Origin of the sequence: Erwinia persicina, assembly GCF_014838825.1 — a bacterium.
Classification (GTDB): Bacteria; Pseudomonadota; Gammaproteobacteria; order Enterobacterales; family Enterobacteriaceae; genus Erwinia; species Erwinia persicina_A.
The window spans coordinates 1-115343 of sequence record NZ_JACYMO010000013.1; the positions used below are offsets into that span (position 1 = coordinate 1).

Sequence of the window (115343 nt, forward strand, 5' to 3'; positions counted from 1 at the left end):
AAAAACAGCAGGTCAGCGCGCTGAGCGAACTGGCCGCAGGAGTTGCGGGCGGCCTGGCGACGGGCGATACTGGCGGAGCAGTCACGGCCGGCCAGGCGGGTAAGAATGCGGTGGAGAATAATGCGCTGAGTGATATTGCGCAGGCACAGTCTGAAGGCAAGACGCTGGAGCAGAAGGCGGGTGAGTACGTTGAAGCCGAAAACGATCGCTATAAAAAGGCAAACTGTGGCGGAATGAGCGCCGAAGCCTGCTCGGTGAAGATGTACGAAGAGCGGCGTGAGGCGTTGAAAGATATGGTGTCAACGGGTGCAGATTTTGTGCCGGTTGTTGGCACGATAAAAGGCGCAGCGGAGGCACAGTCAGCACTGGATTATCTCAACGTGGCCGCTTCTCTTATACCGGGAGAGCGTGTTGCAGCGGGTGTGCTGAAAGCGGCAGAGAAAGCGCTGGCTAAAGGGGATGTGGCTGAAGCGTCGAAGCTGATTAATAAGGCCAGTGATCAAATATCAGGATATTTACCGGCACCAGGCCATACTTCTTTACCTGGCTCAGGAGTTGGAGCGAATGCTGCATTTTCAGTTAGTAATGCCCAATTGGGTAAAAAGCTTGGGAAACATGTTGAAGATTTTGGCGGTAAGGCATCAAATGCGGCAGATAGAAAGCGTGTGCTAGATATTATAAATGATATAGGTTCTAATCCAGATAAAGTTATTGCTGGTAAATTTGCAGGTCAAGGTGTGGGAGGAGGAGCCAGTCGTGGAGATGTGTTTTTCAGAATAAAGGGAAATGACGTTGTAGTTACCAAGCCTGATGGTAGTTTTGTTACTGTTCTTAAAGACGGAATTAATAATACTTCTGTTAAAAATGCACTAAAGGGAGAACCACAATGATTACTCCTTTAGGAAAATATCAAGAGTGGACTTGCTGTGTTATTGGAGAGAAACTCTCAGTAGTACGAGGCTTGATCTATATTCTTGATAAGCCTGAGATTGAACATCCTCAGCAGTTGCAGCTTGTTTTTTCCAATAATGAAAAATCCGTTAACTTTAAGTGTGGGAAGGATGGTTCAAGTCTTGAACTGACATACATTCCTCTCCAAGAAAATGATCTTGGAGAGTATGGTAAAGAAGTGATAATAGATATATCACACCGTCCACTTTTTGTTCATCTCCTTGAGAAAATTCTCATAGAGGTAAATTTGGTTTTTTCATCGATGGAAAATAATTATATAGGAGTAAAGTTGGTTTTTGAGGGCTGCTTAAGTTTAATGATAGTTAATATTGGTGATGAAATAAATATTTTAGATTCTTTCCCAATATCTTATGAGAAAGATGAAGGTATTAAATACTATAAGTTATAAATAATAAAATCTAATCCCGGCCATCGCGCCGGGATTTTTTACCTGTAGTTCAGTCAGCTACTCAATCTTGCCTGCGGTTTACTGATCACCTCAATCAGCTCCGTCACCTGCCGCTGCTTACGGGCAGACAGCTGACAGTCCTTACGCAGCGTCTGCATGATCTCCGGTTCTGGCGGTGATGCCGGGTCGCATACCGTCAGCCTCAGCACCGGCGGGCCGGTGGGTAAGGACCTGCTGACCAACATGGCCGGCGGCATGCTGTCGTGTGCCAACAACGGCGGCCATGCAGAGGGCACGACAAAGGCCGGGGTCAGTGAAGGAACTCTGACAGTCCGTGATACTGATAAACAGCAGCAGGACATCACACAGCTGAACCGGGATACGGATAACGCCAACGCCGGCAGCATCAGCCCGATATTTGACAGGGAGAAGGAGCAGAACCGGCTCAAACAGGCGCAGCTGACAGGTGAAATCGGCGGTCAGGCGATGGATATCGCACGGACGCAGGGGCAGATAGTTGCCATCAAAGCGGCCAGCGAGAAGATGAAAAACGTCACATTTCCTGCTTATGTGGGGGAGCCTACTTTTAATCCTTCGGGTACAGGTGGTGCTGCACAACCGTGGTCGACTAAAGATCGTATAAAATATATAGAACTTTCAACGCAAGGTAAAATTCGCTTTGTCCCTGACAGCAATTATTCGCCCAGTAATCCATTACCACGGGGGCCTAATAAAGGCTACCTTGATAAATTTGGTAATGAATGGGTGAAGGACCCCTCGCGTACCGCTGGGCAGGCTTTTGAATGGGATGTACAACTGTCACCAAAGGGCAAAGCTCAACTTGATTGGGCAACAAGAGATGGTTCGCATCTAAATATATCTCTTGATGGGCTAATAAAACATGAATAACCAAGGTGATTTTTTATGGAAAATAAGATTGGTTTTTATCAGGAAGTGGAAATATCTCCTAGCTGCAAAGAAAAAAATAAGAAATACGCAGGTAAAAAGGGCGGTGTTATGGGACTAAGTGAAGAGGACGGGATACTTTATGGATACTCAATAAAGCTTTATGATGAGGAATATCTTTTGTCTTTTGATAAAAATGAAGTTATCCCAATGGGTAAACAGCTAACACAAGACGATTTTTATTAAGTTTCAGGTAAAACGAATCCCAGCCCTTATCGGCTGGGATTTTTACTTTAACAGTCAGTTACCACCGTGCTTCTTCGGCTTCGCCATCACCTGAATCACGTCCATCAGTCCCCGCTGCTTACGCGCCGAGAGCTTAGGGCAGCGCTGGCCTGTATCACTTCCGGCTCCGTTGGCGGTACTTCCGCCGTCAGCACCAGACAACCGTTCATCACCCGCCCATCAGCCGGCGTGCCGGTGACAATATTATTTGGCTGCGATCTTTAAGAGTCTGCTTACAGTCTGGCCGTCCCTGACGGGCTGAAGGTGTCTTTACCGGCCGTTAATTATTCTCCGCCTCTTCCCCTTCCTCACCCTCTTTCTCTTCTCCACCGCCCGAAATCAAATCAGACAGCTTCATCTCCCCCAGTTCATCCATTTTTTTCCTGGCGTCTTCCAGGGGCTGCGCCGCATTCAGTTCTGCCACTTTAGCATCGGCCAGGTCCGTCGCCTGCTTTCTGGTTTCATCCCACTGGGTTTGTGCCGACTCTACCAGACTGTTTGTGCGTTTATCCGCTTCTTCTTTAATATTTTCTTTGGTCGCATCGTCACAGGCGGTAATTAACGTCATCATTGCCGTTAAGGCCAGAATGCTAAATTTATTCATCATATTAACCCTTATTAAACCTTTATCATATGTTGCTCAGGACGGGGCAAAAACAGTTATTGCATGTGCCTTAATGGTAAACCGGGCGGGCGTCTGCCCAATCAGTTCGCCGTCGGCGTTAATATCATGGGGGCGGCGCGTGCTCAGCGTCATGGCGGTGGTGGACAGGGTGCGCACCTTACGCCAGCGACCGTGCGTTCCTCGCCGGAGTGCGGGCAGCAGGGCTATCATTTCCCACCAGTGCGCCACCTCCAGGCTGTACACGTCCAGTCGGCCGTCATCAGGGGCGGCGCTCTGTTCCACCGTCATTCCCCCGCCGTAAAAGCGCCCGTTGCCAACGGAAACCTGCACGGTTTTTACTTTCTCTACGATGCCGTCATGCTCCAGCGTGGCGCTGAACGGACGGCTCTGCTTCAGCAGCCGGAAGGCCGCCAGTGCATAGCCAAATGTCCCCCAGCGTTTTTTGGACTCGGCCGTTAAATGGTGTGCCAGCGTGGCGGAAAAACCGATGCTGGAAACGTTAAAAAACAGGTGGCCGTTGACCTCACCCAGATCGACGGGGCGCTGGTGCCCGGTGGCAATCACCCTGACGGCCTGACTCAGGTTATTCGCAATACCGAGCGTGCGGGCAAAATCATTGGCGGTGCCCAGCGGCAGTACGCCCAGCGGCAGCCCGCTGTGCATCAGGCCTCTCGCGGCGGCATTCAGGCTGCCGTCACCGCCGCCGACAATAACCAGATCGATGCGGTCGGCATAGTCGAGAATAATTTCGCTACTGTCACGGCGATCGCCGGGCCCGGGCTCAATCACCTGAATGCCTCCGGCGGCCAGCAGGGATAATGCCTGCTGTTTATTCGCTTTCCCGTTACGGGCGTTTTCATTAATCAGTAATAATCCGATCGGCTTTTCCTGATTATTTTCATTGTGATTGCTCATCATTATTTTCTCAGGTGGTAAAGCACAATTTGTGGAGAGTTGATGAAATCACACTCAATTACGATGCGGCAAGCCGCATTTATTAAGTTTACATTTATACATAAATAATGACGCCACAGGCTGTCTTGCGGCTGAAATAAATACAATCACTGTCGTTTGTTTGCGCTGTAATAAAAGTGTCATCTTTTCTTTTTCTTGCCGCTTTTTATTTAGCGGTCCGTTTTTGCTTTTCTGACCCGGCAATCAACAACAGTTATGACGGCGGTCGGGTGATAACTTTTTCTTATGACGATAAGGGGGGGGGTGCCGCATCAGCTCAGGTTTTTCGCCGCCTGCGGCAGTTTCGCTCGTTTTTTAGCGTTTTCCCGGGTCATAAGTTTTTTGTTGTACCACCGAAAGCCGGTGATATAGTCGCAGAGGAACAACATCATCCCTCTGATTACCCTAACAATACTAAACAACATCAGGGCCAGAACATTACGCACAAGGAATTAGTCATGACAGCTTTTCACTCTCTTGAGTCGTTTCTCACCTCCGTTCAGCAGCGCGATCCTCACCAGCCGGAATATCTGCAGGCCGTGCGCGAGGTGTTCACGTCACTGTGGCCGTTCCTGGAACGACACCCGCAGTATCAGGAGCAAAGCCTGCTGGAGCGTCTGGTCGAGCCGGAACGTGTGATCCAGTTCCGCGTTGCCTGGACGGACGATCGCGGTCAGGTGCAGGTGAACCGGGCATGGCGCGTGCAGTTCAGCTCCTCCATTGGCCCCTATAAAGGCGGGATGCGCTTCCATCCGTCGGTAAACCTGTCGATTCTGAAATTCCTCGGCTTTGAGCAGACGTTTAAAAATGCTCTCACCACCCTGCCGATGGGCGGCGGTAAAGGCGGGTCGGACTTTAATCCGAAAGGGAAAAGCCATGCGGAAGTGATGCGCTTCTGCCAGGCGCTGATGACGGAACTGTACCGCCACCTGGGCCCGGATACCGATGTGCCTGCGGGGGATATCGGCGTGGGGGGCCGTGAAGTGGCCTTTATGGCCGGGATGATGAAGAAGCTGTCGAATAATACCGCCTGCGTGTTTACCGGCAAAGGCCTGTCATTCGGCGGCAGCCTGATCCGTCCGGAAGCCACCGGCTACGGTCTGGTCTACTTCACCGATGCGATGCTGAAGCGTCACGGGCTGGGCTTTGAAGGCAGTACCGTTGCGGTTTCCGGTGCCGGTAACGTGGCGCAGTACGCCATTGAAAAAGCGATGGCGCTGGGCGCGCGCGTGCTGACGGCTTCTGATTCACGCGGAACGGTGGTAGACGAAGCCGGGTTTACCCCGGAAAAGCTGGCGCTGCTGGCGGAGATCAAAAACGTGCGTTACGGCAGCGTGGAAGATTATGCGCGTGAACGTGGTCTGGTTTACCTTGCCGGGCAGCAGCCGTGGAGCGTGCCGGTCGATATCGCCTTACCGTGCGCGACGCAGAATGAGCTTGATCTGCCGGCGGCACGTCAGCTGATTGCTAACGGCGTGAAAGCCGTGGCGGAAGGGGCCAATATGCCGACCACTATCCCGGCGACCGATGCGTTCCTTGAGGCGGGTGTACTCTTTGCGCCGGGCAAAGCGGCAAATGCCGGTGGCGTAGCCACTTCTGGCCTGGAGATGGCGCAGAATGCGGCACGTCTGAGCTGGAAAGCGGAGAAGGTCGATATTCGTCTGCAACACATCATGCTGGATATTCATCACGCCTGCGTGGAGCACGGCGGAGAAGGCAGGCAGACCCACTACGTCCACGGCGCGAATATTGCCGGGTTCGTTAAAGTGGCGGATGCAATGCTGGCTCAGGGCGTGCTGTAACGTCGGATCGTGAATGTTTTACCGGGTGGCCCTTGCTGATCGGGGCCGCCCGGCAGTGCCCGGTACCGGCACGGGGCAACCAGAAAAAGGGCCGCCCCTACGACGCCGTAACGACATTTTGTTGCTCACGTCGCTGTTTCACCCGCCAGAACCACGCCAGCAGGATAAACCACAGCGGCATCGCGCACAGCGCGGTCAGCGTATCCGGGTCAAAGACCATTACCACCAGTGAGAACAGAAAAAACAATAGCGTCAGCCAGCTCATCACAATCCCGGCGGGCATTTTAAACGTCGAGCGCTCGTGCAGTGCCGGGCTGCGCCTGCGGTACACCAGATACGCCACCAGAATCATTCCCCAGGTATAAATCACCAGAATCGCTGCCAGTGTAGACACCACGGTAAACAGCGTCATCACGTTGGGCACCAGGAACAGCAACAACGTACCGCTTAACATACAAAAGCAGGAAAACATCAGGCTGCGGACCGGGATCCGCGTGGTGCGCGACAGAATACGAAACTGCCAGTGGGCGTGCTGTTCCAGCGACAGGCCATACAGCATGCGGGTGCTGGAGTAGACCCCGCTGTTGGCGGAGGACATCGCCGAGGTCAGCGCCACAAAGTTGATCACGGCGGCGGCGGCGGGCAGCCCGGCTTTGGCAAACAGCGTGACAAACGGGCTGGTGTCCGGCGAGATGTGCGGCCAGGACGTCACGGCGATGATCACCACCATCGACAGCACGTAAAAGATAATGATGCGCAGCGGGATCGCCCTGATCGCGCGGGGCAATACCTTCTCCGGCGAGCGGGTTTCTGCACTCATGGTGCCCAGCAGTTCAATGCCGGTGTAGGAGAAAATCGCGATCTGGAACCCGGCGAAGAAGCCGACGATGCCGTGTGGCATAAACACCGCCGCGTCGGTGAGGTTGTCCAGCGAAGCGGTCACGCCATCCGGTGACGTCCAGCCGCGGGCGATCATCCAGAAGCCGGTGACGATCAGCGCAATAATGGCAATAACTTTAATAATCGCAAACCAGAACTCGGCTTCGCCAAACATCTTCACCGACAGCAGGTTAAACAGGCACAGCAGCCCCAGCGTCAACAGCGCCGGGATCCACGGCGACAGCGTCGGCAGCCAGTACTGCATGTAGCCACCGCAGACCACCACATCGGCAATACAGGTCACCACCCAGCTCAGCCAGTATGACCAGCCGAGGAAGAAGCTGGCTTTCGGGCCAAGGTAGTCGGAAACAAAATCCGCAAACGAACGGTAATCCAGACGGCTCAGCAACAGCTCGCCCATTGCCCGCATCACCATATACATAAAGAAGCCGACCACAATATAGGTGATCAGAATGGAGGTACCGGACACCGCAATGGTTTTTCCCGCCCCCATAAACAGCCCGGTGCCGATAGCGCCGCCCAGCGAAATCAGCTGAATATGGCGCGAACTGAGTCCGCGATGCAGGTGCTGCGGCGCATCCTTTGGGTCAGACATGGCATCCTCTCATTCAGTTCTTATTAGCCGATACAACCCTCACTGAAACGGGTGGCAATCAGGGCAATACGTCGGGGGGACAGGTACGTGGCGTTCATGCTGGCGCTGCGCTGTAACAAAGTCAACACAGGTGTATAGACAAATTATTCACTTTTTGATCACATTCAACTTTCTGAAAAACAGGGTAAAATATTTTTATATGCAGTTAAATTGCATATAGAATGCATAAAAAAGCGTTTCCTACAGGTTAATCAAAAGTTAACTATTTATTCATTTTTTGCCGACAGACGCGTGCGAAAAAAAGATCGGCAGGCTGGCGTTACGATCGATTTCCGTTATGGGCTTTTCGCCGCGATCAGCAACCTGACCGATTTTCACGCCCCCGGCGCTGGCCCTGGCGCCAGCCCCTCGGGTACAATCGATGCTGCTAAAAATGCGCTATGGAGCGGCACCCTGAATGCAACATTCTCTGATCCTGCAACAACTGAGCGACCTCGTCGGCTCAGACCATCTGATCGCTGACGGTGAACGTAAGGCCTATTACTGCAAAGGTTTTCGCGTGGGTCACGGCGACGCACTGGCGGTGGTGCTGCCGGTAACGCTGCTGCAGCTGTGGCGGGTGCTCAGAGTCTGTCAGCAAAACGATGCCATTATCCTGATGCAGGCGTCCAATACCGGGGTGACCGGTGGCTCGACACCGCACGGTGATGACTATGACCGTCCGGTGGTGATTGTCAGCACACGCAATATTAAAGGCGTTCAGGTCATCGACAATGCGCAGCAGGTGATTGCCTTCCCCGGCAGTACCCTGACGGAGCTGGAAGAGAGCCTGAAGCCGTGGCAGAAAGAGCCGCATTCCGTCATCGGCTCCTCCTGCATTGGCGCGTCGGTGGTGGGGGGGATCTGCAATAACTCCGGCGGCTCGCTGCTGCAGCGCGGCCCGGCGTTTACCGAAAAGTCGCTGTTCGCGCAAATTGACGATCGCGGCCAGCTGCATCTGATCAACCACCTCGGTATTGATCTGGGCCAGACCCCGGAAGAGATGATCGCCCGGCTGGAGGCCGGAGACTACACCACCGGCACCGCGCCGGACTGGGAAGGGAAAATCTGGGCCGACGACTACGCGGCGGTGATCAAAGATGTCGATGCCACCACGCCCACGCGCTTCAACGGCAACCCGCAGTATCTGCACGACAGTGCGGGCTGTGCCGGCAAGGTGATCGTCTTTGCCGTACGTCTGGCCACTTTCGACGCCACGCCGCAGGAGGACACCTTCTACATCGGCACCAATGATGAGCAGGTACTGCTCGACCTGCGTCGCTATCTGATCGAACGGCTCGATACGCTGCCAATCCAGGCGGAATACATTCACCGCAACGCGTTTCGCCTGACCCTGCGCTATGCCCGTCATATGTTTTTGTCGATCAAACGGCTTGGGCCGGCGGCGCTGCCGGGGCTGATGCGCAAAAAGGCGCTGTGGGATGCGCGGGTGAAAAAGCTCAGGATCCTGCCGGCCAACACTATCGACCGGCTGATCCAGTGGGGTAACCGCATCACGCCGTCAACCGTTGCCCCGCGCCTGCTCTCTTATCATCGCCGCTACGAGCATCATCTGATGATCAAACTGGCCCGGCCGGAGGTGGCGCAGATGAGTCGCCTGCTCACCACGTTCTTTGCCTCACGCAACGGCGACTGGTTCCATTGTACGGATGCGGAGCAAAAGGATGCGTTTCTGGTCCGCTTTGGCGTGGGTGCCTGTACGGTGTTCTACTGCGATCGTGCCGGTATCAGCACCGATGAACGACTGATCGCCTTTGACATTGCGCTGCGTCGTAACGACGACCAGTGGTTGATCCGCCTGCCATCAGCGCTGCAGGATCAGGTACTGGAAGCGTCCTGCTGTGGTCACTTCTTCTGTCTGGTGAACCATCAGGACTATATTCTGAAACCGGGCGTTGATGGCGCGCAGTTCAAAGCGGCGGTGCTGGACTATCTTGACCAGCGCGGAGCAAAGTATCCGGCAGAACATAATATCGGCCATCTGTATCACGCTTCCGATGCTCATCAGCATCACTTCCGTCAGCTTGACCCGACCAACGCCTGTAATCCGGGCATTGGCAAAACCAGTAAGAAGAAGCACTGGGCATGACGGTGCCTGTCGGGCCTGGGATAAACATTTACTAAATAAGCAGGTAAACAGGAGGGCGGAGGCTGGATTAGCCGGATAAATTCAATACAATCACTGGCGACCTGACAGGCACAGGTTGGGAAAATGAATAGCGGTGTTATCCGGAGCGGTTTGCATGAAAAAGTGGTTGCTGATGCTGGTGGTTTCGCTCGTTGCCTTTCAGGCAGCGGCGGCAGCACATAATGACGATCCCCAGGGAACCAGTCTGGCGTTTTACAACTGGTATCTTACGGCGCTGAATAAAGAAGAGAGCCCGATTGATGAACACGATCCGTTACTTAACGAGTACGTGACGCAGCGTCTGCTGCAGAAGATCAATCTGCTGATCAAAAGCCCGGATGGCATGGATGATGACTATTTTCTGCAGGACCAGGACTACAGTGACGGCTGGGTGAATAACGTCAGCGTCAGTCGCTTTACGTTAAACGGCAACCGGGCAACGGGAGATGTCACCCTGGGACGTGACCCCGGTGACCAGCAGCATCTGCTGGTCACGTTGCTTCACGAAGGTGATGGCTGGAAGATTGACGACGTTGAGCAGGAAACCACCGCCCCTTAATCAGCCTCAGTGAAAACGGGCAAACTGCTGGCGGATGGTCTCCAGTAGCTCATAGCGGCGGCGATACTCCGCGCGCTTTTTACTGGGGATCTCATCCATACTCTTCTGACTGAATACCAGCGGCAGCTGCCACAGCGCCGGGGAAATCTGTTCCGCATTAAGGGACTGCCAGAATTCGTCATAGCTCGCCAGAAACACATCCTTCTTTTTAAAGCGATAGCGCAGGCTGCGGTAGGTGTGGCCCTGGTCACTCACCGCCCTGATCGCACTGATCCCGGTGGCCCGAGCCAGCAGGGAGACCCCCTCCAGCAGCACGCGTTTAGGAAACAGCCCGAAGCAGGACTTTGTCGCGGAGCGGATCAGCTCGTGCGGCGTCGAGCTGCTCGCACCCTGGATCCCACCGATCACCAGCACCGGCAGTCCCTGTTGATCCGCCACGGCAAAAGTCAGGATAGCCAGCACTGTGCCGTCGCAGCGCAGCAGCATGTTCACTTCGCCTTCACGCTCACAGCGTCCATTACAGGTCAGGGTGATCTGAAACTGTTCACCCTCTTTGCCGGTGAAGCTGGCCAGCTCCGTGGGCTGGGCCGACAACATGGCGTTGCGCAGGCCCGGATGAGTGAGCTGCTGCAAAAAATCATAATGCTGACTGAGCACCGCTCCCCGCTGTCTGGCGGTCAGTCCCAGGTACAGGTAAGGTCGGTGGATCTTACCCGGCAGCATCGGTTGCAGATCCAGCGCCTGGCGCATCGTCGGCCGGATGGCGATCTGCTGCATGTGCTGTGCGCTTGCCACAGGCCAGGCCAGCGAGCGCGCAAGGAATTTGGCACGCCAGGACGATTTTGCCCAGAGCGCACCCGGCCTGATGCCGCCGTTCAGCAGCGCCAGAAAAAGCGAAAGTCCGCTTGCCTGACGGGGGATAACCAACGTGTCTGACATGATGTTTTACCTGTCCCTGTGGAATTGACTGCATTGAAGCACGTGCAAAATAAATGGCGCATCAATGCCCGTGAAACCCATCCCTCTGTCAGTACGGTGGTTAAGCTGGCGTTTAATTTTGCGCCAGGCACGCTGTAGTGGCATCAACGGCTAACGTCGGCGTAAGATGAGTCGCTTACGCTGGTCCACGTTAATTAACAAGGAATAACGACTGATGAAACTGTTCTATACCCCGGGTGCCTGCTCCCTCTCCCCGCATATTGTTCTGGAAGAGGTCGGAGCGACCTTTACGCTGGAAAAAGTTGACCTGAAAAGCAAAAAAACCGAAACCGGTGCCGACTTTGTCACCATCAACAGTAAAGGTTACATTCCTGCCCTGGTGCTGGACGACGGCAGCCTGCTGACCGAAGGTACGGTCATTGCGCAGTACGTGGCCGATCTGAAGCCAGAAGCGGGTCTGATCCCCGCAGCAGGCAGCGTGGAGCGTTATAAGGTGCTGGAGTGGCTGAGCTTTATTTCCACTGAGCTGCATAAACCGATGGGTGCGCTGTTTAACCCGGCGCAAACCGCAGACTGGAAGCAGGCGACGGTGGCCGGGCTGAACAAACGCCTTGACTGGCTCTCTTCCGCGCTGGCCGGAAAAACCTGGCTGCAGGGCGAACAGTTTACGGTGGCCGATGCCTATCTGTTCACCGTGCTGGGGTGGAGCCGGGTAGTCGGCTTTTCCCTCGACGGCTGGCCCGATATTCAGGCTTACGCCGGTCGCGTGGCGGCGCGTCCTGCCGTACAGCGTGCGATGAAGGCCGAAGGCCTGATCTAAGCGGTGTGGATCGCGTCAGGGAAAGATCGTAAGCTGGCTGCCTGACGTGATATCGCAGGGGATGACATTGAACGGTGTACCTGAGCAGTTCAGTGATGAGGAGGATCGTGCCCGCTTCCGCCACCTTGCGGGGCGGCAGGGCGTTGAGCTCTATCGTGCCCATATCACCCGCTATGCATTTGCCCCCCACACTCATGAAGCGTTCGGCATCGGCACTATCGATCGCGGTGCCGAACGCTTTCGTTATCGTGGCGTCCAGCACCTGGCACCGGTCGGTTCGCTGGTACTGATGAACCCGGATGAACTGCACACCGGGGAGTCCGCCACCGAGGGCGGCTGGCAGTACCGCATGATCTATCTTGAACCACAGCGGCTGGCGGCCCTGACAGGCGAACCGGACTGGTGGTTTGAACAGGCGGTTTGCCACGATCCCTTACGTGCCCGTCAGCTCGCTCACCTGCTTGGCAGCCTGTGGCAGACTGACGATCCCCTTGCCCTGGATGGATTACTGCTCACGCTGTGCGACCTGCTGCGTCCCCATGCCCGCATTGCGCGTCCGCTAGCGGCGGAGGCGCGGCATCGCTTTGATAGCGTGCGCGACTATCTGCGCGCTAATCTCAGTCAGCGGATTACGCTCGACGAGCTGGCGGCGCTGGTCTCTCTCAGTCCTTTTCACTTTCAGCGGCAGTTTAAAGCCCACTATCACGTCACCCCACATCAGATGCTGATGGCATTTCGCCTGTATCAGGCCAGCCAGCTACTCCGTGCCGGGCTGTCGGCAGCTGACGTCGCGGCGGCGGTGGGGCTGACCGATCAGGCACATCTGACCCGCAGCTTCGCCGCCCGCTATGGCATTACCCCTGGCCGCTATCAGCAGCAGGTGCGGGCCGCCGTCCGCTGACCGCAATTTGCTACAATCCCCCGGTCTTACTTTCCCCCATAATGGGGTTTTCTTGCCGTCCGGAGTGGACAATGCTCACTGGAATTTTCTTTGCTCTCAGCGCGGGACTGATGTGGGGCCTGATTTTCGTCGGGCCGCTACTGGTGCCGGATTATCCCGGCACCCTGCAATCTATGGGCCGTTACCTGGCGTTTGGGCTGATTGCCCTGCCGCTGGCCTGGCAGGACCGCCATCGTCTGGCGGCACTGACCCGCCGCGACTGGCAGGAAGTGATCAAGCTGACACTGGTGGGCAACCTGCTTTATTACGCCTGCCTGGCTACGGCTATCCAGCGTACTGGCGCGCCGGTGTCGACGATGATCATCGGCACACTGCCGGTAGTGATCGCCGTCAGTGCCAATCTGTTTTATGGCCGGGATGAGGGGCAGTTACGCTGGGGAAAGTTATTCCCGGCCCTGGTACTGATGATTGCGGGTCTTGTGTGTGTCAATGTGGCGGAACTGACCGGCACCGGGCGTCCGCCAGACCTGTGGCGCTACCTCAGCGGGATGGTACTGGCCTTTACCGCGGTAGCGTGCTGGACGTGGTACCCGCTGCGTAATGCCCGCTGGCTGCGGAAAAATGCGATCCGTCCGGCTACCTGGGCCACCGCGCAGGGCCTGGCCACGCTGCCGCTGGCGCTGCTCGGGTATCTGCTGGTCATGGGGCAGTTGCACCTGACCCAGGCCGGATTTCCACTGCCGTTCGGTCCGCGCCCCGGGGTCTTTATCGCGCTGATGCTGGCTATTGCACTGCTCTGCTCCTGGCTGGGCACGCTGTGCTGGAATGAAGCCAGCCAGCGTTTACCGACGGTGCTGGTGGGGCCGCTGATTGTTTTCGAGATCCTGGCCGGTCTGGCGTATACCTTCTTATTACGTCAGGCATGGCCGCCGGTGCTGACGCTGTGCGGCATTCTGTGCCTGATAGTGGGAGTGGTGAGTGCCATGCGTATCAAGCCAGAGCCGGTAGTAAAGTCCTTGAAAACAGGCGAATAAATTAACTTCATCCCGGCGATAAAAGCCCTGTTATTGCTGGGACCTTAACGCAATCCACTGTGGCCCGGTTTTGCGTATTTTCATCGCTACAATGTGATCTCCATCACTGTTTAGTGCCCTGCAACGGCATTTCAATCGTTAGCTGGCTGTTGCGCCCTCTGCCACATGCAGCGATTGTTCGGCTATAAGAATAATCGCTAATCAACAAATCCTTTTTTTTGTACAGTGTATCCGGCCTACTGAATGGCAAAATCTTCATTTTTGAGACGACTTTCTCTATCAGAGACCATCCTTAACTCGAATTATCTGATGATAAAATCACCCGAATCCGACCGGTGGCGGTAAGCGACAGATTAGCTAATGATAAGCGGTGACCTCTTTTGGGAAGGGTTGAGGCAGGGAAGAGGGATAAAATGATTAGTGCTGGTAAACTTTAAATTCTTGATCATCACCCGTGCTCAGGCGTTATCTGCCCGGCAAGCCAGGTAAATCAGTGTAAAGAGGTGTCACCGGACATCCGGAATCCATCAGAAAAAAGTGAGATTAATGAACCATAAAAAAAAAGAGAAGCGTGAAGAGGGCTAACGGTTTTTTGGCAGAAGACGAAATAATTATCAGAAACTTCAGGTTTACTTTAGGCGCGTTTATCTTTGCCTGCAAAGATAAACGCGCATTGAAAGCCTTGATGCTATTGAGGTTTTAGCTGGTGCCTGACTAAGTTACAGCCAAATACTGGCGCGGGGTTACAAATAACTCATTAGTAAACGTCCGCATCAAAAAGTCGATCTGTACTTTTCAATAAGCGTAAAGAATATTTTATTTTGGTCCTGTTAAAGCATCATAATACACATCGACTGCCTGATTACTGATTTTCAAGATTGTAAGGATAATGGTAAACACTGCGGCTGATATCCAGCAGACGGCAGCTGCGGCGCGTACCAATGTCATAGGTATCCTGTAAGAAATTAACGGCTTGCCGTTTGTCATTGGTTGTAAAGAAATTCTTCAGCACGCTTTGCAGCATCTCCTTGTCGGATGAAAGGGACAGAATCTCTCTTTCCATGCTGTGAACCTTCTCCTCCAACTCTTTGATTTTCCTTCCTTCTTCTGATGACAGTCCGGCATATTTCTTTTTCCAGCTGTAGAATGTGGCTTCGGAAATGCCAAGTTCTTCACAAATCTCTTTAACCTTGATGCCGTTTTCAGAAGCTTTAATGGCACTGGTGATTTGCTCTTCGGTATATCGTGACTTTCTCATGAATGCTATTACCTTTCTTAACAATAATGGGATGAGAATAACTGCATTAATCAATGGATCTGTTTTGCGTAAATATTAGCGCAGCGATTAAAAGTACGCGATTGGAATGGCAGGCTTTAAGTTAAGGGATTATGAAGAAATAACATCATGGGATTTCTCCTATTTTATTTCAAAAGGGTTTTGATAGCTTTCGATATTGGTTTTTTTGATATAGATTCGTCTCATGCCAGTTCAAGGCCACGGCGTAATTAGGAAAACTCCAACGTGCAGGGAAAAAAATGTGTGCTAACTTTAATCCCGGCCAAAGGGATTGAGAAAGCGAACACTGGAAAATTAAGACCACACAAAACCATAATCGAAGAGGCGGCCGCCTGCTTCGGTTAGAAAACAGTCTTTTAAAAATAAAAGGCACAATAAGGCCATTAAATAAAAACTTTTTCGTTTTGCGTTCTCGCCAGCGTTCCACTGTGCGTTATTGAATCAGTTGTGGACACGGATGTGTTGGTTTGCCGTTTGAGTGAGTTGGAAACACAAAGGATGCTTCGATGAAATACAGTGTGATGTCAAACGCGGCGTGGATGATGTCCGAAAAAATTGTGTCAGTATTTGGTGTGATTTTTGTCACATCTTACGTGGCTAAATCGTTCGGTCCCGTTATATTTGGCCAGATAGCATTTTCTGCCTCACTATTTTCAATTATTCAGACTATTGCCATTTTTGGCACGGAAACGATTCTATTTAAAAGCATCAGTAAAAGCACACCGAAAGGAATGCGACTGATGGCCGTGGCAAAGTCGCTACGACTGACCTTATTACTGGTGCTTTCGCTGCCAGTATTGCTGTACGTCTGGCTAACGATGCGTGAGAATTTTATTGTCTTTGCCGTGGCTTCATTTTTATCGGCCCTGTTTGTGACCCAGGATGTTTTTAGCGTTTACAATAACGCCCGCCTGGAATCACGTATGAATACGGTGGCGAATGCCATCGGCATGATACTGAGCTTTATGATCAGTTTTACCGTTGCCTGGTACAAACTGAGCCCGCTGTGGTTATCACTGTCGATTGTTGCGGTCACGCTGGTGCCCTATCTGATTAAGCGCAGTCGCTTCTATCAGACCCACAGCATCAGCCTGCCGCCCCGGCATAAACGTAAGAATTATCTGCGTTATTTGTTGTATGCAGGCCTGCCGCTGGCCATCTCCAGCGTGTTTATCGCCGTCCAGGTAAAGACCGCGCAGTTCTTTCTTCTGGGGGTGAGTTCGGCCCATGACCTGGGGTTGTTTACCGCAGCCAACACCATTTCTGCTTCATGGATTTTTATTCCAGTGGCAATTATTACATCCTGTTTTTCTGAGATTTTCAGAGAACGCGCGGATGTGGCAGTTAAACTGGCTTCACGACTGAATGGTTACGTTATGGCAGTTTCACTTTTGATGCTCTCCGTTGTCACGCTGTTTGGTGACAGGATCATTAACAGCCTGTATGGGCAAGATTACACACAAGCAGGAAACCTCATTACGTTATTGTCGTTAGCAACCTGTTTTTCGGCAATGGGAACCGTAGCGTATCGCTACATGGTTAAAGAGGGTGGCTTCAATTATTTACTGGTGAAAGTGATTCTGCTGGTAGTGATTGGCCTGGCGACATCGTACTTCTTTATCCACACCTGGGGATTAACAGGCGCAGCCTGGAGCGTGTTTATCACCGAACTCCTGTCCCTGACGATAATGAATTATTTCTTTAAGAATGGCATCATTCTTAAAATACAGCTTTCCTCACTCAACTACAAAACCTACAGATGAGGTCAATCATGTTGAAGCTCAAAGCAGAATTGAGAAAGGGTTTTGTTTACCTGTTCAAGAAAATGCCTTGGTCTTACCAGGATAAAGTTTATTACTTTCAGAAATTCAAAAGAATACCGAATATTCGCGAACCCCGACTGTTCAATGAGAAAGTTCTGTATCGTAAATATGTGACGGGAGACCACGTGCGCTATGCCAATTTATCGGACAAATTACTGGTCCGGGATTATATTGCCCATACCATTGGCGAGTCATATCTGATCCCGCTGGTTCACCAGACTGACGATCCGATAACGCTGCTGAGTCTGCCGAGCCTGAAAAATACGGTGATTAAACCCAATCATGGCTCAGGGATGGTCGAGATCGTGCTGGAGGAGCCTGACTGCATCCAGAAGCAGTTGCTGATTAAGCGCTGTGACGAGTGGCTGCACAAGGATTTCTCACACCATGCGCGCGAGATCCACTATCGCTACATCAAACCCCGCATTCTGGTTGAGCAGTACGTCGGTGACGGTAAGTTTGCCGCCGTTGACTACAAATTTCATATGTTCAACAAGAAAGACGGTAACTTCGAATACGTGCTGCAGGTGATTTATAACCGGGTGGGGAACGCTGCGCTGTCGATGAACTTCTACGTCAACAACCTGAAGCAGACGTTCTATAAAATTCGTGACACCGGATTCGATACCAGCGCCGAGCTGGAGACGCTGGAGCATGCACTGGAGCTCAGTAAACAGCTGGCCGCAGATTTTGATTATGTGCGGGTGGACTGGTACATCCATGAAGGCCATATCTACTTCGGTGAGCTGACCTTCACGCCGGGCGCGGGCATGGTCACCGGACTGGAAAACGGTCTGAATCAGATCATGGGTGATATGTGGCTGCAGGATCGCCAGACGTCAGCGCTGCCTGAGGTCAAAGCCTCCAGCGATGTCCCGATGCCGGCGGTGCTAAAAAAGATCTAAACAGTGGCAGGTCATCGCCTGCCCGGTGAGCCGGGTCAGCTCCCCGGGCAGATGTCGCTTACGGCATTGGCCAGTCGGCAGGCGTCCGGCTCATCACCTCAACGAACACATCTTTGGTGATATGCCAGAAGTTATGCAGATTTTCCATACTCAGCGTAATGCCCAGCAGTCCGGTGACAAACCAGCACGACATGCCAATACCGATGCCGGTAAAAGCAAAGGCCATCACGTTACGGCTGGCTTTACGACAGCGTACGTTAAAGGTGCTGGCAAAAAACATCATCACTGCGCTGAGCAGCTCCCATCTCATAAGAATAACGCTGGTGGTAATAGTCGCCATGCTGAAAACTCCGGGGGGTCTGTCCTGACAAACGAAATGCAACATCACCCGCAGCGGAACCGGAGCTGCCAGGCGTGCTCCTTTCCGGTCTGACGAACAGGTCATTAAAGTGTGATGTCGATCACATTATATCACCCGATTTTAAAAACTGAACAAAATTTAAACCTGGTATGGTAGATATTTTTTACCGCTAGCCTGACTATTCTGTTAAGTCAAATTTATTGGTTTAAGATGAATCCGACGCTATTTAACATTGTGCGTTGTCTTGATGATCTGTAGGATTTTTTCGCTAATGCTACTCATAACCCGGCTGTGCCTTTTCTCCCAGTGCTTTTTCCTGGGCCGGACAGCTGTTGGTCTAAAACAAGAATTATAAATATTTCTAATATAATTACCGATCTGCGAACTGCAGAAATCACCAAGGGGGAGTATATGTCTTTTCATGGTCACTCCTGGCTTCGCCACCTTTCACCGCTTGTGAACATCGGATGAACACCCACAATCAGCGGCCGTCTCAGACGGCACGTGTGCTGCCGACGATGGGCCAGTCGTTCCGGCGTATTCACCTGACGGTGATGCTGGTGTTTCTGCTGTGCAGCGGTCTTTCCCTGTCGGCGCTCTCCATGTACGTATTGCGCAGCTACGCGGAAAATAATATTCAGCTTATTGCCACCAGCGTCAGCTACAGCGCCCATACCGCAGTATTAAAAGGGGATGCCGAAACAGCAAAAAGCCTGTTGAGTGATATCGGCAGCCATTCCGATTTTTCCGCTGCACGCATCTACGATGCTCATCAGAAACTGCTGGTGAGCTGGCAGATGCCGGGTGCCAATGTACATCGGGGCCTCAGCGCCGCCGTTGCCCAGTGGCTGTTTCCGAAACCGGTCAGCGCACCCATTATTCATCATCATAAGGAAATTGGCCGGGTCTGGATCCATGGCGATGCCACGCGCGTGCTGCACTATCTCTGGCAGGCGATGCAGTGGCTGGGGGGCAGTTTGCTGATCACCGCGCTCCTGGCGTTCTGGCTTTCTCACCGCATGCACGCCAGCATTTTACAGGGGCTGAAAAATATCGCCTCGGTGACCCATGACGTGCGCAAACGCCGGGCCTTCTCGCTGCGCGTCCCGTCGGCATCGATTGCCGAGCTGGACAAACTGAGCGGGGATTTCAATGCCCTGTTGGACGAACTGGACCAGTGGCAGCGTCATCTGACGCGTGAGAACAGCTCCCTCGTTCACCAGGCCTTACACGACGGACTCACCGGGCTGCCGAACCGTAAAGCGTTCGATCGCCGGCTTCAGGCGCTGCTGCTGGACCCCCTCCGCCGCCAGCAGGTGGCGGTGCTGTTTATCGACGGCAACCGCTTTAAGCAGGTAAATGATCGTCATGGTCATGCTGCCGGCGATCATGTGCTCACCGTGACCGCGCAGCGCCTGCAGGCGCGGCTGGGCAAAGAGGATATGGTTGCACGTCTGGGAGGGGATGAGTTTGCGGTGCTGCTGACCAGAGCCGGAGATGAGGAAGAGGTCGCCCAGGTGGCCCGCCGCATCATCCGCGCGATGCAGCCGCCGGTGCAACTGCCTGATGGCACCCGGGTGGTTCAGTCGTTAAGCGTGGGGGCGGCGATGGCCAGACATCACCCGGTCGGCGAGGTGCTGATTGCTCAGGCAGATGCGGCGATGTATCACATCAAAGCGCTGGGCGGTGGCTGGTATCTGTCGCCGCTGCACTGGGGGCAGGAACCGCTGGCGATGCCACCGCAGAGGCTGATGGCATCGCGTTAAGCTTTAGCTGCACGTCGGACAGGCTTTCTCATGGCCCGACGGGCTGAAGCGCGGTGCAGTGAAGTCGCCGCAGTCAAAATTCCAGCCTGAACGCTGCAGCGTCTGGCGACGCATGGAATGGCGGTAAGCCGTCGGCGTCTGGGCGAACTGGCGTCGGAAGACGCGGGAAAACGTCTGCTGTGAGTCATACCCATACTGCAGGGCAATGTCGAACACCGGGCGCTGGGTCAGACGCAGCGCTTCAGCGGCCAGCGTAAGACGACGTTCACGAATGTAACCACCCAGCGTCTGTTTCGTCACGGAACGGAACATACGCTGCAGGTGCCACTTCGAATAGCCAGATTTCGCCGCCACTTCATCAATCGACAGGGTTTTTTCCAGATTACTGTCGATCCAGTCTGTCAGGGTGCTGATGATGTCGTCATGCATACACTTTTCTCCCGGGTCTCTGCGTCAATAGATCGCGAACTCAATGGTTGCTGAGTATAATTCCTCAAGTTAACTTGAGGTAAAGCGCTAAATGAAAAAAATTCTTCGCACTTCTGACAAGCGGGAACTGACCCCTGGTGACGTTGCCCGGCGCTGCGGCGTGGCGGTATCGACGCTGCATTTCTATGAAAGCAAAGGGCTAATCAGCAGCTTTCGCAATCCGGGAAATCAGCGGCGTTACACGCGTGACGTTCTCAGACGGGTGGCAGTCATTAAAATCGCCCAGCGCATCGGCATCCCGCTGGCCACCATCAGCGACAGCCTGATGCAGTACTCCCCCGGCAAACGAACGACCCCAAAAGAGTGGGCGCTGCTGTCGCAGCAGTGGCGTGACGAGCTGGACAGACGCATTGAAACGCTGACCCGTCTGCGGGATGACCTGGATGGCTGCATCGGCTGCGGCTGCCTGTCGATGGAGGACTGCCCGCTGCGCAATCCGAATGACCGGCTCAGTGAACAGGGTACCGGAGCGATCCTGCTGGATGTGAAAGGCGCTTAACCTTCTATACTCAGGTTTTAAGGAGCGACTATGATCACCGTACATCACCTGAATAATTCGCGCTCACAGCGCGTGCTGTGGCTGCTGGAAGAGCTGGAAGTCCCGTATCAGATTAAACGTTATCAGCGGGAGGGCACGCTGCTTGCCCCCCCGGAGCTGAAAAAAGTACACCCGTTAGGTAAAGCCCCGGTGATCACCGATGATAATCGCGTGGTGGCGGAGTCAGGGGCGATCCTGGAATATCTCGAATCACATTATGATGCTGCCGGCCAGCTGAAGCTGGCCGATGATGAGGCGGTGATCCAGTCACGCTACTGGCTGCACTATGCAGAAGGCTCCCTGATGCCGCTGCTGGTGATGAAGCTGATTTTCAGCCGCATGGGAAAAGCCCCTGTCCCCTGGCTGCTGCGGCCAATCGGCAGCGCTTTTGGTAAAGGGGTGCAGAAAGGTTACCTCGACCCGCAGATCGCTAACCACCGTCAGTTTATTGAGCAGCATCTGGCCCGCAACGAATGGTTTGCCGGTAGCCGGTTTAGCATCGCTGACGTCCAGATGAGCTTCCCCCTGCAGGCGCTGACCGCACGTGGCGGGGCCGCAGACAGCCCGGCTATCCAGGCCTGGCTGCAGAAGGTGCAGAGCCGTGCCGCCTGGCAGCGTGCGCTGCAGCAGGGCGGTGAAGTCAAGTTTGACTGAGCAGGTTCCCGTCTGACCCCCTCCCCGTATCGCCGTCATAAGAAAGCGCTATGAGAGGACAGGGGGCTTCCCCCGTTAACATCCCTCTGTGTGAATGACCAGGGGGATGTAAATCAAGACTTATGCAAATTTAAGCGTTAACAGGTGTTGAATATGCACCATTAAACACCGGATAATCGTTTGCGCGAAAATACGCACTGCAATGACGCGGTTTTTACGTGGAATAGTAAACGTTTGCCTTTATCCGGTTTGTGCCTCGCCCTGAGGTTTTTGACACCGTGAATATTGTGCCAGGGATGCAAACGTTGACTACCGCTGGGATGCAGCGGTACCACGCAGCGATAACTCATAAGAATGCTCAGGGGATTACAATGTCAGCTCCTTCTCAACCGGCCAGCGGCTCTCTCGACGCCTGGTTCAAAATTTCTGCGCGCGGTAGCAGCGTCCGTCAGGAAATCCTGGCGGGTCTGACGACCTTCCTGGCGATGGTCTACTCCGTGATCGTGGTGCCCTCAATGTTGGGCAAAGCGGGCTTCCCGCCGACGGCGGTGTTTGTGGCAACCTGTCTGGTCGCCGGGTTTGGTTCCCTGCTGATGGGGCTGTGGGCCAACCTGCCGATGGCGATTGGTTGTGCCATTTCACTGACGGCCTTCACGGCCTTCAGCCTGGTGCTGGGCCAGCAGATCAGCGTGCCGGTCGCGCTGGGTGCGGTGTTCCTGATGGGGGTCCTGTTCACGCTGATCTCAGCCACCGGTATCCGGGCCTGGATCCTGCGCAATCTGCCAATGGGCGTGGCGCACGGCACCGGCGTCGGTATTGGCCTGTTCCTGCTGCTGATCGCCGCCGACGGCGTCGGCCTGGTGGTGAAAAACCCGGGGCCGGGACTTCCGGTCGCGCTGGGCCACTTCCCGTCATTCCCGGTGGTGATGACGCTGCTGGGCCTGGCGGTGATTTTTGGCCTGGAGAAACTGCGCGTACCCGGCGGTATTCTGCTGACCATTATTACCATCTCGGTAATCGGCCTGATTTTTGACCCGGCGGTGAGTTATCAGGGGCTGTTTGCTATGCCCAGCCTGAGCGATGCACAGGGGAATTCGCTGCTGTTCAGCCTGGATATCCTCGGCGCACTGAAACCGGCAGTGTTGCCCAGCGTGCTGGCGCTGGTGATGACCGCCGTCTTTGATGCCACGGGTACCATCCGCGCCGTGGCCGGGCAGGCCAACCTGCTGGATAAAGACAACCAGATCATCAACGGTGGTAAGGCGTTAACCAGTGACTCTCTGAGCAGCATCTTCTCCGGTCTGGTTGGAGCAGCCCCTGCGGCGGTGTACATCGAGTCGGCAGCGGGAACGGCGGCAGGCGGTAAAACCGGCCTGACGGCCATTGTGGTCGGTGTTCTGTTCCTGATGATCCTGTTCCTGTCGCCGCTGGCATACCTCGTGCCGGGCTATGCCACCGCACCCGCGCTGATGTACGTTGGCCTGCTGATGTTAAGCAACGTTTCCAAGATCGACTTCAGCGACTTCGTCGATGCGATGTCCGGCCTGCTGGCGGCCGTATTTATTGTACTGACCTGCAATATCGTGACCGGCATCATGCTCGGCTTTGGTTCGCTGGTGATCGGCCGCATCTTTGCCGGAGAATGGCGCAAGCTCAACGTCGGTACGGTTCTGATTGCCGTCGCGCTGGTCGCTTTTTATGCCTGCGGCTGGGCGATTTAATGCTGTTTCGGGGCCGGGATCGCCGGCCCCACCTTCAGATGCCACTGAATTTCCCCTCTTAAGGCACATCCTGTTTTTCAACGCTTTCCTAATTTGCTTTACTATCCCGTAGGGTATACAAATCCTGGGCTGCTTTTGTTCAGAGCCTTCGGAAGACATATAAAAAGGAACGCATGGAAATTTTCTTCACCATTCTCATCTTGACGCTGGTTGTGTCGCTGTCGGGCGTCGCGGCGCGTATTATTCCCTTTCAAATTCCTCTGCCGCTGGTGCAAATTGCCATGGGCGCTTTGCTCGCCTGGCCGACGTTTGGCCTGCACGTCGATTTTGACCCGGAGCTGTTTTTAGTCCTGTTTATCCCGCCGCTGCTGTTTGCTGACGGCTGGAAAACCCCGACCAGCGAGTTCCTCAATCACGGGCGCGAGATCCTTGGCCTGGCGCTGGTACTGGTGCTGATCACCGTGGTCGGGATTGGTTACCTGATCTACTGGCTGGTGCCTGGCATTCCGCTCCTGTCTGCCTTTGCGCTGGCGGCAGTGCTGTCACCGACCGACGCCGTTGCACTCTCCGGCATTGTCGGCGAGGGGCGCATCCCGAAAAAAATCATGGCCATCCTGCAGGGCGAGGCGCTGATGAACGATGCGTCTGGCCTGGTCTCGCTGAAGTTTGCCGTTGCGGTGGCCATGGGTACGATGGTCTTTACTGTCTCGGGCGCGTCGCTGGAGTTTATGAAAGTGGCGATTGGTGGCCTGCTGGCGGGGATCGCCATCTGCTGGCTGTACGGTAAGTCGCTGCGCCTGTTCAGCCGCTGGAGCGGGGATGACCCGGCGACGCAGACCGTGCTGCTGCTGCTGCTGCCGTTTGCGTCATACCTGATTGCCGAGCATATCGGCGTGTCCGGTATTCTTGCCGCGGTCGCCGCCGGGATGACCATCTCGCGCTCCGGCATTATTCGTCAGGCACCGCTGGCGATGCGCCTGCGTGCCAACAGCGTCTGGCAGATGCTGGAATTCGTGTTTAACGGCATGGTGTTCCTGATGCTGGGTCTGCAGCTGCCGGGCATTCTGGAAATCTCCGTACGTCAGGCCGATGCCGACCCGAACGTGGAGCTGTGGGTGCTGTTTGCCTCGGTGGTGCTGATCTATATGGCGCTGATGATCGTTCGTTTTGGCTGGCTGTGGACCATGCGCTTTATCAGCCGCAGTGCGCTGAAAAAACGTCCGATGGAGTTTTCCAGCTACTCCACGCGTGAGTTACTGATTGCCTCCTTCGCTGGCGTGCGCGGGGCGATAACGCTGGCGGGTGTGCTGTCTATTCCGCTGCTGCTGAGTAACGGCAACGACTTCCCGGCGCGTTATGAACTGGTGTTCCTGGCCACCGGGGTGATCCTGTTCTCACTGCTGGTGGGCGTGGTGATGCTGCCGCTGTTACTGCGCGGAGTGGAGGGCGTCGACAAGACGGTTCACCGCCGTGAGCTGCAGATGGCGCGTGCGGTGATGGCCGCTACGGCGATTGAAAGCCTGTATAAGATGGAAGAGCGGCTGACCAATGACACGGAAGAGAACATCGATCCTGAGTTGATTAAAGAAGTCAGTTCCCGGGTGATTGGTAACCTGCGCCGTCGCGTTGATGGCAAAGAGGACATGGAGCGCGCGCTGTTTGCCGAAAATCTGGAGCGTCGCTTCCGCCTGAGCGGGCTGCGTGCCGAACGGGGTGAGCTGTATCACCTGCGCGCCACGCAGAAAATCAGCAATGAAACCATGCAGAAACTGCTGCACGATCTCGATCTGATGGAAACCCTGCTGGTCGAAAAGGAAGAATAACCGCAGAGTATTCGGGTAGGGGCGGCCTTCTTTCCTGGCCGCCCGTGCCGCCGGTTTGTGTTGTTTACGTCTGTCCCCAGCGGTTCACAACGAAATGCACGGCGTTTCCCCCGGCCAGAACTCGCGGCAGCAGGTAATCCACGCCTGGGCGCTGCGCGACAGATAACTCCCTTCCCGCCAGATCAGCCCCAGCTTCCACACCAGGTCCGACTCCAGCGGCAGCCACAGTAGCTGGCTTTTATCCAGACGCTGGCAGATCGGCTCCGGCAGGATCGCCACACCCATCCCGGCCTGTACCATCGCCGCCAGAAAATCCCACTGACCGCTGCGCACTGCAATCTGTGGCGTAAATCCGCTGGCCTGAAACGCCCGCATCAGCTGGCGATTCAGGGAGAATTCCTCGTTGTAGATCAGAATGGGAAGCCCGGCCAGTTCACTGATCGGCATATGGCTGCGGCGCAGCCAGGCGTCGGTGCGCGGCACCAGCACGCACAGCGGATGGCTCATCAGCGCCAGCGAGTTGAGGGGCAAATCATCGGCCACCGGCAGGGCGGTCATGGCAATATCCAGGCTGCCGGACAGCACGGCCTGCTGAACGGTCAGTCCGCCAAACTCGGAGATTTTCAGCGCCACGCCGGGATAGCGCTGGCGGAAGGCAGAGATCGATCCGGCAATCTGCATCCCGACCATCGGGGGAATGCCCAGGCGCAGCTCACCGGTTTTCAGTTCGTTGATATCGCTGATCTCCGCCTCCAGCTGCTTAAACTCCTGCAGGATGGTGACTCCGCGCTGGTACACCGCCTGGCCGGTATCGGTCAGGTGCAGCTTGCGGCCCTCGCGGATCAGTAACGTACAGCCCAGCTCATCCTCCAGCTGGCGCAGCATCTTGCTGATGGTAGGCTGCGTGACGTACAGCTGCTCGGCGGCACGGGTAAAACTTTGCTGACGAACCACTTCCACAAAGTAGCGCAGGGCGCGAACGTCCATAATCATTCCTGTCTGGCATAGTTGGGATAATATTAAGTCATTTTTTTCACCCTTTGTTACCGCTTTATACTCTTTCCCATAAAAACATTTTAAGAGGGAAAAACAGCATGGCACTGGCAATACGTCCACAGAGTTCGGCCTGGCTGCAGCGGGTGCGGGTTCCGCTTCAGGTGGCGCTGTATGTCGGGCTTTTTCTGGCGTCAGAGCAGTTAGTGAACTGGCTGCACCTGCCGCTGCCTGCCAACATTGTCGGCATGTTACTGCTGCTGGCGATGATTATGCTGCGTGTGATGCCGCTGGGCTGGGTGAAAGCGGGGGCCAGCTGGCTGCTGGCCGAAATGCTGCTGTTCTTTGTCCCGGCGGTGGTGGCGGTGGTGAACTACGGCGACCTGCTGCGGGTGGAAGGCTGGCGCATTCTGCTGGTGATCGGCCTCAGTACGCTGCTGGTGCTGGCGGCGACCTCGCTGGTGGTGGAGCGGGTATACCGGTTTGAACTGTGGCTTGCCGCCCGTAAGCAGGGGAAAAACGATGCGTGATTTTATTCTCAGTATCGTCTGCCTGCTTGCCACGCTGGTGGTTTACTTCCTCAATAAGCGACTCTACCGTCGCTGGCACCGGCTGCTGCTGATGCCGCTGGTGATGACGCCTATGGTGCTGGTAGCGCTGCTGCTGGTTGCCCATATCTCCTGGCAGGACTACATCGGGGAAAGCCGCTGGCTGCTGTGGCTGCTTGGCCCGGCCACGCTGGCATTCGCGGTGCCGGTCTATGAAAACATGGCGATCATTCGCCGTCACTGGCTATCCCTCAGCGCCGGGGTGATCACCGCGACGACCGTGGCGGTGTGCAGTTCGGTATGGCTGGCGCAGATGCTGGCCCTGCCGGAAGCCATTCAGCGCAGTCTGGCGGTTCGCTCTATCACCACGCCCTTTGCGCTGGCGGCGGCGAAGCAGCTGGGTGGGCAGCCGGATCTGGTGGCGCTGTTTGTGGTGATCACCGGGGTCTTTGGCATGGCCGTGGGGGACCTGCTGTTCCTGCGTCTGGCGATCAAACAGGGGCTGGCGAAGGGGGCCGGGTTCGGGGCTGCTTCGCACGGTGCGGGGACAGCAAGGGCCTATGAGATGGGGCAGCAGGAGGGTGTGGTGTCCAGCCTGGTGATGATGTTATCGGGTGTGGTCACGGTGGTGATCGCGCCGGTCATTGGCCATATTATGTGGGCCGTGAGTTAAATAAACGGTTTTCAGCGCTTTTGTAAGGTTACTCAAATTCACATTGATTCACGGCTTTCTCATATAATTTCTTTAACGGTTGGTTTACTCTGCAAGGCCGCCGCATCAAGGCGTGAGTAAATTTTAATCAGGAGAAAAAAATGAAAAGAGTGGCAATGACAACCGGCGCTCTGGCGCTGCTGGCGCTGGCAGGCTCTGCCCAGGCGATTGAAGGTGGCGTGAGTGTGGGCAAAGATTACACTGACGTTCACGTAGGCCTGGGTACTAATACCCCTGGTTTTGCACTTTCCGGTGACTGGCTGCGCAGCGATCACGACGGTAACGTAGAAAGCCTGGGTCTGGGCTACAACGTAGCTGTCGGTGATGTGTTCCTGTCTCCTACTGTTAAAGCGATGTCAACTAACCCGAAAGACTCCAAAGATGGCTACGGTGTGGCTATCGGTGGCGGCGTGCGAGTCCCGGTGACTAACATGTTCAATGTGTACGGTGAATACTTCTGGTCTCCGGACTCGTTCTCCAGCCATATCGATAACTACCAGGAAGCGTCTGCAGGCGTAAGCTTCCAGCCTATCTCGCTGGTGGATGTGAGCGTGGGTTACAAATATATGACCATGAACGGCAAAGATGGCCGTAAAGATAACGTCGTGGCCGATGGCCCATACGTGGGTGCCGCTGTTCATTTCTGACAGCGTGGGCGGACCGAAACAGCCGGTCCGCCCCTGTGAACCGCTACGGTGCGGACCGTGACACCCGGTCCGCACCTGCCTCTCTGATATTAATGCCCTTTCCCGCCTTCAATGCCGATCCCCGTCTGTGAACGAACAAACTGCGCCTGGAAGCGCTGACGCTCCTCCGCACCGGATGCCGAGCTGTCGGTCACCGAGAACAGCCAGGTGCCGATAAACGCCGCCAGCATTGAGAACAGCGCCGGATACTCATACGGGAATACTGCTTTCGCATTGCCCAGCACCTGCACCCACACCGTCGGGCCGAGGATCATCAGCAGCACCGCCGTCAGCAGGCCCAGCCAGCCTCCAATCATCGCTCCGCGCGTGGTCAGCTTCGACCAGTACATCGACAGTAAAATAATCGGGAAGTTACAGCTGGCAGCAATCGAGAACGCCAGCCCGACCATAAAGGCGATGTTCTGCTTTTCAAACATAATCCCCAGCAGGATCGCCACAATACCCAGCAGAACGACGGTAATTTTTGACACCCGCAGCTCATCTTTTTCACTCGCCTGCCCCTTACGGAAGACGCTGGCATACAGGTCATGAGACACGGCGGAAGCCCCCGCCAGCGTCAGTCCGGCGACCACCGCCAGAATGGTCGCGAAGGCCACGGCAGAGATAAAGCCGAGGAACAGACTGCCGCCCACCGCGTCCGCCAGATGCACGGCCGCCATATTATTACCGCCGATCAGCGCCCCGGTAGCATCCTTAAACGCCGGGTTGGCCCCGACCAGCAGAATGGCCCCAAAGCCGATAATAAAGGTCAGGAAGTAGAAGTAACCCATAAAGCCGGTGGCCCAGAATACGCTCTTGCGCGCTTCCCGCGCGTCGCTGACGGTGAAAAAGCGCATCAGAATGTGCGGTAAACCTGCCGTACCGAACATCAGCCCCAGCCCGAGCGAAAGGGCAGAGATCGGATCGTGTACCAGCCCACCGGGGCTCATGATCGCAATCCCTTTCGGGTGAACCTTGATGGCTTCGGTAAACAGCGTGTTGAAACTGAAACCGACCGTTTTCATCACCATAATGGCCATAAAGCTGGCCCCAAACAGCAGCAGGACGGCTTTAATAATCTGTACCCAGGTGGTGGCCAGCATGCCGCCAAACAGCACGTACATCACCATCAGGATACCAACCAGCACCACCGCGACATGATAATCCAGGCCGAACAGCAGCTGGATCAGCTTGCCTGCGCCGACCATCTGCGCAATCAGATAGAGTGCCACTACCACCAGGGATCCACAGGCGGAAAGCGTGCGGATTGGCTTCTGTTTCAGGCGGTAAGAGGCCACATCGGCAAAGGTATAACGCCCGAGGTTACGCAGGCGCTCGGCGATCAGGAACAGAATAATCGGCCAGCCCACCAGGAAGCCCAGGGAGTAGATCAGTCCGTCGTAGCCGGAGGTATAAACCAGCGCCGAAATCCCCAAAAACGAGGCGGCGGACATAAAGTCCCCGGCCATCGCCAGACCATTCTGAAAGCCGGTAATATTGCCGCCCGCCGTATAGTAGTCACTGCGTGACCGGGTGCGCTTGGAGGCCCAGTAGGTGATCCCGAGCGTAAAGCCGACGAAAATCAGGAACATGACAATCGCTTCGACGTTGGTGGGCTGGCGCTCAACCGCACCGCTGATGGCATCCGCCGCCAGCACGCCGCAGGGCAGCAGGGCCGCCAGCGCAAAGAACAGATGGCGTGATTTCATCCTTTCACCTCATTCAGCAGTTCGCGGGTCAGGCGGTCGAACTCGCCATTTGCACGCCAGACATAGACGCCGGTCAGCAGGAAGGAGATCACAATCAGGCCTACGCCAATGGGAATACCGCGCGTCACATTCGTCCCTTCATGAAGCGGGGTGCCGAGCCAGGCGGGCGCGAAGGCAATCAGCAAGATAAAGCCGACATACAGCACCAGCATAATGGCGGACAGCAGGGTGGCAAAGCTTTGGCGTTTTCTCACCAGCTCTTTAAAACGTGCGCTCTTTTCTATTCTTTGATAAAGGACATCGTTCATTGTCATATCTCCAGAGGTATTTCCCCCTTCATCCCTGACGCCACAGCGGTACAGGCCTGAGCCATTTTTCCTGGTGACTTATGCGAATAAGTTCCCGGGAGTTCATCGCTTTACCGCCTTGCTGCAGCGTCAGTGACTGAGGGGAAATGTGAAATATAGTTTTTATAATTCCTGGTTCGGACAAGATTAAGACCTGATACGGCAGGGCTGCTCTGCGGCAGTTTAGAACAGGGGCACAGAGGCCCCTGTCGTGTTATGGCATTTGAATCGACTGCTTCTCTTCGAGTAATTTCTCGACCACGCCAGGATCGGCGAGGGTTGAGGTATCCCCAAGGTTACTGGTATCCCCGGCGGCGATTTTGCGCAGAATACGGCGCATGATTTTGCCGGAGCGGGTTTTCGGTAACGAGTCCGTCCAGTGCAGCACATCCGGGGTGGCAATCGGGCCGATCTCTTTACGCACCCAGTTACGCACTTCGGTGTACAGCTCCGGCGAGGGCTCTTCGCCGTGGTTAAGGGTAATGTAGGCATATATCGCCTGGCCCTTCAGCCCGTGCGGGATGCCCACCACCGCCGCTTCAGCGATCAGCGGGTGCGATACCAGCGCGGATTCGATCTCCGCTGTGCCCAGACGGTGGCCGGAGACGTTGAGCACATCATCGACGCGTCCGGTGATCCAGTAATACCCCTCTTCATCACGACGTGCGCCGTCGCCGCTGAAGTACATATTTTTGAAGGTAGAGAAGTAGGTCTGCTCAAAGCGTTCGTGATCGCCATACAGGGTTCGCGCCTGGCCAGGCCAGGAGTCGACGATCACCAGGTTACCTTCTGTGGCTCCTTCCAGGGCGTTGCCCTCATTGTCGACCAGGGCAGGCTGCACGCCAAAGAACGGGTTAGTGGCCGAGCCGGGTTTCAGCGCCGTCGCTCCCGGAAGCGGGGTGATCATAAAGCCACCGGTTTCCGTCTGCCACCAGGTGTCTACGATCGGGCAGCGGCCATTGCCGATTTTTTTATGGAACCACTCCCAGGCTTCCGGGTTAATCGGCTCGCCTACGGAGCCGAGGATACGCAGGCTGGAGCGGTCGGTGCCTTCAATCGCTTTGTCGCCTTCGGCCATCAGTGCGCGTACCGCCGTCGGGGCGGTATACAGAATGGTGACCTTATGCTTATCCACCACTTCCGCCATCCGGCTCGGTTTTGGCCAGTTCGGCACGCCTTCAAACATCAGGGTCGTTGCCCCACAGGCCAGCGGGCCATACAGCAGATAGCTGTGACCGGTGACCCAGCCAACGTCGGCGGTACACCAGTAAACGTCGTCCGGATGGTAATCGAACACGTACTTAAAGGTGGTTGCCGCATAGACCAGATAGCCCCCAGTAGTATGCAGCACGCCTTTTGGCTTCCCGGTAGAGCCGGAGGTATAAAGGATAAACAGCGGGTCTTCCGCCCCCACTTCTTCGGGCTGATGATGGGCGCTGGCTTTATTCACCAGCTCGTGCCACCACAGGTCACGGCCGTTGTTCCAGCCCACGTCTTTCCCGGTACGACGGAAGACCACCACTTTGCCAACGCTGGTCACGTTAGGGTTATTCAGCGCATCATCGACGTTTTTCTTCAGCGGAATGGCGCGTCCGGCGCGGATGCCTTCGTCGGCGGTGATCACCAGACGGGCGTTACAGTCGATAATACGCCCGGCTACGGCTTCGGGAGAGAAGCCGCCAAAGATCACCGTATGCACGGCACCAATCCGCGCACAGGCCAGCATCGCGACGGCGGCTTCCGGCACCATCGGCATATAGATAGCCACGACATCGCCTTTGCTGATGCCCAGCTCTTTTAAGGTATTGGCAAAGCGACAGACGTCGCGATGCAGCTCACGATAGGTGATGGTTTTGCTTTCGCTGCTGTCGTCGCCTTCCCAGATAATGGCCGGGTGGTCACCCCGGCTGGTCAGATGGCGGTCAAGGCAGTTCGCCGCCAGGTTCAGGGTCCCGTCCTCAAACCAGCGTATAGAGACATTGCCGGGGGCGAAGGAGGTGTTTTTCACCACTGTATAAGGCTTAATCCAGTCCAGGATTTTACCTTGCTCACCCCAGAACGCATCGGGGTCCTGTACTGACTGCTGATACATCGACGAGTACTGCTGGGGTGTAATCAGAGTATTTTCCGCAATGTTCGCGGGAACCGGGTAGGTATGTGACTGGCTCATAGCTGGCCTCCTTGAAGATTGTTAATAATATGTCAATCAAAGGTTAAGTGAAGATGTTGGTTTGGCTTTGTTTTCTTTTTGCGCGGCAGATCACGCCATAACATAATCTGATGGATCCGGGTCATCTGACGGCGTTAAAGATATTCATTTCGCGCAGTAATCGTTGAGAGGCGCACGACAAGTCGCACAAAAAAGGCGCAAATAGACCATTTTGTTTCTGCGGGGTAATACCCCGTTTCTGCATAGTCATGCGGTATCAGGCAGGAATATTTCTAATTATTACAAAGAGTTATTTTATTTGGCGTAAAGCAGGGCTTTATCCTGTTGAGTGATGGTTAATTAGCCTCATCTCTCGCGGGGTTGCATTTAGGGCGTTGAAAATGGTACTGATTACGCGCCTGTTAATCAGGAATCAACCATCCATTACCTGCGAATTGCCCGATTCCGGTCAGCCTCCCTTGAGTGTTATTCACTCCGCATACCACACGCGGAAAGCAGGTTTTGTTAAGGAAACAGACACGTTATGAAAGCCGTAAAATTCAGCCTTGCATGGCAAATACTGATTGCACTGGTTCTGGGGATCGCCGCGGGCGCGATACTGCATAATCAGCCGGAAAACCGTGAATGGTTAGTCACCAACATTCTCAGTCCGGCCGGTGATATCTTTATCCACCTGATCAAAATGATCGTCGTACCTATCGTTATTTCTACACTGATTGTCGGTATTGCCGGCGTAGGTGATGCCAAAAAACTCGGGCGCATTGGTGTTAAAACCATCGTCTATTTCGAAGTGATTACCACCATTGCCATTGTGACAGGTATTACTCTGGCGAACGTGTTTCAACCCGGCTCCGGCATTGATATGTCGACGCTGGCAACGGTGGACATCTCTCAGTATGAAGCCACAACGGCACAGGTTCAGGGGCAGCCACACAGTCTGGTGAGCACCATCCTGTCGCTGATCCCGCAGAATATTTTTGCGGCGATTGCCAAAGGCGACATGCTGCCGATTATCTTCTTCTCCGTGCTGTTTGGCCTGGGCCTCTCCTCCCTGCCGTCGGAACACCGTGACCCGCTGGTGAAAGTGTTCCGTTCAACGTCAGAAGCGATGTTCAAAGTCACCAACATGATCATGCGCTATGCGCCGGTCGGGGTGTTTGCGCTGATCTCGGTGACCGTGGCGAACTTTGGCTTTGCCTCACTGTGGCCGCTGGCGAAGCTGGTGATCCTGGTGTACGTGGCGATCCTGTTCTTTGCGCTGGTGGTTCTCGGTGCGGTGGCCCGCTTCTGTAAGCTGCGTATTACCACCCTGATCCGCATTCTGAAAGATGAACTGATCCTCTCTTACTCTACCGCCAGCTCGGAAACCGTGCTGCCGCGTATTATGGAGAAGATGGAAGCCTACGGTGCGCCGAAGGCGATCACCAGCTTTGTGGTGCCGACCGGCTATTCGTTTAACCTCGACGGCTCCACGCTCTATCAGAGCATTGCCGCCATCTTTATCGCCCAGCTGTACGGCATTGACCTCTCTCTGGGTCAGGAAATCGTGCTGGTGCTGACGCTGATGGTCACCTCGAAAGGGATTGCCGGCGTGCCGGGCGTCTCCTTTGTGGTGCTGTTGGCGACGCTGGGCAGCGTCGGTATTCCGCTGGAAGGCCTGGCGTTTATCGCCGGTGTTGACCGTATCCTCGATATGGCGCGTACCGCGCTGAACGTCGTAGGTAATGCGCTGGCGGTGCTGGTAATTGCCAAGTGGGAAGACCAGTTTGATGCCAAACAGGCCCGTGCCTATGAGGCACAGCTGAAGGCGCAGCCTTCAGCGTAACCCTCCTGCGGGCTGGCGGTTCTGACCGCCAGCCCGATCCCTTCCCGGTCCACGCCTTCCTTTATCCCTCTTTTCTTACACCTCTCTGCCTGACCTTCCCGCTTCTGGCTTGCCTGAATAAAGATGTATTGCCGTATCATAAATTTTCTCTAAAGAATAATACCCTGCTAAAAAAGAAGCGGTTTTGCTGGTGCTGGCCACGTGTTTGCCTGCAGGGCACGAATGCCAATGTTACTGGCTTTGTCGCCCCGATCACGCTATTCGCGTAAACCCGGCTAAAGATCCCCGGTTTCGCGCCGAAAATATAAAAAAACGTTACTAATATTCCCTGGTACAACTCCCGTTGATCCATTCAAGGATTTAACCCATGCGCAATAACTTGCCCGTTACGCAGCAGGAATATGAGTTTGGCGATGACGCCACGCTCATGTCGACCACCGATCCCCGTAGCTACATCACCTATGCCAATGATGCCTTTATTGAGGTCAGCGGTTTTACGCCGGAGGAAACCAACGGCCAGCCCCATAATATGGTGCGTCACCCGGATATGCCGCCGGAAGCCTTTGCCGATATGTGGGCAACGCTGAAGAAAGGGGAGCCCTGGACCGCGCTGGTCAAAAACCGTCGTAAAGATGGCGATCACTACTGGGTGCGGGCCAATGCCATCCCGGTGGTGCGCAACGGCAACGTGCAGGGGTATATGTCGGTGCGCACCAAACCGGGTGAGGAGGAGGTGCGCGCAACGGAACGTCTGTACCAGGATTTTCGTAATGGCAGGGCAAAAGGTAAACGTTTCCATAAAGGGCTGATTGTCCGCACCGGTCTGATGAGCTGGCGTTCACTGTTTAAAACGCTGCCGCTGCGCTGGCGTATCCGCTCGGCGCTGCTGGCGGTACTGCCGCTGGCCACGCTGGGTGTGTGGGGGCTGGGCCTGAGCCACGGGGCGCTGGGCCTGTTTGCTGCGGGTATGGCGCTGCTGCTGCTGCTGGCTTCAGCCTGGCTGGAAATGCAGGTTTCCCGGCCGATTGAACGGGTCTGTCAGCAGGCGCTGCGCGTCGCTACCGGTGCCGATCATAAAGTCGAGCAGATGGACCGGGTCGATGAGGTGGGCACGACGCTGCGGGCCATTGGTCAGCTGGGGCTGATGTTCCGCTGGCTGGTCGATGACGTCAGCGGCCAGGCCATTAACGTGCTCAGCGCCAGCGACGCCATTGCGCAGGGCAACAGCGAACTGAGCCGCCGCACGGAGCAGGCGGCGGCTAACGTCCAGCAGACTGCCGCGACGATGAACGAAATGACCGCCACGGTGAAGAGTAATACCGACACCGCCGCCGAAGTCAAAAGCCTGTCGATCAGCACCAGTAAGGCTGCGGTGCAGGGGGGAGAGGCGATGACTGATATGGTTAAAATGATGGCGGAAATTACCGAAAGTTCTAAGCAAATCGCCAATATTACCAGCGTGATTGACGGTATTGCCTTCCAGACGAATATCCTTGCGCTGAATGCCGCGGTGGAAGCCGCCCGTGCGGGAGAACAGGGGAAAGGGTTTGCCGTGGTAGCGGGAGAAGTACGCAGCCTGGCCCAGCGCAGCGCGAAAGCCGCCAGTGAGATCAAAATGCTGGTAGAGAGCAGCGCCGGTAAGGTCAAATCCGGCACGCTGCATGTGAATGAGGCGGGTAAAACGATGGAAAGCATTGTTTCTCAGGTGCAGAACGTCACATCGCTGATCGCCGAGATCAGTGCGGCTACCGCGCAACAGGCTACGGCCATCGGTGAGATTAGCCTGGCGGTGGAAGATCTCGACCACATCACCCATCAGAACGCCGCGAAAGTAGAAGAGGGCGCACAGGCTTCCAGCCGGATGACGCGGCAGGCGACGCGGCTGGTCGAGGCGATCAGCGTCTTCCGTTAACCACGGTTACGCCCGCCCTGGCGCAGACGGTAAGGTCCGGCCGCCCGTGCCGGTGATGAGCTTCACCAGGGGCGACCTTTTTTTCCGGTCGCCCTTTTTTTTGCTAGGATGGATCTCCGTCAACCTGCGAGAACCCCATGTCCGCCATTCTCGATTTTTCCTTTGCCCACCGCCCGCTGGTCCCCTACGCGCACGACTACCGTCACGGCGACGTTGAACCGCAGCACCATCACAACTGTGCGCAACTGGTGCATACGCTGACCGGTGTCGTCAGGGTGGAGACGGCGCTGGGGCACTGGATTGTGCCGCCGGGTCGCGGCGTATGGCTGCCGGCCGGGGTGAAACACGCCCTGCAGATGACCGGCGAGGTGGCCGCCCGCACGCTGTTTGTCGATCCGCTGGCGCGTGCTGACCTGCCGGCCAGCTGTCAGGTGGTGCAGATTTCGCCGCTGCTGCGTGAGCTGATCGTCAGCGCGCTGGATCTGCCCGAAGCCTATGCCCCCGCCAGCCGTGCCGAGCGTATCTATGAACTGATCCTTGATGAAATCCGCGTGATGACCGAGCTCCCCTTCAGCCTGCCGGAACCGCAGAGCGAGGCGCTGCTGGGGCTGTGCCGGGCACTGCGCGCGTCGCCGGGAGAGAGCTGGACGCTGGAAAACAGCGCTCGTCGGGTCAACGTCAGTAGCCGCACGCTCGCCCGGCGTTTTTATCAGGAGACGGGCCTGCAGTTCAGCGACTGGGTCAGACGCGCCCGGCTGATGGAAGCCCTGACGCGCCTGGCGCGGGGAGATTCGGTGCTGACGGTGTCGCTGGAGCTGGGCTATGAAAGCCAGAGCGCCTTCAGCGCCATGTTCCGCCGCATCCTTGGCGTCGCCCCCAGTGACTATTTCCCGGCCGGCTGATGCTGCGCCACGGCGTTCAGGAGTGCCTGCAAAGAGGCGCGTGATACATCACTGTCGATACCCACGCCCCAGGCGCTGCGGTTGCCGGGGAAGATGCAGCGCAGATAGGTGACGGACCGGCTGTCGCTGCGCTGGCCGAGGGTATGCTCGTGATAATCCTGAATGGTAAACGCGATGTCCAGCGACTGGCGCAGCGCATCCGCAGCCGCTGACAGCAGGCCGTTTCCGCGCCCGCTGATGCTGTCATACCGATCGCCCCGGCGGATGCCTGCCTCGAAGCGTAACTCTCCCTGGCTGTCACTTTCGCTGCGGTACTCCCCCAGTTGCAACGTCGGGGCTTCAATGCCGTACACCCGGCGGAACAGCTGCCAGATGGCCGCCTGGGTCATTTCACGATTTTCCGCATCGGCCACCTGCTGTACCTGCTGGCTGAAGTCCTGCTGCAGAGTGCGCGGTAGCGTCAGGCCGTGATTCTGCTCAATCATCCACGCCGCCCCACTTTTTCCTGACTGGCTGTTGACGCGGATCACCGCCTCATAGCTGCAGCCGATGTCCGCCGGATCCAGAGGCAGATAGGGGACTTCCCAGCGGCTGTCCTGCTGCTGCTGGCGCGCGGCAAACCCTTTTTTAATCGCATCCTGGTGGGAACCGGAAAATGCGGTAAAGACCAGCTCTCCGGCGTAGGGATGGCGCGGATGAACCGGCAGTTGGTTACACTGTTCCACCACGTCGACGACCTGCTTCATCTGGCTAAAGTTAAGCTGCGGATCAATGCCCTGGGTGTAGAAGTTCAGCGCCATGGTCACCAGATCGACATTACCGGTGCGTTCCCCGTTGCCGAACAGGCAGCCTTCCACCCGGTCAGCCCCTGCCAGCAGTGCCAGTTCGGCGGCAGCAATACCGGTACCGCGATCGTTATGCGGATGTACGCTAATACAGACCTGTGGGCGGCGGGAAAAGTGACGACAGAAGTATTCGATCTGATCGGCATAGACGTTAGGCGTACTTACCTCGACCGTGGCGGGCAGATTGATGATCATCGGCCGCAGCGCACAGGGCTCCCAGACGGCCGCCACGGCCTCGCAGATCTCCAGGGCGAAATCGGCCTCGGTGAAGCAGAAGGTTTCCGGCGAATATTCAAAGGTCCAGTGAGTCTGCGGCTGCTCTTCGCAGCGCTGGCGAATGAGTCGCGTGGCGTTAACGGCCAGTTCGATAATCTGCTCACGGCTCTGGCGAAACACCAGGCGGCGAAATACCGGGGCCGTGGCGTTATACAGGTGGATACAGGCCTGTTTTGCCCCCTCCAGCGCCACAAACGTACGGTCGATCAGATCGGCCCTGGCCTGGGTCAGCACCTGGATAGTCACATCATCAGGGATCATCTGCTCTTCGATCAGCTCACGCACAAAGTTGAAGTCCGTCTGTGACGCCGAGGGAAACGCCACTTCAATCTCCCTGAAACCACACTGTAGCAGCAGCTGCCAGAATGCTTTCTTACGTGCCGCATCCATCGGTTCGGCCAGCGACTGGTTGCCATCGCGCAGGTCCGTTGAGAGCCAGCGTGGCGCGCTCTTCAGCGTTCGGCCTGGCCACTGGCGATCGGTCAGCGTGACGGGAGGAAACGGGTGATATTTGTCGGCGGGTTGCTGCAGCATCGGTCAGGCTCCTTGTTGGGTGAAGCCCTATACTGCAGTGACGATGCCGGTTCTGGCTGGCGCAAAACTGACAACCGTGTATGAAAAAGTGACAACTGAAGAGGAAAAAAAAGGAGCAAAAGGGAAACCCCTGCTCCTTTTACGCCCTGGTGTTGGCGTGGGTATGACGGGTGATACGGGTAGCGGGGGGGCCGGTGAAGAGAACGCCCGCTCAGGCGGCGAAACGTGGAGGTTATCGATAAGCGGTATTCTATTGTTACCGTCTTATCAGCCACATTTAGTTATAAACTTTTTTTTGCCTTTCCGCAGTTCTTTTAATAGCAAATTGTGATTGATACTACAATTTCATTATCGCTTATCGGCGGCAGTTAATATGTATTAAAATATTACACAGTAGTAAGTTTTCTTTTTTATCATTGTGATAGCCTGTTTTTAGTCACGCTGCCATTTTGCCGGTAAAAAACACCGGGGCTATTTTCAGTGTTGAACTCTACTGTAAATAGGAAATATCGTAAGTATCTCTGTTCCATTAAGGTTTTATTAATATATGAACCATTAACCATTATTCGCTTGTGGATGAGGAGCTTCAATGAGTCAGTTTTTTATGAATCAGAAACAGCATGTTGTGAACGACGCGATTGAGGGCATTTTGCTCAGTTCCCCGCATCATAATCTTGGCCGCTTGTCGCTGGGGCCGCAGATGCGGGTGGTGGTCCGCAAGGACTGGGATAAGTCGCGCGTCGCCCTGATTTCGGGTGGCGGTTCGGGGCATGAGCCAGCCCATATCGGCTTTGTCGGTCAGGGGATGCTGACGGCGGCGGTGTGCGGCGATATCTTCGCGTCACCCAGCGTGGATGCGGTGCTGCATGCCATTATCAACGTCACCGGAGATGCCGGCTGCCTGTTGATCGTAAAAAACTATACCGGCGACCGCCTTAACTTTGGTCTGGCGGCGGAGAAAGCCCGGGGCCTGGGTTATAAGGTGGAAATGGTGATGGTGCGCGACGATATTGCGCTGCCGGAAAACCCGCAGCCACGGGGCATTGCCGGAACGGCTCTGGTGCATAAAGTTGCCGGCTATGCCGCTGAACAGGGGCAGACCCTGGCGCAGGTGGCCGCCGTGGCACAGCAGGCCTGTGACGCGACGTCCTCTATCGGGCTGGCGTTCACCACCTGCCACGTTCCGGGCGAGGCGCGTGACGACCATCGCGTGCCGGAAGGGGGCAGCGAGTTGGGTATGGGGATCCACGGTGAGCCGGGTGCTTTAACGCTGAAAACCCAGAACAGCGCGGAGATCGTGGCAGAGCTGGTGTCGCGTCTGACGGCGAAAAAAATCGCGGGTCCCCTCGCCCTGATGGTCAACAACCTGGGCGGCTTTTCGGCGCTGGAGATGGCAATAGTGGTGCGTGAAGCGCTGCATTCCGCGCTGGGCCAGCAGGTGACGCTGCTGATTGGCCCGGCGACGCTGGTCAGCGCGCTTGATATGAAAGGGTTTTCCCTGTCGGTGATGCAGCTGGATGCTGAAAGGGAGGAGGCCCTGCTGGCCCCGGTACAGGTCAGCGGCTGGATCACGGCGTTCGCGCCGTTCTCCGCGGCGGAAATTCCGGCGAAAACGGCCGCGCAGCTGCAGTCCTTTACCCCGTCGGATAACCCGACGGCGGCAGCCATCGTGAAGACGATCTGTCAGACGCTGATCGGTCTGGAGAGTGAGCTTAACCAGCTGGATGCGAAAGTGGGTGACGGGGATACCGGATCGACCTTTGCCGCGGGTGCCCGTAGCGTACTGGACGCCAGTGAGGCCCACGCGCTGCCGCTCAACCAGCCGGATGCGCTACTGACGGTCGTGGGGGAAAAGCTGGCCACCGTCATGGGCGGGTCCAGCGGGGTGCTGATGTCGATTATGTTTACCGCTGCCGGACAGCAGCTGGCCAGCGGGGCGTCGCTGGCTGAAGCCCTGACCGCAGGTCTGGAGCGGATGCAGCACTACGGCGGAGCGCAGGTCGGGGACCGCACGATGATCGATGCCTTACACCCCGCCTTTGCCGCGCTGCTGAACGGTGACGACCTGACCCGCGTTGCGGCGGCGGCCAGGGAAGGGGCCGACAGCACCAGCAGCATGCGCAGCGCTCGCGCCGGACGATCGTCCTACCTTAATCAGGAGAGTCTGGACGGCGTGAAAGATCCGGGTGCCTGTGCCGTTGAGAAGGTGTTTGCTGCGCTGGCGGCAGGTCAACCGGCGTAAAGCCGGGTAACGGTCCCTGTTGCCGGGTTGTGCCTGTTCCCGGCATGGGGCGACCGGAAAAAAAGAGTTGCCCCTACATTTCATTGTAGGGGCTGACCTTCTATGCTCAGCTCCTTCACGTCCAGCGCCTGCTCGAAGCTGCGCAGACGCTTGTAGATCGACATCAACTCTACCAGCGTGGTCCAGGCGTTAATCAGATACTGGAACGCGCCTCGCACCTGATCGAAGACGTTAGTGATCTGCGTCAGCAGCCCGAGCGTGATAGCGCCCGTCACAATCGAGGGAAACAGCACAAAGATGCTGAATACCGCATCCAGTTGCAGATAGAAAATGCGCGCGATATTAAAGTAGAGATAGTGAAAATAGAGGCGGAAGTAGTTTTTGCGCACGCTGAAGAACAGCTCACGAACCTTTGGCGGGCTGGCACGATCCGCATTATCTTCACCATACACCAGCTCTTTACGATAGGCCGCCTCCACCCGCTGATTACGAAATGACAATCCTGGAAGCTTAATCCCCACCAGCGCCAGCAGCCCGGTGCCGAACAGTGACCAGACCACCGCTGCAATCACCAGCGCATAGGGCACCTGCCCGAGGATCGGCACGGTCTTCACGTGTACGGACAGCGCCACCAGCACCGGCAGGAAGGCAATCAGCGTCATCACCGCATCAATCAGCCTGACCCCCATATCTTCCAGGGTCGAGGCAAAGCGCATCGTATCCTCCTGCACGCGCTGGGCAGCGCCTTCGATATGGCGCAGCCGCGACCAGTGCGCCATATAATAGCTGTTCATCGCGGTGCGCCAGCGGAAGACATAGTGGCTGATAAAAAACAGATTCAGCACGTCAATCACCACGGCAATCAGCGCGATGCTGAGGAAGCCATTGACCTGAGTATAAAACGCCGAAATTTTAATGGTATTCGGATGCGCCATGGCTTTCTGTATCAGATCGTAGAAGGGTTCGTACCAGCTGTTGATCGCCACGCCCACCTGCACGGAAAACCAGGTGACGAAGATAATCAGCGCACTGCCCAGGATTGACCAGCGCTGCCAGGGGTGGGGGCTGACGAAAAACCAGAAGCCAGCAAACAGCAGCGTGGCCAGCAGATAATAGCTGTAGAAACCCAGCTCGGCGGGAGAAATAAACCGCAGGGCGTTGTTCGGTAACACACCGGGTGGAAGCAAGGAGAGATGAATCATCAGGTGAGCCAGCCTGCTGTCGGCATAGCCAAACCAGAACACCACCGCTAAGAAACTCCATATCACCACGCTGCTGAAAAACAGCCCGGGCCTGGGGAAAAAAGATTTAAACATAGGCACTCCGCTGTTAATGTTTGCTGGTTATACCGCGATTAACGCTGAGTGATCTCGTTACGGTTGTATCTATTAATGTCGGGATAAACATCTTGTTTATTTCATGGTTAATTGTGCCGTTAATTTTCCCGTACTCTTTATTTTGTAGAAGTGAAAGGCCAAATTAACCTTTAAACTGACGTCATTAAGGTCAAAAAGGTAAAAATTCACGCTGAATATTTTTTTGAGCAACGTCGACGACCGTCAATGAACGGACGTGATTGGAAGGAAATTGCTTGAATAGACTGATGTTATAGGTTTATACCCATGTGGTTTGACCACATTAGCAGTCAAGAATCCTGCTGCCGCCGCGCGGCAGGAGCGGGTTATTTTACGCCACTGAAAGGCGTATGCAGCGCTGAACGTCTTTTCCGCGATGGAAAAAATGACCGCCAGCGCCTGGGTGAAAATAATAATGAATGACAACTCGGATGTGATGTACCGGCAGCTGGTACAAAGCGTAGTCGATTACGCAATCTATATGATCACCCCTGATGGAACGGTAACTAACTGGAATCCGGGCGCGCAGCGTGCCAAAGGCTACACCGCAGAGGAGATCGTCGGTAAGCACTTTTCCTGCTTCTACAGCGCTCAGGACCGGCTGCTGCAGCTGCCGGAAAGCAACCTGGCGATCGCCCGCCGCACCGGGCGTTTTGAAGATTATGGCTGGCGGTACCGTAAAGATGGCAGTGCCTTCTGGGCGCATGTGGTGATCGATGCGATCCGCAACGATGAGGACCGGCTGATCGGTTTCGCCAAGATCACCCGCGACTGTACCGAAGTGCGCGAGTATGAGCAGCAGATCCTGCGCACGAAAGAACTGGCCGAACAGAACAGCGCTAAAATGGCCTCGTTGTCGACCTTCCTCGACACCATTATTGCCAATATTCCCTCCTGCGTGATTGTGGAGGATGTCGTATCACGCGAGATCCTGCTGCTTAACAACAAAGCCGAACAGCTGCTGGGGGGCACGCAGCGCGATTTTATCGGCAAGCGCGGGCCGGAGTGCATGACTGCCGAAATGGGCGAATACTTTATGCAGCTCTCCGATGCTGCGCAGCGCAGAGAGGGAATGCAGCGCAATGAGCGGTTGCTGATGACGCCGGGTGGCGAGCGGATCATCAGTGCCAGCGCCTCGATCATCCGCGGTAACGATGAGCACCATAACTATGTGCTGCTGATTGCCGATGATGTCACCGACCAGCGGGCGGCCGATGCGCAAATTCATCATATGGCCCATCACGATAATCTGACCAGCCTGCCAAACCGCGTCCTGTTCAACCAGCGTCTGACCCAGGCGCTGCGCGACGATCGCGATGGGCGTCGCAAAACGGCCACGCTGGGGCTGGATCTGGATAACTTCAAAAACGTCAATGATGCCTTGGGCCACCAGACGGGTGACGATCTGCTGCGTTCCGTTGCGGTGCGTCTGCGTGGGGTTCTGCGTGACCAGGACACGCTGGCGCGCAGCGGCGGCGACGAGTTCTCCATTGTTCTGCCGGGGCTGACGCAGCGGCAGGAGGCTGAAGCCGTTGCCACCCGCCTGATCGAAACCATTCGTCCCCCGTTCAGCGTGGACGGGCATAACCTGTCGGTGGGGCTGAGTATTGGCATCGCCATTGCCGACGGCGGCATGGCCACGCCGGATGAGCTGTTACGCCGTGCGGATATGGCGCTGTACGAAGCCAAACGTAACGGCCGTAACCGTTTTGAACACTTTACTGAGACGATGGGTGCGATGGCGCAGAGGCGTCGGGCCATTGAAAACGATCTGCGTGAGGCACTCACCAGCCGCCAGCTGAGGCTGTATTACCAGCCCATTACCAACCATCTGCACCGGGAAATCATCGGCTATGAGGCCCTGATGCGCTGGCAGCACCCGGAAAGGGGCATCATCATGCCGGTCGATTTTATTCCCATTGCCGAAGAGACCGGACTGATCCACAGCCTGGGAGCCTATGCGCTGTATGAAGCCTGCCGTGAGGCGGCGACCTGGCCGGGCGAGCAGAGCGTGGCGGTAAACCTGTCGCCGCTGCAGTTTAAAAACAGCGCGCTGGTGTCGGTCGTTGAGGCTGCGCTGAAGGAGTCCGGCCTGGCCCCGCACCGGCTGGAAGTGGAGATCACCGAATCCGTGCTGCTGGATAACACCCTGGTCAATATCCATATTTTGCAAAATCTCAAGGCGCTGGGCATCCGTATTGCGCTGGATGACTTCGGCACCGGCTATTCGTCGCTGAGTTACCTGCGTTCCTTCCCGTTCGATAAAATCAAAATCGATAAGTCGTTTATCAACGACATGCACGACAGCCGCGAGGCACTGGCCATTATCCGCGCGATCACCGGGATGAGCCGCAGCCTGGACATTCAGATCACTGCGGAAGGGGTGGAAAGCAATGAGCAGTTTGAGCGGCTGAAGGAAGAGGGCTGTACGCTGTTCCAGGGCTACTATTTCGGCCGCCCGCAGCCGTCAGAGTGCCGCTTACAGGCGTTTTAAGCTGTCCGTCAGGGCGTTTTCCGCTGCTGCCGGGCCAGAGACCGGCCCGGCAGCAGGCGGGGCCGGTAAATTGTTAATGAAATTGTGCCTTTTTGTTTCTCTCCCCTCACACCTTATACGTATAACTGTTACAGTATGCGCCACTGTTACCGGTAACAAAAAAGCGTATAAAGGCCGGAACAGCAAAGACCCCCTATATCAGTGTGACGATAAAATCATCCGACCCCCATTTTAGCGATCGCCCACGCGAACGTTTGAGAAGGCAATGTCATGTCAGAGCAAAAAACAGGCAGTACCCGCAGGGATTTTCTGCTGAAAACCATTACCCTCGCCCCGGCGATGGCGATAGGTTCCGCCGGACTGGGTTCACTGGCCGCTGTCGCGCCCGCCGTGGCGAAAGAGGCTGCCGCCACCGGCCCGCAGCAGGCGCGTGAGTATCAGCCCACCTGGTTTACCCCGGAAGAGTACGCCTTTGTGCAGGCGGCAGTCGCCCGGCTGATCCCCGCCGATGAGCGTGGCCCCGGCGCGCTGGAAGCTGGCGTACCCGAATACATCGACCGCCAGATGAATACGCCCTACGCCACCGGCAGCAACTGGTATATGCAGGGACCCTTCCACCCGGATGCCGATAAAGCTCTGGGTTATCAGCTGCCGCTGACGCCGCGTGATATCTACCGGCTTGGCCTGGCCGACGCCGATGCGCTGGCAAAGCAGCAGCACGGTAAGCTTTTCGCGCAGTTAAGCAGCGAACAGCAGGACGCCTTTTTACAGGCCCTGGAAGCGGGCAGCGTGACGCTGCCACAGCTTCCGGCGAAAACCTTCTTTTCCTTCCTGTTACAGAACACCCGCGAAGGCTTTTTCAGTGACCCGATCCACGGGGGCAATCAGGGGCTGGTCGGCTGGCAGTTGATCAACTTCCCGGGCGCACGCGCCGACTTTATGGACTGGGTGGAACGCGGCGAGCGTTACACGCTGCCGCCGGTATCAATTCGCGGGGAAAGAAGCTAATCATGGCTAACGAACAGAAAAAAGTGGATGCAGTGATCGTCGGTTTCGGCTGGGCCGGGGCGATCATGGCGAAAGAGCTGACCGAAGCGGGTCTGAACGTGGTGGCGCTGGAGCGCGGCCCGCACCGGGATACCTATCCTGACGGGGCTTATCCCCAGGTGATTGACGAGCTGACCTATAACATCCGTAAAAAGCTGTTCCAGGATCTGTCAAAAAGCACCGTCACCATCCGTCATAACGCTGCGCAGACCGCACAGCCGTATCGTCAGCTGGCCGCGTTCCTGCCGGGTACCGGCACAGGTGGCGCGGGCCTGCACTGGTCGGGCGTGCATTTCCGCGTTGACCCGATGGAACTGCGGATGCGCAGCCACTATGAAGAGCGCTACGGCAAAAATTTCATCCCGGAAGGCATGACCATTCAGGACTTCGGCGTGACCTATGACGAGCTGGAGCCGTTCTTCGACCAGGCCGAGAAGGTGTTCGGCACCTCCGGTTCGGCATGGAGTGTGAAGGGCAAAGTGGTCGGCCAGGGCGGCAAAGGTAACCCGTTTGCCCCGGACCGTTCCAGCCCGTTCCCGCTGCCCGCGCAGAAGCGCACCTGGTCAGCGCAGCTGTTCGCCCAGGCGGCGGAGAGCATCGGCTATCACCCCTATGATTTGCCGTCAGCCAATACCTCCGGCCCGTACACCAATACCTACGGCGCGCAGATGGGGCCGTGCAACTTCTGCGGCTACTGCAGCGGCTATGCCTGCTACATGTATTCCAAAGCCTCACCAAACGTCAATATTCTGCCTGCGCTGCGCCAGGAGGCAAAATTTGAACTGCGCAACAATGCACACGTCCTGCGGGTGAACCTGACCGACGATAAAAAGCGTGCCACCGGTGTCACTTATGTCGATGCGCTGGGGCGCGAGCAGGTACAGCCGGCGGATCTGGTGATCCTGTCGGCCTTCCAGTTCCACAACGTCCACCTGATGCTGCTGTCCGGCATTGGTAAACCGTACGATCCGGTGACCAACGAAGGCACCGTCGGGCGTAACTTTGCCTACCAGAATATCTCCACCATCAAAGCCTTCTTCGGTAAGGATGTGTTCACCAATAACTTTATCGGGGCGGGCGGTGCCGGGGTGGGCGTCGACGACTTCAACGCCGACAACTTTGACCATGCGAAATACGGTTTTGTCGGCGGCTCACCGATGTGGGTGAATCAGGCGGGTGTGAAACCGATCTCCGGCCTGCCAACGCCGCCGGGAACGCCAAACTGGGGCAGCAAATGGAAAGCGGCAGTGGCCGATCATTACACGCACCATGTGTCGATGGATGCCCACGGTGCGCACCAGTCTTACCGCAATAACTACCTCGATCTGGATCCAAACTACAAGGATATCCACGGCCAGCCGCTGCTGCGTATGACCTTCGACTGGCAGGATAACGACATTAAAATGTCGCAGTTTATGCACGGTCGCATGCACAAGATTGCCGAAGCGATGAATCCAAAGCTCATCAGCGGCACGCCAAAAATGCCGGGGACGCATTTCGATACCACCGTGTATCAGACCACGCATATGAACGGTGGGGCGATCATGGGTGAAGACCCGAAAACCAGCGCCATTAACCGCTATCTGCAGAGCTGGGATGTGCCGAACGTGTTTGTTCCCGGTGCCTCGGCGTTCCCGCAGGGGCTGGGTTATAACCCGACCGGTATGGTCGCTGCGCTCACCTACTGGTCAGCAAAAGCGATCCGCGAACAGTACCTGAAAAACCCGGGTCCACTGGTGCAGGCATAAGGATAAACAGATGAAAAAGTTACTTCTTATTGCCCTGCTGCCGGGCATGATGGCACTGAACGCCCTGGCGGCAGACGGTGCGGATGCGCAGATAGCGCGCGGCGAGTACCTGGCGCGCGCGGGGGACTGTGTGGCCTGCCATACCAAAGCTGGCGGTGAGCCGTTTGCCGGTGGCCTGCCGATGGCGACGCCAATCGGTACCCTCTACTCCACCAATATCACGCCGGATAAGCAGAGCGGCATTGGCGGCTACAGCTACGACGACTTCCAGAAAGCGGTACGCCACGGCGTGGCGAAAAATGGCGATACGCTCTACCCGGCGATGCCTTACCCCTCTTACGCCGTCGTCAGCGATGAGGATATGCAGGCGCTGTATGCCTACTTTATGCACGGCGTGAAGCCGGTGGCGCAGGCCAATCAGGAAAGTGATATCCCCTGGCCGCTGTCAATGCGCTGGCCGCTGGCGATCTGGCGCGGGGTGTTTGCCCCGGACGTGAAAGCCTTCCAGCCGGTGCAGGGTCAGGATCCGGTGCTGGCGCGCGGTCAGTATCTGGTGGAAGGGCTGGGGCACTGCGGGGCCTGCCATACGCCACGCAGCATCACCATGCAGGAAAAAGCGCTGAACAACGACGAGGGCAGCGACTTCCTTTCCGGCAGTAACGCACCGATTGACGGCTGGACCGCCAGTAACCTGCGCGGCGACGGACGTGATGGTCTGGGGCGCTGGAGCGAGGACGACCTGGTGCAGTTCCTGCGGATGGGGCGCAACGATCATACGGCGGTCTTCGGCGGCATGACCGACGTGGTGCAGCACAGCCTGCAGCACCTGACCGCGGAAGATGCCACGGCGATTGCCCGCTATCTGAAGTCGCTGGGCGCGAAAGATCCGAATCAGGTGGGCTTTACGCCGGACGATACGGTGGCGAAAGCGCTGTGGAAAGGTGATGACAGTAAAACCGGTGCGTCGGTCTACGTGGACAGCTGCGCCGCCTGCCATAAAACGGACGGCAGCGGCTATGCGCGCTTCTTCCCGGAACTGCGCGGAAACCCGGTAGTGCTGGCATCCGATCCCACGTCGCTGATTCATATTGTGCTCAGTGGCGCGCAGCTGCCGGGCATGAAGGGCGCACCGACCACCATCACCATGCCGGCCTTCGGCTGGCGGCTGAACGACCAGCAGGTGGCGGACGTGGTGAACTTTATCCGCACCAGCTGGGGCAATACCGCGACGTCTACGGTGTCCGCCAGCGATGTGGCTAAGGTGCGTAAGGATGAGGCCGTGGTGCATCAGCAGGGGAATGCCGACGTGGAGAAACTGACGCCGTAACGGGCGGTCGGAAAGGGGGACGGCAATCGCGCCGCCCCCTTCACCCCCTCGTGCCGACGCCCCGTCGGCACGTCCTGGAAATCATCGCTTCTTCGGCGCAGCAGGAAAGCGAAATGCTTTTAACCGCTGTGGCTCCAGCCTAACCCCGGTCCTCACCAGCAGAAAGAGAGCCGCCAGCGGTCACTGCCCGTAATACGCCCCCGCTCCATGCTTGCGCAGATAGTGCTTATCCAGCAGCACCTGCTGCATATCCTTCATGCCAGGCGTCAGCTGGCGCGAGAAAATCCCCATATAGGCAATTTCTTCCAGCACCACCGCATTGTGGACGGCGTTGTCGGCAGTGCTGCCCCAGGCAAACGGTCCGTGGGCGTTGACCAGCACCGCCGGGACCGCCGTCGGGCTGATGCCGCGCGAACGGAAGGTGTCGATAATCACCTCGCCGGTGTTATGTTCGTAATCGTCAGCGATCTCCTGCGGCGTCATCAGGCGCGTACAGGGTATGGGGCCGTAGAAATAGTCGGCGTGCGTGGTGCCCCAGGCCGGCAGGTCCAACCCGGCCTGCGCCCAGATGGTGGCGTGGCGCGAATGGGTATGAACAATGCCCCCGATATCAGCGAACGCCCGGTACAGCGCCAGATGCGTGGCGGTATCGGACGACGGCTTTTTGCTGCCCTCGACGGTGCGGCCGCTTTCCAGCTCCACTACCACGATATCGTCCACGGTCATGCCGTCGTACTCCACCCCGGACGGCTTGATCGCCACCAGCCCGCGGCTGCGGTCAATGGCACTGACGTTGCCCCAGGTGAAGGTCACCAGACGGTGACGCGGCAGCGCCAGGTTAGCCTCGAACACCTGCTGTTTCAGCGTAGTTAAGCTCACTGTAAGCCTCCTTCCTGCATTTTCTGTTCAATCCAGCGCCGGGCCTGCACGATCTCGGTCACCGGTTCCTCGGCTTTCTCGGTCCACATCTCAATCAGAAACGCCCCGCGATAGTTAAGTGCTTTCAGCGTGCGGAACACGCCGACAAAGTCGACGCAGCCGTCACCAAACGGCACATCGCGGAACTGCCCCGGCGAGCTGGCGGTGACGGGCTGGGTGTCTTTCAGGTGGATGGCGGCAATGCGGTCAATGCCCAGCGCCAGCTCGGCGGCAACGTCGTTGCCCCAGGCGGTGAGGTTGCCGACATCGGGATAGACAGTGAACCACGGCGAGGCCTGCTGTTTATCCCAGTGTTTCCACTTGCTGATGGCATTGATAAATTCGGTGTCCATAATCTCGACCGCCAGCATCACCTGCGCGGCGGCAGCGCGGTCCACCGCCCAGGCCAGCCCTTCGGCAAAGCGCGCCACCGTGCCCTCATCGTGCGGTTCGTAATAAACGTCGTAGCCCGCCAGCTGGATGGTACGGATGCCGACGTCCTTCGCCAGCTGGATCGCCTGCTCCATCAGGGTATAGGCCTGCTGGCGCGTGGCCGGGTCCCGGCTGCCGAACGGGAAACGGCGGTGGCCGGACAGGCACATTGACGGGATGCTGACCCCGGTTTCCATCATCGCGTTGACCAGCGACAGGCGCTGCTCTTTGCTCCACTGTAAGCGCGACAGGCGCAGATCGGTTTCGTCCACCGACATCTCAACGAAGTCGAAGCCGCAGGCTTTCGCCAGGGCCAGACGTTCCGGCCAGCTCAGGTGTGCAGGCAGCGCTTTTTCATAAATTCCCAGCGGGTGTTGGCGCATGGTTAGTGTCCCCAGATGTTGGCAATGGCCTGATGGAAGTCGGCAGCCGTCGCCAGCCCGTCGGCACTTTCGCTGAGTGCCCGGCCGACGATAAACGCCTTCACGTCGATCTCTTTAAACTGCGGCAGCTCATCTGGCGTAATGCCGCCGGTCACCGACAGGGCAAAGCCCAGATCGGACAGCGCTTTCATCGCGTCCAGATCCTGATGGCTCCACTGCTGGCCGCTGGCCTGTGCATCCCGTCCGCGATGGTAGATCGCCTGCGTCAGCCCCAGCTCGCGCCAGCGCCTGGCATCGTCCAGCGTCCAGTGGCCGAACAGCTCAATCTGGATATCGCCCTGATGCTGATGCGCCACCTCCAGCGCGCTGGCAAAGGTGGCCAGCGGGGCGCTGCAGATCACCGTCATCCAGTTGGCCCCGGCTTCAAAGGCCAGTTTTGCCAGCGTGGCCCCGGCGTCGGCTACTTTGAAATCGGCCACCAGCGTTTTATCCGGGAGCAGCTGGCGCAGCTGGCGCACGGCATCAATCCCGGCGCTTAAGCAGAGAAGGGTGCCCGCTTCGACAATATCGACCTGATGGTGCAGGCGCTGCGCCGTCGCCAGGGCGGCATCCAGCCGGGTGTGATCGAGCGCCAGCTGCAGCCGGGGAACAGGGGAATGACTCATGCGGTGACTCCTTGTACGGCGATCAGTGCCGTGATTAGCTGCTGATAACGCTGGTATTTTTTCTGATACAGCGCGTGACGCCCGGCGTCCGGCTGATAGCTGACGATGGCCGGTTGCAGCGCCTGCTGCGCCGCTTGCAGCGAGGCACAGGCTCCGGTGCCAGTCATGGCCGCCAGCGCCGCCCCCAGGCAGCCGCTCTCTTCAATCTGTGGGATCTCGACCGGCAGACCGCTGGCATCGGCAAACATCTGCATCCACTCGGCGGAACGCGTTGGGCCGCCGCTCAGGCGCAGGGCGCTGACCTGCGGGAAGCGTGTCAGAATGCGGTTCAGATGGGTGAGGTGCGAGAACACCACGCCTTCGTAGATCGCCTGTACCAGGTGGCCGCGCTGGTGGCCTGCCTGCAGGCCAAAGAAGCTGGCGTGCAGGTCGCCCCCGGCATTACAGCCGTAGAGGAACGGCAGGAACAGCAGCGAGCTTTGTGCAGGGGGCAGGGCGGCGACCCACTGATTCAGCTGTGCATAGTCGTCAATTCCCCACTGCTGGCAGAACCACTCCAGGTTGGCCGCCGAGGTCGGGCTGGCTTCGTGAATAATGTACTGACCGTCAATGGCGTAGCGGCCGTAGACAAACGGGTGGCCGGTTTCGTCGCTGATGCGGTCGGTGATGCCGCTGGTCACGGACCAGGTCCCCATCACCGCGTTCAGCCGGGTGTCATCGTGCAGTCCGGCGCACAGCGCGGTAGAAACCACGTCGAACAGCCCGCCCACCACCGGCGTGCCCTCGCGCAGCCCGCACAGGGCTGCCGCCTCTGCGGTCACCTGTCCGGCGATGGCCGTTGACCCGACGATCGGCGGCAGGGCCGGAAGAATGTCACCGATACCGAGCGTGTCGGCCAGCGCGGCAGACCAGCCGCCCTGCTGTATGTCGTAGAGATTAGATTCGGAAATATTGGTTTCTTCGCAGGCCAGTTCCCCGGTCAGGCAGTAGCGCAGATAGTCATGGGCCATCAGCACGCTGCCGATAGCCGCGTAGCGCTGCGGCTCGTGCTCCTTCAGCCAGCGAAGCAGTGAGACCGGGTGTCCGGTCCACAGCGTCTGCCGGGTGAGCGGGTAGAGCGTCTGCGGCATGCCGTCCCGCTGCCACTGCTGCACCAGCGCCAGCGCCCGGCGGTCAGAGGAGAGGATGCCGTTGCCCAGCGGCTGACGCTGTTTATCCAGCAGGAACAGACCTTTCCCCTGGGCAGATATGCCCACCCCGGCGACCTGGTTTGCCTGCAGCCCGCTGCTTTTCATCACGTCCGCAATCACCCTGGCAGCCTGCTGCCAGAGCTGCGGCATATCACGCTCGGCGCGGCCGGGTTCCGGTACCAGCACCGGCAGTGTCTGCCGGGATACCGCCCGTTCCCGACCCTGTGCGTCATACAGACCGGCTTTAATAAAGGTGCCGCCGCAGTCCAGTCCTAACCAGTAGTGGCTCATGCTGCCTCCCTGTTCTGTGCATCACAGCGGGCGGGTAGCGTCAGCGCCAGCAGTGAGGCGATGGTCAGTGAGATTGCCAGGCTGTATACCCCGGCATCTTTGCTGTACGCGACAATCAGTACCCCGACCATATACGGCCCGCAGAAGCCGCCGAGGTTGCCCAGGGCATTGATCACCCCGCGCGCGCCGCCGGCCACTTCGGCATTAAACAGGCGCGGAGGTATACTCCAGAACACGCCAGCCGCCGACTGAATAAAGAACCCGCAGCCGACCAGCGCCGCGTAAGACCACCAGATATGCGCTTTCAGCAGTACCGACAGCGCCATGCACAGGGCGAAACCGGCCAGCGGCAGGGCAACGAACAGCTTGCGGCGGCCGGTGGCGTCCGACAGGGCAGAGAACAGGAACATGCCGACGATGGCGCAGACATAGGGCAGGATCGCCAGCAAGCCGACCTGTTCCAGGTTGCCGTTGGTCAGCCCTTTCAGGATGGTAGGCAGCCACAGGGTGTAGCCGTAGATCCCGGTCTGATAAAAGAAGTTCACCAGGATCAGCCGCCACATCACCGGCTCGCGCATCACCTGACGCAGCGAGGCTTTACGGGTGTTTTTACCTTTGATCAGCAGCTGTTCATCGTGCAGGGTTGTGATCAGATACTGTTTTTCCGCCGGTGAGATCCACGTCGCCTCCTGCGGGCGGTTGCTGATGGTGAAGTGCCACAGCGCCATCACAAACAGCGACAGCACCCCCTCGACAAAGAACAGCATGCGCCAGTCCCAGGCGGTGATGATCCAGCCGGAGAGCGGGGCCGTCAGGATCCCGGCGATCGGCACAAACATGATCACAATGGCATTAGCGCGACCGCGTTCCGCATCCGGGAACCAGTTGCCGATCATCGTCAGCACCACCGGCAGCATCCCACCTTCGGATACCCCCAGCGCAAAGCGCAGCGCCAGCAGCTGATACTGGCTGGTGGCCAGGCCGGTCAGCAGGGAGATCACCGCCCAGGCCAGCAGCGACCAGCCGATAAACCGCTTGCCGTTGCCATACACCGCCAGCTTGCCGCCCGGCACCTGTAAGAACAGGTAGCCGATAAAGAAGATGCCGCCGGCCAGTCCGGCCATGGAGGCACTGATGCCGAGATCGGCATCCATCCCCCCCGGCATGGCAAAAGCAATGTTGACCCGATCCATGTAGGAGATAATGCAGGTGATCAGGATCGGCGGGATGATCCGCAGCCAGCGCAGGGCGGGGATCGGTTCCCGGACGATCGGGGTGGAAGTCAGGCTCATAGGGATCCTCTTTCAGTCAGCGAGATCGGCCGTGGGGATCTTCACCACCACCTTGCGAATGGCCTCGGGAGCGTCCAGCGCACAGTTCGGGCGATGGATATCCTGCGGGAAAAACACGGCAAAGTGGCCCGGCTGCATCAGAAGCAGGGTTTCATTCGGCACGTCGCGGTAAAAGATGATGTCGCGTTCCTCGTCATAAGGCTGGTGAACGGGCGGTACGGTTTTTTCCGTAGCCACCCCCATCAGCTCGTTGCCGGACACCAGGAACTGCACATCGATGAAACGGCGGTGGGCCTCCGGGTAGTTATCACCGTGCGGGGCGGTGTGCAGATCCAGCACCTGCACCTGCCAGCCGGTCTGGCTGTCCTGATAGCGACCAGCCGCCATGCCCGCCAGGTCGTGCGAGGCTAAGTACGCCAGGGCACGGGCAATGGCCGGCGGATAGTGGCGGGCATCGGTATGGTTGATATGGCCAAAAATCATCGTCTCTGCTCCCGTTACAGTGCCTGGATACGTGCCCAGACGCGCTCATCAACCGGAATCCCCAGGCGCTGGTTCTCGGCGCGGATACCGGGGAATTTGTGGCCGGGCAGGCGGATTGCCTGCCGGTCGTCGGCGCGTTCGGCACCTGTGATGGATTCGCGGATGCGGGCCAGCTTGCTGTCGCGAGTCGCACCGTCGATCAGACGATCGACGTCGATGGCGATAAACACCTGAGAAATGCCAAATTCGTCGCCGTTATCTTCGGTCACCTCAGTCACGGAAGCGCCGTTGGAGAGCAGGGTGGCGACCATGTCCAGCACGATAGACAGGGCGGAGCCTTTCCAGTAACCCATGGGTAAAATGCGGCGATTGGCTTCGATGGTGGCGGGATCGCGGGTGTATTCCCCGTTATTATCAAACCCGCCGTCGACCGGCAGGGTGTTGCCTGCCAGGCGGTTCACTTCCAGCATCCCGTAGGAGAACATCGACATCGACATATCGACCATGGTAATAGGCTCACCCGGTACGGCGACGATCAGCGGGTTGGTCCCGATGGCGCAGTTTTTCGCGCCCCACGGCGGCATCACCGCGATGGAGTTGGTCCAGCAGACGCCGATATAGCCTTTTTCTGCCGCCTGCCAGCCGTAGCTGCCGCCGCGCATCCAGTGGTTGGCATTACGCAGTGCCACCAGACCAATGCCGTGCCCGTCGGCCAGTTCAATGGCGCGATCCATCATGCTGCGGGCGGTGAGGTTACCGATGGCGCGGTGAGCGTCCCACTGTTCGATGGCCCCCAGAGAGAGAATTTTTTCCGCTTCGGCCTGAGGCACGATATGCCCCGCGTCCAGCTGCTGGATAAAGCGGGGAAAACGATTCACCCCGTGGGAGTAAACGCCGTTCTCGCTGGTGTCAGTGAACATCGTGGCGCAGCTTTCGGCTTTATCGGCCGGCACACCGCGTGCCAGTAACACCCGCAGGAACGCCTGTTTCAACTGCTGATAGCTGATTCTCATACTGCTGTTTCTCCCCGGAGGTGGCATTATTTCAATATATGGAATGTCGTTCCAAATAAATCCTATGCGCCTGGAGAGAACAAGTCAAAGAAATGAGGTGGTAATTTATCTTTATAAAACAGATAGATAAAAATAGTGTTGGGTTCTGTGATCGCTGGCACATCCACCAGATTCTGGGCGAGCGAAAGCCGGCAGCAGGAGAATCCGGCTGCCGGGAAGGCCCTGTCGCGCTAGTGCGGGAGTCGCACCCGGTAGAGCGACGTGGTGGCGGTGATATACAGCTCGTTACCGTGCGGGCCACCGAGGGTGCAGTTCGACACGCGTTCCGGCAGCGGGATCTTGCCGCACGGCATGCCTTTGCTGTCAAAAATAATCACCCCGTCGGCGCAGCTACAGTAAAGATAACCGCGTGCGTCGACGCAGAAACCGTCCGGAAAGCCGGGTGCCACTTCGGCAAACAGCCGTCCGCTGCCCAGCTCATGGCCGTCAACCGGATAGACCCGCAGCTGGCGGCGACCCAGCGTCGGGAAGTCGACCACCGACATATCCGCCACGTACAGCAGACTTTCATCGGGCGAAAAAGCCAGCCCGTTGGGGCGCTGCAGATCGCTGGCGGCGATGGTCAGCCGCTGTGCGATCGGATCGAAACAGTAGAGATAACAGCCGATCACCTGACTGTGCGCGTGATAACCCTCATCGTCGCTGACGATCCCGTAGGGCGGATCGGTGAACCAGATCGTGCCGTCGGATCGCACCACCACGTCGTTAGGTGAATTGAAGCGCTTGCCGTCCACTTTCTCCACCAGCAGCGTGACGCTGCCGTCATGCTCCGTGCGGCTGATGGCGCGGCGGCCGTGCTCACAGCTCACCACCCGGCCCTGCAGATCGCGGGCGTTGCCGTTAGCGTAGTGGGACGGCGAGCGCCAGAGGCTCACCTCGCCGCTGCGCTGCCAGCGGAACATGCGGTTCCCTTTCACATCGCTGAACACCACGGCATCCTGTTCCGGCAGCCATACCGGCCCCTCGGCCCAGAGTGCCGGGGAACAGAGTTTTTCCAGCGTCAGGTTGTCAGTCCTCTGCATAGCCCCTCCGCTACTTCACGCCCCAGATGGTTTTGTAATGCCCCTGGTAGTCATTCTGCGGGTCGTAGTGGTTTTGCGGTCCGCCGTCGCTGCCGATGTTCGCTTTAGTGATCAGGTGCGCCGGCGTGACATAGCCTGACGGCGGCTGACCGGCAAAGGCGCGGTTAAACTCATCCAGCAGCTGCCAGCCGTGCAGCTTCAGTGGCTCGGCCACGGTACCGATCTGGCTGTCGCCGCTGCGGATACGCTGGAAGGCCGAAATCGAGCCGTCCCCGGCGGAGATATTAAACGGCGCGTTTTTGCCGCCTTTGCCCGCGGTCTTCAGCGCCGGGGCCATAAAGTCGAAGTAAAGGTCGTTGATCGCCAGTGCGTACTGGAACTTATCGCCATATTTTTGCAGCAGGCTGAAGGTCATTGACGGCATGCGGTTGGCGGTATCGGCCAGCGGCGTATCGATAAACTCCACCACCTTACAGCCGCTGCACTTCTCGATTTCCTGCTTCATCGTATTGGCCTTATCCAGCGCAATCTGATAGAGCGAATCGGTGAAAATCAGCACCTGTGCCTTACCGCCGGACTGCACCACCGCATACTGTGCAGCAAGGCGGGCGACCTCGTTGGAATCAGAAGTGATGTTGGTTACCACGTTATATTTGGCAATCGGCCCCGGCTGCGGTTCGGCGTGCCAGGCCATCAGCACGATTTTCTGCTGAACAGCTTTTTTCAGCGGAATTTTGGCCACGTTTGGGTTCCAGCCGCCAATGACAATACCGTCCGGGCGCTGGGCAATAGCCTGGTTCAGCGCCGCCAGCTGGTCTTTCACCGAGCCGCCGCCGTCGAGCGTTTCCAGCTTCCAGCCTGCTGCGGCAGCGGCTTCACTCAGCCCCTGCTGCACGCCCTGTACGCCGCCGTTTTTCATATCCGAGGCGATAAAGATCACCTTCTTGTTCTTTTGCAGGGTCGGCCCGGTGGTGGGGCCGTCCCACTGGGTGACGCTGGCGGTGGCTTTACTGACTGCGGCGGTGGCCTGCTCGAGGTAGCTGTCAGCCCAGGCTGGCAGCGAACCTGCCAGCAGCGTGCCAAGAGTCAGTGCAAGAAGATGACGTTTCATAAGGTACTCCCCGGAGTGATGGTGTTTTGATTATTGTCAGGAGTGGCAGCCGGGGTGTTTTGACTGCGCACCACGGCTTTTTGGTTCAGCATCCGGCGGCGCTGGGCGTAACCGGCAAGCGTAATGGAAAGCAGCAGTGTGGCACCGTTAAACAGCGGCTCAACCCAGAAATCGCCGCCAAACTGCTGGATACCGGCAATCCCGATGGCGAGAATAGCAATGCCCACCACGGTGCCCCAGACGTTCACGCGGCCCGGGCGGATAGTGGTACTGCCGAGGAACGCCCCGACCAGCGCAGGCAGCAGGTAATCCATACCGACGCTCGCCTGGCCGACGCCCTGCTCGGCGGCGATCAGTACGCCGCTGAAACCGGTAAGCACGCTGGAGGCGATAAACGCGCCGATGGTAAATTTATTAACGGCAATGCCGTTCAGTCTTGCTGCCGCCGGGTTACCGCCCACCGCATACATGCAGCGGCCAAGCGGAGTGTGTTCGGTGATCAGCCACAGGACGATGGCCACGGCCAGTACGTAGAATGCGCCAATCGGAATGCCGAAGATTTCGGTGTGGTGCAGGGCGATAAAGGCATCGGGCAGGTCGCCGACGATCTGGCGGCCCCCGGAGTGCCACAGCGCGACGGCGTACAGCACGGTGCCGGAGCCGAGGGTGGCCACGAAGCTGTCAATATCCGCCAGTGCCACCAGAATCCCGTTGAGCAGGCCGTAAACGGCGGAGATCGCCAGTACCGTCAGCACCGCCATCTGCCAGGAGAAGCCATACTCGACCTGTAAGGTGATGGCGAGGATATGCCACAGCACGATGCCAAAGCCGACGTTCAGGTCGATTTTGCCGACGATCATGGGAATGGTGGCGGCCAGCGCCAGCAGGGCAATTTTGGCCTTACTGGCGAGGATCGCCTGTAGTGTCAGCATGCTGGCGAACGAGGGCGACAGCAGTGAGAACAGGACGGTGAGCAGGACGCACAGCAGCAGCAGGCCGTAGCGGGTGACGATCTGCATCAGCCACGCGGCGGCACCGTGCTCGCCGAGGCTGACCCGCTGCTCCAGCGCGGTAGACTTCACGGATGTTTTGGACATAACAGCTTCTCCTGCCACCGTCTGACGGTGGCGTTAATGATTCAGACGGTAGCGACCGGCGTTTCCTGGCTGGCTGAAGCCAGTTCAAGCAGGTTGGCGAAGGTGACGCGTTCATTTTTCAGTTCGCCCACCACCTGACCGCGGTTAAACACCAGTGCGCGGTTGCAGATATGGGCGATCTCTTCGAAATCGTTGGAGATCACCAGCACCGCGATGCCGTCGGCCAGCGCCTTGTTCAGCAGGTGATAGATCTCTTCCCGCGCGCCGACGTCGACGCCCGCCGTGGGATCTTCAAGGATCAGCAGCGGGGCGTTGAGGTGCATCCAGCGTGCCATTACCACTTTTTGCTGATTGCCGCCTGACAGCGCACTGATGTCCAGATTGACGTCCTTAGGGCGAACATCGAACAGCTGCACCTTCCACCAGCTGGCCCCAATCTCGGCGCGGCGGCCGTAGCGCGACAGCAGGCGGTGGCCGCTGGCACAGGGATTGATAAACAGGTTTTCCCGCACGCTCATCGACATCACCAGGCTTTCCCCGGTGCGGTCACCCGCCACCAGTGAAACGCCTGCCGCCATCGCCTGCTGCGGCGACCCGGCGTGATAGGCGTTATCACGGAACTGAATGCTGCCGCCGCTGCGCTCACGCAGGCCAAACAGCAGGCGGCCAATTTCCTCCTGGCCCGCCCCGCGCAACCCGGCCAGCGCCAGCATTTCGCCGGGTTGCAGGCTGAATGAGACCGGGCCGACTTCACCGGTACACAGCCGGTCAAGGGCCAGCACCGGGGGGCGGGCTTCCGGCAGCGGCTCGCGCCGATCGCCTTCAATGGCCTCCCCGACAATCATCTCCACCAGATCGCGCAGCTTGTACTGCGCCGTCATCCCCCCGGCCACGCGTTTACCGTCGCGCATCACGCAGACGCGGTCCGCAATCTCGATCACTTCGTCCAGGCGGTGGGTGACGTAAATCATGCCCACCTTTTTACTTTTCAGGCGGTTGATCACGCTGAACAGGTGGCGGACGTCGTTGGCGGGCAGGGACGCGGTGGGTTCATCCAGCACCAGCACCTCGGCGTTTACCGCCACGGCGCGGGCAATGGCCAGCAGGGATTTTTCGGTACGCGACAGTTCAAAGACGCGGGCATCCGGATCCAGCGCGATGCCCACCTCATCCAGGGCGGCGCGGGAACGTTCGCGCACCGCCCGCCAGTCAATCAGCCCCAGGCGGCGGGTAAATCCCATCACCAGCGCCATATTTTCCGCGACGGTCATCCACTCAATCAGCCCGAGATCCTGATGAATAAAGGCGATCGGCTGTTGCCGGGCGGTTTTTAAACTGGCGGCGGAGGCGATGCTGGCCTCGCGGAAGCGAATATCGCCTTCGTCGCGGCTGTAAACCCCGGCGAGCACTTTAATCAGCGTGGATTTTCCGGCGCCGTTTTCCCCTAACAGGGCGACCACTTCGCCCGGAAAAACGTCCAGGCTGACATCGTTGACGGCGATATTGCCGCCAAAGCGTTTGGTGATGTGGCTCAGCGTAAGAACCGGTGTACCGGGTGTATGCTGCATGGCAGCCTCCTGCAACTCCTGGTGAGCATCAACAGCGGTGAAGCCAGAAAAATCACCGCAATATTTCAATATGCGAAATCAAGTTTCAAAAATACTATTCTCACTTGGAGCGGAAAGCAAAGGAGCGAGAGTTTTATTTATCATTTAAAAACAATAAGTTATTTTTGTTGTTATGGAATTGTGATGGACAGCTCACTTCTGTCTCGTGGCGTTTCGGGCGATTTACGCCGCAGAAATTACACTGAAACATCGTTCCATATTCACAGTGCGGGAAGCATGGGGTAACATCGGGCACCGCCCCGCGAGGGGGCGAAGGAAACCAAGAGGAAGCGTGGATGAGCGTAAAAGCGGATAGCGTGAAGGACGATAAGAAAGACAAACCGCTGGGGACGCAGAGCCTGTTCCGTGGCCTTCAGTTGATTGAACTCTTAAGCAACTACCCGAACGGTTGCCCGCTGGCCCATCTGTCTGAACTGTCCGGGATGAACAAAAGTACGGTGCACCGTCTGCTGCAGGGGCTTCACAGCAGCGGCTATGTTACCCAGGCACCGTCACCGGGCAGCTACCGTCTGACCACGAAATTTATCTCCGTCGGGCAGAAGGCGCTCTCATCGCTGAACGTGATCCACGTGGCGGCACCGCATCTGGAGAAGCTGAATCTGGAGGTGGGGGAGACGGTCAACTTTTCCAGCCGGGAAGATGACCATGTGATCCTGATCTACAAGCTGGAACCGACCACCGGCATGATGCGTACCCGCGCTTACATCGGCCAGCATATGCCACTGTACTGCTCCGCCATGGGTAAAATCTTTATGGCCTGGGGCAGCGAAGAGTACCCGGCGCAGTACTGGCAGAGCCATCAGGAGACCATCCAGCCCCTGACCAAAAATACCATCACCACGCTGCCGGAAATGCTGGAAGAGTTGAAGAGCATTCGCCAGCAGCGTACCGCCATGGATCGGGAAGAGAACGAACTGGGCGTCTCCTGCATTGCTGCCCCGGTGTTTGATATTCAGCAGCGGGTGCCGTATGCGGTATCCGTGTCACTGCCAACGGCGAAACTCCAGCAGATTGGGGTGAAAAAGCTGATGGCCCCTGTGGTAGCCACCGCCAAAGCGATCTCCGCCGAGCTGGGTTTTCACGGGTAACCTGCGGGCTGACCGAACAGGAAGGTCAGCCGCGTCAGTTTTTCAGCGGCTCCGTGGGGTGGCTTTGCACCGGGGCGATCATCTTTTGCGATTGCCTCACTCATCCAATCCTCAACGTCTCCAGCGCACTCAACAGCGCATCGACCTTCGGCGTGAGCTGCTTTCTGCGCGGCCAGACCACGTACAGCGGCAGGCCCGGCACCGTCAGTTCCGGCAGGAAGGGCACCAGTTCACCGCGTGTCAGCTGTTCTTCCATCAGCCATGTCGCCATCTGTGCCACACCCAGCCCGGCCATGACTGCGGAGCGCTGCGCTTCGCCATCCCCCAGCGCCATCCGGTGCGGTACGGTACGCGTGGTGATGCGGCCATCCGGCGAGGTGACATGCCACGGGCTGGTGCTGCCGTCGATGCGGTCATAAACAATCGCCCGGTGCTGTTCCAGCGCCGCTAACGACTGCGGGATGCCGTGCTGTGTCAGGTAGTCAGGTGAGGCGCAGAAGATCAGCTGTTCGCAGCCGAGATAGCGCACCGCCAGAGAAGGGGGATAGCTGCCTGGCCCACCGATGCGCACCGCAACGTCGATGCCCTCTTCAAACAGATCGACAAAGCGGTCCGAGAACGACAGGTTAAGCTGCATATCCGGGTGCTGCCGGCAGAACTGATTGAGCAGCGGCATCACATGCAGGCGACCAAAGGTATGGGGGACGGCCACGCGCAGGCGGCCGACCGGAATGGTGCGCTGGGCCGCCAGCACCGATTCCGCTTCGCTCAGCTCCCCCAGCACGCGGGTGCAGGTGTCGTAATAGGCCTGCCCGGCATCGGTCAGTGCCAGACTGCGGGTGGTGCGCTCAAACAGCCGTGATCCGAGGCGTGCTTCCAGTCGCGCCATGCTTTTACTCACGGCAGAGCTGGTCAGATGCAGCCGTTCGGCGGCGGCGGTAAAGCTGCCGCTCTCCACTGTAGCGACAAAGGCAGTGATCCCTTTCAGACGATCTTCAGAGACGGCCATTCATTCCTCCTGTTCATTAATACTGTGAATTTATACCTGAGATGGGAATTTAATTCTCTATTAAGCTGAAGGAATTCACTGAACAGGAGAGAAATTATGCAGCAACGAGCTTTGATTGTGGGCGTCAGCGGCGTCACCGGAAGTGCCCTGGCCGAACGCCTGCTGGCAGAAGGCTGGCAGGTTAATGGCCTGTCACGCGGACGTACCCCGGTGATCGGCGGAGTGACATCGCTGACTGCCGACCTGACCGATGCGGAATCTGTACAGGCCGCCCTGAAGGATGTGGTGGTGGATAAGGTGTTCTTCAGCGCCTGGGCTCGCCAGGAAAACGAAAAAGAGAACATCCGCGTCAACGGAGCGATGGTGCGTAACGTACTGGACGCGCTGGGAGACTCGCTGAAAGGGGGCCACGTGGCGCTGATCACCGGCCTGAAGCACTACCTTGGCCCGTTTGACGCCTACGGCAAGGGCGCGGTGCCGGTCACGCCGTTTCGCGAAGAGCAGGGCCGCCAGCCAGTAGAGAATTTCTACTATGCCCAGGAAGACGAAGTGTTTGCCGCCGCAAAAAAATATGGCTGTACCTGGAGCGTGCATCGCCCGCATACGGTGATTGGCTTCGCCGTCGGTAACGCGATGAACATGGGGCAGACGCTGGCGGTGTACGCCACGCTGTGCAAACAGACCGGGCAGCCGTTTGTCTTCCCGGGATCCAAAGCACAGTGGGAAGGGGTGACCGACATGACCGACGCCCGCCTGCTGGCCGACCAGCTGCTCTGGGCCGCCACCACGCCTTCTGCGCAAAACCAGGATTACAACGTGGTCAACGGTGACGTGTTCCGCTGGCAGTGGATGTGGGGCGAAATTGCCGCGTACTTCGGCATTGAAGCGGCCCCTTTCGCCGGCGAGCAGCCGCTGGAAGGGCGGATGAACGATGCCGCGCAGCAGTGGCAGAAGATTGCCAGTGAAGCCGGCCTCAAAGAGCCGGATGTCAGCAAGCTGGCGTCATGGTGGCACACCGATGCTGACCTCGGTCGTCCGATGGAAGTGTTTACCGACGTCAGTAAAAGCCGGAAAGCCGGATTTACGGGCTATCAGCCGACGCGTGAGGCCTTTTTTGAGCTGTTTGACCGCTTAAAAGCAGCACAGTTAATCCCGCGCTGACCGGCAACGGTTGTTTCCTGTGGGAAACAATCGTGGCTTTATAGTGTTTATTGTTGCGCTAAAAACTGGCTGTGGCAGGATGGTTTCAACGGGTGATGACCCACTTTACTTTGAACCGAATCCGAACGAAAGGTGCTGCTATGAACGATAAAGTTGTTAACTGGAATGGTGGCTTACAGCCAGAAGCCGTGAAGATCCTGTCTGCGGAAGGCGGCATGATCGTCTGCCCGACCAAAGTGGGCTACATCATCATGACGTCTGACGCCAAAGGTCTGGAGCGCAAGTTTGACGCCAAGCAGCGTAACCGTAACAAGCCGGGCGTAGTGCTGTGCGGTTCTCTGGAACAGCTGAAAGAGCTGGCCCAGCTGAACCCGGAAATTGAAGCGCTGTATCAGCAGCACTGGGACAAAGACGTGCTGCTGGGCTGCATCCTGCCGTGGAAAGAAGAGGCGGTAGCGCGTATCCCGGATGACGGCTCTAAAGAGCTGATGATGGACCGCCGTCAGACCAGCTGTTTCGTCATCAAATTTGGCGTACCCGGTGAGAACCTGGCGAAAGAGCTGTGGGAAAACCACGGTAAGTTCTCCTTCGCCAGCTCGGCTAACCCGTCAGGCAAAGGCAACCGTGGCCTGGTCGAAGGTATCGGCGACCGTATTGAACAGCACGCAGATCTGATTATTGCCGCTAACGACTATGTGAAGTCTATCCAGCCAAACGAGTCAGAAAAGACCCGTTACGAGCAGGGTGTAATGGTAGCGATGGTTGACGATAACGGTAAGCTGGTGCCCGAGCAGAAAGGCGAACGTAATATCACGCCGTGCCCGGTGCTGATCCGTAAAGGCCTGGATGTTGATAAGATTATGTCGATGATGTCGGATATCTTTACGACCTGGGATTACCGTCACGGCAACTACTATTAATTTTACCCGTCATACTTGACGCTACAACGGCGTTGGCTTCATGTGCTCACCCCGGTCACTTACTCAGGTAAGCTCCCGGGGATTCACTCCTTTGCCGCCTTGTTGTAACGCCCATTATTTAGGGTAATTTTTACCCGTCATACTTGACGCGACAACGGCGTTGGCTTCATGTGCTCACCCCGGTCACTTACTCAGGTAAGCTCCCGGGGATTCACTCCTTTGCCGCCTTGCTGTAACGCCCATTATTTAGGGTAATTTTACCCGTCATACTTGACGCGACAACGGCGTTGGCTTCATGTGCTCACCCCGGTCACTTACTCAGGTAAGCTCCCGGGGATTCACCCCTTTGCCGCCTTGCTGTAACGCCCCTTATTTAGGGTGAAATCGTTTCCGCGCTAAACCGTAGTGGCCGACCTTATATTCCCTGTCGGCCAGTTCTTACCTTTTCTCCATTCCCTTTCCGGTCGCCAGGGTTATTTTTTTAACGCCTTCTGCAACTCTTCAATAAATAACCGTACGCGCGGTGAAATGAAATTATCACTTTTCACCAGAACGTAGGATTTATAAATGTCCATTTCCCATTCTGGGAGGATCTGTACCAGATCCCCGCGAGTCACCGCCTCCTGAGCAATATAATTCGGCAGATAGGCAATGCCGGTCTGAGCTACGGCCGAATTTAACAGGGCAATACTGTTGTTGGCGCGGAAGCGGCTGCGGACTTCAATATCCTTTTTCTGTTTCTCTTTACGGAACGGTAATGAAATGGTGTGGGCCGGGCCGCGAAACAGAATATAGTCCTGGCGCGGCAGGTCATCCGGGCTGGCTATCGCACCGATGTTGTGCATATACGCCGGGGCGGCATACAGCCCCCAGGCGATATCGGACAGCGGACGATAGTGGCGGTGTTCCGGCAGTTCGCGGGTAATGGCGATGGCGATATCAAAGCCATCCTCTTCCAGATTGACCGCGCGATCGGTCAGATCCAGATCGACGCTGACGTGGATATTGCTGGCGACAAAGCGGTTAAGCACCGGAACAATACACTGGCAGCCAAAGGAAACCGGTGCCACCACACGCAGGCTGCCGGTAGGCTCTTCGTGAAACTGGCGGATAAACAGGTCGGCACTTTTCACCTCATGCAGTATCCGGTAACAGTAGTGGTAATAGGTCATCCCGACTTCTGTCACCTGAATGCGCCGGGTGGTGCGCTGCAGCAGTTTTGCCCCCAGGCGCACTTCCAGCGCCGTGATCTCTTTACTCACCGAGGATTTTGCCAGCCCGAGTGCCTTCGCCGCTTCGGTATAGCTCAGGGTTTCCACCACTTTGGCAAAAATAATCATGCCGTGCAGGTTTTCAAAATCGCTCATTATGATCCCGGATTGTTTTTAGAGGGAAACAATCCACGATATTAGCATATTCCGCGTTTACCCGGCAGTGAAAAACGGTAAGGTAAATAAAGTTTATTCACTTCATTGGCCGGAATAATACACAGAGATAAATAAATATGGGTCAGACAATCAGTCAGAAAATACTCGCGCGTGCCAGCGGGAGGGATACCGTCATGCCTGGAGAAATAGTCTGGGCGAAAGTGGATATATTAATGTCGCACGACCCCTGTACGCCTGGCGTCGCCAGCGTATTTAAAAAAGAGTTTGGTGCGCAGGCAAAAGTCTGGGACGCCGGACGTTTTATTATGATCCCGGACCATTTTGTCTATTCTGCCGATCCCCAGGCCAATCAGAATATCCGTGTTATGCGGGAGTTTGCCAAAGAGCAGAAGATTACCTCTTTCTATGACGTGGGCACACCACAGTATAAAGGCGTCTGCCATATCGGCCTGGCCGAAGGCGGCCATACCCGGCCCGGAGAGGTGCTGCTGGGCACTGACTCTCATACCGTCACCGCCGGGGCCTTTGGTTGTTTCGCGATTGGCTTAGGCATCACGGATGCGGCCTACGCGCTGGGGACGGGGGAAATCCCGCTGAAAGTTCCGACCACTATCCGCGTCAATTATCACGGCATTCTGCCCACTCATGTCCAGGCCAAAGATTTGATTCTGCTGCTGCTGGCGGAGCTGACGGTTGAGGGGGCAACCTATGAAGCGATTGAGTTTGGTGGCAGCGTGATTGACGCCCTGTCGGTCGAAGAGCGTATGACGATATGCAATATGGTGGTGGAGTGCGGGGCGAAGAACGGCATTATGGTGCCGAACCAGGCCACGCTTGACTACCTGGCGGCACGCACCGATGTGCCGTTCAGCCTGGTGACCGCAGATGCCGATGCGGTCTATAGCCGCGTGGTCGATTTTGACGTCACGGGGATGCAGCCGCAGGTGGCAAAACCTCACTCGCCCGATAATGTGGTGGCCATTGATACCCTGAAAAATGTCGCCATCTCGCAGGCCTATATCGGTTCCTGCACCGGGGGTAAGCTGGCTGATTTTATTGCCGCCGCACAGGTGATGAAAGGGCGCAAAGTCACCATCCCCACCTTCGCCGTTCCGGCCACCAAAGAGGTGTTTCACCACCTTATCACCACACAAATCGGGGGCGTATCGGTCTATCAAATCCTGACCGATGCGGGCGTACAGCTATCGTCAGAAGCAGGCTGTGCTGCCTGCTGCGGTGGCCCGCCAGATACCTTTGGCCGTGTGCATCAGCCGATATCGGTGATCGCCACCACCAACCGCAATTTTGTTGGCCGTATGGGACATAAGCGCGCCAGCATTTATCTGGCATCGCCTTATGCGGTCGCGGCCGCGGCGATCACCGGCATGATAACCAATCCTGCAGAACTCGGAGTATGAGTATGGAACCGATCATCAGCGGCACGGTGTACGTGCTGGGCGACAACATTGATACTGACCAGATCCTCACCGCAGAGTATCTCAAGGTGAATCCTTCCCTGCCGGAGGGTTACGCCCAGCTGGCTTCCCTGGCGATGTGTGGTTTACCGGAAGGGGCACTGCCGTTTATTGATGCTGGCAGCGGACGTGCGGCTTACCCGATTATTGTGGCGGGTAAAAACTTTGGCTGCGGATCCTCGCGGGAGCATGCTGTGATGGCGCTGGGGGCATCCGGGGTAAAAGCGGTGCTGGCCCCGTCATTTGCGCGTATTTTCTTCCGCAACTGCGTGGTGACCGGGGAACTGCTGCCGGTGATCTGCTCTGGCGCACTGCATCAGCGGCTGCGTACCGGGGATTATGTGACGATAGATCCCCGCAGCCAGACGGTAACACTGCTGGAAACGGGGGAAATACTGAAGACCGACCCGGTGGGCGAGCTGGCGAGGATAATCGAGGCCGGAGGGCTGTTTGCTTATGCGCGCGCCAGCGGGCGCATAAGCCAGGCCGGATAGCTTATTTGGCTGAAACCGCCAGCGCACCGCCGGCGAAGACAAACAGGCTGCCGGTGGAGCGGTTCAGAATGCGCAGGCGGCGGGCATTAGAGAAAACCCCCGACAGGCGGCGTCCGGCGCAGGCATAGCTGAACATAATACTGAGATCCAGGACTGCCCAGGTGATGGCCAGCGTGGCAAACTGCATGGCGTGCGGCTGGCTGGCATCGACAAAGTTCGGGAACAGCGCCGCGAAGAACAGCAGATCTTTCGGGTTGCTGATGCCGACCGTAAAGCCTTTACGGAACAGGCGCCAGGCTCCGGGCGTGTCTCCGGCCTCGACGGTATTCACGGCGGTGGGTTCGCTGTTATCTCGCCAGGCGGCAATCCCCAGCCAGATCAGGTACGCCGCACCGACCACTTTCAGTACGGTAAAGGCAGTGGTCGAAGCGGCAAGGATCGCCCCCAGGCCAAGCGCGGAGGCCGTCATCAGCATCATGGCGGCCAGTACGCCACCGGTCACCGTCGCCAGGGCCTGTTTGCGGCCGTAGCGCAGGCCGTGGGTCATGCTGATCAGGGCCGACGGGCCGGGTATGGCAATCAGGGCGGCAATCACGCCGGTATAAGCCAGCCAGAGTTGAAGCGTCATACATCATCCTTTCTGCTCCCCCTCAGCCTGAGGGGAAAATCTGTTTGATTCGGTTCGTTGAGTCACGAAGGGGCCGTAGTTTATTTTCCCAACAGTGAGAAGTAAATCACAGTGGGCAAATATTCTTCCTTATGCCCGGTATCTGCCACCGGCGTTCTCCCCCTGAGGGTATCGTTGGCGATCCCCGGCGGTAAAAATGGCCCGCTGCGGTCTCAGTATTGTCCGAATCAGGGGGGCGGCGGCCTCTTTTTTACCCTTGCCTCCTTCTGCAGCAGCAGGGCTTTTTCCCTGCCATTCCCCCTTACAGGCTTCCGTCACCGGCTGAAACTGGCTAACCACTTGTTAGCAATAAAAAATACTGGATAAGAATGACAATAATGCGGCATTTAGCCTTTTTCTGATTATTCAGGCTAAGATGCTGTAATTCATTAATAAAATAACCGTTTTATTTAAAGAGGTTCGTAGTTTATTCTGTCGGCATACCTCCCTGTATTTTTATTTATGTCAGTAAATTTGGCTTATTTTTCCTGTCGTTTATTTTTTGAAATATTCAGTCATTAAGCGTAATGGAAACATCGGGTTGCACGTTGAGACTGGGGTACTATAATAAGCCCCTTATTACTTAAAAATATTTTTCACCAGACGACTTTGCCAACGTATTTTTTCGGCATCAGGAGGTTCTTATCACTTTTAACCAAAACGAAGCGATGATTGACGTCAACCCTGCTGAATATGAAGCCTGGTATAACGATTATGAGGCTGGCCCGGAATCGGCAGTTGAGCCACAGCCGGAGCCAATCCGCGGCCTGCCTGCGCCCGATATCCTCACGCCATCAGACCGCTATCAGGATCTGTTTGAAGCCGTGCAGATGTCGCGCATTTTTTCCGACAGTAAAACCTTCGCCGACTGTGCGCCAAAGTTTGAGCCAGAGCGTATTCTCTACCGCTATTATCTGGCCCGTGAGCGGGACGATTTCAACCTGCTGGAATTTGTGCTGGAAAACTTTGAGCTGCCGCACGTCCACGACAGCCGTTATGTCGCCGATCCGAACAACAGCATTGAGCAGCATATTGATGCGCTATGGCCGGTATTAACCCGCCAGCCGGAAAAGCACTGCGAATTTTCCTCACTGCTGCCACTGCCTAAACCCTACGTGGTGCCGGGCGGCCGTTTCGGTGAAACCTATTACTGGGACTCTTATTTCAGCATGCTGGGCTTTGCCTCCGCTGGCCGCTGTGATCTGATGCGGAATATGGCCGACAACTTTGCGTGGATGATCGATAAGTACGGCCATATCCCCAATGGTAACCGGACGTATTACCTCAGCCGTTCGCAGCCGCCGGTGTTTGCGATGATGGTCGAGCTGTTTGAAAAAAATGATATTCATGAAGCGCAGCACTATCTGCCGCAGCTGAAAAGTGAATACGAATTCTGGATGGACGGGCAGGGGGAGCTCTCCCCGAATCAGGCGTATCGCCACGTGGTCATGCTGCCAGACGGATCGGTGCTAAACCGCTACTGGGATGACCGCGACACGCCGCGTGACGAATCGTACCTGGAAGACGTGGAAACGGCACGCGACTCTGCGCGTCCGTCAAGCGAAGTGTACCGCGACCTGCGTGCCGGGGCTGCCTCCGGCTGGGACTTTACCTCCCGCTGGCTGGCCGAGCCTGGCCGGCTGGCGAGTATCCAGACCACCAGCATTGTGCCGATAGACCTGAATGCGTTCCTCTACAAGCTGGAAACCACCATTGCCCGCCTGTCGGCCAGCAAAGGTGAGCAGGAAGTTGCTGACCGCTTCCAGCAGCTGGCGCTGCGCCGCCGTGAGGTGGTCGACAAGTATCTGTGGGAAGAGGAAACTGGCCTGTACCGCGATTACAACTGGCGGGAAGGGGAAAAAGCCCTGTTCAGCGCTGCAGCGGTCACCCCGGTGTATGTCGGTATGGCCAGCCTGGATCAGGCCACGCGCACGGCAAAAGCCGTACGTGACTACCTTCTTGCGCCGGGCGGTATGCTCTGCACGATGGAAGTCACCGGCGAGCAGTGGGACAGCCCGAACGGCTGGGCACCGATGCAGTGGCTGGCGGTCAAAGGCTTTAACAGCTACGGCGATGAGCTGCTGGCGCAGGAGATCGCCCGGCGCTGGCTGAATACGGTCGACAGCACCTGGCAGCAGCACCATAAGCTGGTGGAAAAATATAACATCAGCGGCGATGCCGCCCTGCTCGGTGGTGGCGGGGAATATCCGCTGCAGGATGGTTTTGGCTGGACCAACGGCGTGACGCGCCGTCTGCTGGAAATGTACCCCTCGCGTTAATCCTCCAGGAGGTGGCCGCCCGGCCACCTCTGAGACCAGACTCCGCATTATAAAAATGGCTTATTAATCCCCGCCTGCCATAAGACAAAAGCCTTATTTCTCCATGAAAAATCATGCTATTACTTGATGCTAACCCGCATGATGATTCGGAGTACGTGAGATGAAAAAACTGACCCTGACCGCGCTGGCGTTGCTGGCGGGGTTTAGCGCTTCCGCCCTGGCGGCAGAAGAGCTGCGCTTCGGCGTTGACCCGACGTTTCCGCCGTTCGAATCCAAAGCCGCCGATGGCTCACTCCAGGGCTTTGATATTGATATGGGCAACGCTATCTGTCAGCAGATGCAGGTCAAATGCGTCTGGGTGCAGACCGGCTATGACGGCATCATCCCGGCCTTACACGCGCGTAAGTTTGATGCCATCCTCTCGGCGATGGCGATGACCGACAAGCGCCGCCAGCAGGTGGCGTTTACCGATATGCTCTATAACACCCCCAGCGCGCTGCTGACGCGTAAAGACAGCAAACTGCTGCCGGAGCTGGCCTCGCTGAAAGGCAAAACGATCGGCGTGGCGCAGGGCACGACCCAGGAGGGCTTTGCTCAGACCCTGTGGGGTAGCAAGGGCGTTCAGGTCGTGAGCTATCCCAACCAGTCAGAAATTTACCCGGACCTGGCGTCAGGCCGCCTGGATGCGACCTTTACCAATGCCGCTGCGGCGGAATCGGGCTTCCTGAAAACGCCGCAGGGCGCGGATTACCATATTGCCGGGAAACCGCTGTATGACCCGAAATACTTCGGTGAGGGCGTGGGTATTGGCCTGCGTAAAGACGACGGTGCCCGCATCGCCAGGATTAACGAGGCGATGGCGGAACTGCATAAAAACGGCACTTACGACAGGCTGGCGAAGCAATACTTCAGCTTTGATGTTTATCACCGCCCGGAGTAAGTCATGACGGAGATCACACTATCTGATTTTCAAACCCAGCGCGCCCGCTTTCTCGCGGCGGCTGGCAAGCGGGGTGGCGCGGTCACCTGCTATCCGCACCCGCTGAGCGGCCCGCAGGGCGAAGCGCTCTTCACCGATGTGGCGGTAATAGGGCGTGCCGATGCGCCGCAGGTGATGCTGGTGGTGTCCGGCACCCACGGCGTTGAGGGCTACTACGGTTCCGACAGCCAGATCGCCTGGCTGGAGGAGCTGGATGGCAGTACGCTGCCGCAGGATGTGGCGCTGGTGCTGGTCCATCTGATTAACCCGTGGGGCACGGCGCATCTGCGGCGGGTGAATGAAGACAATGCCGATCTGAATCGTAACTTCGTTGATTTTAGCGCTGAAGTGCCGCACAACGCCGCCTACCCGGCGCTGCACAGTCTTTACACCTGTCGCGATCTTGACGGGGTAGAGCGGGCAGAGGCCGATGTGCAGATGGCGCTGAAGTGTGCCGACATCGGCTGGAACGGCGTGAAGCGTATCGTAGAAGCCGGACAGTATCAGTTTGCCGATGGCATTTTCTATGGCGGCAGTCAGGCCAGCTGGTCACAGCAGATCCTGCGGCAGATTATCGCCAATCATCTGCAAATGGCGCGGCGAATGATCAGCTTTGACCTGCATACCGGGGCCGGTGCCTGGGGCCATCCGATGCTGCTGGCGATTGCCGAACGTGCTTACCCGGCGCTGGATGAGGCGAAACGCCTGTTTAGCGAATGGCTGACGGTGATTATTACCGGGGCCAGCAGCGAGAGTGATACCGGCGTGACGGCCACGGCCACGGGCTACCTGTCGCAGTTTATGCTGGACCAGCTGCCTGAAACCGACCTGATCCAGCTGGTGGTAGAGTGTGGAACGTATGACGGCCGCGAGATGCACCGCCGCGTGCGTGACGACCACTGGCTGCACCTCTACGGTGACCTGAACAGCGAACAGGCGCTGCGCGTGAAACAGCAGCTGTTTGAGGGCTTCTACCCGGCCGATCCGGACTGGCGGGCGCTGACGGCGCTGCGCACCCGGCAGGTTTTCCAGCGCGGCTGGGAGGCGCTACAGCAGTCGCTTTACAGGCGTCCGTAGAAGGTCATGCGGGCGCTTTCTGACAGCGCGACATCCGGCTGAGCATTGTACGCCAGCACCACCAGCATCCGGGTGATCTCCCCTTCCGTCGGCGTGACGCGGTGCAGGGCATTACGCCCGCGAAACAGCACCAGGTCCCCTGGCTCAATCGCCAGTTTTTCCACCGCACGCTCACCGTCCAGCACGGCTGCCACGCCGCTGTAGTTCATCTCACCTGCTTCGGCATTGCGCAGATGGCTGACGTATTCAAAAACACCGCCCGCGTGCGGCTTCTGGATCAGCAGCGTGATGGCGAACGACGAGTTATCAAAATGCCAGCCCAGCTCCTGGCCGGTGTGCGCGTAGTGCAGGTTGATTGACGACAGGCGGTCGGCGTAGGGAAACAGCTGCTGTTCATCCAGTACACCGCAGAGAAACGCTTTAAAGGTGGCTGAATCATACAGGGCGCGCAGGGCAGAGTCGGCGGGGATCTCTTCATCGGTAATACAGCCTTTCGATGAGATCACCTGACGGTTACGCGGATGGTCGGCGGCAAAAGCCGCGTCGGTTTTTTGCAGATAGACGTTGTGCCGGCTGCTGGCATAAAAGGCCAGATGCTGGTTGTCCTCGCCTTCCTGCTTAATGGCGGCCAGGGCGGCAGCGGTTAAAAAACCGCGCAGCACCAGGGCACCCTGCGCGGCAAGCGCCTGCTGACAGCGTGCAGTGTAAGCGGCATCGGTAATCGGGTGAGCACTCAGGTTCAGCAGCGAGGCAAGCGGGTTCATTCGGTTCTCACGGGCAGAAGGGCAGGTGATCCACTGTACGACGGCGTCCCTCCGTGCGCTACTGATTTTGCACGCTTTTTAACCATTGCACAGGCTAAAAAAGCACCGGGCGCTGCCGCCGGGTGCTTTTTTGATGTTCCGACCCTCTCGAGAGCGACAGGGAAGGTTTCCCGGTGGGAAGCGGCCGTTAAGGCGGCGTACTCAGTGCCACCAGATCGACCTGTGTCAGCAGCGATTTCAGCGGAGCGAACAGCGGCTGCGGCAGCGCAGCCGGATCGCACCAGTGCCAGCCCTCACACTTTTCCGGCTCACAGCGCTGCGGCGTGCCGCTGGCGTGATACGCCAGCATAAACAGCGTGACGTAATGCTGCTGTTCGGCCTGGAAAATATCGTTGGTAAACGGCCCGGCGATACAGTCGCCGGTCACCATGCCGCACTCTTCCAGCGCTTCACGTGCTGCACACTGCTGGGGGGTTTCCCCAAACTCCAGATGCCCGCCGGGGGCCGACCAGTCGCCGGCACCGTGGCTGCCCTGGCGTTTCCCCAGTAACAGCTTACCGTCACGGAAAATAAGAACGCCGACCCCAATACGTGGTGATGACATCATCTCTCTCTTATGACCGGATTAACGGAACAGTTTCTGCACGAATTCAGCATAGGCGGGCCGCCAGACATCCATCTCGTGGCCCAGCTTCGGCCAGGCGTGATAGTCAAACTTCACGCCTTTTTCCTCCAGGGTCTGCTTCAGCCCGGCGATATCTTTTCCGGTCACGATGTCATTTTCGCCCACCACCACGGTAAAGTTTTTCAGCTGATGGTTAATCTGCTGCGGTTTTTCCAGCTGCGCCGCCACCCGTGCGTCAGGGACGGTCGTGGTGCTGACGCCGCTCAGGGTCGCCAGCGCGCTGAAATAATCCAGGTGGCTGAGGCCGGACACCAGGGCCTGGTAACCCCCCTGTGACAGGCCCGCCAGAGCACGGCCCTCTGCATCATGACGCACGTTAAAGCGCTGGTTGATCAGCGGAATAATATCGTGGATCAGTTCGCGGTCGGCGGCCTGCGCATTACGTGGATAGAACAGTTTGCGGCGTTCCTGCGGCACATAGTCTTCCGGCGTGGTGGTGGCGGTATCGGTTTCCGTATCCGGGATCACCACCAGCATCGGCTTGATTTTGCCTTCCGCCAGCAGGTTATCCATCATTTCCGGCACGCGCCCCTGGTCGATGGCCGAACGCAGGCTGTCACCGAAGCCATGATAGAAGTAGAGCACTGGCAGCGGCGCGCCTTTACCGTCATAGCCCGGCGGCGTCCATACCGCCACCTGACGCTCCCGCTTCAGCTGCGGCGAGTGATAGGTCAGCGTGCGTACGTCACCGTGCGGCACGTTGCGCACATCGAGAATACTGCCCGGTACCAGGATCAGGCTGGTGTTCACCTGACGCTGCGGCTTGGCATACGCTGTTCCGGTATCAATACTGCGGAAACCATCGACGCTGAAGAAATATTCATACAGATTAGGGGCCTGTACCGCCGAGCGGAAGCTCCAGATGCCGCTGGCATCTTTCACCATCGGGTGTGACACGTAGCTTTCCGGCGTGGCCCCGGTAAACACCGAGACCTTTTTCGCCTGTGGTGCATACAGCCGGAAGGTAATGCTGCGATCCGCGTTCACCTGGGTTACGTACTGGTTTACCGGCCGGTCCTGGGGAGGGAAAGGCGGAAAATCAGCAGGCAGCGTGGCGGAAAAGGCCGGGAGCGTAGCGCCCAGCAACAGGCCGGACAGCAGCAGTGCAACAGCAGATTTCTTCATCGGTTACGTCCTTATCGGTTAAGCACATCAGGGGCAGATTACCACCAGACTTCGGCCTGTACGCCCAGCGAAAGCTGATCGTTTTTACTGTCCTGGAAGCGGTAATCTGACAGTCCGTTGTCCAGCACGTGCAGGTACGTGCCGTAGAAACGGATCTCCGGGCGCGAGTTAAGAATGCTGGTATCCACTTTCAGCGCGTGATACAGCGTGGTTTTATAGCCGGACTCTTTCAGCGTGTCACCTGACTGGGTTTTATTGCTCTGGGTAAACCAGCCCAGCTCCACACCGGTCTGATTATAGCTGTCCCAGATCCAGGCCGGGCGTACCACGGTACGCAGGCTCTCAAAATCACTGTGTGAACCACTCTCGTAGCTGTACACATCGTTACCGCGCGAGTAGACCAGCGCATTGGCCATGATGATCTTATCGCTCAGGTACATTTCACCCTGTGAGATGGCGCGGAATGCCGTGCCGTTGGTGTGGTCGCCATAATAGTACCCGTTGTAGCTGACATTGGAACTGGCCCCGTTGTAATTGGCAAAACTGCTGGCGAAAGAGTTGTTCCCGGCCTGCAGGCTGAAGTCGTTGAAACCCTTGTTGCTCAGCTGCTGCCGCACGATGGCCGTGGCCAGCCAGGCATCTTTCAGCGTGTAGAAGCGGTCACTGCCTTCATTGCTTTTCTGCTCATCCGTTTTATTGGCCATGGAATATTTACCCATCACCGTCAGGGTGGCGCTGTCCCACAGCGGCAGGTCTTTATAGCGTGCCTCGACGGAGTTGGTGTTCATCTGGGTCTTATTGTTGAGATCGCGCGAGTAAACGTCGATATCTTCACGCGTCAGTGACAGATCTACCTTACCCGGCCCGGCCGCCAGATTTTCGATGCCAATACCGCCGCCGACGTCCGTACGCACGCTTTTCCAGTCCAGCATCTGGATCTCATAGACCGGCAGGGTGTGTTTACCGACCCAGAAGTCCGCCTCTGGCGCGAAGGGCAGGAAGCCTTGGGTGGTCAGATAGATATCAGAAAATTGCAGCAGGTTTTCATTGCCGTTGTTATCACCAAACCAGCCGGAGCCGTACTGCTGACTGACGTTACCATCCAGTTTAACGATAGCTTCGGCACTTTTACCGTTCTGCTGATAGACCCGCTGCTTCAGCAGTAAGTCGAACCAGCCGCTGTGCTCGTTACCAAAGCGCCCGACGGAGCCGATCGCATAGGACTGCGGAGAGCCATTATTGCCGGTTGCCCAGCCGCTGCGCAGGTAGCCGGAATAGGTGAAGCCGATCTCATCTTTGACATACTGGCTGATCTCTTTCAGCGTGACTGGCTGGCTGCTTTCGCCAGCGGCTGAGGTGCTGGCCACCTCCACCGTTGAGCGGGCACTGACCGTGGCAGGCGTCGTGTCGGCCTCTGGCGTGCTGACCGCTGTCGCACGTTTTGCTATAGCCGGCTGTTCGTGCCGGGCTTTATATTCCTGAAATTCTGTTTGCGTGCGCTGCAACTCTTTTTCCAGCAATTCCAGCCGCTGCTCCAGCGTTAATTTAGCGGCAAGAAGAGGGGCCGGAAACAGAGCAGAAGTAATAAGAACGGCTATTATTGTTAATGACGATTTTTTCACTTTTTAGCTTCCCAGGTGTGGCATGATAAATAAAAGACATGCGGTTTCCCTGCCAGTCTTACCGCTAACGGGCATAAAATGGAGAGCGGGTGCGAATGCAGACGACGCTCTTTTAAATCAGAGGGTTATTTTTATCGTTTTATTTCTTTTCTCTTCATTCTCCTTATTCATTTCTGCGAAACACTTTTCTCAAAGCAAAAAAAAACCTGAATAGCTTTTCTTACCGCTTAATCAGGGTAAGAAAAACGCTTCAGGTTTTGCCTGTCACCAGTCGGCTGGTAAACAGTAACAATCCAGAGTGTCGGTTAACGAAAATTCACTTTGAAATATTTCGTAATAGAATGATTTTGTCTCAGTTGCCGACGCGGCTGCAATGATATTTTCATTCTCAGTTTACAATCTGTGATGAAACTAACACTTAGCCTTCACCGGCATGGCTATCCTCCCTGTGGGAACATCAACAGCACCTTTCAGGAGATCTGCAATGAGTCACCGTTTTATCAGCGAAGACCAGATCCGCGACCGTTTCTCTAAAGCGATGTCAGCGATGTATCAGAAGGAAGTTCCGCAATATGGCACGTTGCTGCAACTGGTGCGCGAGGTAAATCAGCAGGTACTGGCCAAAAGCCCGGATGCGCTGGATGCCGCACAGTGGCCGCAGGAGGTCAACCGCCTGAGCGTGGAGCGCCACGGCGCTATCCGCGTAGGGACGGCACAGGAGCTGTCGACCCTGCGTGAACTGTTTGCGGTGATGGGGATGTCCGCCGTGGGTTATTACGACCTTTCCACGGCCGGGGTGCCGGTACACTCCACCGCGTTCCGTCCGGTATCGGAGGCTTCATTACAGGTTAACCCGTTCCGGGTCTTTACCTCACTGCTGCGGCTGGAGCTGATTGAGGACCCGGCGCTGCGCGACAGGGTCAGTGAACTACTGGCCCGGCGCGATATTTTTACCCCCCGTCTGCGCGAACTGCTGGCTATCCACCAGCAGCAGGGGGGGCTGACGGATGAACAGGCGGACGAATTTGTGCGGGAGGCGCTGGACACCTTCCGCTGGCATCATCAGGCCTCGGTTGATCTCGGTACCTATAATGCGCTGCTGGCCCAGCATCGCCTGATTGCCGATGTGGCGTGCTTTCGCGGGCCGCATATCAACCATCTGACGCCGCGCACGCTGGATATCGATCGCGTACAGCAGCTGATGCCGGAGTATGGCATTACGCCGAAAGAGACCATTGAAGGGCCGCCGGCCAGGCGCTGCCCGATCCTGCTGCGTCAGACAAGCTTCAAGGCGCTGAATGAGGCGATCGATTTTACCGACCAGACGGCCGGCACACATACCGCGCGCTTTGGCGAAATTGAGCAGCGCGGCGTGGCGCTGACGCGCAAAGGGCGGGAGCTGTACGACCGGCTGCTGCGTGAGGCCTCGGCCGCGAAACACGGGGACAACACCAGTCACCAGCGCCACCTGAGCGCGGTGTTTGCTGCGTTCCCTGATGACGCTGACCAGCTGCGCCAGCAGCAGCTGGCGTTTTACCGTTACCGCCGCGATCCGCAGCACGCTATTACCCCAGGTGAGGATCTGGAGAGCCAGATCGCCCGGGGCGCGGTAATTGCCGAACCGATTATCTACGAAGATTTCCTGCCGGTCAGTGCGGCAGGTATTTTCCAGTCGAATCTGGGCGGCGACACGCAGCGGGTGAGCAGTGGAAACCCCAGCCAGGCAGCCTTTGAGCAGGCGCTCGGCTGCCCGGTCATTGATGAGTTTGCGCTGTATCAGCAGCGACAGCAGGACTCCCTCGATCGTCTGTTTCTGTAGAGGCTAAACTTCTGGTTCCGCAGGGGCTGACCTTTTGTTCCGGTCAGCCCGCCAGCGGTAGAATTCCCCGGTACGGGGCGGCCTTAACCCTCAAACGGCGCGCGACCGGTCAGCACGCGATCGATCACATTCAGCGCCCCTTCCTGGTTATTGCTCTCGGTATGATAACGTGCGACCTGCTTCACGGCAGGCTGCGCGTTGGCCATGGCAAAGCCAAATCCGGCCTGGGCAACCATCTCAATATCGTTGCCACTGTCGCCGATGGCGACCACTTCATGGTCGGCAATCTGCCACTGACGCTGGAGCAGGGACAGCCCGTGGGCCTTATGGACGCCGGGGATGATCAGGTCAACAAAGCCAAAGCCGCTGGATACCGGGGCGACGATACCATCCAGAGCATGGCCAATGTGCGCCATCAGCTCCGGGATCTTCTCATCGGCCAGGTTTAGCGAGAATTTGAAGATGGTGTCATCCAGCGCGGTAAAGTCGTCGCGCAGTTCCAGACGATGATAGTGCTTCGCCATCAGCGCCCGCAGCGAGTCGGGGGCGCTCTTAAGCATATAAGCACTGCGCGGCCCGCAGACCACGGTGTGGGCATAGGGGAGTGCGCTCAGCACCGTCAGCACTTTTTTCAGATGGTCATCGCTTAACTCACCGCAGAACAGTGTCCTGCCTGCGTCGACAATATTTGCGCCGTTTTCAGAGACAAAAGCAATCTCATCGCGGATGTCCGGGAAAAAGCTGATCAGCTGGTAGTACTGGTTGCCGCTGGCCACGACAAACTTAATGTTTTTTTCTTTAAGTTGCTGATATTGCGCTAAGAATCGCGCTTTGTTATAGGTTTTATGGTCATCGAGGAAGGTGCCGTCCATATCGACAGCAATCATTTTAATCATCAGGTCCCCTGAATAAAAAGTAAAAACAGGGCCCATCATCGTTGGAATCGGTGATGGAAAAAAGAGGCAGCTTTTGCACAGGGCTTCCCCTTTTAACGGCGTTACGCCAGTGCTACGGCCCGGCAGGCGGCGCGGACTGCGCCCGAAGCCCGGTTACTGGCGTGCAGTATGGCGGAAAATAGCCGTATGCGGAAAAACCGACCTGAAAAAGAGGCACTGTTTTCCGGGGCGGCGATTGTTATCTGTCGGCGGCTTACTTAATATGAAAATGAAACGTTACGAATGAAAGCCCCTGTGGCGACAGAAGGTCACGATGAAACAACGACACCGGCGAATTCTCGATCGGGTAGAAGAGAAAGGGAAGGTCAGTATTAACGAACTGGCGCAGATCGCCGGTGTGTCTGGCGTGACGATCCGTAAAGATCTGAATGCGCTGGAAAGCCTGCACTATCTCACCCGGGCGCATGGCTATGCGGTATCGCTTAACGATCTCTCCGAGCGCGTGAGCAGTAACTTCTCCACCAAAGAGGCGATGGCAAAACGGGCGCTGTCACTGCTGTCAGAAGGCGATACGCTGTTTATCGAAGCCGGCAGCAGCAATGCGCACTTTGCCAGGGAGATCGGTCGATCCGGCCTGGATGTGACCGTGGTGACACCCTGTGTGTACGTGGCCAACGAGCTGAAAAACTGCTATCAGGACGTGGTGCTCATCGGTGGCGTGCTGCAAAAACGCAGTGAGTGCCTGGTGGGACCGCTGACGCATCTGTGCATTAACAATATTAATTTCAACAAGGTCTTTATCGGCATTGACGGTTACAGCCCGGAGCAGGGGTTTACCGGGCGGGATGTTATGCGGGCGGAGAATATCCGGCTGGCCATTGAGAAGCGGGTAGAGAACTATGTGATTGCCGAGTCGGGTAAGTTTGGCAAGCTGTTCCCTTACAACGTGGCGAAACACAGCGATATTAATACCGTGATCACCGATGCCGGACTGCTGCTGACGATGGAAGATGCGCTACAGCAACAGGGGATCACGGTACTGAAAGCCTGATCCACGCCCTGGCCGCTTTCATCTGGCGGTTGTTTTGCTTCACAATCCCTCTTCGGGTGAAAGGCCTCTTTCACTCTTTATAACCCTGTCGGTGATTTTTTTATTATCTTTCTGTTTTATATGGTTTTTATTGCCTCGATTGGCATGTTTTCCCTGCGTGATTAAGCGTGATGACGATCAACTTTCAGCCGGGGGATCTCCATTATTGTTATGCGAAAGCAATGAATGTTTCATATGAAACACAGACAGGCCCTTTCCCGGAGAAAATGATGGAATTTTATTTAGATACGGCTGATGTCGCAGTAGTGAAACGCCTGGCCGCGGTGCTGCCGGTGAAAGGGGTGACCACCAACCCGAGTATTGTCGCGCGCAGCCAGCGGCCACTCAGCAGCGTGCTCCAGGAGCTGGTGTCGATTCTTCCTGCTGACGCGACCCTGTTTGCCCAGGTTCTGGCGCATGAGGCGGCGGCGATGGTGGATGAAGCCTTACAGCTGCGTGAAATTGTGCCCTCGCTGGTGGTCAAGGTGCCGGTGACCCATCAGGGCCTGACGGCAATAAAGGCCCTGACTCAACAGAATATCCCCACGCTGGGGACGGCGGTGTACGGTGCGGGGCAGGGGTTTTATGCCGCGCTGGCCGGTGCCGGCTATATCGCGCCTTACGTTAACCGGGTCGATGCCCAGGGCGGTGACGGCATTGCGCTGGTGCGTGAATTACAAACCCTGCTCGATCTGCATTGTCCGCACAGCAAAGTGCTGGCCGCCAGCTTCCGTACGCCGCGCCAGGTGCTGGACTGTATGCTCGCTGGCTGCCGGGCGATCACCGTCGATCCTGACGTCGCGGAGCTGTTCCTGCTCGATCCGGCAGTAGACAGCGCCCTGCAGCGCTTTGACCAGGACTGGTCACAGGCCTATGGCAATCTGACGCTGTCATAGCGCTGGATTTTCCAGCGTTCGCCCCATCTTTTACGTAAAGGATCCTTACCATTTGCCGATAAATTACGCTACCAACGTGATAACCGTAGAGGGCTTTATGGGTGTGATCAGTGGAGTAACCGACAGCGTGGCAGGGAGATATGTTGCCACTACCGCAGGTGCCGCCAGCGCTGCGCCTGCAACAGAAAGCATTACCGGGAAAACCTTGCCCGCCAGCGTGGTGGCGATCTCCCCGGAGGGCCGCGCGCGGCTGGCGCAGGCGACGGCCGAACCGCTGACGGCGGAGCAGCAGGAAGACAATCTGAAGGATCTGCATGCCGGTAAATCCTCCAGCCAGACGGCGGTGATTAACCTTGGCTATGACCTGTTTAATGACCCGCAAACCAACTGGGATGCCCGCACCTTCACCCCCCTGCTGGGTATGACCCGCGATAATACTCAGGCCAGCATGGATAAGTTTGCCGCTGACCTGCATGAGGTATTAGCCCAGGGCCAGATGGGTCGTAATCAGTACGACAATTCCGATACCTCCGAAGCGATGGCGCTGTCGCTAACTCAGGCCAAACTGCATAAGCTGGTGGAAAAATATGTTGCCCCGGATCAGCAGCAGCAGGCCACAAAGATTGTCGACGGGATGACTGAGGGGAAAATTGCCGATCGTGAAGAACGCACCCTGCTGTCAGCCCAGGGGATGCTGGATATTGCCAGGCAGTACGGCACTGGTACCATGCAGTCTGAAGCACGCCAATACCTTGAGCAGGTGAAAAGCGGGACCGCCCGGCCGCAGGTTGAACTGACCACGATGCTGGCGGCAACGAAACTGAGCAGCAATATGGCCGAAACCTTCAGTGCGTTTGCCCGGGTGATTAATGCCACGCCGAATCCTGATAATAAGGCACAGTCCTCTATCGACGGGGCCCTGAAGCAGCTGGATGTTTATCGCCAGCAGTGGGATGACTTTATGAAAAAGCTGGCGGAATAACCCCTCAGCCCATCAGGGGCGACCTGTTTCAGGTCGCCCCGTGCCGATGACGGCAGATCCAGGCTCAGGCCTGTGCCAGCCGGATACGGCGGGCATACATTCTCACCACAAAGCTCAGGGCACCGGCCAGCGTCAGCAGGGCAACCACCCCCGGCCATCCGGCTTTTTCCAGGATCAGACTGCCCAGCGCGGAACCGATCGCCATGCCGATAAATACCCCGGTAAACATTAACGCATTCAGGCGGCTGCGGGCGGCAGGTTCGAGGCCGAAGATCAGCGTCTGGTGGGACACCAGCGTGGCCTGTACCCCAAAATCAAAACCAACCGCCGAGATAACAATCAGCGCCAGCTGGGCGGGCACCGGCAGCAGCGGCAGGAAAAACAGCGCGGCGAAAGAGAGCGTGGCCAGCGCGGTGCTGAACTGTGTCACCAGCGCCGGGCCGCGACGGTCGGCCATCATCCCTGCCAGCGGAGCGGCCATAGCGCCTGCTGCACCGGCCAGACCAAAGGCGCCCGCCGTGGCGCTGCCGAGGCCATAACGGGTGTGCAGCATCACCGCCAGGGTTGACCAGAAAGCACTGAATCCGACGGAAAGCAGCCCCTGTGCCAGTGTGGCGCGGCGCAGTTCGCCGTGGTGCAGCCACAGGTGACGCATTGATGCCAGCAGCGCCGGGTAGCCCAGCGTGGTGCTGGGGGCGATTTGCGGCAGGCGACGCCACAGAACCAGCGTAATCAGCAGTACCATCACGGCGGCGAGTACAAACATCACCCGCCAGCCGAAATACTGCGCCACCAGCCCGCTCACCACCCTTGACAGCAAAATACCCAGCAGCAGTCCGGTCATCACCGTGCCCACGGTTTTGCCCCGCTGGGCCTCCGGGGACAGGCTGGCGGAGGCCGGAACAATGTCCTGCGCCATCGTCGCCGTGATGCCAATCGCCAGGCTGGCAGCCAGCAGCACCATCATGTTGCCTGCGGCCGCACTGAGTAGCAGCGCCAGCGTCAGCAGCACGCCTTTAATCGTAATAATGGTGCGCCGGTCGTGGCGATCCCCCAGCGGGGCGAGCAGTAAAATGCCGAGCGCATAGCCCATCTGGGTCAGCGTGGGCACCAGACCGCTGGTTGTCACGCTGGCATGAAGCTCGCTGGACAAAATTTCCAGCATCGGCTGGCTGTAGTAGATCGACGCCACGCTGAAGCCAGCGCCGCTGGCCAGCATCAGTACGGTGGGGCCTGACAGCGGCTGGGGTGAAGAAGAAGGTTGGGTCGACATGGTCAGCACCTGTGTGTCTGTGAAGTTGACGCTATTATTATGCGTTAGCAGGCGCAGCGGTAGTCGCCTGCCTGGTAGAACTGTTATACGATAGGCGTATGAACACATCACAATTTCCCGGCGTTGACCGTATAGAACTGATGCAGACCTTTGTGCGCATCGTGGAAGCTGGCAATCTGTCGGCCGCCGCTGCACGGCTGGGCACCAGTCAGCCCACCGTCAGCCGCCGCCTGCAAACCCTGGAGAAGCTGCTGGGCCTGAAGCTGGTGCAGCGTACCACCCATGTGATGAAGCTGACGGAGGACGGCCAGCGCTGCTATGCCCACGCCAGGACACTGCTGGAAAGCTGGCAGGGGATAGAGGACGACCTGCGCGGCGTCACCGAGGAGCCGCAGGGGGTGCTGAGGGTGCTGGCTCCGCACGCCTTCGGGCAGGATCAGATGATTGTGCCGTTGCAGCACTATTTACAGCGCTACCCCCGGATGACCGTGGAGTGGATGCTGAGTGACCGCCACCCGGAGTTTATTGCCGAGGGTATCGACTGCGCGGTGCACGTCGGCCCGGTCACCGAACCGTCGGTGGTAGCCCAGCTGGTGGCTGAAGTGCCGCGCATTGTCATTGGTTCCCCTGCGCTCCTGGCGACGGATGCGGTACCGCAGCATCCGCAACAGCTCCAGAGCCTGCCGTGGCTGGCCCTTAGCACCTTCTATCGTCACAGCGTCTCGCTGACGCACCTTCCTGGTGGAGAAAACCAGCGTTTTGATATCCAGCCGCGGCTGCTGACCGACAGCCTGTACGCACTGCGCAATGCGGTGCTGGCGGGGATGGGGGTGGGGATTGCGTCATCATGGGTAGTGCAGGAGGATATTGCGCGCGGAACGTTACTGCACCTTGCGCCGCAGTGGCAGGCCGCCGCACTGCCGGTGTATCTGGTCTATCCCCACGCCCGCTACTATCCTGCGCGTCTGCGGATGTTTCTGACCATGATGCGTGAGGCGATGCCGGTACTGACGGGGACGCAGCACCCGCTGCGTTGAATAAAAAAAGGCACTCCCGCAGAGAGAGTGCCTGCAATGAGCGGGGCTCAGAAGCTGTAGCTGATGCCCGCCTGCCAGGTGCGGTCACGGCCGATCCAGCAGTTCGTGGTGTCGTAGCAGGTGAAGGTTTCTTTATTGGTCAGGTTCTGCGCGCTGGCTTTCAGCGTCACCCCGGCCAGCTGCGGAGAGACCGCCGCCATATTGTAAGACACCGCCATATCCCACAGCGTGGTACCGCCCAGCTTGCCCTGATCGTTGGCCAGGGCAATTTCCATCGGGCCGACGTAGCGCGCCCCGGCACCAACAGTCAGGCCGCGCACTGCGCCGTTGTCGAAGGTGTAGTCCCCCCACAGATTAAAGCTGTTCTCCGCCACCTGGGTCGGGCGTTTCCCCTGGTACTTATCATCTTCGGTATTCAGCGCGTGCGTATAGGCGTAGTTGGCGATCAGGCTGATATTGTCGGTCGGACGGCTGATCACCGACAGCTCTGCCCCTTTTGACTCCACTTCACCGGTCTGGCGATAGTTCAGGAAGCTGAGATCGGAGGTGAGCACGTTTTTCTGCCGGATATTAAATACCGAGGCGGTCACCGTGGTGGCGTAGTCGGCCAGCAGGTATTTCACCCCGCCTTCCAGCTGACGGCTGGTGGTCGGTTTAGCGGAGGTCAGGTTGCCCGTGGGTGAAACCGGTTTGAAGCCTTCGGAGTAGCTGATAAACGGCGCAATGCCGTTATCAAAGGTGTAGAGCGCGCCGAGGCGTTTGGTCAGGCGGTGCTGCGCCACCCACTCTTTTTGATTATTACCGAGGTAGTCGGTGTTGGTGGATCGGTAGTCATCGTAGCGCAACCCGGCGATCAGGCTCAGATTGCCGTACTCCACCTGGTCCTGGAAGTAGTAGCCGGTCTGGTTGAAGCTCAGGCGGTTAAGCTGGGCGGTATACAGGCCCAGCGCCGACTCACTGACCTGGTTGTAGTCCGGATTGCTGAGATCAAAGCCCGGTGTGCGGGTGGCGTACTGATAGTTGAAGTGAGAATCCATCCGCTGATAGTCCACGCCCGCCAGCAGGTGATGTTGCCAGTCACCCAGATCCCACTGCTTCGTCACCTGGTTATCGATATTGAAGCTTTTCAGGTCTTCATCGGTGGTGTAGGCAAACCGATCCAGCTGGCTGTTACTGACGGCCGGATTGGTCAGACCCGAGGCATAAATACTGCGCTGGTGGGTATCAACGTCAAAGTAGCGCGCCTTCTGCGCCACGCCCCAGCCGTTATCGAACTGATGCTCAAAGCTGTAACCCAGCATCCACTGGCGCTGTTTAAAGCCGCTCCAGCGGTCGCCTGCATAAGTGCGGCGCGAAGCGTCTGACGAGGTCAGCGCGGCCAGCGGCAGAGGGTCAGACGGCGTCAGGCTGGGGATGTCCTGGTACTGCGCGTCGATCGTCAGGCGGGTTTTATCCGACGGCTGCCAGGTGAGTGACGGGGCCACCAGATAGTTTTCACTGTGAGTGGTGCGCGGCTGATCGTCCCCGGCGCTGGCTTTACCAATAAAGCGATAACTCCAGTCGCTGTCGGCAATCGCGCCGGTGCTGTCGATATAGCCTTCGCGCAGCTTGCGGTTGCCACTGTTAAACCCGACTTCGGTTTTCTGCTCTTTCTCCGGCTTTTTACTCTGAATATTCACCAGGCCACCCGGCGACCCGTTGCCGTACAGCACCGAGGCCGGGCCTTTCAAGATATCCACATGGTCGATCAGAATCGGATCGATACTGGCTTTGGTGTTACCCGTGACGTTATACGGCAGCTGTAAGCCGTCATAGAAGGTGTTATCCACCGTGAAACCGCGGATTTTATACTCGCTCATATACGAGGTGGCACCGCGGGTTTCGGTGGACACGCCGGGGGCATAGCGCAGAATTTCATTCAGCGAGCTGGCGTGACGCGCGGCAATCTCCTTGCTGCTGACGGTATTGATCACCTGAGGCGTTTTGCTTTCCGGCACCGCCGACTTGGTGGCGCTGTTGGTATAGGCGGGCAGGGCGGCGGCGCCAGAATCTGAGGCGCTGACCACCAGTGTTTTTTCATCGCTGGCTGCCGCGTGGGCAAAGGCGGTGCAGGTGCTGGCGATCAGCACGGCGAGCATGCAGGGCTTAGTGGTGAACATGGGTTTAGATGCCAATGAGAATGTGAAAGATAACGACAATTATTATCATTGGTTGTCACTATGCAATAACTTCCGACAAAAATTTCCCAATAATAAAAAACGCGCTGACCATGAGGCCAGCGCGTTAAGGGAAAAGGGCGTACCGGGCGGAGAGTTTACTGCAGATCGACCGTCAGTTCCGGGGCACCAAAGCCGATCACCGTGGCGTGGGACGCCGAAAAATAGTCACGCCAGAACGCTTCCAGCTGCTGCATAATTTTTCCTGAACGGTAGTTATTTTTCGCCTCGCTGTCGATCAGCCCGGCCCCCGCAATGTAGATCCTGCTGCCGGCAAAATCGGCCAGCAGATGCTGTTTGCTGACGCGCTGCATCTCTTTTTCCGGCACCAGCAGGCGGATCTGATTATTGCTGTAGAAGCTGCCGAAATCGCTGTTTTCCAGCATATCCGACACCAGCAGAACGGTTTTCGCCTGCGCCGGCTCTGCCTTCAGATCGTCACTGATTCGCTTCAGGCTGTCCATGATCTCGCTTTTAGCAATATTATCGCCCTGCTCCGCGAAGGCACCTGCCAGCTTTTTGCCAATCGTCTGCTCAAAAAACTGTTTCTGCTGTGTCAGGCAGCCATCCAGAGATTTCAGGCTGTCCATGCCGAGGCTGTTGCGCGCTTTCTGATCGGTGAACGGGCCTTCCAGCTTGCCGTCGAAGGTGCGCTTCATGTAGTTGTCCTGCAGCAGAGCAGAGAACTGATACAGGATGATGTGGTCGCCAGGCTGGGCGAAGCGCAGCACCTGCTGCCAGATCGACTTTTTCAGTTCGGTCGGCACTTTCACCGTCTGGTCGACAATAATCACCAGCTCGCGCCCGCTGGCGGGCGGACGTTCGGCGTCGAGCCTGGCGTAGCTGTAGCAGCTCGGAATATCGTTACGTTCGGCAGCGTACAGCGTCGTGCTCATGCCCAGCAGGATCAGCGCGATAAGGGCTTTCATGCCGTTCCTCCCTGACGTGCCTTATTCAGCAGGGCCTGCACCTGCTGGCGCTTTTGCAGCGCGGGGAGGGCTAATCCCTGATCGTCGGCAATCAGCTGCAGTTCATCGGCGCTGAACGAGGTGAGATCGCCCAGAGCATGAATGCGCTGCTTCTCCTCCGCGTCATCGGCCAGGGGGGCCGCCGGAGCCGGGGCCGTCACCGGCGCGGCAGCCGGTGCGATGGCGGCGGCTGCGACAGGCTCCGGGACGACCGCCGGGGCGACTGCAGTCGGCTGAGGCACAGGAACCGCCTGAGTCACGGCCACAGGCGGCGCTGCAGGGGCGGGCTGAGGCGCGGCATACTCCTGCATCTGGAGCTGCTGTTCGGCATCCAGCCGCGCTTTATCACGCACTTTGCCGCTGGCATAGTCCTGGAAGGTGGGCAGGGTATTCAGCGCTTCGCTCTGGCTGTTGGTGCGCTTCATCATCAGGCGATTTTGCAGCGAGGTCAGTTTCTCCTGGGCGTCGCGCTCTACGCGTTCGCGGCGCATCGCATGCCAGGTGGCAAACTCTTCTGAGCCGCTGAAGTTACCGATATATTTTGAGGCCGCTTTAGACTCAATGCCGGCAAAGGAGCGGAACAGGCCCACCAGAATACCGATCAGCTGAACGCCGACGAAAATCACCGACAGAATAATAAAGGTCAGCTTGGAGGCAAACACGCGGTTATCGCTGATCTCGTGCGCGGCCTGACGGTCGGCACGGGCATTGTCTTCTACAGCCGCCGCAGGCAGGTCAAACGGCGACCCGGAGGCCGCTGCCGTCTGCTGGCTGAATGGCGAGCCGTTCACGGCCTGCGTATCAATAGAGTCAATGGTGGCGGCACGAACAAAGTAAGCACCGACCGCAAAGAACAGGATCAGCGCCAGGGCAATGCCGGTAGCCCAGTACTGCGGCTTCACCTGGGCGTTGTGGGTCACGCGGTTCAGCATCTGCAGATAGTTCGGGTCGTTATCGTCCAGGCGCGTGGTTTCCAGCGAGATCTGCGTATTTTTGCTCAGGCCTTTGGCCGTCCCGCCGTGGCGCGCTTCGGCATACCAGTAGCGGATCTTTTTCAGCAGGGTGTTTTTATGCAGTTCAGAGCCCATCAGGTGGGTTGCCGGCACCAGCACCACACCGATCAGTACCGAAATCACGATGGCAGAAAACTCCGCCTGGTTGGCAGAAATATTGTTCGCGATAAACGGTGACAGTACTAAGGCAAAAATAAAGGCTTCCAGCAGGACGAGGGCCACGCTGACGCACCACAGAATAATGCCGGTCGGCTTACGGCCGCGCTCGTCGACTTTATTCAGGTAGTTGACGCAGCGCAGATAGAAGTCAGCGTCCAGGTTAGAGGTTTTGTAATACTGCCAGTACTTGGCGCAGATCGCCTCTTCTGCCGGGTACCAGGCCAGGCCCCCCGTGCCACGGCGACGCGGCTCATGGCTGCGCGACAGGCGGGTAATATAGCCAAACAGCGGCAGGCTGCTCATCAGGTTCAGGAAGAAATAGCTCACCTGATCCCACCAGCGGATGAAAATGATGATCAGCGCCATCAACCCGACCAGCGGCCAAAAAATATAACGATATAAAGAGATCGCTTCGGCAATACTTTGCAGAAATTCCATTAACTGTTCCTGAATTTAAAGGCCAACGGGGGCGTAAGACGCCTGGTATGGGCTGTGATGATTGCTGTAAAAGAGTTGTCCCTGCTGCGCTTTCTTCGATTCTTTCGGTACCAGAAGATCGATACAGGAGAGCGCCTGCTGTTGCGCATTTTGCAGATAAACGCGATACAGGATGCTGTCTTCCCCCTCCCACGCGTTGGCGACGGCGGCAAGCGGGGCATCGGCTTTGCGGTTATGCCGGGTCTGATAATCGCGGGTGATATACACCTTCGGATTTTCCGTGACCGTGGCGTTATCACTCAGTACCCGTACCGGAGAGAGGGTCACCAAATGACCGTTAACCAGCCCGGCCCATGCGCGGCCATTCATGCCCGGCAGGTATTTTTTCGTTTCGCTGGTCTCGACTGTGCGGCCGCTGGCCAGGTTTTTCGCCTGACCACCAATGCGGGCGTTATCGCTGTAACAGCTTTTCATCACGCCGCCCGCATGGGCTTCTGAAATCAGGCTAAAGCCACTGCTGCGGGGTTTCAGGCTGGCGGCCAGTGAAGCGGTACTGCTGCTGACCGGCTGGCCACCAAAGTCCACGATCGCCGCCGGGCCGGAGGTGCCGGGCCGTGAGGCGGTGGTCGCAGGTGCTGTTGCTCTGACACTCCCGGTGTCGGTGGCCGCCGGTGGCGTGCGGGGGGCGCTGCTGACGGCAGGGGCGGTTTTTGCCGGTCTGCTACGGGCAGGCGCGCGCGTACTGGCCGGTTTGGCGCTTTCGCTGGCAGTGCCGTAGCGCAGATAGGCGAGGTTGCTGCCTTCCTGTTCCAGACGCTGTTTTAACAGGGCTTCACTGGCCAGGGCGGCTATCTCTACGCGGCGGTTGGCAGCGCGACCCTCGCTGGTATCATTGTCTGCGACCGGACGTGAAGAGCCTGCGCCCTGGAAATAGAGGTTTTTACCGCTCAGGCCGGCCTGTTCCAGCACCCGGCCGACGTTCTGCGCCCGCTGTTCAGACAGGCGCTGGTTAAGCTGCGGATTACCGGTGGCATCGGTATGGCCTACTACCAGGATCACCCCTCCCTGATCGCCCTCTTTCATTGCAGCCGCCAGTTTTTTAACCTGACGCAGACCATCAGAGGAGAGCTGTGCGCTGTTGGTGTCGAACATGCCTTTGTCCTGCACCTGTGCCACCAGGCCGACGGCCTGTTTGCTGCTTTTCGCCTGCGCTTCCAGCGTCCGGGTCTGGATGGCGATATGCTCTTCCGCAGCAATTTTGGCCAGTGCTTTTTCACGATTCTGCCAGATATTCCCGGCCGCACAGCCAGCCACACCGCCAATTAATCCGCCAGCGAGGGCTTTTTTGGCATCACCGGTGAGCAGATAGGTTAACCCGCCCCCCAGCGCCGCGCCGCCAACGCAGCCGATCGCGGTACCGTAGTCCTGACCGGCCTGATGCATCGTGGCACAGCTGGACGTCAGCGTTACCACGGCCGCCACCAGGCTGATTTTCCTTAATGGATACTGTCTCATTTCACCCCGTTCTCCTGCCTGAGAATAAAAACTGTCCGCTTTTTCATTATGAAAGAACGTCTTTAATAAAAAGTGGATCTGATTTTCTTGTTGTCAGTGCTGATAATTCAGAAATTTGTCTTAAGTTAGTCTGTTATACGACCTGTGCCTTTATACAAACGAATAGCTGCCCGGATAAACGAAATTATCAGGAGAATGGCATAGGTATCGGGTAGTTAGGGAAATCTGTAAAAATCCTTCATGCCCTGACGATATTATTGTAAGAGGGTGATGAAGGCGGCAAATAGTAGAACATTTAAACTCAGGCGGTCAATAAGTCGGGCGGGTAAACCGGTGATCGTTGTTATTAACGCCGGCCTGGCTTCGGGTGTTATATTTCGCCTCTTCTTTTCATTTATTCAGGTTCAGGGAACGATGACCTCTTCTTACGCCCGTCTTCTTTTATGTTCACTGCTCTTCGCCGGCACAAGCCACGCGGATGTGTCAGTTCACTCGCCGACGGGGGGGACTCTGACATTTTCTCAGAAAACAGCGGGGGAACATTACGCCACTGCGATGTGGGGTAAAATGGTGTTCTCGAATCGTCATGGTCAGGCTGACCTTACGCAGCCTGACCGTATCTATGAGAGCACGTCGCCTGTGTCTCCCTCCGGGCGCTATCTGGTGGTCAACAGCCTTTCCGGCGGTGATCTGGTGCAGGAAGATGGTTCGGTAGCCTATACCGACCGGGCCTATTGCAGCGTGGTGGATATGCGCAACGGCTGTATTACCAGTGACTGGTCGGGTGAAGCCTGTGGTTACACCTGGGTCGGGAAGGAAGATCGTCTGGCAAGCTCTGCCAGGCCTGACGCCGAAACCTTCGACTTCCTGTCCCAGCGGCCTACTGTGAAAGCGGCAGCATCGGATTTCGCCCTGCTGGAAGCCAGTCGCGTAAGTAACCTTTTGCGCTGTGATGCCCCGGGGAAAGAAAATATCAATGACTATCAGCGGCTGGCTAACGCTAACCCGGCAGCGGCAGGAATGATTAACCGTTATCTGCTGCGGTATGTAACCCGTACTGAGACTACTGCAACGGTGAAATCGCGATCGGTTCTGTTCACGGAGGCGGAGGATCACAGTAAGACCCGGGGGTATCTGGTGTCAGGCGATCGCGTCAGGATCATCCAGCGTACATCTGGCGGGCAATGGGTGAATATAGGCTATGTGAATGCAAAAGGCTCCCCGCTGATTGCCTGGGTAAAAACCGAAACGCTCGACTTTTAGCGTGTTTATTCACCAAAAGATTCCTGTTAATTCCGGGAATTGCTGCCACCCCCTTTTTGCCCCCTGAACACTGTTTTTACAGGCTTTTTTCAGGCAGTTCGGGTGCCGCAAGGGATCGGCTGCGGGTGCGAAAATGTTGCTCTTTCTCCTCCCTGCTGTGCCTCTCATCAGATCACTTTGATGGGCGCTTCCCATAAGTTTTCTTTACTACTGTTTATAATAAGCCGTTACTTTAACGTTATTGCACTGACCCTGTGCCCCCGCCTGTCGCCATGAAACGTCTTTTTTTGTTAAATAAAATCGAAACAGTTAAATCATTTTATTCAGCAACTTAACTTAAATTACAAGAAAATTCCTATATAAATCAGCGCAAAAGATCCGATTTAAACGCTTGCTCCCTGTAAAAAGATTACTTTATAGTCACCTGTGCCCACACAAGGAACGTGTGTTTATCACGCTTTCCTTGCCCATTTTTTACAGGAAAAAATATGAGCAACTCTTATCAGAACGAGATTCCAAAAGCGCGCGTTAATATCCGGCTGGATCTGCACACCGGCGGGGCGCAGAAAAAAATGGAGCTGCCGTTAAAGCTGCTGGTTGCTGGCGATTTCAGCAACGGCCAGGAGCAGCGTGCGCTGTCCGAACGGGAAAAAGTCAACGTCAACAAAAACAACTTCGACAGCGTGCTGGCGGACTTCTCCCCGGCGCTCAACATCTCGGTTGAAAACACCCTGGCCGGCGACGGCAGCGAAGAGAGCGTCAGGCTCACCTTCCGCGACATGAAGGACTTCTCCCCGGAGCAGGTCGCCCGCCAGATCCCCCAGCTCAAAGCCATGCTGGCGATGCGTAACCTGCTGCGCGACCTGAAAGCCAACCTGCTGGATAACGTTACCTTCCGCAAAGAGCTGGAAACTATCCTGAAAAACCCCGCTCTGAGCGACGAACTGCGCAGCGAGCTGTCTGCCCTGGCGCCTGAAAAAGCCTGATCCCCCCCCTCACGGAATGATAGAGAGAAAATGCTGATGTCTGTGCAAAATGAAACCTCCTCCACCGGTGGTACCACCGTGCTGGATCGCCCCGCTGTGGGCGGTGTTTACGCCTCCCTGTTTGAAAAAATCAATCTCAGCCCGGTGACGCACCTCAGCGAACTGGATAGCTGGCAGGACAGCCAGGCGATGTCCGATGCCAGCGCCGGCGAGCGCGTCACCGCCGCAATGAAGGTGCTGGTGGAGTGCCTGAGCCAGTCGGGCACCCGGATTGAAAAACTGGATAAAACCCTGCTGGACCACCATATCGCCCGCCTGGACGGGCAGATCAGCCGCCAGCTCGATGCGGTGATGCACCACGAGGCGTTCCAGCAGGTGGAATCCCTGTGGCGCGGCCTGAAGTCGCTGGTGGACAAAACCGACTTCCGCCAGAACGTGAAAATCGAAGTGCTGGACCTGTCCAAGGACGATCTGCGCCAGGACTTCGAAGACGCGCCGGAAATTATTCAGAGCGGCCTCTACGCCCACACTTACATCGCCGAGTATGACACCCCGGGCGGCGAGCCGATTGGCGCGCTGATCTCGTCTTACGAGTTCGATGCCTCGGCCCAGGACGTGGCGCTGCTGCGCAACATCTCCAAAGTCGCTGCTTCCGCGCATATGCCGTTTATCGGCTCCGCCGGTCCGCAGTTCTTCCTGAAGGACAACATGGAAGACGTGGCGGCGATCAAAGATATCGGCAACTATTTCGACCGCGCCGAATACATCAAGTGGAAGTCATTCCGCGACACCGACGACTCGCGCTATATCGGGCTGGTGATGCCGCGCGTGCTCGGCCGCCTGCCGTACGGCCCGGACACCGTGCCGGTACGCAGCTTTAACTACGTGGAAGAGGTGAAAGGCCCGGAGCACGATAAGTACCTGTGGACTAATGCCTCGTTTGCCTTCGCCGCCAACATGGTGAAAAGCTTTATCAACAACGGCTGGTGCGTGCAGATCCGAGGCCCGCAGGCGGGCGGTGCAGTGCAGGATCTGCCGATCCATCTGTACGACCTCGGCACCGGCAACCAGGTGAAGATCCCGTCTGAAGTGATGATCCCGGAAACCCGCGAGTTTGAGTTCGCCAACCTCGGCTTTATCCCGCTGTCGTACTACAAAAACCGCGACTACTCGTGCTTCTTCTCCGCCAACTCGACGCAGAAGCCGGCGCTGTACGACACCGCCGACGCCACGGCGAACAGCCGCATCAATGCGCGCCTGCCGTACATCTTCCTGCTGTCGCGCATTGCGCACTACCTGAAGCTGATCCAGCGTGAAAACATCGGTACCACCAAGGATCGCCGCCTGCTGGAGCTGGAGCTGAACACCTGGGTGCGCGGGCTGGTGACGGAAATGACCGATCCGGGCGACGAGCTGCAGGCGTCGCACCCGCTGCGCGATGCGAAAGTGATCGTGGAGGATATCGAAGACAACCCGGGGTTCTTCCGCGTGAAGCTGTACGCCATTCCGCACTTCCAGGTGGAAGGGATGGACATCAATCTGTCTCTGGTTTCCCAGATGCCGAAAGCTAAAGCGTAAGGCGGGTTGTCAGGGATGAAAATCTATCGTCCGTTATGGAACGAGGGGGCGTTGCTGTCTCCTCAGCAGTTCCAGCAGCAGGCCCGCTGGGAGGCGCACGTCGCCGACATGGTCGCCCGGATGGGTATTTCTCATCCCTGGGGCGTGGTTGCGGCAGAGTTTGACGATGCCGCACTGGCGCTCTTGCGTCTGAACGCCACCCGTCTGGTGGTGCGCTTTCAGGACGGTACTCTTATTGATACCGACCTGGCGGACAGGCTTCCTCCGGTCTGTGATTTATCTGTTGCAGCGGGCAGTGAGCCTGTTGATGTGGTTGTCGCGCTGCCGCTGCTGAGCGCCAGTGGTGGCAACCTCGATAATGGGCAGGACAGTGAGCGCCCGCGTCGCTGGAAAGCTGAACGTGTGGTGGTGCAGGAACTGGCCGGGCATGAACGCGGGGAACTCGCGATTCTGCGTCATGCGCTGACCCTGCGTCTGTCCAGCCAGGAAAACACAGCATACCTGACCTGTCCGGTGGCCCGTCTGGTTCGTAATGCCCAGGGGCAGTGGAGCCGGGACCCGGCTTTCATCCCGCCGATGCTTTCTGTTGCTGCCAGCCCGTGGCTTGCCACCGAACTGGGTGACTTGCTGGTTCGTCTGCAGACCCGCCGACGTCGCCTGATGGCCATGCGTCGTGAGAGCAATGAGCGGATGGCAGATTTTGCCGTCGCGGATGTCTCCCTGTTCTGGCTGCTCAATGCCCTGAACAGCGCCGGGCCGGTGCTGACGGAGCTGCTGCAGACACCGGAGCGTCACCCGGAGCTGCTGTATCGCGAACTGACACGTCTGGCCGGCAGTCTGCTGACTTTCTCTCTTGAACACGACGCAGGGGATATTCCTGCTTATCAGCATGATGCACCGGAGCGGGTATTTCCGCCGTTGCTGGCACTGCTCGATAAGCTGCTGGAAGCGAGCCTGCCGTCACGGGTGGTGAGTATCCACCTGGAGCATCAGGATCAGATCTGGAAAGGTGCTCTGCACGATGCTCGCCTGCGCGAGGGGGCGGATTTCTACCTTTCCGTACGCTCCTCCATGCCGAACCATGAACTTCAGACAAAATTCCCGCAGCTGTGTAAAGCGGGCAGCTTTGATGATGTTTCGGATGTGGTGAATGTGGCTCTGAGCGGGATAGTTATCAAGCCGCTGACCCATGTGCCGGCCGCTATCCCGTTACGCCTCGAGAACCAGTATTTCTCGCTGGATCTGAGTAGTGAGGCGGCACGGGCGATGCTGGAAGCGGGAAGCTGCACCTTCTATACCCCGCGCTCACTGGGGGATGTGGATCTTGAACTCTTTGCGGTGCTGCGCACATGAATACATCAGAAATGAGTCAAATTGAGCGTATTTTCTACCCCGGCTGGTTGATGGTCAGCCAGCTGCGGGGCGGACAGGAGGTCCGTGACGGGGAAGGGCTCTACCGTCGGGCCTGTCGTCTGGTGCTGGAGGCGAAAGCCGCGCTGAAGGAGGCGGGCTACAGCGATATCAGCCGTGATCACATGGTCTATGCGCTGTGTGCCCTGCTTGATGAGAGCGTGCTGAACCGCGGATCCACAGATGACGGTTACCTGACCTGGCGGCGTGATCCGTTACAGGCGCACTTTTTTGGCACTCTGAATGCAGGTGAAGAGGTGTGGGAACGTATTCGCAACCTGCTGAAAGAAACGGCACCAGACATCGCGGTACTGACCTGCATGTACCGCACTTTGCAACTGGGCTTTGTTGGCCAATACCGGGCTGAAGACGATGAACGACGTGAAGATGTGGTGCGGGCGTTGGGTGAGCGGGTGCCAGCCTTTACGCTGGCGCAGGATGCCCCCATTGTTGCCCGGGCATCACGCCTGCGCAGCGGCCGTCGCGGGTACTGGCTGAGCTGGGTTGTGGCCGCTGTCGCCCTCGTCGCCCTCTGGTTCTTCCTTTCGTCTTCGCTTACCGAACGAGTAAGCCAGATCGTCAGGCCGGGGTAAGCGATGCAGGTTGCGTACCGAAGTCTGTTAACTGCTCTGGGTGCCCTGCTGGCGCTGTGGCTCGTTCTGGAATTCTGGCCACTGTCCACGGGCAGCCGTACGGCACTCAGCCTGCTGGTTTTTCTGGTATCCGGGGTGATGATCTGGCGTCAGCTTCGGGCTTCTCAGGCACGGGCGACCGCTGTCCGTGAGATTGTGAATGAAAACCTGCCGCCGGAAGATTTTCAGGGGTCGGTTATCCTCGTCTGTGGCGACAATACCCCGCTGTTTGTGTCCGGTTCCCGTCACCGGGAAACCCGGCAGGGTTGGTATCTGTGTGTGAAGGATGCGGAACAGCTGCCTCTCTTTGCACAGCACCTGAGCCTGGTGCGCCCGGCGCTGGTGTCGCAAATCTCCGTCATGCTGGCGGTGGTACCTGAACAGCACACCTCCATTGATGATTTTACCCAGTCACTGCGGGGCTGGCAGCGGGCTGTCGTCCAGTGCCGTGCGGCATTTGGCACTCTCCCCCCGCTGTGGACCGTGACCTGGTTATCGCCCCCTGCGGCCTGCGCGGAGGCAGAGCCCGTCTGGTTTACCACGGTAAGCCAGCGAAGCGGTATTCAGGTGCATCAGCCCGGTCAGGGCAATGTGTCACTGACGGAATGGACCCGGGAGACCGGCTCAAACGGGCATCTTTCGCGTCTGAGCCTGGGCCTGTGGCTGGACAGTCTGCTTGCCTGGCAGAGCAGCGCGGTGAATGACCTGCTGTCGCTACGGCAGGGCGAACTACCGGTGATGAAGCCCTGTGTGCAGGGTATGTGCATGGTGGCGGTGAGCGGCATCGCGGGCAATCTCTGGCAACAGCACATCACTTCCGTGACGGCGCTGCCACCGGATGCCGTTGTCACCACAGAACCATTGCCGCTGCCTGAACTGCTGCTGCCGGCGTTACCGCGGCGGCGAGGCGTGAGCCGCAGAATGGTGTTCTGGCGTTACGCCGCATTTCTGGGCGGGATTTTCCTGGCACTCGCCATGCTGGCGTCCTGGATGAACAACCAGCGCCTCATCCGTAATGTTGGCGATCACCTTGCACTGTATCACCAGCTGACCGGTAAGCCTGTGGCACCGAAACTGCGTGCGCAGCAGCGCCTCAGGGCCGATAGCGCATTGCTGGACGACTGGCAGCGTCGCGGGGAGCCACTGCGTTATCGCCTGGGTCTGTATCAGGGGCTGCGCCTGGTGCCGCCCGTTGAGGCCGCTGTCAGTGACTGGGCACCGCCGACAACGCCGCCACCGGTCATTAAGAAAATCATCCAGGGTCCGAAAACCCTTCGTCTCGACAGCATGTCGCTGTTTGACTCGGGCAGGTTCGACCTCAAGCCTGGTTCCACCAAACTGCTGGTGAACTCGCTGGTAGGCATCAAAGCCAAACCGGGCTGGCTGATTGTCGTGTCCGGCCATACCGATAACACCGGCAACCCAAAACTCAATCAGACGCTGTCCCTGAAGCGTGCCGAAGCCGTGCGTGACTGGATGCGCGACACCGGTGATGTACCGGAAAGCTGCTTTGCGGTTCAGGGCTACGGCGCCACGCGCCCGATCGCAACTAATGATACCCCGGAAGGTCGTGCGTTGAACCGCCGGGTCGAAATCAGTCTGGTGCCGCAGGCAGACGCCTGCCTGGCATCAGTATCCCAGACGTCATCACAGGATGATGACACAACAGTAAGTTCTGATAAGGAGTAACACATGGCAATTCCAGTCTATCTGTGGCTAAAAGACGACGGCGGTGCGGACATCAAAGGTTCCGTGGACGTGAAAGACCGTGAAGGCAGCATCGAAGTGGTGGCACAGGAACATAACCTGTACATCCCGACCGATAACAACACCGGCAAGCTGACCGGTACCCGTATCCACACCCCGTTCCTGTTCACCAAGGAAATCGACTCGTCCAGCCCGTACCTGTACAAGGCGGTGACCACCGGTCAGACCCTCAAGTCTGCCGAATTCAAGTGGTACAAAATCAACGATGCGGGCCAGGAAGTGGAGTACTTCAACACCAAACTGGAGAACGTCAAGCTGGTGAAAGTCGCGCCGAAAATGCACGACATCAAAGACCCGGGCTACGAGAAGCATAACCACCTCGAAACCATCGAGCTGCGTTACGAAAAAATCACCTGGACCTACAAAGACGGCAACATCATTCATTCCGATAGCTGGAACGAACGCGCCACCGCCTGATTACGCGTCATATTTCGCGCCACAGGTGCGTTGGCTGCGTTCGCTCGCTCCGGTCACATAGTTATCTCTGTTCCCGGAGACTTACGAACTTGCCGCCTTCCTGCGACACGAACTCTTTAGCGTAATCCTCGTTTTTAAGCGGAGGGGGATGACCTTTCCGCTGTTTTGCTGAACGTCTGCAGCTCGCGGGCGTTCAGCAAAGAAACCCACAAACTGCCAGCCCGACCGCATGCGCTCTGGTCCCCTTCACGGGAAACAGCGATGGGCGGTAGCGTGTCCAGGAACCGACAAAGAGAGAAATTCATGGAAAATCCAGCCATCCTGCTGCGACGTCTGAACCCTTACTGTGCCCGTGCGATGGAAGGCGCGGCTTCGCTCTGCCAGACCCGTGCCCACGCGGAAATTTTGCCGGAGCACTGGCTGCTGAAGCTGCTTGAACAGGGGGAAGGTGACCTGACGGTGCTTGCGCGCCGCTACGAGTGGGATATGGATGCCATCTGGCAGGATTTACTGGGCTGGCTGGATAGTCAGCCGCGCTCGGTACGCAATCGCCCGCAGCTATCTGCTGATATCCAGAAACTGCTGCAGGAAGCCTGGATGCTGGCCTCGCTTGCCGGAGATCAGAGTATCCGCAGCGTTCATCTGCTGATGGCACTGACGGAAAATCAGCGACTTGCTCACTGTGACGGACTGTGGCCGTTGCTGACGCTCGGGATGAGTCAGCTTTCCCGCCTGCGCCCGCTGCTGGATGCACAGTCTGATGAACGCCCGGAGCTACAGTTTGAGGCCGAACTGGCCCAGGAGCATGGCGGTGAGGTGGAGTTTGTGGGGCGTCCTGTGGGTGCAGAGCTGAAAGAGGGCGAACTGAACCCGGCGCTGCAGAACGCGCTGGATAAATTCACCCTCGATGTCACTGCTAAAGCGAAAGAGGGCAAGATTGACCCGGTGTTTGGCCGTGACACGGAAATCCGCCAGATGGTGGATATCCTCTCAAGACGCCGCAAGAACAACCCGATCCTGGTCGGTGAACCGGGCGTCGGCAAAACCGCACTGGTGGAAGGCCTGGCATTGCGGATTGCTGAAGGCAACGTCCCGGGATCCCTCAAACCGGTCAGCCTGCGCACCCTTGATCTCGGCCTGTTGCAGGCAGGAGCAGGTGTGAAAGGTGAATTTGAACAGCGTCTGAAAAACGTCATCGATGCGGTGCAGCAGTCGCCTGTGCCGATTCTGCTGTTTATCGACGAAGCCCACACCATTATCGGTGCCGGTAATCAGGCGGGGGGCGCGGATGCGGCCAATCTGCTGAAACCGGCCCTGGCACGCGGCGAGCTGCGCACCATCGCCGCCACCACCTGGAGCGAGTACAAGCAGTACTTCGAGAAGGACGCCGCGCTGGAGCGCCGCTTCCAGATGGTGAAAGTGGACGAACCGGACGACGAAACCGCCTGCCTGATGCTCAGAGGCCTGAAATCCCGCTATGCCGAACACCATAACGTGCACATCACCGATGACGCAGTGCGTGCGGCCGTTACGCTTTCCCGCCGCTACCTGACCGGCCGTCAGCTGCCGGACAAGGCAGTCGACCTGCTCGACACCGCCGCTGCCCGCGTGCGCATGAGCCTTGATACGGTGCCGGAACAAATTGTGCGCCTGAGAGCACAGCTGACCGCGCTGGAACTGGAAGAGCAGGCGCTGCTGGACGATATCGCCGCCGGCAGCAACCGTGATGGTGACCGCCTGGGTGTGATTGAGCAGCAGCGGGCTGATCTGGACGCGCGTATCGGGGAGCAGGAAGACCGGTTCAGCAACGAAAAGGCGCTGGCACAGCGACTGATGGCCAGCCGGCAGGACATCAGCCTGCAGGCAGACATTTCCGTCCTGCAGCAGCAGCTCGAAGAGGCACAGCAGGGCGACGTGCTGGTTCAGGTGGATGTGGGCACCCGCACGGTTGCCAACGTGATTGCCGACTGGACCGGGGTGCCACTTTCCTCATTAATGAAGGACGAGCAGACCGAACTGCTGACACTGGAAGCGGAAATCGGCCAGCGTGTAGTGGGCCAGCAGGCGTCGCTTAACGCCATCGCGCAGCGGCTGCGCGCCGCTAAAACCGGGCTGACCAGCGAGAACGGGCCGCAGGGCGTGTTCCTGCTGGTTGGTCCGAGTGGCGTCGGTAAAACCGAAACCGCGCTGGCGCTGGCGGATGTGCTGTACGGCGGTGAAAAATCGCTGATCACCATCAACCTGTCCGAGTACCAGGAGCCGCATACCGTGTCGCAGCTGAAAGGCTCGCCGCCGGGCTATGTCGGCTACGGCCAGGGCGGTATTCTGACCGAAGCGGTGCGCAAGCATCCGTACAGCGTGGTGCTACTGGATGAAGTGGAAAAGGCGCACCGCGACGTTATGAACCTGTTCTATCAGGTCTTCGACCGCGGCTTTATGCGCGACGGCGAAGGGCGTGAAATCGACTTCCGCAACACCGTGATCCTGATGACCTCCAACCTCGGCAGCGACCATCTGATGCAGATGCTGGACGAACAACCAGAATCCACCGAAGCAGACCTGCACGAACTGCTGCGCCCGATATTGCGTGACCACTTCCAGCCCGCGCTGCTGGCGCGCTTCCAGACCGTGATTTACCGTCCGCTGAGTGAGCCTGCCATGCGCACCATCGTGGAAATGAAGCTCGCACAGGTCAGCAAGCGCCTCAACCGTCACTACGGTCTGACTACGCAGATCGGGGAGAGCCTGTATGACGCGCTGACTGCAGCCTGCCTGCTGCCGGATACCGGCGCGCGCAACGTCGACAGTCTGCTGAATCAGCAAATTCTGCCGGTACTGAGTCAGCAGCTGCTGACCCATATGGCGGCCAGACAGAAACCACAGTCGCTACGCCTTAGCTGGAGTGAGGAAGAGGGGATTGGGCTGGAGTTTAAACATGACTGAAGAAACTCAGGATCAGTTCAGAATTAAAGAAGGTGGTGCCAGGCTACTTACGACGGGTGAGATACAGCTGGCACAATCTGTTTTTTTATCCACTATTGATTATTCGAAAGTATGGATCCACAGAGAGAGTTATCTTCCTTTCAATTTACAGGATAAGAATACGGCGATGACGCCGAACGGGGAGATCTATTTTCGTGACCAATACTGCGACGATTTCTCCCAGACAACTGACGATCTTCAACATATGTTCATCCATGAAATGGGGCATGTATGGCAACGAATGAAAGGCATGAATGTTATTATGAGAGGGCTGGTCAGTTGGATGGTGAGCTATCGTTACACACTCGATGGCCGTCTGTTAAGTGAATACCCGATGGAGCAGCAGGCGCAGATTATTGCAGATAATTTTACACTAGAGGCTCATGGCTATGATGGTTGGTTGCGTCTCAGGGGCTGGGAGATCGTTACTCTTGATGGTGATACATCTGAATCAATGATCCGAGAAATGTATAGAAATTCATTGAGAGGGTTTCCATGGTAAAAATAAAGTGGTGGCATTCAGTACTGTTTATTATTTTAGCTGTCACTTCTGTCTTTACATTAACCGGATGCCCGTGGGGTGGGATGAAATATTACCCAGCTGAAACAGCCAGCGTCTGGATGAAGAATAATGCAGTTTGTTATTACGTCCCAGATAGTAAGGATTATCAGCCTGTTTTCATCTCTATCAACCTTAGGAATAAATCGTCTAAAGAAAGGCAGTTTACCGAAAACCCGAATATACGAATTATTAATAGCCAATTATGTATTAGTCCTTCGTTTTACCATTTTCCTGATACGTCAAAAGCCCCATTTATTGTTGAGGTTGTATTGCAGTCTAAGAGTAAAAGTAACCATCCAAGGAGCTTTGTCACCGGATTTGAAATGATCAACGGTAAGGCTCGGGATGTATCGTTGACGACACGGGAATACCATGTGCCAGCGACGGCACGCTAAACACCATACTGAATAGTAACATTCGGCTTCTATATGATGATAATCCGATGCTTTGATTTATGCCTGAAAGGAATATTCACCTTCTTTTTCCTTTCCGTGCTGACAGGATGTCTTGGCCCGGGAGACAGGATGATTCCTCATGAAACCACATCTGTCAGCAAGCAGGGGGAAAATGTATGTTTAGATATTCCAGATGCTCAGGATTATCAACCTGCTGACATGGGGATAAATCCACGAGGAACACCTTCGAAGGAGAAGGCTTTTAATTTCTCTCCAGGCCTCACGATCGTTAATGGAAAATTATGCATTCCACCTTCTTTTTATCATTTTCCGGATAAGGGGAAGCTTATTTTTGAGTATGTATTGATTTCAAAGAAAAATGAAGATGAGCCACGGAAATTTGTCGTTGGCGTGGGGGTGAATAATGGGCAGTTATACAATTTTCCTCTGACCGATCGAGAAATAGCAAGGCCATATGGATCAATTCAAGTTTCCGAGTAGCTGGTCAATATAAAATAATGAGAACACTCACCTTTATTGCGTTGTTCGTGATAAGCGTACTCTTTCTTCCGGATGCATTTTTACACGTCTGTTAAGCGCTTTATACCATTAGTGGCGACGGCGAATACGGCATGAATAATTTTGACATGACCGTATAACTGATTAAAGCCCTCATTGCACAGTCGGGGCTAGAATTGTAATCACTCTTTTTCTTACTCACTAAGTACTTAAACCTGTTACTTGCCCGCCGGCAAGAAAGTCATGGACAGCAGGTTATCCCATGGAGTCAATATCATGAGTCTGACAGATAAGCTTAATAACACCCTGTCTGCGCTAGCTGAAGGCGGGCTGAACCGCTACCGTCTGGATATTCCGTCCTGTACAGCCTCAGTGGACGTGGAAGAATTCAGCGGACAGGAGTTCATGAGTGAGCTTTACCACTACACCATTCTTTTTACCAGCAGCGACCAGAATATCAGCGCAGCGCAGCTGCTGACCAGGCCTGCCACGCTGACCATGGGAACCGGGCCACTGATGGGGCTGACCGGGCAGAAAGTGGTGCATGGCGTGGTAACGCATTTAGCAAGCACAAATCATTGCAGATAATTTTTCTTTGCAAAGTGAAGGGTATTATGGCTGGTTAAAGCTGAGGATTGACCACAGTATAACTTTGGATGGTGATATTTCTGAAGCTGTCATTAAACAAGGATATAAAAACGCGTTAAGAGGATTTCCATGGTGATACCGATAATTTTTCGGGTTATGCGTGCAGGCCTGCTTGCTGTTATATGTTTGCAGACCTTAACAGGATGTCCGGGGCCTGGCGACAGACTGAAGCCAGATGAAGAGGGGCATATCATTGTTAATGATGGGAGTGTTTGCTTCTCTGTCAATGGTGGCGATGACTATGTATTAAAGTACATATCTATTAATCCCCGGGGAACAAAACCAAAAGATGAAAAAATAATATTCAGTCCACAGTTACGGATAAATTATGAATTTCTTTGTATTCCACCATCATTTTATAAGTTTAATAAAGATGGCCAGTATTTCATTCAAGCCAGCTTTGCCTCTTTAAGGCATGCAGACCGTCCTCGACGTATTGTTTCAGCGCTGGAGGTGAGTAAAGGTGTGGTTCATAGCATACGACCCACCGATATGGAGATCCTGAGGCCGTATGATGAAATGATTAAGAATTGATGAATAGCAGTCTCGGAGGTAAGTAATGTTCTTTATTATGCTAGTTATTGCCGCCGTACTGTTTTTTTTGATAGCTTTTGCTATCTGGGATATGACTTTATTGACTCCGGTCATCGACGGGAGAGTCTGGGTGACAAATTCAGACTGGCCCAATTGGTTAAGAGAGTAACCTTCAATATGGCAGTTATCTGCCTTTTGGATTACAGGGCGAGAATGTGGCAATGACGCCGAATGGTGAGCTCTATTTTCGTAATCAGTACCATGATGACTTTTCGCAGTCGACCGATCATATGCAGCATCTATTCATCCATGAAATGAGTCATGCCTGGCAACGGGAAAGAGGGATGAATGTTATTGGACGGGGCCTGGTGAGCTGGATGGTCAGTTATCGTTACACACTCGATGGCCGTCTGTTAAGTGAATATCCGATGGAGCAGCAGGCGCAGATTATTGCAGATAATTTTGTCCTCCAGAAATTTGGATATGATGCATGGAATTATCTTGAAATAAAAAAATATCCGATTGTTACGCTAGATGGTGATACATCGGAATCGATAATAAGAGAACAATATCGAAATGCATTGCGGGGGGTTCCATGGTGAGGACACTATCTAAAACGCTTTTACTCAGTGTGTGCCTAATGATACTTACAGGGTGTCCTAGCCCAGGTGACAGAATGGTACCGGACGAAACCTCGTTAGCCAGTTCGAAGGGATGGGAGGTATGTATTAAGATCAAGGATGCGAAGGATTATCAACCTGTTGCTATTGTCATCAATTTACGCGGAACATCCTCGAAAGAAAAAAATATAACTTCTCTCCTGATCTCATTGTTTCAGATGGAGAGCTCTGTATTCCGTCTTCCTTCTATGGCTTTGTAAGTGGCAATAAATATATCGTCGAGTTTTTATTGCGCTCGACCAGAAGTCATAATGAATCAAGAAGTTTTGTTGTCGGTGTGGGGGTTAATAATAATCAAGTATATAGTTTCCCTTTGACCGACCGGGAACTTGCAAGGCCCTATGGTTCAATTAAAGTCTCTGAATAGTGCTCCGGCATCAAAACAATGAAGATTTTTATTTTTATTAGTTTAGTCATAATGAGTGTGCTGTTTCTTCCGGATGCATTTTTTACACGTCTGTTAAGCGCTTTATACCATTAGTGGCGACGGCGAATACGGCATGAATAATTTTGAAATGACCGTATAACTGATTAAAGCCCTCATTGCACTGTCGGGGCTGGAATTGTAATCACTCTTTTTCTTACTCACTAAGTACTTAAACCTGTTACTTGCCCGCCGGCAAGAAAGTCATGGACAGCAGGTTATCCCATGGAGTCAATATCATGAGTCTGACAGATACGCGTAATAACACCCTGTCTGCGCTAACGGAAGGCGGACTGAACCGCTACCGTCTGGATATTCCGTCCTGTACAGCCTCACTGGATGTGGAAGAATTCAGCGGACAGGAGTTCATGAGTGAGCTTTACCACTACACCATTCTTTTTACCAGCAGCGACCAGAATATCAGCGCAGCGCAGCTGCTGACCAGGCCTGCCACGCTGACCATGGGAACCGGGCCACTGATGGGGCTGACCGGGCAGAAAGTGGTGCATGGCGTGGTAACGCATTTTAAGCGTATCAGCGGTTCACGTGACCAGGCGACGTACCAGATTATTATTGAGCCGTTCCTGTCTCTGCTGCGCAGGCAATTCCGTACCCACCGCTTTTTCGTCAACAAGTCGGTACCGGAAGTCGTCGCCGAAGTGTTGCAGGAGCATGGCCTGAAAGGCTGGGAGTATGAGTTCACCCTAAAAGCCGACTATCCGAAGCGTGAACAGATTAACCAGTACAAGGAAAATGACCTCGCGTTCATTGAGCGTTTGCTGGCCGAAGTGGGGATTTTCTACTTCTTTACCCTGCAACCCGACACCCATACCGAAGTGGTGCATTTCGCAGACAAGCAGAGTGCCTGGACGTTCGGTAAATCTCTGCCACTCAGCAGCCCATCGGGAATGAGTGACAATGCAGCGGATTCGGTCTGGGGCGTTAACGTCCGACACAACGTGGTGGAGCGCTCTGTCACCGCCAGTGATTACAATCACCGTGAAGCCCAGAATATCCTGACCTCAGTACCGGCGGACATGACCCGCGGTGACGGTGACGGTGTGACCTACGGTGAGGTCTATCACTACCTGCCGCGTCATCTTGAACGTGGCGACAAAATCACTCCCTCAGCAGAAACCGGCAACTTCTGGGCGCGCCTGGAGCACGAGCGTTTTCTGTCAGGACAGACGACTATAAGCGGGTGTAGCAATGATGCCCTGCTTTCCCCGGCCCAGGTGCTGACCATCAGTGAGAATGTGGTACTGCCAACGCTACCAACAGAAACGGACAACGGCATCATCATTACCCGCACGGGCTATATCGCCAGCCGTAAGAATGCTCTGTCAGTGGCGTGGGAAGGGATGCCGTACTACGAGAACCGCTGCTGGCGCCCTGCCGCTAAAAAACGCCCGGTGGTCAGCGGTACCCTGACGGCACGAGTGACCAGCGCCAAGGATAACGACATCTATGCCTGGCAGGATGCCTCAGGTATGTACCGGGTAAAATTCGATGCCGACCGCGACGACAGGCGTCAGGGCATGGAAAGTATGCCGGTGCGCTTTGCCAAGCCTTACGGTGGTGACAAGTACGGCTTCCACTTCCCGCTGATCCAGGGCACTGAAGTGGCCATCGCCTTCCATGAGGGCGATCCGGACCGGCCGTACATCGCCCACGCGCTGCATGATTCCCGCCACGTTGACCACGTTACTGAAGCCAACAGCACGCGCAACGTTATCCGCACAGCCGGGCTGAACAAGCTGCGGATGGAAGACAAGCGCGGCGAAGAGCACGTTAAGCTCAGTACGGAGTACGGTGGTAAGACCCAACTTAATTTAGGGCACAACGTCAACGCTTCCAGGGTTCTTCGTGGCGAGGGGGCGGAGCTGCGTACTGACCGACATGTTTCCATTCGCGGTGGGGCTGGGGTATTTATCACAGCAGATAAACAAACGCTCGCCGGGGACAAGATGCTCTCTATGAAAGAGGCCATTGCCCAGCTGGAAAATGCTCTGACGATTGCCAAAAGTTTGTCATCTGCTGCTGAAGGGGCTGATGCCCTGCCAGCAGATACTGCGAGTCAGCAGACGCTTAACGCAGCTCTCAAAGAGCTCGCTAAACCGGGGATCATATTGAATGCGCCTGAAGGGGTGAGTATCACCAGTCCTCAGGCTGTGCGTGTAGCTTCTGGTGCAGCCAGTGTAGGGATCATGTCCCAGCAAAATACTGATATCAGCGCGCTCAAGCGTTTTACTGTGGCTGCGGGTGAAGCTGTGAGTATGCTGGCCCGAAAGGCCGGAATGAAACTTTTTGCCGCTAAGGGAAAAGTTGAAATTCAGGCACAGGACGATGAGCTGGAGGCGCTAGCCAAAAAGGATGTGACCGTAACCAGTACGGAAGGGCGGGTTGAGATCACGGCAGCGAAAGATGTCGTGCTGAAAAACCTGGACGGGTCGTTTATCCAGTTGCAGGGTAAAAATATTATTATGGGTTGTGAAGGTAATATCCTGTGGAAATGTGCCAATGCGCAGAAAATGGGCAGCGTAAGTATGAGTAGTGTTATGCCCCAGTTTCTATCTGGATATAGTGGGAAATTTACGGCATCGTCTGATGCAGGAGTTCCAGTTGCAGCTGCGGCATATATGTTGACATCGAGTAATGGGCAGAAATTATTTGGTAGAACAGACGAGAGCGGTGAAACAGTCCCAGTTTACTCATCAAACCCGAATGAACCTTTTGAACTTGAAATGATTCAAAGTGATTATTGGTACGATAGTGAGAATATTGTGGATAGAGTACATTGCTCATCATTTTCAGATATGTCATTCCAGGGTGATGGTTGTCAATGCAGTGAGTGTGAGGGAAATTAAAGTGCGTGATATTACTTTTAAGTTTAAGTTTAAGTTTAAGTTTTTGTTATGTATATTGCTGGCTCCATTTTTTTCTTTTGCAAGTAGCACATGGAATGCTAAATCAGCACAAATGCAATGTGGCTTAGCTTTGGTAAAGGTCAGTGCTGAATGCCAGGTGAATCAAAAAAGCCCAAAGGAGAATATATGCAAAAATTACCGTTTGGTAATAAAGAACGGGACGAATAATAAAGAGTTTTCTTTACCGTACATCCCGAACAGGCAAAAAGTCCTCCTGGAAGGACAGGGTTATTCCTTTAATAATGTAGTTAAGTCTGGTGATTGGGCTCCCTCCACAATGAAATGCTATGACAATGAAAATATTGTGATCGGATACCATCTTGGGCTGGATGAAGAGGAGAGCGTAAAGGGGGCATTGTTGTCCTATATTGACGCCCCATTTATTGATTTTTCAGGGGACTTTATTACAGGTAACAAGCTTTCTGAGCTTAGGTCTCGAGAAATAAAAAACCCATACGACAATACAAATATAGACTTTATTAGCAATCGCTGAGGTATGGTATGTCTGATTTATATGAGTATTTAAATGCCAAAAAGGGAAAGGCATATTTTGATGACCAGATTAAACCATTTTCTTTAATCTCACTCTATCCGGATATAGATACATCCCGAAAGCTAAGAGGCAACAGTCGTACAATAGGAGATGCTGATAAAGATGTCCAGGATGCTATTATAGATATGATAATTACCATAGCTGTCCGCTATGGATTAAGTTATAAAGAGATATCTTATATATTATTAACCACTAAGGTTGAGTCTGGATTTAACCCCGATGCGGCAGCGGGCACTACTAGTGCAGCTGGTTTAGCGCAAGGAACAGTTGGTTTTATCAAAGATGCATTGGCACAATCTGAAGGCATTCTTGGTTTTCAGCTAGATCTTCGTAATGAAGAAGTTTTTGAAGCTGAGAAAGGATGTTATGCGGTAATCTATTCCTTTTTACTTAACAAATCGAAGGTGATGGAGAGTTACACATCAGATCAAAGTGAATACTGGGAATGGCTTTATTTGTTGCATCATGATGGTGCCTATAGTTTAGGAAAATATCTCGATGGTACACGTGAGAAAAGTGCAGATGGCGAGAAGTGGGCACTTTATATAAATAAGCATTTATCAGTTGTGGAAGGATTACTAAAAAACACTGAAGTTCATACTAAATTTAAACTGTCTACGGGAAATAATACAGCATTCAAAAACAAAAATTATATTGCTGCAATCTCTCCATTTCCAAGTTCAACATGCCCAAATTTAGTGTCAGACTATGAGAAAGCTCTAGTTTTTATCAAGGGCGTGACTGATGCAAACGGGATGACTAAATCAGTCAATGCTATCGCAGGTTCAGAAATTGTGTTTACTATTCTTGCTGATAATTACAAAGAATTAGCTAAATCAACTGTTGAAAAAAATACCAATGAAAAGCATAAGACTCTAACTTATACCGTTAAGAAAGGTGACACCTTATCAGCAATAGCGAAGAAATATAGTGTATCAGTAGAGAAATTGGCAAGAATTAATAAGATCCATAACGTAAACATGTTGCGCATTGGTGCGAAATTGAAAATACCTGATAGTAATCAAAATCATGGATATGTTAGCCGCTATATTTCAGTGAAGACAAAAAAAGAGATTCTTAAAACCATTGGGGTTGAAAATGCTAATGCTAAAGCAGCCGTAGAGTATTCGAGAAGCCATATTGTTTTGCCAAAAGGAAGCAAGTCCGCAGACTCGGAAAAGGAAAGCAATGTAATTCATATTAAAACTACGACGACGGATAAGTCTGTTGCTCGCAGGAGTAAAAATGAACCAGAGAAGCATCAGACTACTTCAGAGGGAAAGGCAAAAGAAATTTCTGTTGTTAACGACTTTGAGCCTCTAGTCAAGTTTCAAACTGATATATCTGAAAACTTACAGAGCTTGGTTTCTGCTCATTCAATTGATGTTATTAAAGGAATAATGAAATCTGCAGGTGTCCATAAAATTACTATCACTAGCACCCTACGCACTCCCGAAGAGCAAGTGGAAGCAATGTACAACAATATGTGCAACAAGGGTGTGCAATCCCAACTTGATTATTATGCTGCTGCGGGCCGGGAGGTTGTACAAGCAGGTATCGCTGTGGGTGGCATAGATAAAAGTAAGGAGAATCAGGTTAAAAAAGCCATGGTTGATAAAGTCAATTCTTTACAAAAAGAGGGGCGTCTTGTTTCAAAACATTGTGTTTCGCTTGAATCGTATGCTCAGAGAAATGTATTTGATATAAGTAAAAGATTATTACCTGTCACTTTGCAGCGGGCTTTTGATAAGGCTATTACAAAATATGTAAAAGATAACCCAGGGGAAATGAAATATATCAGTCCATTTGATAATCGTGGTGAGCCAGCATTCCATGTGGAGATTGTACAATGAAGAAAATATTGTTTTTTATTGCTGTCGTTCCTTTTTTTGCATTTTGCAATACTATTAAGGTAAAAGATGGTCTGTATTATGGATATTGGGTTTATAAAGATCATGGTGCCGTGAAAGAGTATGGTGTTTTAGCTAACGAACCTAGAAAATTGATGGGTAAATATATATTAACGCCTGTTCCCAAGTTTACTGATGATAATGAAATATATATTAAAGTTAAGGGGGGTATCCCGATCGTATATTTTTATCAAAAAAGTGTTGGGTCTGATCTGAATACGGTTGGATGGGCTGGCGCTAGATTTACTGAGGGGAATATGATTATTTCTGCAAGCACTATTCGAATGGTCACAGAGGATACCAAAGACCATGTATTTGTTGGTGAGGAATTCTTAGGGAAACGGATAAGGCTTAAAAAGGATGAAATGGTTCCGTTGTCATTAATTAATGAGAATAGTTTTAATGTGGACTGTAATCAATACTTGGATGTTAATGCTTATAGGGAGAATGGTATTCCTGATTATGAAGAGCCAGACCCAAAAGGACGGGAAGGGATAGGTTTATCTTATCCTGCAACGGTTTTTGCAGTCGGTGAACTCGGTATTTGTTCTGCATTTCTCGATGATGATATTGTTCCTCAAATTAAAAACGGATGGATTCAGTTCCGTCGCCTCAATTAAAACGTGTAAACTAATTTGTTAGGTGTGCTATGTCCAAAGGATTTGTATTGCTCGGAGATAAAACTACTCACGGCGGTGAGGTTATATCTGCATCTTCGACCATGATTGTGAACGGAAAGAAAGTAGCCTTAGTTGGCGATGAAATTAATTGTCCTGTTGAAGGGCATGGTATTAATGCCATTATAGAAGGATCACCTGAATGGATTTCAGATGGCAAAGAAGTTGTGGTGGATGGCTGCGAATGTGAATGTGGCTGCCATGTTATCTCCAGTGCGCCGGATTGTTCAGTAGGATAAGTTATGAGCTGGGAGCGTCAGAAAGCCACAATTGCTACAGAACCTGATGAGCCGTCACTGGTCATCTGGCTGGTTGCAGGCCTTATTGCTGTTATTGCTGGAGTGTTGCTCTTTGTACTCCACGCCAATCAGTTCCTGGGTAAATTGCAAAAATTTAACCTCTGGATTGTTTCCGGAGGCCCTCTTTTTCTCTGGTTCGTGACGATTTGCATTCGCGGATGGATATATAACCACGCAATGGACCGCCATCAGTTTGAATCCGATGAGGCAGACTATGCACAGCAGCAATGGGTTTCCTGGGCCGGGCGTTATCTGACGGTTCTGTATAGCCGGGTTATCCTGCCTGATGAATTGACACCATCCACATTTCTGCAGGCCCCCAAAGATCTCGAGCAGAGTAGCTCTCTTTCTCGGGGAATAACGTTACCTGTTGGCGAAGATGCTTTTTCAGCATTGATTGGGGGCCTGGACATATCAGAATTACAGCGCTTATCTGACCTCCCTTTCCACGCAACCTTACTGACTGATTCACACGATCCTGATGTGACATTACAGAGAGAATTTTCAGCATGCTGGCTCCAGTTTGTTGGACAGGCGTATCCCGTACCCTCACTGACTATCCATATAGCCAGATCCTTTGATTGGGTGGAAGAGCGCCTCAAAGCCCCGATTCTGGATGTTGAGCTTCTGTTGGTTCACCAGACTCAGGGAGGGAATGAGTACAGTGATTCGCTGTCGGCTTTAATGCTGACCTCTGATGATGTAGCAACGAAGTATCAGCTAAACCATCACGCTCGCCTGCTTCGGCCTATGTCGCTTGAATCAACCCAAATGTTGAGTGAAGAGCTCGATATCTTTTTCTCAACCCAGTCACAGGCTATTGCTGCGGGTGCAATTGTGGGCGACAGCATGGAGTGGGGGGATGATTTTTCCACTCTTCTGGCCAGTGCAAAACAATATGAAGGCAGCTGGAGGCCCCAGCAGTGCCATTGGCTGGAGAAATATGCCGGACTCAGCGGTCCTTTCTCACCGTGGATTATTGCCGCCGTCGTTAGTGATATAGCCATGCTCACAAAAGAAGATTGCCTGATGCTTTCGGGTGACAAAGAGCAGCGATATGTAAATACCGTAACTACAGGGAATCTGATGAATGGCGAAGGATAACTCAGTGTGGCGTGGTAACTGGGGACGCATCAGTATTACTGCGCTGATTGCTGCCGCGATCGGATTGGCCATCTGGAAAAAAGGCGATGCGTTCGGACTGACCAGTAATGGCCTTAAGCTGCTGGTATTTGTGGCGGTGATAATCCTCCTGCTACTTGTCCGTCATGGCAAAACTATTAGCCTTGCTATTAAACAACAGTGGTCTCGTTTTCAGGCGAAGCGTAAAAGTGTCCTGCCTGCCGATGAAGGTCGCGTTAAGCAGACTGCGCCTCGCAATGTCACAGTTGATACTATCCGTGACGCCATGCGTAACCTCTACGGCCGGCGTTGGGGGCGTAAAACGCGCATTCTGCTGGTCACTGGCACCGTCTCTGAGGTGGAGCAGCTGACGCCAGGTCTTACGGCTCAGCTCTGGCAGGAAGACCGTGGCACGCTGTTGCTGTGGGGCGGTGACCTCAATAGCCCGGCAGACAGCGCCTGGCTGATCGCGCTGCGCAAACTGCGCCGCCGTCCGGTGGATGGGCTGGTGTGGGTCACTTCAGCATTTGATCAGCTATCTGCGCCAGGGCTGGAACCGCCGCTGCCGGTGCCGTCTGAAAGCACCATGGATTCCCTGTCGCACGCCATCAGCGCGCGTATGGAAACGCTTGGCTGGAAGCTCCCGCTGTACGTCTGGTCCCTGCATCTGCGCGCCGGTCAGCCGGAAGGGCGCATTACCCAGGCGACCGGCTGTCTGTTACCTGCCGGTTGTCGTACCGAAGGGCTGGCAGAACAACTCTCCGTCCTGACGCCGGATTTGACTTCACAGGGGCTGCAGCAGGCCTGTGGTGAAGTGAAACATAACTTCCTGCTGATGCTTGCCGACCAGCTCATTCGTGAGCCGGAAAGCGTGACCGCACCGCTGTCGGTGATGCTCAATCCGTACCGCCCGCTGCCGCTGGCTGGCGTGGTGTTCAGTCAGCTCTCAGCGGGTGCCGAACGCGCCGTGCCGCACCACTGGGGCATGGATAAACGCTGGGATGTCCTGCCAGAGTCGGTCCGGATGCTGCCTGCCGCACTGCGCCCTGTTAAGCCGGGCATTCCCTGGCGCAAGGTGTTTGCGTCGGTTATCGCCCTGGCGATGGTGGGCTGGGCTGCATGGATGAGTATTGCGTATGTCACCAACCGCAGCCAGATTGACGCTGCGAATGCCCGGGCTGCAATAGCTTCGCGACAAAATCAGCCGCTGGAGCAGCGTCTGCACGCGCTGTCGGAACTGCAGAAAACACTGGCTCGTCTGCAGTACCGTTCTGAACACGGTATTCCGTGGTACGAAAAGGCCGGTCTGAGCCAGAATAATGCCCTGCTGGCGGCACTGTGGCCGCGTTATCAGGACAGCGCACTGCCGCTGTTGCGGGATGCGGCCGCAGACCACCTGCAGAAGCAGGTCAGCGCCTTTAACGCGCTGCCGCCGGGTAGCCCGCTGCGTGAGCAGATGGCAAAACACACCTGGGAGCAGCTCAAACTCTACCTGATGCTGGCGCGTCCGGAACATATGGA

General features: G+C 56.2%; 101 protein-coding genes and 2 pseudogenes (1 of these 103 running past the window's edge). 65 read left to right on the plus strand and 38 right to left on the minus strand.

Going from position 1 to position 115343, the window contains the following annotated elements; all coding sequences use genetic code 11:
* From IFU29_RS22675 to IFU29_RS20310, 4 genes and pseudogenes are all read left to right on the plus strand, one after another.
* Positions 1 to 890: VENN motif pre-toxin domain-containing protein (locus IFU29_RS22675; RefSeq protein ID WP_191935510.1), on the plus strand; the 890-nt coding region annotated here is incomplete at its 5' end.
* Positions 887 to 1360 carry a hypothetical protein gene (locus IFU29_RS20295; RefSeq protein ID WP_191935511.1) on the plus strand — a complete coding sequence of 158 codons (474 nt, stop codon included), beginning with the start codon at positions 887 to 889 and terminating at the stop codon, positions 1358 to 1360. The genes IFU29_RS22675 and IFU29_RS20295, both read left to right, overlap by 4 nt.
* A 198-nt stretch (positions 1361 to 1558) precedes the next feature.
* Positions 1559 to 2269, plus strand: a pseudogene (locus tag IFU29_RS22730) (polymorphic toxin type 17 domain-containing protein); the annotation flags it as partial.
* Between the two features lie 15 nt (positions 2270 to 2284).
* A complete protein-coding gene (locus IFU29_RS20310) occupies positions 2285 to 2512 on the plus strand; it encodes an Imm31 family immunity protein (RefSeq protein ID WP_191935512.1) in 228 nt (75 codons plus the stop codon).
* 54 nt (positions 2513 to 2566) lie between these two features.
* Here IFU29_RS20310 and IFU29_RS20315 read toward each other — a convergent pair whose 3' ends face one another.
* The 3 genes from IFU29_RS20315 to IFU29_RS20325 form a co-directional block, all read right to left on the minus strand.
* Positions 2567 to 2713 (minus strand): hypothetical protein, encoded by a 147-nt coding sequence (locus IFU29_RS20315; RefSeq protein WP_191935513.1) that lies wholly within the window; start codon positions 2711 to 2713, stop codon positions 2567 to 2569.
* A 118-nt stretch (positions 2714 to 2831) separates the two neighbouring features.
* Positions 2832 to 3158: a hypothetical protein gene (locus IFU29_RS20320; protein ID WP_137269831.1), complete on the minus strand. Its 327-nt coding sequence runs from the start codon at positions 3156 to 3158 to the stop codon at positions 2832 to 2834.
* A 33-nt stretch (positions 3159 to 3191) separates the two neighbouring features.
* Entirely contained in the window at positions 3192 to 4094 is a 903-nt protein-coding gene (locus IFU29_RS20325; protein ID WP_423244852.1) for a lipid kinase, read from the minus strand.
* Positions 4095 to 4588: 494 nt separating this feature from the next.
* On the opposite strand from IFU29_RS20325, the gene gdhA reads away from it, so the two are divergent.
* A complete protein-coding gene (gene gdhA, locus IFU29_RS20330) occupies positions 4589 to 5932 on the plus strand; it encodes an NADP-specific glutamate dehydrogenase (RefSeq protein ID WP_191935514.1) in 1344 nt (447 codons plus the stop codon).
* A gap of 97 nt (positions 5933 to 6029) precedes the next feature.
* On the opposite strand, the gene IFU29_RS20335 is transcribed toward gdhA, so the two are convergent.
* Positions 6030 to 7427: an amino acid permease gene (locus IFU29_RS20335; RefSeq protein WP_137269829.1), complete on the minus strand. Its 1398-nt coding sequence runs from the start codon at positions 7425 to 7427 to the stop codon at positions 6030 to 6032.
* A 457-nt stretch (positions 7428 to 7884) separates the two neighbouring features.
* Here IFU29_RS20335 and dld point away from each other — a divergent pair, with 457 nt between their 5' ends.
* On the plus strand, positions 7885 to 9576 hold the full coding sequence (gene dld, locus IFU29_RS20340) for a D-lactate dehydrogenase (RefSeq protein WP_191935515.1): 1692 nt from the start codon (positions 7885 to 7887) through the stop codon (positions 9574 to 9576).
* A gap of 154 nt (positions 9577 to 9730) precedes the next feature.
* Positions 9731 to 10174, plus strand: coding sequence for a DUF3828 domain-containing protein (locus IFU29_RS20345; protein ID WP_137269827.1), 444 nt, complete (start codon positions 9731 to 9733; stop codon positions 10172 to 10174).
* Between the two features lie 6 nt (positions 10175 to 10180).
* On the opposite strand, the gene IFU29_RS20350 is transcribed toward IFU29_RS20345, so the two are convergent.
* On the minus strand, positions 10181 to 11113 hold the full coding sequence (locus tag IFU29_RS20350) for a VirK/YbjX family protein (RefSeq protein ID WP_191935516.1): 933 nt from the start codon (positions 11111 to 11113) through the stop codon (positions 10181 to 10183).
* Positions 11114 to 11327: 214 nt separating this feature from the next.
* On the opposite strand from IFU29_RS20350, the gene gstA reads away from it, so the two are divergent.
* From gstA to IFU29_RS20365, 3 genes are all read left to right on the plus strand, one after another.
* Entirely contained in the window at positions 11328 to 11933 is a 606-nt protein-coding gene (gstA, locus tag IFU29_RS20355) for a glutathione transferase GstA (RefSeq protein ID WP_191935517.1), read from the plus strand.
* A gap of 67 nt (positions 11934 to 12000) precedes the next feature.
* Positions 12001 to 12834, plus strand: coding sequence for an AraC family transcriptional regulator (locus IFU29_RS20360; protein ID WP_191935518.1), 834 nt, complete (start codon positions 12001 to 12003; stop codon positions 12832 to 12834).
* 71 nt (positions 12835 to 12905) lie between these two features.
* A complete protein-coding gene (locus IFU29_RS20365; RefSeq protein ID WP_191935519.1) occupies positions 12906 to 13868 on the plus strand; it encodes a DMT family transporter in 963 nt (320 codons plus the stop codon).
* A gap of 862 nt (positions 13869 to 14730) precedes the next feature.
* Here IFU29_RS20365 and IFU29_RS20370 read toward each other — a convergent pair.
* On the minus strand, positions 14731 to 15126 hold the full coding sequence (locus tag IFU29_RS20370; RefSeq protein WP_191935520.1) for a transposase: 396 nt from the start codon (positions 15124 to 15126) through the stop codon (positions 14731 to 14733).
* A 545-nt stretch (positions 15127 to 15671) separates the two neighbouring features.
* Between IFU29_RS20370 and IFU29_RS20375 the strand changes: the two genes are divergently transcribed.
* Both IFU29_RS20375 and IFU29_RS20380 read left to right on the plus strand, forming a co-directional pair.
* Positions 15672 to 16928, plus strand: a complete 1257-nt coding sequence (locus tag IFU29_RS20375) for a polysaccharide biosynthesis protein (protein WP_191935521.1) — start codon at positions 15672 to 15674, stop codon at positions 16926 to 16928.
* 8 nt (positions 16929 to 16936) lie between these two features.
* Complete coding sequence (locus IFU29_RS20380) at positions 16937 to 17893, plus strand: ATP-grasp fold amidoligase family protein (protein WP_191935522.1); 957 nt, start codon at positions 16937 to 16939, stop codon at positions 17891 to 17893.
* A 58-nt stretch (positions 17894 to 17951) separates the two neighbouring features.
* Here IFU29_RS20380 and IFU29_RS20385 read toward each other — a convergent pair whose 3' ends face one another.
* Positions 17952 to 18233, minus strand: coding sequence for a YjcB family protein (locus IFU29_RS20385; protein ID WP_191935523.1), 282 nt, complete (start codon positions 18231 to 18233; stop codon positions 17952 to 17954).
* A gap of 488 nt (positions 18234 to 18721) precedes the next feature.
* Here IFU29_RS20385 and IFU29_RS20390 point away from each other — a divergent pair, with 488 nt between their 5' ends.
* Positions 18722 to 20020 carry a diguanylate cyclase domain-containing protein gene (locus IFU29_RS20390; RefSeq protein ID WP_191935524.1) on the plus strand — a complete coding sequence of 433 codons (1299 nt, stop codon included), beginning with the start codon at positions 18722 to 18724 and terminating at the stop codon, positions 20018 to 20020.
* A 3-nt stretch (positions 20021 to 20023) separates the two neighbouring features.
* Here the strand turns inward: IFU29_RS20390 and soxS are convergent, their stop codons facing one another.
* Positions 20024 to 20449 (minus strand): superoxide response transcriptional regulator SoxS, encoded by a 426-nt coding sequence (soxS, locus tag IFU29_RS20395; RefSeq protein ID WP_191935525.1) that lies wholly within the window; start codon positions 20447 to 20449, stop codon positions 20024 to 20026.
* 91 nt (positions 20450 to 20540) lie between these two features.
* Here soxS and soxR point away from each other — a divergent pair, with 91 nt between their 5' ends.
* From soxR to IFU29_RS20415, 4 genes are all read left to right on the plus strand, one after another.
* Positions 20541 to 21008: a redox-sensitive transcriptional activator SoxR gene (soxR, locus tag IFU29_RS20400; protein ID WP_191935526.1), complete on the plus strand. Its 468-nt coding sequence runs from the start codon at positions 20541 to 20543 to the stop codon at positions 21006 to 21008.
* A 30-nt stretch (positions 21009 to 21038) separates the two neighbouring features.
* A complete protein-coding gene (locus tag IFU29_RS20405) occupies positions 21039 to 21701 on the plus strand; it encodes a glutathione S-transferase family protein (protein ID WP_191935527.1) in 663 nt (220 codons plus the stop codon).
* A gap of 371 nt (positions 21702 to 22072) precedes the next feature.
* A complete protein-coding gene (locus IFU29_RS20410; RefSeq protein WP_062748096.1) occupies positions 22073 to 23422 on the plus strand; it encodes an NCS2 family permease in 1350 nt (449 codons plus the stop codon).
* Positions 23423 to 23595: 173 nt separating this feature from the next.
* Positions 23596 to 25245: a Na+/H+ antiporter gene (locus IFU29_RS20415; protein WP_191935528.1), complete on the plus strand. Its 1650-nt coding sequence runs from the start codon at positions 23596 to 23598 to the stop codon at positions 25243 to 25245.
* 84 nt (positions 25246 to 25329) lie between these two features.
* Here the strand turns inward: IFU29_RS20415 and IFU29_RS20420 are convergent, their stop codons facing one another.
* On the minus strand, positions 25330 to 26232 hold the full coding sequence (locus IFU29_RS20420; protein WP_191935529.1) for a LysR family transcriptional regulator: 903 nt from the start codon (positions 26230 to 26232) through the stop codon (positions 25330 to 25332).
* A 107-nt stretch (positions 26233 to 26339) separates the two neighbouring features.
* Between IFU29_RS20420 and IFU29_RS20425 the strand changes: the two genes are divergently transcribed.
* The 3 genes from IFU29_RS20425 to IFU29_RS20435 all read left to right on the plus strand — a co-directional run bounded on the left by IFU29_RS20425 (position 26340) and on the right by IFU29_RS20435 (position 28145).
* A complete protein-coding gene (locus IFU29_RS20425; RefSeq protein ID WP_191935530.1) occupies positions 26340 to 26768 on the plus strand; it encodes a CidA/LrgA family protein in 429 nt (142 codons plus the stop codon).
* On the plus strand, positions 26761 to 27459 hold the full coding sequence (locus IFU29_RS20430; protein WP_062748088.1) for an LrgB family protein: 699 nt from the start codon (positions 26761 to 26763) through the stop codon (positions 27457 to 27459). Before IFU29_RS20425 ends, IFU29_RS20430 begins: the two co-directional genes overlap by 8 nt.
* A 140-nt stretch (positions 27460 to 27599) precedes the next feature.
* Positions 27600 to 28145, plus strand: a complete 546-nt coding sequence (locus IFU29_RS20435) for a YfaZ family outer membrane protein (RefSeq protein ID WP_062748087.1) — start codon at positions 27600 to 27602, stop codon at positions 28143 to 28145.
* 89 nt (positions 28146 to 28234) lie between these two features.
* Here IFU29_RS20435 and IFU29_RS20440 read toward each other — a convergent pair whose 3' ends face one another.
* The 3 genes from IFU29_RS20440 to acs all read right to left on the minus strand — a co-directional run bounded on the left by IFU29_RS20440 (position 28235) and on the right by acs (position 32410).
* Positions 28235 to 29893 (minus strand): cation acetate symporter, encoded by a 1659-nt coding sequence (locus IFU29_RS20440; protein WP_191935531.1) that lies wholly within the window; start codon positions 29891 to 29893, stop codon positions 28235 to 28237.
* On the minus strand, positions 29890 to 30201 hold the full coding sequence (locus tag IFU29_RS20445; RefSeq protein ID WP_191935532.1) for a DUF485 domain-containing protein: 312 nt from the start codon (positions 30199 to 30201) through the stop codon (positions 29890 to 29892). The genes IFU29_RS20440 and IFU29_RS20445 overlap by 4 nt, the downstream gene beginning before the upstream one ends.
* A 253-nt stretch (positions 30202 to 30454) precedes the next feature.
* The gene (gene acs / locus IFU29_RS20450) at positions 30455 to 32410 is read right to left on the minus strand and encodes an acetate--CoA ligase (RefSeq protein WP_191935533.1); all 1956 of its coding nucleotides are present in this window, start codon (positions 32408 to 32410) and stop codon (positions 30455 to 30457) included.
* A 523-nt stretch (positions 32411 to 32933) separates the two neighbouring features.
* On the opposite strand from acs, the gene gltP reads away from it, so the two are divergent.
* The 3 genes from gltP to IFU29_RS20465 all read left to right on the plus strand — a co-directional run bounded on the left by gltP (position 32934) and on the right by IFU29_RS20465 (position 37049).
* The gene (gene gltP, locus IFU29_RS20455; RefSeq protein ID WP_191935534.1) at positions 32934 to 34235 is read left to right on the plus strand and encodes a glutamate/aspartate:proton symporter GltP; all 1302 of its coding nucleotides are present in this window, start codon (positions 32934 to 32936) and stop codon (positions 34233 to 34235) included.
* Between the two features lie 367 nt (positions 34236 to 34602).
* Positions 34603 to 36147 (plus strand): methyl-accepting chemotaxis protein, encoded by a 1545-nt coding sequence (locus tag IFU29_RS20460; protein WP_191935535.1) that lies wholly within the window; start codon positions 34603 to 34605, stop codon positions 36145 to 36147.
* Between the two features lie 137 nt (positions 36148 to 36284).
* Positions 36285 to 37049: an AraC family transcriptional regulator gene (locus IFU29_RS20465; protein WP_191935536.1), complete on the plus strand. Its 765-nt coding sequence runs from the start codon at positions 36285 to 36287 to the stop codon at positions 37047 to 37049.
* On the opposite strand, the gene leuA is transcribed toward IFU29_RS20465, so the two are convergent.
* Positions 37031 to 38704, minus strand: a complete 1674-nt coding sequence (gene leuA / locus IFU29_RS20470; protein ID WP_191935537.1) for a 2-isopropylmalate synthase — start codon at positions 38702 to 38704, stop codon at positions 37031 to 37033. The genes IFU29_RS20465 and leuA overlap by 19 nt on opposite strands.
* A 19-nt stretch (positions 38705 to 38723) precedes the next feature.
* Between leuA and IFU29_RS20475 the strand changes: the two genes are divergently transcribed.
* Together IFU29_RS20475 and IFU29_RS20480 are read left to right on the plus strand one after the other, a co-directional pair.
* Positions 38724 to 39035, plus strand: a complete 312-nt coding sequence (locus tag IFU29_RS20475) for a hypothetical protein (protein WP_191935538.1) — start codon at positions 38724 to 38726, stop codon at positions 39033 to 39035.
* A 258-nt stretch (positions 39036 to 39293) separates the two neighbouring features.
* Positions 39294 to 40946 carry a dihydroxyacetone kinase subunit DhaK gene (locus IFU29_RS20480; RefSeq protein ID WP_191935539.1) on the plus strand — a complete coding sequence of 551 codons (1653 nt, stop codon included), beginning with the start codon at positions 39294 to 39296 and terminating at the stop codon, positions 40944 to 40946.
* Positions 40947 to 41026: 80 nt separating this feature from the next.
* Here the strand turns inward: IFU29_RS20480 and sbmA are convergent, their stop codons facing one another.
* On the minus strand, positions 41027 to 42262 hold the full coding sequence (gene sbmA, locus IFU29_RS20485; RefSeq protein ID WP_191935540.1) for a peptide antibiotic transporter SbmA: 1236 nt from the start codon (positions 42260 to 42262) through the stop codon (positions 41027 to 41029).
* A gap of 454 nt (positions 42263 to 42716) precedes the next feature.
* On the opposite strand from sbmA, the gene IFU29_RS20490 reads away from it, so the two are divergent.
* The 4 genes from IFU29_RS20490 (at position 42717) to IFU29_RS20505 (ending at position 48917) form a co-directional block, all read left to right on the plus strand.
* A complete protein-coding gene (locus IFU29_RS20490; RefSeq protein WP_244633760.1) occupies positions 42717 to 44795 on the plus strand; it encodes a sensor domain-containing protein in 2079 nt (692 codons plus the stop codon).
* A gap of 270 nt (positions 44796 to 45065) precedes the next feature.
* Positions 45066 to 45803, plus strand: a complete 738-nt coding sequence (locus IFU29_RS20495; RefSeq protein WP_191935541.1) for a gluconate 2-dehydrogenase subunit 3 family protein — start codon at positions 45066 to 45068, stop codon at positions 45801 to 45803.
* A 2-nt stretch (positions 45804 to 45805) separates the two neighbouring features.
* Positions 45806 to 47590: a GMC family oxidoreductase gene (locus IFU29_RS20500; protein WP_191935542.1), complete on the plus strand. Its 1785-nt coding sequence runs from the start codon at positions 45806 to 45808 to the stop codon at positions 47588 to 47590.
* Between the two features lie 10 nt (positions 47591 to 47600).
* Positions 47601 to 48917: a cytochrome c gene (locus IFU29_RS20505; protein WP_191935543.1), complete on the plus strand. Its 1317-nt coding sequence runs from the start codon at positions 47601 to 47603 to the stop codon at positions 48915 to 48917.
* A gap of 180 nt (positions 48918 to 49097) precedes the next feature.
* On the opposite strand, the gene araD is transcribed toward IFU29_RS20505, so the two are convergent.
* From araD to IFU29_RS20560, 11 genes are all read right to left on the minus strand, one after another.
* Positions 49098 to 49796, minus strand: coding sequence for an L-ribulose-5-phosphate 4-epimerase (araD, locus tag IFU29_RS20510; RefSeq protein WP_191935544.1), 699 nt, complete (start codon positions 49794 to 49796; stop codon positions 49098 to 49100).
* Positions 49793 to 50650, minus strand: a complete 858-nt coding sequence (locus IFU29_RS20515) for an L-ribulose-5-phosphate 3-epimerase (RefSeq protein ID WP_191935545.1) — start codon at positions 50648 to 50650, stop codon at positions 49793 to 49795. The genes araD and IFU29_RS20515 overlap by 4 nt, the downstream gene beginning before the upstream one ends.
* A 2-nt stretch (positions 50651 to 50652) precedes the next feature.
* A complete protein-coding gene (ulaD, locus tag IFU29_RS20520) occupies positions 50653 to 51315 on the minus strand; it encodes a 3-keto-L-gulonate-6-phosphate decarboxylase UlaD (protein ID WP_191935546.1) in 663 nt (220 codons plus the stop codon).
* Positions 51312 to 52796 carry an FGGY-family carbohydrate kinase gene (locus IFU29_RS20525; protein ID WP_191935547.1) on the minus strand — a complete coding sequence of 495 codons (1485 nt, stop codon included), beginning with the start codon at positions 52794 to 52796 and terminating at the stop codon, positions 51312 to 51314. Before IFU29_RS20525 ends, ulaD begins: the two co-directional genes overlap by 4 nt.
* On the minus strand, positions 52793 to 54088 hold the full coding sequence (locus tag IFU29_RS20530) for an MFS transporter (RefSeq protein ID WP_191935548.1): 1296 nt from the start codon (positions 54086 to 54088) through the stop codon (positions 52793 to 52795). The genes IFU29_RS20525 and IFU29_RS20530 overlap by 4 nt, the downstream gene beginning before the upstream one ends.
* A 12-nt stretch (positions 54089 to 54100) precedes the next feature.
* Complete coding sequence (locus IFU29_RS20535) at positions 54101 to 54571, minus strand: YhcH/YjgK/YiaL family protein (protein ID WP_191935549.1); 471 nt, start codon at positions 54569 to 54571, stop codon at positions 54101 to 54103.
* A 14-nt stretch (positions 54572 to 54585) separates the two neighbouring features.
* Positions 54586 to 55584: a 3-dehydro-L-gulonate 2-dehydrogenase gene (gene yiaK / locus IFU29_RS20540; RefSeq protein WP_191935550.1), complete on the minus strand. Its 999-nt coding sequence runs from the start codon at positions 55582 to 55584 to the stop codon at positions 54586 to 54588.
* A 230-nt stretch (positions 55585 to 55814) separates the two neighbouring features.
* Positions 55815 to 56666, minus strand: a complete 852-nt coding sequence (locus tag IFU29_RS20545) for an SMP-30/gluconolactonase/LRE family protein (RefSeq protein ID WP_191935551.1) — start codon at positions 56664 to 56666, stop codon at positions 55815 to 55817.
* A 10-nt stretch (positions 56667 to 56676) separates the two neighbouring features.
* Positions 56677 to 57777 (minus strand): ABC transporter substrate-binding protein, encoded by a 1101-nt coding sequence (locus IFU29_RS20550; RefSeq protein WP_191935552.1) that lies wholly within the window; start codon positions 57775 to 57777, stop codon positions 56677 to 56679.
* A complete protein-coding gene (locus IFU29_RS20555) occupies positions 57774 to 58874 on the minus strand; it encodes an ABC transporter permease (protein WP_191935553.1) in 1101 nt (366 codons plus the stop codon). The genes IFU29_RS20550 and IFU29_RS20555 overlap by 4 nt, the downstream gene beginning before the upstream one ends.
* Positions 58875 to 58915: 41 nt before the next feature.
* Entirely contained in the window at positions 58916 to 60442 is a 1527-nt protein-coding gene (locus IFU29_RS20560; protein ID WP_191935554.1) for a sugar ABC transporter ATP-binding protein, read from the minus strand.
* Between the two features lie 335 nt (positions 60443 to 60777).
* Here IFU29_RS20560 and IFU29_RS20565 point away from each other — a divergent pair, with 335 nt between their 5' ends.
* Positions 60778 to 61590 carry an IclR family transcriptional regulator gene (locus IFU29_RS20565; RefSeq protein WP_191935555.1) on the plus strand — a complete coding sequence of 271 codons (813 nt, stop codon included), beginning with the start codon at positions 60778 to 60780 and terminating at the stop codon, positions 61588 to 61590.
* 100 nt (positions 61591 to 61690) lie between these two features.
* Here IFU29_RS20565 and IFU29_RS20570 read toward each other — a convergent pair whose 3' ends face one another.
* Positions 61691 to 62599: a LysR family transcriptional regulator gene (locus tag IFU29_RS20570; protein WP_191935556.1), complete on the minus strand. Its 909-nt coding sequence runs from the start codon at positions 62597 to 62599 to the stop codon at positions 61691 to 61693.
* A gap of 96 nt (positions 62600 to 62695) precedes the next feature.
* Between IFU29_RS20570 and IFU29_RS20575 the strand changes: the two genes are divergently transcribed.
* Both IFU29_RS20575 and IFU29_RS20580 read left to right on the plus strand, forming a co-directional pair.
* Entirely contained in the window at positions 62696 to 63760 is a 1065-nt protein-coding gene (locus IFU29_RS20575; protein WP_191935557.1) for an SDR family oxidoreductase, read from the plus strand.
* Positions 63761 to 63900: 140 nt separating this feature from the next.
* On the plus strand, positions 63901 to 64680 hold the full coding sequence (locus IFU29_RS20580) for an L-threonylcarbamoyladenylate synthase (protein ID WP_191935558.1): 780 nt from the start codon (positions 63901 to 63903) through the stop codon (positions 64678 to 64680).
* Positions 64681 to 65153: 473 nt separating this feature from the next.
* On the opposite strand, the gene IFU29_RS20585 is transcribed toward IFU29_RS20580, so the two are convergent.
* Positions 65154 to 66047, minus strand: coding sequence for a LysR family transcriptional regulator (locus tag IFU29_RS20585; RefSeq protein WP_191935559.1), 894 nt, complete (start codon positions 66045 to 66047; stop codon positions 65154 to 65156).
* A 137-nt stretch (positions 66048 to 66184) separates the two neighbouring features.
* On the opposite strand from IFU29_RS20585, the gene IFU29_RS20590 reads away from it, so the two are divergent.
* Entirely contained in the window at positions 66185 to 67486 is a 1302-nt protein-coding gene (locus tag IFU29_RS20590; protein WP_191935560.1) for a 3-isopropylmalate dehydratase large subunit, read from the plus strand.
* The gene (locus tag IFU29_RS20595; protein ID WP_191935561.1) at positions 67483 to 68037 is read left to right on the plus strand and encodes a LeuD/DmdB family oxidoreductase small subunit; all 555 of its coding nucleotides are present in this window, start codon (positions 67483 to 67485) and stop codon (positions 68035 to 68037) included. The genes IFU29_RS20590 and IFU29_RS20595 overlap by 4 nt, the downstream gene beginning before the upstream one ends.
* A gap of 1 nt (position 68038) precedes the next feature.
* On the opposite strand, the gene IFU29_RS20600 is transcribed toward IFU29_RS20595, so the two are convergent.
* Positions 68039 to 68665, minus strand: coding sequence for a LysE family translocator (locus IFU29_RS20600; RefSeq protein ID WP_191935562.1), 627 nt, complete (start codon positions 68663 to 68665; stop codon positions 68039 to 68041).
* 683 nt (positions 68666 to 69348) lie between these two features.
* Between IFU29_RS20600 and treF the strand changes: the two genes are divergently transcribed.
* The 3 genes from treF to IFU29_RS20615 all read left to right on the plus strand — a co-directional run bounded on the left by treF (position 69349) and on the right by IFU29_RS20615 (position 73039).
* A complete protein-coding gene (gene treF / locus IFU29_RS20605; RefSeq protein ID WP_342214499.1) occupies positions 69349 to 70983 on the plus strand; it encodes an alpha,alpha-trehalase TreF in 1635 nt (544 codons plus the stop codon).
* 160 nt (positions 70984 to 71143) lie between these two features.
* The gene (locus tag IFU29_RS20610; RefSeq protein ID WP_191935564.1) at positions 71144 to 71923 is read left to right on the plus strand and encodes an ABC transporter substrate-binding protein; all 780 of its coding nucleotides are present in this window, start codon (positions 71144 to 71146) and stop codon (positions 71921 to 71923) included.
* A gap of 12 nt (positions 71924 to 71935) precedes the next feature.
* Positions 71936 to 73039: a DUF2817 domain-containing protein gene (locus IFU29_RS20615; RefSeq protein ID WP_191935600.1), complete on the plus strand. Its 1104-nt coding sequence runs from the start codon at positions 71936 to 71938 to the stop codon at positions 73037 to 73039.
* Here the strand turns inward: IFU29_RS20615 and IFU29_RS20620 are convergent.
* The 4 genes from IFU29_RS20620 to IFU29_RS20635 form a co-directional block, all read right to left on the minus strand.
* Complete coding sequence (locus IFU29_RS20620) at positions 73024 to 73803, minus strand: HalD/BesD family halogenase (RefSeq protein ID WP_191935565.1); 780 nt, start codon at positions 73801 to 73803, stop codon at positions 73024 to 73026. The genes IFU29_RS20615 and IFU29_RS20620 overlap by 16 nt on opposite strands.
* Before the next feature lie 187 nt (positions 73804 to 73990).
* Positions 73991 to 74410: a nucleotide triphosphate diphosphatase NUDT15 gene (locus IFU29_RS20625; RefSeq protein WP_342214496.1), complete on the minus strand. Its 420-nt coding sequence runs from the start codon at positions 74408 to 74410 to the stop codon at positions 73991 to 73993.
* 18 nt (positions 74411 to 74428) lie between these two features.
* Complete coding sequence (locus IFU29_RS20630) at positions 74429 to 75613, minus strand: alpha/beta hydrolase-fold protein (RefSeq protein ID WP_191935566.1); 1185 nt, start codon at positions 75611 to 75613, stop codon at positions 74429 to 74431.
* A 38-nt stretch (positions 75614 to 75651) separates the two neighbouring features.
* Positions 75652 to 77235 carry a carbohydrate porin gene (locus tag IFU29_RS20635; protein ID WP_191935567.1) on the minus strand — a complete coding sequence of 528 codons (1584 nt, stop codon included), beginning with the start codon at positions 77233 to 77235 and terminating at the stop codon, positions 75652 to 75654.
* Positions 77236 to 77719: 484 nt separating this feature from the next.
* Between IFU29_RS20635 and hglS the strand changes: the two genes are divergently transcribed.
* Complete coding sequence (gene hglS, locus IFU29_RS20640; protein WP_191935568.1) at positions 77720 to 79054, plus strand: 2-oxoadipate dioxygenase/decarboxylase HglS; 1335 nt, start codon at positions 77720 to 77722, stop codon at positions 79052 to 79054.
* An 83-nt stretch (positions 79055 to 79137) separates the two neighbouring features.
* Here the strand turns inward: hglS and IFU29_RS20645 are convergent, their stop codons facing one another.
* Positions 79138 to 79950, minus strand: coding sequence for a Cof-type HAD-IIB family hydrolase (locus IFU29_RS20645; protein ID WP_274604307.1), 813 nt, complete (start codon positions 79948 to 79950; stop codon positions 79138 to 79140).
* 313 nt (positions 79951 to 80263) lie between these two features.
* On the opposite strand from IFU29_RS20645, the gene IFU29_RS20650 reads away from it, so the two are divergent.
* The 3 genes from IFU29_RS20650 to IFU29_RS20660 all read left to right on the plus strand — a co-directional run bounded on the left by IFU29_RS20650 (position 80264) and on the right by IFU29_RS20660 (position 82918).
* Complete coding sequence (locus IFU29_RS20650; RefSeq protein WP_191935569.1) at positions 80264 to 81001, plus strand: DeoR/GlpR family DNA-binding transcription regulator; 738 nt, start codon at positions 80264 to 80266, stop codon at positions 80999 to 81001.
* A 269-nt stretch (positions 81002 to 81270) separates the two neighbouring features.
* Positions 81271 to 81936 (plus strand): fructose-6-phosphate aldolase, encoded by a 666-nt coding sequence (gene fsa / locus IFU29_RS20655; RefSeq protein WP_191935603.1) that lies wholly within the window; start codon positions 81271 to 81273, stop codon positions 81934 to 81936.
* Positions 81937 to 81988: 52 nt separating this feature from the next.
* A complete protein-coding gene (locus IFU29_RS20660; protein ID WP_244633762.1) occupies positions 81989 to 82918 on the plus strand; it encodes a hypothetical protein in 930 nt (309 codons plus the stop codon).
* Positions 82919 to 82982: 64 nt separating this feature from the next.
* Here the strand turns inward: IFU29_RS20660 and IFU29_RS20665 are convergent, their stop codons facing one another.
* Positions 82983 to 84191 carry an MFS transporter gene (locus tag IFU29_RS20665; protein ID WP_244633763.1) on the minus strand — a complete coding sequence of 403 codons (1209 nt, stop codon included), beginning with the start codon at positions 84189 to 84191 and terminating at the stop codon, positions 82983 to 82985.
* Positions 84192 to 84289: 98 nt separating this feature from the next.
* Here IFU29_RS20665 and IFU29_RS20670 point away from each other — a divergent pair, with 98 nt between their 5' ends.
* Entirely contained in the window at positions 84290 to 85228 is a 939-nt protein-coding gene (locus IFU29_RS20670; protein WP_244633764.1) for a LysR family transcriptional regulator, read from the plus strand.
* Between the two features lie 47 nt (positions 85229 to 85275).
* Here IFU29_RS20670 and IFU29_RS20675 read toward each other — a convergent pair whose 3' ends face one another.
* The 4 genes from IFU29_RS20675 to IFU29_RS20690 all read right to left on the minus strand — a co-directional run bounded on the left by IFU29_RS20675 (position 85276) and on the right by IFU29_RS20690 (position 91537).
* On the minus strand, positions 85276 to 87366 hold the full coding sequence (locus IFU29_RS20675; protein ID WP_191935607.1) for a TonB-dependent siderophore receptor: 2091 nt from the start codon (positions 87364 to 87366) through the stop codon (positions 85276 to 85278).
* A gap of 176 nt (positions 87367 to 87542) precedes the next feature.
* Positions 87543 to 88373, minus strand: a complete 831-nt coding sequence (locus tag IFU29_RS20680; RefSeq protein WP_191935570.1) for a hypothetical protein — start codon at positions 88371 to 88373, stop codon at positions 87543 to 87545.
* The gene (locus IFU29_RS20685) at positions 88370 to 90022 is read right to left on the minus strand and encodes a hypothetical protein (protein ID WP_191935571.1); all 1653 of its coding nucleotides are present in this window, start codon (positions 90020 to 90022) and stop codon (positions 88370 to 88372) included. The genes IFU29_RS20680 and IFU29_RS20685 overlap by 4 nt, the downstream gene beginning before the upstream one ends.
* A 15-nt stretch (positions 90023 to 90037) precedes the next feature.
* Entirely contained in the window at positions 90038 to 91537 is a 1500-nt protein-coding gene (locus tag IFU29_RS20690; protein WP_191935572.1) for an OmpA family protein, read from the minus strand.
* A 567-nt stretch (positions 91538 to 92104) separates the two neighbouring features.
* Here IFU29_RS20690 and IFU29_RS20695 point away from each other — a divergent pair.
* From IFU29_RS20695 to IFU29_RS20795, 23 genes and pseudogenes are all read left to right on the plus strand, one after another.
* On the plus strand, positions 92105 to 92800 hold the full coding sequence (locus IFU29_RS20695) for a hypothetical protein (protein ID WP_191935573.1): 696 nt from the start codon (positions 92105 to 92107) through the stop codon (positions 92798 to 92800).
* Between the two features lie 488 nt (positions 92801 to 93288).
* Positions 93289 to 93786, plus strand: coding sequence for a type VI secretion system contractile sheath small subunit (gene tssB, locus IFU29_RS20700; RefSeq protein ID WP_191935574.1), 498 nt, complete (start codon positions 93289 to 93291; stop codon positions 93784 to 93786).
* A 30-nt stretch (positions 93787 to 93816) separates the two neighbouring features.
* Complete coding sequence (gene tssC / locus IFU29_RS20705) at positions 93817 to 95364, plus strand: type VI secretion system contractile sheath large subunit (protein WP_191935575.1); 1548 nt, start codon at positions 93817 to 93819, stop codon at positions 95362 to 95364.
* 15 nt (positions 95365 to 95379) lie between these two features.
* Complete coding sequence (gene tssK / locus IFU29_RS20710) at positions 95380 to 96717, plus strand: type VI secretion system baseplate subunit TssK (protein ID WP_191935576.1); 1338 nt, start codon at positions 95380 to 95382, stop codon at positions 96715 to 96717.
* Complete coding sequence (gene tssL / locus IFU29_RS20715; protein ID WP_191935577.1) at positions 96714 to 97367, plus strand: type VI secretion system protein TssL, short form; 654 nt, start codon at positions 96714 to 96716, stop codon at positions 97365 to 97367. Before tssK ends, tssL begins: the two co-directional genes overlap by 4 nt.
* 3 nt (positions 97368 to 97370) lie before the next feature.
* The gene (locus IFU29_RS20720; RefSeq protein ID WP_191935578.1) at positions 97371 to 99095 is read left to right on the plus strand and encodes an OmpA family protein; all 1725 of its coding nucleotides are present in this window, start codon (positions 97371 to 97373) and stop codon (positions 99093 to 99095) included.
* A gap of 3 nt (positions 99096 to 99098) precedes the next feature.
* Positions 99099 to 99590: a type VI secretion system effector Hcp gene (gene hcp / locus IFU29_RS20725; RefSeq protein WP_191935579.1), complete on the plus strand. Its 492-nt coding sequence runs from the start codon at positions 99099 to 99101 to the stop codon at positions 99588 to 99590.
* 303 nt (positions 99591 to 99893) lie between these two features.
* Positions 99894 to 102533, plus strand: coding sequence for a type VI secretion system ATPase TssH (gene tssH, locus IFU29_RS20730; RefSeq protein ID WP_191935580.1), 2640 nt, complete (start codon positions 99894 to 99896; stop codon positions 102531 to 102533).
* The gene (locus IFU29_RS20735) at positions 102526 to 103074 is read left to right on the plus strand and encodes a type IV secretion protein Rhs (protein WP_191935581.1); all 549 of its coding nucleotides are present in this window, start codon (positions 102526 to 102528) and stop codon (positions 103072 to 103074) included. Before tssH ends, IFU29_RS20735 begins: the two co-directional genes overlap by 8 nt.
* Positions 103068 to 103529: a putative T6SS immunity periplasmic lipoprotein gene (locus IFU29_RS20740; protein ID WP_240343534.1), complete on the plus strand. Its 462-nt coding sequence runs from the start codon at positions 103068 to 103070 to the stop codon at positions 103527 to 103529. The genes IFU29_RS20735 and IFU29_RS20740 overlap by 7 nt, the downstream gene beginning before the upstream one ends.
* A gap of 36 nt (positions 103530 to 103565) precedes the next feature.
* Entirely contained in the window at positions 103566 to 104030 is a 465-nt protein-coding gene (locus IFU29_RS20745; protein WP_342214500.1) for a putative T6SS immunity periplasmic lipoprotein, read from the plus strand.
* Between the two features lie 294 nt (positions 104031 to 104324).
* A pseudogene (locus tag IFU29_RS20750) lies at positions 104325 to 104609 on the plus strand (type VI secretion system tip protein VgrG); the annotation flags it as partial.
* Positions 104610 to 104765: 156 nt separating this feature from the next.
* Positions 104766 to 105230: a putative T6SS immunity periplasmic lipoprotein gene (locus tag IFU29_RS20755; RefSeq protein ID WP_191935582.1), complete on the plus strand. Its 465-nt coding sequence runs from the start codon at positions 104766 to 104768 to the stop codon at positions 105228 to 105230.
* Positions 105231 to 105451: 221 nt separating this feature from the next.
* On the plus strand, positions 105452 to 105832 hold the full coding sequence (locus IFU29_RS20760) for a type VI secretion protein (protein WP_191935583.1): 381 nt from the start codon (positions 105452 to 105454) through the stop codon (positions 105830 to 105832).
* 38 nt (positions 105833 to 105870) lie between these two features.
* The gene (locus IFU29_RS22735) at positions 105871 to 106110 is read left to right on the plus strand and encodes a hypothetical protein (RefSeq protein WP_342214501.1); all 240 of its coding nucleotides are present in this window, start codon (positions 105871 to 105873) and stop codon (positions 106108 to 106110) included.
* Positions 106083 to 106277, plus strand: coding sequence for a hypothetical protein (locus IFU29_RS22875; RefSeq protein WP_423244855.1), 195 nt, complete (start codon positions 106083 to 106085; stop codon positions 106275 to 106277). Before IFU29_RS22735 ends, IFU29_RS22875 begins: the two co-directional genes overlap by 28 nt.
* A 296-nt stretch (positions 106278 to 106573) precedes the next feature.
* A complete protein-coding gene (locus IFU29_RS20765) occupies positions 106574 to 109201 on the plus strand; it encodes a type VI secretion system Vgr family protein (protein ID WP_191935584.1) in 2628 nt (875 codons plus the stop codon).
* 1 nt (position 109202) lies between these two features.
* A complete protein-coding gene (locus IFU29_RS20770; protein WP_191935585.1) occupies positions 109203 to 109754 on the plus strand; it encodes a hypothetical protein in 552 nt (183 codons plus the stop codon).
* An 8-nt stretch (positions 109755 to 109762) separates the two neighbouring features.
* Positions 109763 to 111667, plus strand: a complete 1905-nt coding sequence (locus tag IFU29_RS20775) for a muramidase family protein (RefSeq protein ID WP_191935586.1) — start codon at positions 109763 to 109765, stop codon at positions 111665 to 111667.
* Complete coding sequence (locus IFU29_RS20780) at positions 111664 to 112344, plus strand: hypothetical protein (protein ID WP_191935587.1); 681 nt, start codon at positions 111664 to 111666, stop codon at positions 112342 to 112344. Before IFU29_RS20775 ends, IFU29_RS20780 begins: the two co-directional genes overlap by 4 nt.
* Before the next feature lie 29 nt (positions 112345 to 112373).
* Positions 112374 to 112640: a PAAR domain-containing protein gene (locus tag IFU29_RS20785; protein WP_118664847.1), complete on the plus strand. Its 267-nt coding sequence runs from the start codon at positions 112374 to 112376 to the stop codon at positions 112638 to 112640.
* 3 nt (positions 112641 to 112643) lie between these two features.
* Positions 112644 to 113804 carry a hypothetical protein gene (locus IFU29_RS20790; RefSeq protein ID WP_191935588.1) on the plus strand — a complete coding sequence of 387 codons (1161 nt, stop codon included), beginning with the start codon at positions 112644 to 112646 and terminating at the stop codon, positions 113802 to 113804.
* Positions 113791 to 115343, plus strand: the 5' end (the start) of a protein-coding gene (locus tag IFU29_RS20795; protein ID WP_191935589.1) for an ImcF-related family protein. The gene runs 1867 nt beyond the window's last position; only the first 1553 of its 3420 coding nucleotides appear in the window; it begins with the start codon at positions 113791 to 113793; the stop codon falls past the right edge of the window. The genes IFU29_RS20790 and IFU29_RS20795 overlap by 14 nt, the downstream gene beginning before the upstream one ends.

Excerpts from the sequence above, each read along its gene's own strand:
- IFU29_RS20295 (WP_191935511.1), top strand. The coding sequence starts at position 887 with ATGATTACTCCTTTAGGAAAATATCAAGAGTGGACTTGCTGTGTTATT.
- IFU29_RS20310 (WP_191935512.1), top strand. The coding sequence starts at position 2,285 with ATGGAAAATAAGATTGGTTTTTATCAGGAAGTGGAAATATCTCCTAGC.
- IFU29_RS20320 (WP_137269831.1), bottom strand. The coding sequence starts at position 3,158 with ATGATGAATAAATTTAGCATTCTGGCCTTAACGGCAATGATGACGTTA.
- IFU29_RS20325 (WP_423244852.1), bottom strand. The coding sequence starts at position 4,094 with ATGATGAGCAATCACAATGAAAATAATCAGGAAAAGCCGATCGGATTA.
- gdhA (WP_191935514.1), top strand. The coding sequence starts at position 4,589 with ATGACAGCTTTTCACTCTCTTGAGTCGTTTCTCACCTCCGTTCAGCAG.
- IFU29_RS20335 (WP_137269829.1), bottom strand. The coding sequence starts at position 7,427 with ATGTCTGACCCAAAGGATGCGCCGCAGCACCTGCATCGCGGACTCAGT.
- dld (WP_191935515.1), top strand. The coding sequence starts at position 7,885 with ATGCAACATTCTCTGATCCTGCAACAACTGAGCGACCTCGTCGGCTCA.
- IFU29_RS20345 (WP_137269827.1), top strand. The coding sequence starts at position 9,731 with ATGAAAAAGTGGTTGCTGATGCTGGTGGTTTCGCTCGTTGCCTTTCAG.
- IFU29_RS20350 (WP_191935516.1), bottom strand. The coding sequence starts at position 11,113 with ATGTCAGACACGTTGGTTATCCCCCGTCAGGCAAGCGGACTTTCGCTT.
- gstA (WP_191935517.1), top strand. The coding sequence starts at position 11,328 with ATGAAACTGTTCTATACCCCGGGTGCCTGCTCCCTCTCCCCGCATATT.
- IFU29_RS20365 (WP_191935519.1), top strand. The coding sequence starts at position 12,906 with ATGCTCACTGGAATTTTCTTTGCTCTCAGCGCGGGACTGATGTGGGGC.
- IFU29_RS20370 (WP_191935520.1), bottom strand. The coding sequence starts at position 15,126 with ATGAGAAAGTCACGATATACCGAAGAGCAAATCACCAGTGCCATTAAA.
- IFU29_RS20375 (WP_191935521.1), top strand. The coding sequence starts at position 15,672 with ATGAAATACAGTGTGATGTCAAACGCGGCGTGGATGATGTCCGAAAAA.
- IFU29_RS20380 (WP_191935522.1), top strand. The coding sequence starts at position 16,937 with ATGTTGAAGCTCAAAGCAGAATTGAGAAAGGGTTTTGTTTACCTGTTC.
- IFU29_RS20385 (WP_191935523.1), bottom strand. The coding sequence starts at position 18,233 with ATGGCGACTATTACCACCAGCGTTATTCTTATGAGATGGGAGCTGCTC.
- IFU29_RS20390 (WP_191935524.1), top strand. The coding sequence starts at position 18,722 with ATGAACACCCACAATCAGCGGCCGTCTCAGACGGCACGTGTGCTGCCG.
- soxS (WP_191935525.1), bottom strand. The coding sequence starts at position 20,449 with ATGCATGACGACATCATCAGCACCCTGACAGACTGGATCGACAGTAAT.
- soxR (WP_191935526.1), top strand. The coding sequence starts at position 20,541 with ATGAAAAAAATTCTTCGCACTTCTGACAAGCGGGAACTGACCCCTGGT.
- IFU29_RS20405 (WP_191935527.1), top strand. The coding sequence starts at position 21,039 with ATGATCACCGTACATCACCTGAATAATTCGCGCTCACAGCGCGTGCTG.
- IFU29_RS20410 (WP_062748096.1), top strand. The coding sequence starts at position 22,073 with ATGTCAGCTCCTTCTCAACCGGCCAGCGGCTCTCTCGACGCCTGGTTC.
- IFU29_RS20415 (WP_191935528.1), top strand. The coding sequence starts at position 23,596 with ATGGAAATTTTCTTCACCATTCTCATCTTGACGCTGGTTGTGTCGCTG.
- IFU29_RS20420 (WP_191935529.1), bottom strand. The coding sequence starts at position 26,232 with ATGGACGTTCGCGCCCTGCGCTACTTTGTGGAAGTGGTTCGTCAGCAA.
- IFU29_RS20425 (WP_191935530.1), top strand. The coding sequence starts at position 26,340 with ATGGCACTGGCAATACGTCCACAGAGTTCGGCCTGGCTGCAGCGGGTG.
- IFU29_RS20430 (WP_062748088.1), top strand. The coding sequence starts at position 26,761 with ATGCGTGATTTTATTCTCAGTATCGTCTGCCTGCTTGCCACGCTGGTG.
- IFU29_RS20435 (WP_062748087.1), top strand. The coding sequence starts at position 27,600 with ATGAAAAGAGTGGCAATGACAACCGGCGCTCTGGCGCTGCTGGCGCTG.
- IFU29_RS20440 (WP_191935531.1), bottom strand. The coding sequence starts at position 29,893 with ATGAAATCACGCCATCTGTTCTTTGCGCTGGCGGCCCTGCTGCCCTGC.
- IFU29_RS20445 (WP_191935532.1), bottom strand. The coding sequence starts at position 30,201 with ATGAACGATGTCCTTTATCAAAGAATAGAAAAGAGCGCACGTTTTAAA.
- acs (WP_191935533.1), bottom strand. The coding sequence starts at position 32,410 with ATGAGCCAGTCACATACCTACCCGGTTCCCGCGAACATTGCGGAAAAT.
- gltP (WP_191935534.1), top strand. The coding sequence starts at position 32,934 with ATGAAAGCCGTAAAATTCAGCCTTGCATGGCAAATACTGATTGCACTG.
- IFU29_RS20460 (WP_191935535.1), top strand. The coding sequence starts at position 34,603 with ATGCGCAATAACTTGCCCGTTACGCAGCAGGAATATGAGTTTGGCGAT.
- IFU29_RS20465 (WP_191935536.1), top strand. The coding sequence starts at position 36,285 with ATGTCCGCCATTCTCGATTTTTCCTTTGCCCACCGCCCGCTGGTCCCC.
- leuA (WP_191935537.1), bottom strand. The coding sequence starts at position 38,704 with ATGCTGCAGCAACCCGCCGACAAATATCACCCGTTTCCTCCCGTCACG.
- IFU29_RS20480 (WP_191935539.1), top strand. The coding sequence starts at position 39,294 with ATGAGTCAGTTTTTTATGAATCAGAAACAGCATGTTGTGAACGACGCG.
- sbmA (WP_191935540.1), bottom strand. The coding sequence starts at position 42,262 with ATGTTTAAATCTTTTTTCCCCAGGCCCGGGCTGTTTTTCAGCAGCGTG.
- IFU29_RS20490 (WP_244633760.1), top strand. The coding sequence starts at position 42,717 with ATGAATGACAACTCGGATGTGATGTACCGGCAGCTGGTACAAAGCGTA.
- IFU29_RS20495 (WP_191935541.1), top strand. The coding sequence starts at position 45,066 with ATGTCAGAGCAAAAAACAGGCAGTACCCGCAGGGATTTTCTGCTGAAA.
- IFU29_RS20500 (WP_191935542.1), top strand. The coding sequence starts at position 45,806 with ATGGCTAACGAACAGAAAAAAGTGGATGCAGTGATCGTCGGTTTCGGC.
- IFU29_RS20505 (WP_191935543.1), top strand. The coding sequence starts at position 47,601 with ATGAAAAAGTTACTTCTTATTGCCCTGCTGCCGGGCATGATGGCACTG.
- IFU29_RS20515 (WP_191935545.1), bottom strand. The coding sequence starts at position 50,650 with ATGCGCCAACACCCGCTGGGAATTTATGAAAAAGCGCTGCCTGCACAC.
- ulaD (WP_191935546.1), bottom strand. The coding sequence starts at position 51,315 with ATGAGTCATTCCCCTGTTCCCCGGCTGCAGCTGGCGCTCGATCACACC.
- IFU29_RS20525 (WP_191935547.1), bottom strand. The coding sequence starts at position 52,796 with ATGAGCCACTACTGGTTAGGACTGGACTGCGGCGGCACCTTTATTAAA.
- IFU29_RS20530 (WP_191935548.1), bottom strand. The coding sequence starts at position 54,088 with ATGAGCCTGACTTCCACCCCGATCGTCCGGGAACCGATCCCCGCCCTG.
- IFU29_RS20535 (WP_191935549.1), bottom strand. The coding sequence starts at position 54,571 with ATGATTTTTGGCCATATCAACCATACCGATGCCCGCCACTATCCGCCG.
- yiaK (WP_191935550.1), bottom strand. The coding sequence starts at position 55,584 with ATGAGAATCAGCTATCAGCAGTTGAAACAGGCGTTCCTGCGGGTGTTA.
- IFU29_RS20545 (WP_191935551.1), bottom strand. The coding sequence starts at position 56,666 with ATGCAGAGGACTGACAACCTGACGCTGGAAAAACTCTGTTCCCCGGCA.
- IFU29_RS20550 (WP_191935552.1), bottom strand. The coding sequence starts at position 57,777 with ATGAAACGTCATCTTCTTGCACTGACTCTTGGCACGCTGCTGGCAGGT.
- IFU29_RS20555 (WP_191935553.1), bottom strand. The coding sequence starts at position 58,874 with ATGTCCAAAACATCCGTGAAGTCTACCGCGCTGGAGCAGCGGGTCAGC.
- IFU29_RS20560 (WP_191935554.1), bottom strand. The coding sequence starts at position 60,442 with ATGCAGCATACACCCGGTACACCGGTTCTTACGCTGAGCCACATCACC.
- IFU29_RS20565 (WP_191935555.1), top strand. The coding sequence starts at position 60,778 with ATGAGCGTAAAAGCGGATAGCGTGAAGGACGATAAGAAAGACAAACCG.
- IFU29_RS20570 (WP_191935556.1), bottom strand. The coding sequence starts at position 62,599 with ATGGCCGTCTCTGAAGATCGTCTGAAAGGGATCACTGCCTTTGTCGCT.
- IFU29_RS20575 (WP_191935557.1), top strand. The coding sequence starts at position 62,696 with ATGCAGCAACGAGCTTTGATTGTGGGCGTCAGCGGCGTCACCGGAAGT.
- IFU29_RS20580 (WP_191935558.1), top strand. The coding sequence starts at position 63,901 with ATGAACGATAAAGTTGTTAACTGGAATGGTGGCTTACAGCCAGAAGCC.
- IFU29_RS20585 (WP_191935559.1), bottom strand. The coding sequence starts at position 66,047 with ATGAGCGATTTTGAAAACCTGCACGGCATGATTATTTTTGCCAAAGTG.
- IFU29_RS20590 (WP_191935560.1), top strand. The coding sequence starts at position 66,185 with ATGGGTCAGACAATCAGTCAGAAAATACTCGCGCGTGCCAGCGGGAGG.
- IFU29_RS20595 (WP_191935561.1), top strand. The coding sequence starts at position 67,483 with ATGAGTATGGAACCGATCATCAGCGGCACGGTGTACGTGCTGGGCGAC.
- IFU29_RS20600 (WP_191935562.1), bottom strand. The coding sequence starts at position 68,665 with ATGACGCTTCAACTCTGGCTGGCTTATACCGGCGTGATTGCCGCCCTG.
- IFU29_RS20610 (WP_191935564.1), top strand. The coding sequence starts at position 71,144 with ATGAAAAAACTGACCCTGACCGCGCTGGCGTTGCTGGCGGGGTTTAGC.
- IFU29_RS20620 (WP_191935565.1), bottom strand. The coding sequence starts at position 73,803 with ATGAACCCGCTTGCCTCGCTGCTGAACCTGAGTGCTCACCCGATTACC.
- IFU29_RS20625 (WP_342214496.1), bottom strand. The coding sequence starts at position 74,410 with ATGATGTCATCACCACGTATTGGGGTCGGCGTTCTTATTTTCCGTGAC.
- IFU29_RS20630 (WP_191935566.1), bottom strand. The coding sequence starts at position 75,613 with ATGAAGAAATCTGCTGTTGCACTGCTGCTGTCCGGCCTGTTGCTGGGC.
- hglS (WP_191935568.1), top strand. The coding sequence starts at position 77,720 with ATGAGTCACCGTTTTATCAGCGAAGACCAGATCCGCGACCGTTTCTCT.
- IFU29_RS20645 (WP_274604307.1), bottom strand. The coding sequence starts at position 79,950 with ATGATTAAAATGATTGCTGTCGATATGGACGGCACCTTCCTCGATGAC.
- IFU29_RS20650 (WP_191935569.1), top strand. The coding sequence starts at position 80,264 with ATGAAACAACGACACCGGCGAATTCTCGATCGGGTAGAAGAGAAAGGG.
- fsa (WP_191935603.1), top strand. The coding sequence starts at position 81,271 with ATGGAATTTTATTTAGATACGGCTGATGTCGCAGTAGTGAAACGCCTG.
- IFU29_RS20665 (WP_244633763.1), bottom strand. The coding sequence starts at position 84,191 with ATGTCGACCCAACCTTCTTCTTCACCCCAGCCGCTGTCAGGCCCCACC.
- IFU29_RS20670 (WP_244633764.1), top strand. The coding sequence starts at position 84,290 with ATGAACACATCACAATTTCCCGGCGTTGACCGTATAGAACTGATGCAG.
- IFU29_RS20675 (WP_191935607.1), bottom strand. The coding sequence starts at position 87,366 with ATGCTCGCCGTGCTGATCGCCAGCACCTGCACCGCCTTTGCCCACGCG.
- IFU29_RS20680 (WP_191935570.1), bottom strand. The coding sequence starts at position 88,373 with ATGAAAGCCCTTATCGCGCTGATCCTGCTGGGCATGAGCACGACGCTG.
- IFU29_RS20685 (WP_191935571.1), bottom strand. The coding sequence starts at position 90,022 with ATGGAATTTCTGCAAAGTATTGCCGAAGCGATCTCTTTATATCGTTAT.
- IFU29_RS20690 (WP_191935572.1), bottom strand. The coding sequence starts at position 91,537 with ATGAGACAGTATCCATTAAGGAAAATCAGCCTGGTGGCGGCCGTGGTA.
- IFU29_RS20695 (WP_191935573.1), top strand. The coding sequence starts at position 92,105 with ATGGTGTTCTCGAATCGTCATGGTCAGGCTGACCTTACGCAGCCTGAC.
- tssB (WP_191935574.1), top strand. The coding sequence starts at position 93,289 with ATGAGCAACTCTTATCAGAACGAGATTCCAAAAGCGCGCGTTAATATC.
- tssC (WP_191935575.1), top strand. The coding sequence starts at position 93,817 with ATGCTGATGTCTGTGCAAAATGAAACCTCCTCCACCGGTGGTACCACC.
- tssK (WP_191935576.1), top strand. The coding sequence starts at position 95,380 with ATGAAAATCTATCGTCCGTTATGGAACGAGGGGGCGTTGCTGTCTCCT.
- tssL (WP_191935577.1), top strand. The coding sequence starts at position 96,714 with ATGAATACATCAGAAATGAGTCAAATTGAGCGTATTTTCTACCCCGGC.
- IFU29_RS20720 (WP_191935578.1), top strand. The coding sequence starts at position 97,371 with ATGCAGGTTGCGTACCGAAGTCTGTTAACTGCTCTGGGTGCCCTGCTG.
- hcp (WP_191935579.1), top strand. The coding sequence starts at position 99,099 with ATGGCAATTCCAGTCTATCTGTGGCTAAAAGACGACGGCGGTGCGGAC.
- tssH (WP_191935580.1), top strand. The coding sequence starts at position 99,894 with ATGGAAAATCCAGCCATCCTGCTGCGACGTCTGAACCCTTACTGTGCC.
- IFU29_RS20735 (WP_191935581.1), top strand. The coding sequence starts at position 102,526 with ATGACTGAAGAAACTCAGGATCAGTTCAGAATTAAAGAAGGTGGTGCC.
- IFU29_RS20740 (WP_240343534.1), top strand. The coding sequence starts at position 103,068 with ATGGTAAAAATAAAGTGGTGGCATTCAGTACTGTTTATTATTTTAGCT.
- IFU29_RS20745 (WP_342214500.1), top strand. The coding sequence starts at position 103,566 with ATGATAATCCGATGCTTTGATTTATGCCTGAAAGGAATATTCACCTTC.
- IFU29_RS20755 (WP_191935582.1), top strand. The coding sequence starts at position 104,766 with ATGGTGATACCGATAATTTTTCGGGTTATGCGTGCAGGCCTGCTTGCT.
- IFU29_RS20760 (WP_191935583.1), top strand. The coding sequence starts at position 105,452 with ATGACGCCGAATGGTGAGCTCTATTTTCGTAATCAGTACCATGATGAC.
- IFU29_RS22735 (WP_342214501.1), top strand. The coding sequence starts at position 105,871 with ATGATACTTACAGGGTGTCCTAGCCCAGGTGACAGAATGGTACCGGAC.
- IFU29_RS20765 (WP_191935584.1), top strand. The coding sequence starts at position 106,574 with ATGAGTCTGACAGATACGCGTAATAACACCCTGTCTGCGCTAACGGAA.
- IFU29_RS20775 (WP_191935586.1), top strand. The coding sequence starts at position 109,763 with ATGTCTGATTTATATGAGTATTTAAATGCCAAAAAGGGAAAGGCATAT.
- IFU29_RS20780 (WP_191935587.1), top strand. The coding sequence starts at position 111,664 with ATGAAGAAAATATTGTTTTTTATTGCTGTCGTTCCTTTTTTTGCATTT.
- IFU29_RS20785 (WP_118664847.1), top strand. The coding sequence starts at position 112,374 with ATGTCCAAAGGATTTGTATTGCTCGGAGATAAAACTACTCACGGCGGT.
- IFU29_RS20790 (WP_191935588.1), top strand. The coding sequence starts at position 112,644 with ATGAGCTGGGAGCGTCAGAAAGCCACAATTGCTACAGAACCTGATGAG.